Source organism: Pseudomonas sp. ICMP 10191, from assembly GCF_001467335.1.
Classification (GTDB): domain Bacteria; phylum Pseudomonadota; class Gammaproteobacteria; order Pseudomonadales; family Pseudomonadaceae; genus Aquipseudomonas; species Aquipseudomonas cerasi.
In genome coordinates, this window is sequence record NZ_LKGW01000068.1 from 1 (window position 1) to 115,343 (window position 115,343).

The 115,343-nt window shown below is 58.6% G+C and carries 102 protein-coding genes, 2 tRNA genes and 2 pseudogenes (1 of these 106 running past the window's edge); 41 read left to right on the top strand and 65 right to left on the bottom strand.

The window, feature by feature from the left end:
• From AO388_RS06570 to AO388_RS06665, 20 genes are all read right to left on the bottom strand, one after another.
• Positions 1–939: SEL1-like repeat protein (locus AO388_RS06570; protein ID WP_236713902.1), on the bottom strand; the 939-nt coding region annotated here is incomplete at its 3' end.
• Positions 940–941: 2 nt separating this feature from the next.
• Complete coding sequence (locus tag AO388_RS06575) at positions 942–2,990, bottom strand: phospholipase D-like domain-containing protein (protein WP_058416208.1); 2,049 nt, start codon at positions 2,988–2,990, stop codon at positions 942–944.
• Between the two features lie 50 nt (positions 2,991–3,040).
• Positions 3,041–3,295, bottom strand: a complete 255-nt coding sequence (locus AO388_RS06580) for a PAAR domain-containing protein (RefSeq protein ID WP_058416209.1) — start codon at positions 3,293–3,295, stop codon at positions 3,041–3,043.
• Between the two features lie 88 nt (positions 3,296–3,383).
• A complete protein-coding gene (locus tag AO388_RS06585) occupies positions 3,384–3,794 on the bottom strand; it encodes a hypothetical protein (protein ID WP_223272564.1) in 411 nt (136 codons plus the stop codon).
• Between the two features lie 74 nt (positions 3,795–3,868).
• Positions 3,869–4,294 (bottom strand): DUF2628 domain-containing protein, encoded by a 426-nt coding sequence (locus AO388_RS06590; RefSeq protein WP_058416210.1) that lies wholly within the window; start codon positions 4,292–4,294, stop codon positions 3,869–3,871.
• A 177-nt stretch (positions 4,295–4,471) separates the two neighbouring features.
• Positions 4,472–5,566 (bottom strand): type VI secretion system protein TssA, encoded by a 1,095-nt coding sequence (gene tssA, locus AO388_RS06595; RefSeq protein WP_024649545.1) that lies wholly within the window; start codon positions 5,564–5,566, stop codon positions 4,472–4,474.
• Positions 5,567–5,658: 92 nt separating this feature from the next.
• Complete coding sequence (locus tag AO388_RS06600) at positions 5,659–6,177, bottom strand: Hcp family type VI secretion system effector (protein WP_003318810.1); 519 nt, start codon at positions 6,175–6,177, stop codon at positions 5,659–5,661.
• Positions 6,178–6,332: 155 nt separating this feature from the next.
• Positions 6,333–8,825 (bottom strand): type VI secretion system membrane subunit TssM, encoded by a 2,493-nt coding sequence (gene tssM / locus AO388_RS06605; protein ID WP_003434838.1) that lies wholly within the window; start codon positions 8,823–8,825, stop codon positions 6,333–6,335.
• Positions 8,822–9,745 (bottom strand): type VI secretion system-associated protein TagF, encoded by a 924-nt coding sequence (tagF, locus tag AO388_RS06610; protein WP_003318808.1) that lies wholly within the window; start codon positions 9,743–9,745, stop codon positions 8,822–8,824. The genes tssM and tagF overlap by 4 nt, the downstream gene beginning before the upstream one ends.
• Positions 9,746–9,776: 31 nt before the next feature.
• Entirely contained in the window at positions 9,777–13,703 is a 3,927-nt protein-coding gene (locus AO388_RS06615) for a type VI secretion protein IcmF/TssM N-terminal domain-containing protein (RefSeq protein WP_058416211.1), read from the bottom strand.
• Between the two features lie 30 nt (positions 13,704–13,733).
• Positions 13,734–14,447 carry a type IVB secretion system protein IcmH/DotU gene (gene icmH / locus AO388_RS06620; RefSeq protein ID WP_003318805.1) on the bottom strand — a complete coding sequence of 238 codons (714 nt, stop codon included), beginning with the start codon at positions 14,445–14,447 and terminating at the stop codon, positions 13,734–13,736.
• A complete protein-coding gene (gene tssK / locus AO388_RS06625) occupies positions 14,444–15,787 on the bottom strand; it encodes a type VI secretion system baseplate subunit TssK (protein ID WP_003434831.1) in 1,344 nt (447 codons plus the stop codon). Before tssK ends, icmH begins: the two co-directional genes overlap by 4 nt.
• Positions 15,784–16,539, bottom strand: coding sequence for a type VI secretion system lipoprotein TssJ (gene tssJ / locus AO388_RS06630; RefSeq protein WP_004415260.1), 756 nt, complete (start codon positions 16,537–16,539; stop codon positions 15,784–15,786). The genes tssK and tssJ overlap by 4 nt, the downstream gene beginning before the upstream one ends.
• A 25-nt stretch (positions 16,540–16,564) precedes the next feature.
• Complete coding sequence (tssH, locus tag AO388_RS06635; protein WP_003434829.1) at positions 16,565–19,168, bottom strand: type VI secretion system ATPase TssH; 2,604 nt, start codon at positions 19,166–19,168, stop codon at positions 16,565–16,567.
• Positions 19,165–20,235, bottom strand: coding sequence for a type VI secretion system baseplate subunit TssG (tssG, locus tag AO388_RS06640; protein ID WP_024640475.1), 1,071 nt, complete (start codon positions 20,233–20,235; stop codon positions 19,165–19,167). The genes tssH and tssG overlap by 4 nt, the downstream gene beginning before the upstream one ends.
• On the bottom strand, positions 20,199–22,031 hold the full coding sequence (tssF, locus tag AO388_RS06645; RefSeq protein WP_003434826.1) for a type VI secretion system baseplate subunit TssF: 1,833 nt from the start codon (positions 22,029–22,031) through the stop codon (positions 20,199–20,201). Before tssF ends, tssG begins: the two co-directional genes overlap by 37 nt.
• Positions 22,031–22,513 (bottom strand): type VI secretion system baseplate subunit TssE, encoded by a 483-nt coding sequence (gene tssE, locus AO388_RS06650; protein WP_003420335.1) that lies wholly within the window; start codon positions 22,511–22,513, stop codon positions 22,031–22,033. Before tssE ends, tssF begins: the two co-directional genes overlap by 1 nt.
• Positions 22,514–22,538: 25 nt before the next feature.
• Positions 22,539–24,041, bottom strand: coding sequence for a type VI secretion system contractile sheath large subunit (gene tssC, locus AO388_RS06655; protein WP_003434824.1), 1,503 nt, complete (start codon positions 24,039–24,041; stop codon positions 22,539–22,541).
• A 14-nt stretch (positions 24,042–24,055) separates the two neighbouring features.
• Entirely contained in the window at positions 24,056–24,589 is a 534-nt protein-coding gene (gene tssB / locus AO388_RS06660) for a type VI secretion system contractile sheath small subunit (RefSeq protein WP_003318241.1), read from the bottom strand.
• A 69-nt stretch (positions 24,590–24,658) separates the two neighbouring features.
• Positions 24,659–25,408: a hypothetical protein gene (locus tag AO388_RS06665; RefSeq protein WP_002551426.1), complete on the bottom strand. Its 750-nt coding sequence runs from the start codon at positions 25,406–25,408 to the stop codon at positions 24,659–24,661.
• A gap of 697 nt (positions 25,409–26,105) precedes the next feature.
• On the opposite strand from AO388_RS06665, the gene AO388_RS06670 reads away from it, so the two are divergent.
• On the top strand, positions 26,106–28,277 hold the full coding sequence (locus AO388_RS06670; RefSeq protein WP_058416212.1) for a M48 family metallopeptidase: 2,172 nt from the start codon (positions 26,106–26,108) through the stop codon (positions 28,275–28,277).
• 629 nt (positions 28,278–28,906) lie between these two features.
• Here the strand turns inward: AO388_RS06670 and AO388_RS06680 are convergent.
• Positions 28,907–29,728, bottom strand: a complete 822-nt coding sequence (locus tag AO388_RS06680) for a hypothetical protein (protein ID WP_058416214.1) — start codon at positions 29,726–29,728, stop codon at positions 28,907–28,909.
• 146 nt (positions 29,729–29,874) lie between these two features.
• Between AO388_RS06680 and AO388_RS06685 the strand changes: the two genes are divergently transcribed.
• Positions 29,875–31,809 (top strand): RecQ family ATP-dependent DNA helicase, encoded by a 1,935-nt coding sequence (locus AO388_RS06685; protein ID WP_054081367.1) that lies wholly within the window; start codon positions 29,875–29,877, stop codon positions 31,807–31,809.
• Positions 31,810–31,924: 115 nt separating this feature from the next.
• On the opposite strand, the gene AO388_RS06690 is transcribed toward AO388_RS06685, so the two are convergent.
• The 5 genes from AO388_RS06690 to yrfG all read right to left on the bottom strand — a co-directional run bounded on the left by AO388_RS06690 (position 31,925) and on the right by yrfG (position 37,429).
• Positions 31,925–32,365, bottom strand: coding sequence for a glycine zipper domain-containing protein (locus AO388_RS06690; protein WP_003372307.1), 441 nt, complete (start codon positions 32,363–32,365; stop codon positions 31,925–31,927).
• A gap of 190 nt (positions 32,366–32,555) precedes the next feature.
• The gene (locus AO388_RS06695) at positions 32,556–34,892 is read right to left on the bottom strand and encodes an FdhF/YdeP family oxidoreductase (RefSeq protein ID WP_058396547.1); all 2,337 of its coding nucleotides are present in this window, start codon (positions 34,890–34,892) and stop codon (positions 32,556–32,558) included.
• Complete coding sequence (gene fdhD, locus AO388_RS06700) at positions 34,889–35,725, bottom strand: formate dehydrogenase accessory sulfurtransferase FdhD (protein WP_058396546.1); 837 nt, start codon at positions 35,723–35,725, stop codon at positions 34,889–34,891. Before fdhD ends, AO388_RS06695 begins: the two co-directional genes overlap by 4 nt.
• Before the next feature lie 103 nt (positions 35,726–35,828).
• Entirely contained in the window at positions 35,829–36,710 is an 882-nt protein-coding gene (locus AO388_RS06705) for a LysR family transcriptional regulator (protein WP_003372300.1), read from the bottom strand.
• Positions 36,711–36,751: 41 nt separating this feature from the next.
• Positions 36,752–37,429, bottom strand: a complete 678-nt coding sequence (gene yrfG / locus AO388_RS06710; protein WP_003434805.1) for a GMP/IMP nucleotidase — start codon at positions 37,427–37,429, stop codon at positions 36,752–36,754.
• Between the two features lie 97 nt (positions 37,430–37,526).
• On the opposite strand from yrfG, the gene nudE reads away from it, so the two are divergent.
• On the top strand, positions 37,527–38,093 hold the full coding sequence (nudE, locus tag AO388_RS06715) for an ADP compounds hydrolase NudE (RefSeq protein WP_003372295.1): 567 nt from the start codon (positions 37,527–37,529) through the stop codon (positions 38,091–38,093).
• On the top strand, positions 38,090–38,932 hold the full coding sequence (gene cysQ / locus AO388_RS06720; RefSeq protein ID WP_003434802.1) for a 3'(2'),5'-bisphosphate nucleotidase CysQ: 843 nt from the start codon (positions 38,090–38,092) through the stop codon (positions 38,930–38,932). The genes nudE and cysQ overlap by 4 nt, the downstream gene beginning before the upstream one ends.
• Positions 38,933–39,244: 312 nt before the next feature.
• On the opposite strand, the gene AO388_RS06725 is transcribed toward cysQ, so the two are convergent.
• From AO388_RS06725 to rfbB, 5 genes are all read right to left on the bottom strand, one after another.
• Positions 39,245–39,718 carry a YiiD C-terminal domain-containing protein gene (locus tag AO388_RS06725; RefSeq protein ID WP_003372291.1) on the bottom strand — a complete coding sequence of 158 codons (474 nt, stop codon included), beginning with the start codon at positions 39,716–39,718 and terminating at the stop codon, positions 39,245–39,247.
• Positions 39,705–41,090 (bottom strand): sigma-54-dependent transcriptional regulator, encoded by a 1,386-nt coding sequence (locus AO388_RS06730; protein ID WP_003372289.1) that lies wholly within the window; start codon positions 41,088–41,090, stop codon positions 39,705–39,707. Before AO388_RS06730 ends, AO388_RS06725 begins: the two co-directional genes overlap by 14 nt.
• Positions 41,087–42,895, bottom strand: a complete 1,809-nt coding sequence (locus tag AO388_RS06735; RefSeq protein WP_032609702.1) for a sensor histidine kinase — start codon at positions 42,893–42,895, stop codon at positions 41,087–41,089. Before AO388_RS06735 ends, AO388_RS06730 begins: the two co-directional genes overlap by 4 nt.
• A 170-nt stretch (positions 42,896–43,065) precedes the next feature.
• Positions 43,066–43,611 carry a dTDP-4-dehydrorhamnose 3,5-epimerase gene (gene rfbC, locus AO388_RS06740; protein WP_024661828.1) on the bottom strand — a complete coding sequence of 182 codons (546 nt, stop codon included), beginning with the start codon at positions 43,609–43,611 and terminating at the stop codon, positions 43,066–43,068.
• Positions 43,612–43,691: 80 nt separating this feature from the next.
• Complete coding sequence (rfbB, locus tag AO388_RS06745; protein ID WP_058396545.1) at positions 43,692–44,774, bottom strand: dTDP-glucose 4,6-dehydratase; 1,083 nt, start codon at positions 44,772–44,774, stop codon at positions 43,692–43,694.
• 240 nt (positions 44,775–45,014) lie between these two features.
• On the opposite strand from rfbB, the gene AO388_RS06750 reads away from it, so the two are divergent.
• The 4 genes from AO388_RS06750 to AO388_RS06765 all read left to right on the top strand — a co-directional run bounded on the left by AO388_RS06750 (position 45,015) and on the right by AO388_RS06765 (position 52,412).
• Positions 45,015–47,927, top strand: coding sequence for an aminotransferase (locus tag AO388_RS06750; protein ID WP_058396544.1), 2,913 nt, complete (start codon positions 45,015–45,017; stop codon positions 47,925–47,927).
• A 573-nt stretch (positions 47,928–48,500) separates the two neighbouring features.
• Entirely contained in the window at positions 48,501–49,379 is an 879-nt protein-coding gene (gene aguB, locus AO388_RS06755) for an N-carbamoylputrescine amidase (RefSeq protein WP_003372277.1), read from the top strand.
• 5 nt (positions 49,380–49,384) lie between these two features.
• Positions 49,385–50,491, top strand: coding sequence for an agmatine deiminase (aguA, locus tag AO388_RS06760; protein ID WP_054081364.1), 1,107 nt, complete (start codon positions 49,385–49,387; stop codon positions 50,489–50,491).
• Positions 50,492–51,137: 646 nt separating this feature from the next.
• The gene (locus AO388_RS06765; RefSeq protein WP_058416215.1) at positions 51,138–52,412 is read left to right on the top strand and encodes an OprD family porin; all 1,275 of its coding nucleotides are present in this window, start codon (positions 51,138–51,140) and stop codon (positions 52,410–52,412) included.
• A 37-nt stretch (positions 52,413–52,449) separates the two neighbouring features.
• Here AO388_RS06765 and AO388_RS06770 read toward each other — a convergent pair whose 3' ends face one another.
• On the bottom strand, positions 52,450–52,944 hold the full coding sequence (locus AO388_RS06770) for a hypothetical protein (protein ID WP_003372272.1): 495 nt from the start codon (positions 52,942–52,944) through the stop codon (positions 52,450–52,452).
• Between the two features lie 160 nt (positions 52,945–53,104).
• Between AO388_RS06770 and AO388_RS06775 the strand changes: the two genes are divergently transcribed.
• Positions 53,105–53,674: a GNAT family N-acetyltransferase gene (locus AO388_RS06775; RefSeq protein ID WP_058396540.1), complete on the top strand. Its 570-nt coding sequence runs from the start codon at positions 53,105–53,107 to the stop codon at positions 53,672–53,674.
• Positions 53,675–53,756: 82 nt separating this feature from the next.
• Positions 53,757–54,230: a GNAT family N-acetyltransferase gene (locus AO388_RS06780; protein ID WP_058396539.1), complete on the top strand. Its 474-nt coding sequence runs from the start codon at positions 53,757–53,759 to the stop codon at positions 54,228–54,230.
• Positions 54,231–54,240: 10 nt separating this feature from the next.
• Here AO388_RS06780 and AO388_RS06785 read toward each other — a convergent pair whose 3' ends face one another.
• The 3 genes from AO388_RS06785 to AO388_RS06795 all read right to left on the bottom strand — a co-directional run bounded on the left by AO388_RS06785 (position 54,241) and on the right by AO388_RS06795 (position 57,193).
• Positions 54,241–54,978 carry a hypothetical protein gene (locus AO388_RS06785; RefSeq protein ID WP_058396538.1) on the bottom strand — a complete coding sequence of 246 codons (738 nt, stop codon included), beginning with the start codon at positions 54,976–54,978 and terminating at the stop codon, positions 54,241–54,243.
• A gap of 154 nt (positions 54,979–55,132) precedes the next feature.
• Positions 55,133–56,218, bottom strand: a complete 1,086-nt coding sequence (locus AO388_RS06790; RefSeq protein WP_058396537.1) for a type I restriction endonuclease — start codon at positions 56,216–56,218, stop codon at positions 55,133–55,135.
• A gap of 552 nt (positions 56,219–56,770) precedes the next feature.
• Entirely contained in the window at positions 56,771–57,193 is a 423-nt protein-coding gene (locus AO388_RS06795; RefSeq protein WP_003372262.1) for a DUF1493 family protein, read from the bottom strand.
• A 189-nt stretch (positions 57,194–57,382) separates the two neighbouring features.
• Here AO388_RS06795 and AO388_RS06800 point away from each other — a divergent pair, with 189 nt between their 5' ends.
• Both AO388_RS06800 and AO388_RS06805 read left to right on the top strand, forming a co-directional pair.
• Positions 57,383–57,724, top strand: coding sequence for a DUF5713 family protein (locus AO388_RS06800; RefSeq protein ID WP_058416216.1), 342 nt, complete (start codon positions 57,383–57,385; stop codon positions 57,722–57,724).
• 99 nt (positions 57,725–57,823) lie between these two features.
• Complete coding sequence (locus AO388_RS06805; protein ID WP_058416217.1) at positions 57,824–58,468, top strand: histidine phosphatase family protein; 645 nt, start codon at positions 57,824–57,826, stop codon at positions 58,466–58,468.
• A gap of 89 nt (positions 58,469–58,557) precedes the next feature.
• Here the strand turns inward: AO388_RS06805 and AO388_RS06810 are convergent, their stop codons facing one another.
• The 6 genes from AO388_RS06810 to AO388_RS06830 all read right to left on the bottom strand — a co-directional run bounded on the left by AO388_RS06810 (position 58,558) and on the right by AO388_RS06830 (position 62,275).
• Positions 58,558–58,905, bottom strand: a complete 348-nt coding sequence (locus tag AO388_RS06810) for an addiction module antidote protein (protein WP_058416218.1) — start codon at positions 58,903–58,905, stop codon at positions 58,558–58,560.
• Complete coding sequence (locus AO388_RS06815; RefSeq protein ID WP_003372254.1) at positions 58,902–59,225, bottom strand: type II toxin-antitoxin system RelE/ParE family toxin; 324 nt, start codon at positions 59,223–59,225, stop codon at positions 58,902–58,904. Before AO388_RS06815 ends, AO388_RS06810 begins: the two co-directional genes overlap by 4 nt.
• A gap of 325 nt (positions 59,226–59,550) precedes the next feature.
• Positions 59,551–60,279 (bottom strand): hypothetical protein, encoded by a 729-nt coding sequence (locus AO388_RS06820; protein WP_003372252.1) that lies wholly within the window; start codon positions 60,277–60,279, stop codon positions 59,551–59,553.
• A 9-nt stretch (positions 60,280–60,288) separates the two neighbouring features.
• Positions 60,289–61,320, bottom strand: coding sequence for a DUF5118 domain-containing protein (locus AO388_RS06825; protein WP_308456716.1), 1,032 nt, complete (start codon positions 61,318–61,320; stop codon positions 60,289–60,291).
• Between the two features lie 601 nt (positions 61,321–61,921).
• Entirely contained in the window at positions 61,922–62,068 is a 147-nt protein-coding gene (locus tag AO388_RS29325) for a hypothetical protein (protein WP_003372246.1), read from the bottom strand.
• Between the two features lie 131 nt (positions 62,069–62,199).
• Positions 62,200–62,275 (bottom strand) — tRNA-Thr (locus AO388_RS06830).
• A gap of 77 nt (positions 62,276–62,352) precedes the next feature.
• On the opposite strand from AO388_RS06830, the gene AO388_RS27200 reads away from it, so the two are divergent.
• The 3 genes from AO388_RS27200 to AO388_RS06840 all read left to right on the top strand — a co-directional run bounded on the left by AO388_RS27200 (position 62,353) and on the right by AO388_RS06840 (position 64,806).
• Positions 62,353–62,592 (top strand): hypothetical protein, encoded by a 240-nt coding sequence (locus AO388_RS27200; RefSeq protein WP_282705885.1) that lies wholly within the window; start codon positions 62,353–62,355, stop codon positions 62,590–62,592.
• A gap of 440 nt (positions 62,593–63,032) precedes the next feature.
• Positions 63,033–64,049 (top strand): J domain-containing protein, encoded by a 1,017-nt coding sequence (locus AO388_RS06835; protein WP_058416219.1) that lies wholly within the window; start codon positions 63,033–63,035, stop codon positions 64,047–64,049.
• A gap of 430 nt (positions 64,050–64,479) precedes the next feature.
• Positions 64,480–64,806, top strand: coding sequence for a DUF6124 family protein (locus AO388_RS06840; RefSeq protein ID WP_058416220.1), 327 nt, complete (start codon positions 64,480–64,482; stop codon positions 64,804–64,806).
• A 295-nt stretch (positions 64,807–65,101) separates the two neighbouring features.
• On the opposite strand, the gene AO388_RS06845 is transcribed toward AO388_RS06840, so the two are convergent.
• From AO388_RS06845 to AO388_RS06865, 5 genes are all read right to left on the bottom strand, one after another.
• Positions 65,102–66,373, bottom strand: coding sequence for a methyltransferase (locus tag AO388_RS06845; protein ID WP_058416221.1), 1,272 nt, complete (start codon positions 66,371–66,373; stop codon positions 65,102–65,104).
• A gap of 1 nt (position 66,374) precedes the next feature.
• The gene (locus tag AO388_RS06850; protein ID WP_058416222.1) at positions 66,375–67,064 is read right to left on the bottom strand and encodes an ABC transporter permease; all 690 of its coding nucleotides are present in this window, start codon (positions 67,062–67,064) and stop codon (positions 66,375–66,377) included.
• The gene (locus AO388_RS06855; protein ID WP_003434735.1) at positions 67,061–67,756 is read right to left on the bottom strand and encodes an ABC transporter permease; all 696 of its coding nucleotides are present in this window, start codon (positions 67,754–67,756) and stop codon (positions 67,061–67,063) included. Before AO388_RS06855 ends, AO388_RS06850 begins: the two co-directional genes overlap by 4 nt.
• Before the next feature lie 66 nt (positions 67,757–67,822).
• Complete coding sequence (locus AO388_RS06860) at positions 67,823–68,587, bottom strand: ABC transporter substrate-binding protein (protein WP_002555783.1); 765 nt, start codon at positions 68,585–68,587, stop codon at positions 67,823–67,825.
• Between the two features lie 13 nt (positions 68,588–68,600).
• Positions 68,601–69,374 (bottom strand): ABC transporter ATP-binding protein, encoded by a 774-nt coding sequence (locus tag AO388_RS06865; protein WP_003318317.1) that lies wholly within the window; start codon positions 69,372–69,374, stop codon positions 68,601–68,603.
• Positions 69,375–69,899: 525 nt separating this feature from the next.
• Here AO388_RS06865 and gabP point away from each other — a divergent pair.
• On the top strand, positions 69,900–71,291 hold the full coding sequence (gabP, locus tag AO388_RS06870; RefSeq protein WP_042931086.1) for a GABA permease: 1,392 nt from the start codon (positions 69,900–69,902) through the stop codon (positions 71,289–71,291).
• A 57-nt stretch (positions 71,292–71,348) separates the two neighbouring features.
• Here the strand turns inward: gabP and AO388_RS06875 are convergent, their stop codons facing one another.
• The 10 genes and pseudogenes from AO388_RS06875 to AO388_RS06915 form a co-directional block, all read right to left on the bottom strand.
• Positions 71,349–71,834 carry a hypothetical protein gene (locus tag AO388_RS06875; RefSeq protein WP_003342242.1) on the bottom strand — a complete coding sequence of 162 codons (486 nt, stop codon included), beginning with the start codon at positions 71,832–71,834 and terminating at the stop codon, positions 71,349–71,351.
• Between the two features lie 143 nt (positions 71,835–71,977).
• On the bottom strand, positions 71,978–72,484 hold the full coding sequence (locus AO388_RS30195) for a methyl-accepting chemotaxis protein (protein ID WP_230081986.1): 507 nt from the start codon (positions 72,482–72,484) through the stop codon (positions 71,978–71,980).
• 63 nt (positions 72,485–72,547) lie between these two features.
• Positions 72,548–73,324: pseudogene (locus AO388_RS30200) on the bottom strand (PAS domain-containing protein); the annotation flags it as partial.
• Positions 73,325–73,635: 311 nt separating this feature from the next.
• Positions 73,636–73,914, bottom strand: a complete 279-nt coding sequence (locus tag AO388_RS06885) for a hypothetical protein (RefSeq protein WP_058416223.1) — start codon at positions 73,912–73,914, stop codon at positions 73,636–73,638.
• Positions 73,915–74,094: 180 nt separating this feature from the next.
• Positions 74,095–74,538: a helix-turn-helix domain-containing protein gene (locus tag AO388_RS06890; RefSeq protein ID WP_003372222.1), complete on the bottom strand. Its 444-nt coding sequence runs from the start codon at positions 74,536–74,538 to the stop codon at positions 74,095–74,097.
• A complete protein-coding gene (locus AO388_RS06895; protein WP_058400059.1) occupies positions 74,535–74,852 on the bottom strand; it encodes a DUF4258 domain-containing protein in 318 nt (105 codons plus the stop codon). Before AO388_RS06895 ends, AO388_RS06890 begins: the two co-directional genes overlap by 4 nt.
• A gap of 361 nt (positions 74,853–75,213) precedes the next feature.
• Positions 75,214–75,289, bottom strand: a tRNA-Phe gene (locus AO388_RS06900).
• A gap of 101 nt (positions 75,290–75,390) precedes the next feature.
• Positions 75,391–75,663 carry an oxidative damage protection protein gene (locus AO388_RS06905; protein ID WP_002555777.1) on the bottom strand — a complete coding sequence of 91 codons (273 nt, stop codon included), beginning with the start codon at positions 75,661–75,663 and terminating at the stop codon, positions 75,391–75,393.
• Positions 75,660–76,727, bottom strand: coding sequence for an A/G-specific adenine glycosylase (gene mutY, locus AO388_RS06910; protein ID WP_003372219.1), 1,068 nt, complete (start codon positions 76,725–76,727; stop codon positions 75,660–75,662). The genes AO388_RS06905 and mutY overlap by 4 nt, the downstream gene beginning before the upstream one ends.
• Before the next feature lie 93 nt (positions 76,728–76,820).
• Complete coding sequence (locus AO388_RS06915) at positions 76,821–79,046, bottom strand: AsmA family protein (RefSeq protein ID WP_054081349.1); 2,226 nt, start codon at positions 79,044–79,046, stop codon at positions 76,821–76,823.
• A 495-nt stretch (positions 79,047–79,541) separates the two neighbouring features.
• Between AO388_RS06915 and AO388_RS06920 the strand changes: the two genes are divergently transcribed.
• The 8 genes from AO388_RS06920 (at position 79,542) to AO388_RS06955 (ending at position 86,765) form a co-directional block, all read left to right on the top strand.
• On the top strand, positions 79,542–81,203 hold the full coding sequence (locus AO388_RS06920; protein ID WP_058416224.1) for an OFA family MFS transporter: 1,662 nt from the start codon (positions 79,542–79,544) through the stop codon (positions 81,201–81,203).
• A gap of 216 nt (positions 81,204–81,419) precedes the next feature.
• Positions 81,420–82,619 carry an amino acid aminotransferase gene (locus AO388_RS06925; protein WP_058396496.1) on the top strand — a complete coding sequence of 400 codons (1,200 nt, stop codon included), beginning with the start codon at positions 81,420–81,422 and terminating at the stop codon, positions 82,617–82,619.
• Between the two features lie 93 nt (positions 82,620–82,712).
• A complete protein-coding gene (gene hisB / locus AO388_RS06930; RefSeq protein ID WP_002551454.1) occupies positions 82,713–83,306 on the top strand; it encodes an imidazoleglycerol-phosphate dehydratase HisB in 594 nt (197 codons plus the stop codon).
• The gene (gene hisH, locus AO388_RS06935) at positions 83,306–83,944 is read left to right on the top strand and encodes an imidazole glycerol phosphate synthase subunit HisH (RefSeq protein ID WP_003434704.1); all 639 of its coding nucleotides are present in this window, start codon (positions 83,306–83,308) and stop codon (positions 83,942–83,944) included. The genes hisB and hisH overlap by 1 nt, the downstream gene beginning before the upstream one ends.
• Positions 83,945–83,948: 4 nt before the next feature.
• Positions 83,949–84,209, top strand: a complete 261-nt coding sequence (locus AO388_RS06940) for a DUF2164 domain-containing protein (RefSeq protein WP_003342219.1) — start codon at positions 83,949–83,951, stop codon at positions 84,207–84,209.
• A gap of 87 nt (positions 84,210–84,296) precedes the next feature.
• The gene (gene hisA / locus AO388_RS06945) at positions 84,297–85,034 is read left to right on the top strand and encodes a 1-(5-phosphoribosyl)-5-[(5-phosphoribosylamino)methylideneamino]imidazole-4-carboxamide isomerase (protein ID WP_003372206.1); all 738 of its coding nucleotides are present in this window, start codon (positions 84,297–84,299) and stop codon (positions 85,032–85,034) included.
• 19 nt (positions 85,035–85,053) lie between these two features.
• Positions 85,054–85,824, top strand: coding sequence for an imidazole glycerol phosphate synthase subunit HisF (gene hisF / locus AO388_RS06950; protein WP_002551458.1), 771 nt, complete (start codon positions 85,054–85,056; stop codon positions 85,822–85,824).
• Positions 85,825–86,009: 185 nt separating this feature from the next.
• Positions 86,010–86,765 (top strand): substrate-binding periplasmic protein, encoded by a 756-nt coding sequence (locus AO388_RS06955; protein WP_058416225.1) that lies wholly within the window; start codon positions 86,010–86,012, stop codon positions 86,763–86,765.
• A gap of 13 nt (positions 86,766–86,778) precedes the next feature.
• On the opposite strand, the pseudogene AO388_RS06960 reads toward AO388_RS06955, so the two are convergent.
• The 5 genes and pseudogenes from AO388_RS06960 to gpmI form a co-directional block, all read right to left on the bottom strand.
• Positions 86,779–86,949: pseudogene (locus tag AO388_RS06960) on the bottom strand (serine protease); the annotation flags it as partial.
• Positions 86,950–87,122: 173 nt separating this feature from the next.
• Entirely contained in the window at positions 87,123–87,905 is a 783-nt protein-coding gene (locus tag AO388_RS06965) for a divergent polysaccharide deacetylase family protein (RefSeq protein ID WP_003434694.1), read from the bottom strand.
• A gap of 3 nt (positions 87,906–87,908) precedes the next feature.
• Positions 87,909–89,246, bottom strand: coding sequence for a S41 family peptidase (locus AO388_RS06970; protein WP_003372196.1), 1,338 nt, complete (start codon positions 89,244–89,246; stop codon positions 87,909–87,911).
• Positions 89,247–89,279: 33 nt separating this feature from the next.
• A complete protein-coding gene (locus tag AO388_RS06975; protein WP_044310203.1) occupies positions 89,280–90,605 on the bottom strand; it encodes a murein hydrolase activator EnvC family protein in 1,326 nt (441 codons plus the stop codon).
• Positions 90,606–90,758: 153 nt separating this feature from the next.
• Complete coding sequence (gene gpmI, locus AO388_RS06980; protein WP_058416227.1) at positions 90,759–92,291, bottom strand: 2,3-bisphosphoglycerate-independent phosphoglycerate mutase; 1,533 nt, start codon at positions 92,289–92,291, stop codon at positions 90,759–90,761.
• Positions 92,292–92,447: 156 nt separating this feature from the next.
• On the opposite strand from gpmI, the gene AO388_RS06985 reads away from it, so the two are divergent.
• From AO388_RS06985 to secB, 3 genes are read left to right on the top strand one after another with little or no spacing between them, the layout of a single operon-like run.
• Positions 92,448–92,861 (top strand): rhodanese-like domain-containing protein, encoded by a 414-nt coding sequence (locus tag AO388_RS06985; protein ID WP_058416228.1) that lies wholly within the window; start codon positions 92,448–92,450, stop codon positions 92,859–92,861.
• Between the two features lie 2 nt (positions 92,862–92,863).
• The gene (gene grxC, locus AO388_RS06990; RefSeq protein WP_002551467.1) at positions 92,864–93,115 is read left to right on the top strand and encodes a glutaredoxin 3; all 252 of its coding nucleotides are present in this window, start codon (positions 92,864–92,866) and stop codon (positions 93,113–93,115) included.
• A 40-nt stretch (positions 93,116–93,155) separates the two neighbouring features.
• Positions 93,156–93,644 carry a protein-export chaperone SecB gene (gene secB / locus AO388_RS06995; RefSeq protein ID WP_003372189.1) on the top strand — a complete coding sequence of 163 codons (489 nt, stop codon included), beginning with the start codon at positions 93,156–93,158 and terminating at the stop codon, positions 93,642–93,644.
• Between the two features lie 273 nt (positions 93,645–93,917).
• On the opposite strand, the gene trmL is transcribed toward secB, so the two are convergent.
• Positions 93,918–94,373, bottom strand: coding sequence for a tRNA (uridine(34)/cytosine(34)/5-carboxymethylaminomethyluridine(34)-2'-O)-methyltransferase TrmL (trmL, locus tag AO388_RS07000; protein ID WP_002551469.1), 456 nt, complete (start codon positions 94,371–94,373; stop codon positions 93,918–93,920).
• Between trmL and AO388_RS07005 the strand changes: the two genes are divergently transcribed.
• The 7 genes from AO388_RS07005 to AO388_RS07035 all read left to right on the top strand — a co-directional run bounded on the left by AO388_RS07005 (position 94,372) and on the right by AO388_RS07035 (position 101,192).
• Complete coding sequence (locus AO388_RS07005) at positions 94,372–94,812, top strand: hypothetical protein (protein WP_003372188.1); 441 nt, start codon at positions 94,372–94,374, stop codon at positions 94,810–94,812. The two genes, trmL and AO388_RS07005, sit on opposite strands and share 2 nt — an antisense overlap.
• A 1,020-nt stretch (positions 94,813–95,832) precedes the next feature.
• Positions 95,833–97,191: an OprD family porin gene (locus AO388_RS07010; protein WP_044310201.1), complete on the top strand. Its 1,359-nt coding sequence runs from the start codon at positions 95,833–95,835 to the stop codon at positions 97,189–97,191.
• A gap of 169 nt (positions 97,192–97,360) precedes the next feature.
• The gene (locus tag AO388_RS07015) at positions 97,361–97,999 is read left to right on the top strand and encodes a peroxiredoxin (RefSeq protein WP_058416229.1); all 639 of its coding nucleotides are present in this window, start codon (positions 97,361–97,363) and stop codon (positions 97,997–97,999) included.
• Between the two features lie 350 nt (positions 98,000–98,349).
• Positions 98,350–99,315, top strand: a complete 966-nt coding sequence (locus AO388_RS07020) for a sulfonate ABC transporter substrate-binding protein (protein WP_058416230.1) — start codon at positions 98,350–98,352, stop codon at positions 99,313–99,315.
• 28 nt (positions 99,316–99,343) lie between these two features.
• The gene (gene ssuC / locus AO388_RS07025; protein ID WP_003413534.1) at positions 99,344–100,141 is read left to right on the top strand and encodes an aliphatic sulfonate ABC transporter permease SsuC; all 798 of its coding nucleotides are present in this window, start codon (positions 99,344–99,346) and stop codon (positions 100,139–100,141) included.
• Positions 100,138–100,950, top strand: coding sequence for an aliphatic sulfonates ABC transporter ATP-binding protein (gene ssuB, locus AO388_RS07030; protein WP_058416231.1), 813 nt, complete (start codon positions 100,138–100,140; stop codon positions 100,948–100,950). The genes ssuC and ssuB overlap by 4 nt, the downstream gene beginning before the upstream one ends.
• 26 nt (positions 100,951–100,976) lie before the next feature.
• Positions 100,977–101,192: a TOBE domain-containing protein gene (locus AO388_RS07035; RefSeq protein ID WP_002555770.1), complete on the top strand. Its 216-nt coding sequence runs from the start codon at positions 100,977–100,979 to the stop codon at positions 101,190–101,192.
• Between the two features lie 460 nt (positions 101,193–101,652).
• On the opposite strand, the gene AO388_RS07040 is transcribed toward AO388_RS07035, so the two are convergent.
• Together AO388_RS07040 and AO388_RS07045 are read right to left on the bottom strand one after the other, a co-directional pair.
• Positions 101,653–102,285 (bottom strand): TetR/AcrR family transcriptional regulator, encoded by a 633-nt coding sequence (locus tag AO388_RS07040; RefSeq protein ID WP_003434680.1) that lies wholly within the window; start codon positions 102,283–102,285, stop codon positions 101,653–101,655.
• 184 nt (positions 102,286–102,469) lie between these two features.
• Positions 102,470–103,846, bottom strand: coding sequence for a glutamine synthetase family protein (locus AO388_RS07045; protein WP_003413528.1), 1,377 nt, complete (start codon positions 103,844–103,846; stop codon positions 102,470–102,472).
• Positions 103,847–104,440: 594 nt separating this feature from the next.
• On the opposite strand from AO388_RS07045, the gene AO388_RS07050 reads away from it, so the two are divergent.
• The 7 genes from AO388_RS07050 (at position 104,441) to AO388_RS07080 (ending at position 112,730) form a co-directional block, all read left to right on the top strand.
• Positions 104,441–105,799, top strand: coding sequence for a glutamine synthetase family protein (locus tag AO388_RS07050; protein ID WP_002555767.1), 1,359 nt, complete (start codon positions 104,441–104,443; stop codon positions 105,797–105,799).
• A 68-nt stretch (positions 105,800–105,867) separates the two neighbouring features.
• Positions 105,868–107,232 (top strand): aspartate aminotransferase family protein, encoded by a 1,365-nt coding sequence (locus AO388_RS07055; protein WP_058416232.1) that lies wholly within the window; start codon positions 105,868–105,870, stop codon positions 107,230–107,232.
• Positions 107,233–107,373: 141 nt separating this feature from the next.
• On the top strand, positions 107,374–108,471 hold the full coding sequence (locus tag AO388_RS07060) for a polyamine ABC transporter substrate-binding protein (RefSeq protein ID WP_003382101.1): 1,098 nt from the start codon (positions 107,374–107,376) through the stop codon (positions 108,469–108,471).
• A 171-nt stretch (positions 108,472–108,642) separates the two neighbouring features.
• Positions 108,643–109,737, top strand: a complete 1,095-nt coding sequence (locus AO388_RS07065; RefSeq protein WP_058416233.1) for a polyamine ABC transporter substrate-binding protein — start codon at positions 108,643–108,645, stop codon at positions 109,735–109,737.
• A gap of 55 nt (positions 109,738–109,792) precedes the next feature.
• A complete protein-coding gene (gene potA, locus AO388_RS07070) occupies positions 109,793–110,935 on the top strand; it encodes a polyamine ABC transporter ATP-binding protein (protein ID WP_003372162.1) in 1,143 nt (380 codons plus the stop codon).
• Positions 110,932–111,852 carry an ABC transporter permease subunit gene (locus AO388_RS07075; protein ID WP_003372160.1) on the top strand — a complete coding sequence of 307 codons (921 nt, stop codon included), beginning with the start codon at positions 110,932–110,934 and terminating at the stop codon, positions 111,850–111,852. Before potA ends, AO388_RS07075 begins: the two co-directional genes overlap by 4 nt.
• Positions 111,849–112,730 (top strand): ABC transporter permease subunit, encoded by an 882-nt coding sequence (locus AO388_RS07080; protein ID WP_058416234.1) that lies wholly within the window; start codon positions 111,849–111,851, stop codon positions 112,728–112,730. Before AO388_RS07075 ends, AO388_RS07080 begins: the two co-directional genes overlap by 4 nt.
• A 321-nt stretch (positions 112,731–113,051) precedes the next feature.
• Here AO388_RS07080 and AO388_RS07085 read toward each other — a convergent pair whose 3' ends face one another.
• On the bottom strand, positions 113,052–115,343 hold the 3' portion of the coding sequence (locus tag AO388_RS07085) for a penicillin acylase family protein (RefSeq protein WP_058416235.1). 96 nt of this gene lie beyond the right edge of the window; 2,292 of the gene's 2,388 nt are visible here — the last part of the coding sequence; its start codon lies off the right edge, out of view; its stop codon occupies positions 113,052–113,054.

Below are 115,343 nucleotides of genomic sequence, written 5' to 3' on the forward strand. Positions count from 1 at the left end.
CGAAGGTGGTGCAGCGGCATCACGATCACGCTTCCATTTGAACGTGCCGTCCCACTCTGGCAAAGGTGCTGGGGGCAGTGGAACAATGTCATCCAGATCAGAGATCTTGGCGCCCAGATGTTCATGATGTAATAAGAAATCGCTAATTTTGTCGTATCTTGCGACGCGCTCTTCATCTTTTTTCAAAGCTAAATAATAAAGTCTGTCAGAAGGTTTTCTATCTTCAAAACCGCGTGCCAGGCGATGAGCACTGATATCATCTCCATCTTTAGTTGAGAGTTGATAACCGACTACGGCGTCTTCGTAGGATTTTGTGACTGAGGCATAGCTAGCGTATCTTCTTCCAGCCATCGAATGGCCTTGTTCCATTGCGCACTTGTACATTGACTGCGAAATATCTGCAGTATTAGGCACTTTAGTCAGTAGCTCGGCTATGTAATACTGTGCGTCAGGGCTGCCGAGGTCAGCTGCTCTACGAAAGTAAGCGCGAGAACTAGGGATATCTTGCTTTACTCCATATCCTATTTCAAGATAATGCCCCATGTCATAGTAGGCACTGGGCACGTTTTGGGAGATGTATTTTTCCACTAGGTCAATCGTTTCTTTTCTGGGGTCTGGTGATTTTGCGCGACCGCTTGAAAGCAAGTTTTGTAAGTTGGTAGCTGATTTGTAATGATCATATGCGGCAGAAATACGATAAAATCTTGCAATCTGATCGTAGTTTTTTTCTTTTTTTTGTTTTTCTAGGAAAAGCGCATACTTATAAAGAATGTCAGATTTTTCATTTGGTTTCTGTAGAACGTCAGATTCGTGCGAGCATTGAAATTTTAATCGCTCATATGCAAAGTCGATCTGTGATTTGCTTGGCATTTCATCGTCCTTTTTTGAACAGGCTGTTAAAGCTAGCAGTAGGCAAAGACTAATTAAATTAATTTTCATTGTTAATCCAGGTTTTTTCTGGCTGGGCTTTCTTGTAAGAACTCGACCAGTGAGGCGACAGGGCTATTAGGCTCTGCTGCTGGAGTATCTTGTGTACCTTGAGCTCTGTTGCTTTTGTTGTTGTCCATGATGTCCTGCCATTTTCTATACGTTTCTTTTATATCGAGTTCAGTTGTTGTTTTACCTGTATGTATACCAAACAAATGCTCACGCAGAGGTTTCGTCACGGAAGGATCTTCAACGCAAATATTCAGTTCGGTATCTACCTGCATGCTTCTAGTATTGATATTGGCAGAGCCGATAGTAGTAAATACGTCATCGACGATCATCAGTTTGCTGTGCACATAGACATCCATCCAGTCGTTTGGAGGGGAGTCAGGTGCTACTAGCGTGCATATATGTATCTTGAGACCCTCGATCTCTGAAGGCGTTACAATCTCGGCATCTTTTTCGGGCATTTCCTGCTCCAGCCTCGCGACCTTTGCTCGGGCCTCTGCCAGCTTATTTTTCAGCGGTTCATAAATGCGGGCGGCTCGTTCAGTATGATCAATCCCGTGGACCTGATTGAAGGCCGCAGCTTTTTGAGTTGCCAAGAGCTCTTCCTGCTTAGCGGCGTATAATTCATCCATCAGTTCGTCATGCCGCTCGGCCCTCGCAACTCCCGGCAGTAGTTCTGGGCGCCCCAGTTGCTTTAGCATGCGAAATGTATTGACAGATCCGTCCCCCATGCCTTCGTTAGACGAGTTCGTAACAACGAATAGGTATACGGGACCGTCTACTTCCAGATCACGACCACCATCCAGAAGGTTCTGGACAACGCTTTTGATCTTCTCCGCGAGCGGCGGCCAGCGGAAATATTGATTCTCAATGTAGATAAACTGGGTCGTATTGTTTACCGCCTTCAGGTAAAGCTTTTCAATATCCCTCACGTTGCTTTGGCTGCGAGTTCTCAGGATCTGCGCCATGAGTGGCGTGCCATAGGCTTGGCGAGCCTTTAGCTGATCAACAATGTGCTTGCGAGCGGGAAGCAAATTGATATGGGTTTCCTTCTCCCAAGCCTCACAAAAATTCTGATTCAGATATTCAAGAATGGGGCCGGTGACACGGCTCGAAATATCCTGTCGAGGTGTCGCCCCGTTTCGGCCTTTCTGCGCGGCCATTCGCTCATAGGCATGGTCGTCCTTGTCCCAGTAAGCATCCAGTGTGTTGTGCCCCATCACGAAGCCAACCGCGAGCTCGGGCTTCTCGTAATCTACCAGCACCATTTTTTGGTGGTGAGTCGGTGCGAGAAACATAGCCGTGGTACTCATTACTTTATTTGTTTTACTGCGATCTTGATCAAGTGCTTCCATCGCTAATCGCCATGCAATTTCCACTCGGTCAGATACAGAGAAGTCGCGTGTGACGAACTGTAAAGTCGTATCTTTGATAGATTCTTCATCGGCCCATCCCATCACGCGAAAAAAGCGTTGACCTAATTCGATAGGGCCGGTTTCAGCGCCTGTGTAGGCGAGGCGAACCTGGCGGTACCACAACTTGTCGATCTCGATTTGGTCTTTGTTGCGATTCTGTTCGCCTTTAGCGCGCAACTCTTCAAGCTTCTTGTTCACGCGATCAAAGCCTAACTCTTTTGAAATAGAGGTAGCGTGGAAAAAATCATCAAGGCCGGGTGCCCAGTTGCTGACGTTATCGCCGGGTGTCGGATTCTCCATCGATTGGGCCATGTGGGTCGAGTCATACCAGCAGAGGACTTTGACCTGAACCCCTTCCTGGGCTTTCAGTGCCAGAAGCTCACCAATACATAACGAGCAGCTATCGCCACGCTTGAAATACATCGAAGGCTGAAACCCCCAGCAGATGATCTCAACACTCTGTTTGGCAGCCATGATTGCATCGTACACAGCACCAAACGCACGCTCGCCATTGACCAACGGCTCAAACGTAGCCTCTGTCGGGCAATACTCGGTGCCCTGCACAAACCACGGCAGATTGATGTTGCACGACATGTTCTTGCTGGTAGCGACCGGAGTGGTGAGTGAAGGTGTGGTCATGGTCAAGCTCCCGGTGCGTTGCTGCTGAGTGTTGTGTTCATCTCTGTTCCTTAGAGGTCCACGGTATCCTGCTGCGTTGTCATCAGCCGCGCACCACAGGAGATAAAATCACCTTCCCGAGCAACCGGGCGACCATCCACCAGCAGGGTTTCATCCCCGCTGACGATGGTCCCGATGCCATGCGGGCAGGACACTCGGTCCCCGACCCGTGCCACGGCCAAACCGTTTATGAACGTGCTGGGCGATCCCTCGAGGACCTGACCTGCATCGGAGGTAGGATCGTTGATCACGATGATTGGTCGCATACTTGCTTCCCTGTAGGTGATGGCTTCATGCCGTGTTGAATGAGTGCGATACAGCTAAGTCAAGAGTGGACTAGCAAAAGCTGAGCGGTCATATGTATTTGTCCATTTTAGAAGTGGCTCTTGTTAAACGGATCAAAATCGCCATTACCAAGGCCTGGAGAAACAGGTAGCTCGCTATCCAAGGGAATGCGCCCACATACTTGGAGTCATCGGAATTTAGAACCATGGCAAACAGTAATGCGTAGACACCTCCGCCAAACGATAAGCAGGCAGACGCTACGTAAGAGACGCGAGCGACGTTATCGAGAGGATTCTTACCTGTGGATAATAAAAACAGCGTTTTGACAGGTGCATAAGCAGTAAAAAAGGCTAATGAAACTAGCGCAAGAATCTCGATTATGATCGCTGGATTTTTATACATGTCATTTTCCCATGCAGTTTTTGCGAGCTCATAGACACGGGACTCTATTTTCGCGACGGCTTGCGCTGGAACATCCATAAAGCCACCACGGAAGCCTGCAGATGAGAAACCAGCACACTCGGCGTTACCCTTCAGCTGACACGCTCCACGCCTCACAAACGCAAGCCCTCAAATGGATTCCAGCTCTGCTCGCCTTTCACTTCCTTCAGGTAATACGCATAATTGGTCAGTTGCCCATACAACGCATTAAACACAAAACCCAGCGCAGAACTCGCCTCCTTGGCGTAGCGGAACTCAAACATGTCCATCACGATGTTCAGCACGACAGAAACCACTATCATGATCGCGATAATGCACAGGTTCTTCTTCCACAGCCCCAGGATGAACAGATAAACCGGCCCAAAAAAGAACGCGAAGAAGTTGAAGTTGATTTTCACTTTTTTCAGAAAGGGCAGTTGCTTGAGCGCGGGTCTGAACCCCGGTGCGCTTGGGCCGCCGTGCGCTTCAAAAAAGGCGAAGCGTTCTTTCCATTTGTCGCTGTAGTGGCCTGATGCGTTTACCGGGTCTGACGTGTTCATTCTCTAATCCCTGATGTGTGTGAATCCTGTGAATGGTCGTTCCCTGTTGCAGTGCTGGGTACGACACAAAATACGGGTAAATCATGGGCACGTCAGTCGTACAGACAGACTCGCCTCGTGGTGCATTTCCCGACGGTCTGTACGCACCTTCATACAGACCGATCCACCAGATCGCCCTTACTGCTTAGGCTCTTTCGTACCCAGCACATCGCGAATGCTGTCCACGACGTTGCTGTCCTTGATGACGTCGTTCAGCCAGCCTTCCAGCGGCATGTTGCCCCACTTGATGGCGCGCTCGATGAGGTACGGGACGGGGCTTTGCGGCTCGGTGTTTTTGAAGAACTGCGCGATGCCGGCGAGCATGGTGAAGGCTTCGTCGCGTGTGGTCGGGGTGGTGCGCAGTGGTGCGGACGCGCTGTCCTGGCTGGCCTGGGTCATTACGGCACCTGCGGGTTGGTCGACGACGGTTTCGGGGGCGGCCTGAGCGGCGGCGGGGGCAGGGCTCAGTTCGATGCCGCGGTCCTTGAGCAGTTTTTCGGTCAGTTGCCCGGCGCGTTGCAGGATGTCGCTAAGGGTGACAAGGCTCGGCGCGTCGCGGCCGAACAGGGTATCGGCAGTGGCCTGGAGCTGCTGGCAAGCGTACAAGCTGGCGGCGATTTCGCTGGCCTTGAGGCGCAGATGGTCCGAGTCGGTCAGGACCACCGAGCGCTGGAAGATTTCGGCGTTGATCTTGCCTTCTTCAACAGCGGACTGCATGGCCTTGGGATTTTGCAGCGCGAGGTTTTCAACGTGGCGCGACTCGTCGTAGCGCAACAGGCCAAAGTTCTGCCCCTGGGTGATCGGCAGCCCGCCGACGACTTCGGTCAGTGTGGTTTTCAGCCAGGCCAGGCGGGCAGCGCGTTCTTCTACGCCATCTTCCAGAGACGGGTACAGATCGTCCCAGAAAGTTTGCAGGATCCGCTCGGCCACGGTCAGGCCGAAGGTGATGCCGACGAAGTGGTATTTGTGCGCCAGGGCTTCGCTGAGCCAGGCGACGAGCATCAGGTCCTTGCTTTGTTCGGCAAGGCCCTGTGCGGCCAACGTGATGGTCTGTTCCCAGTCCGAGGACTTGAGATCGGTTTGCCAGTCACCTTGGGTGAGGTAGTCGGGGTCTGCTCGACGAGCTTCCTTGACCTGATCGAACAGGGTGGAAAAGCTCAGGTCCTCGCCACTTCCCCCGTTGATGGGTGCCGTCAGATCGGCAAGCGAAAGGTCGTTGAGAAATTCAGACATAGTCAACTCTGATCAGAGGATAAAAGAACACCGTGCCTGGGCAGACACGGTGTTGAAGACGGGCCGCTTGCGCGACCCGATGTGTCACGGACTTATGCGAATACTTTGTTCGCAGTGCGGTCCCAGCCGCCAGTGACGTTACCGCCACCCTGGCCATCGGAACGGCTCTGCTGGGTGTAGGTAGTCTTGATGCGAGCGAAGTTGAAGCTGATTTCTTCAATCGGCAGATCGCTGACTGCGTTGTCTTCGCCTTTCTGGCTACCGCCAGCAACCGCCTTCACGGAAGACACAACCACTTCTTCCAGGTTGATGGTCAGGTAGGTCAGCTTGTCGCCGCCTGCACGGTTGACGTTCAGCTGGATCTTGGCGATGTGAGTGCCCTTGCAGCACGCTTCGAACAGCTTGGCGGAAGCCTTGTCCACAGACTTGCGGATGCTGAAGTCGCTCAGTGCAACGCGCTCGGACGAAGCACCGCCCGAAGAGCTTGCGGTCGCCGAGGTGGCCTGGGTAGCGCCGAACTCGTAGCCCAACACTTCGATCCAGTCCTTGTGCTTGTCGTCCAGAACTTCGCCTGGGATGCCGTCGATTTGGATGTATGCGTCAAATGCCATTTTCTGCTTCTCCTTCTTCATTTAAAGCCGTGGCGTCTGCGGACAGAACACGGCCCTTTTGATTAACCTTCCTGAAACGATCAAGAAAGGTTCTCTTGCCACGGCCAAGGTCTCATATGGACAACCCGGGCTTCGGTTTGCTCGCCAACGCGCGATCAATTGAGCGCGCGTACTTCGATCTCCACGCGTCGATTCGGCTCAAGGCACTGAATCAGCTGAGCTCTGGGTTGCTGCATATCGCATTTGACCAGAGGCTTCTCGCTGCCTTCACCAACCGCGTCCACCAGCTCGGCGGGCACGCCCTTGCCGACCAGGTAAGTCTTGATGGTCTGCGCGCGCTGTTTGGACACCTGCATGTTGCTCTGCGGGTCGCCCAGCTGGTCAGCGTGACCTGCAATCACGATCTTGCCGATGTTCGGTGTGCTCAACAGCTTGCCGGCGATCGCGCTCAACTGATTTTGACCTTCGGTTTTAAGGCTCTGGAAATCGGCACGACCAAAGGCAAACAGCGTGTCCGATTCCAGCGTTATCGTTTCGATAGCCTTCAACGACTGCGTCAACAGGCTGTTGATGTAATTACGCGAACTGGATGTCAGAAATGCGTTGTCGAGAATCCGCGGCACGTCCAGTTCGTGAATCTGATCGCTGTAGAAGTTGATCTGTCGGCTGGCGTACTCGTAATCCTGATTGGAGCCTGCCTCGGCATTCGCGGTGATGGTCTTGCCGGTCTGACGCGCGATGGCCGGGTACCAGTAATCAGGCATCTTCGCTTTCAGGAACGCCGGGTCAGCCTTTTCACGCTGGGCGCGCGACAACATTACGTAGGTGTCCAGCGTGGCCTTGCCGAAGGCAGCGATGGATTGCGCGCGGTTATCCGGCGGCAGCGCCTTGGGCTCGACACTGTCCACACCGGTGACCGGCATCAGGTCCTTGGCATTACGCTGGTAGACCTTGATGGTGGTCAGCAGGTAAAGCGAGCGCGTCAGGTTGTCTGCGGTCGGTTTGAGCATCACCGTTTCCAGACGGTTGAAGTAACGCGTGCGCAGCAGCGGCTCGACGTCATAGCCCCGGTAAAGACCCAGGCGCAAGCGCAGTGGTACGCCTTCGTCGTGATGACGATCGTAGTAAAGCGAAGTCCAGAAGCGCATGCGATCCAGCGTTTGCCACTCGGTGTACTGCCCGGTGGCCTTGCTGTCCTCGGCTGCGGCCTGAGCGAGTTCGCTGGAGATGGACTGGATGTTGTCCTTGTTGTTCCAGTACGACCAGCCCCACAGACTGCATAGCAGCAACGCGACAAGGCTTGCGCCACCGATCCAGGCGGCCTTGCGGCGACGTTCGCGGTGGTTGGTGGTGTAAAGCGCCACCAGATGCTGATCGGGGATGATCACCTTGCGGAACAGGCTGTTGATGAACAGCGGGTGCGGCTGGACATTGCCATCGACAGCTTCCTGCTCGCTTTCCAGCTGGAATCGTTCGGTGACCTGGCGGGTATGACCGCCCATCTCGGGCTGATCGGCGTCCAGTGCGCTGGTGAAGTAGAAGCCGCGCAGCATCTCGGCGCTTTGATACGGGTTAGCGCGCAGCAGAGCATCGACGAACAGGAGCAGGCGCGGTTTCAAGGCTTCCAGCTCCAGTGGGAAGCGATACACCGCAGTGTCCTGACGAGTGACCTGGATGTCCTGAAGCACCAGTTGCTGGTTGGCGATCTGTTTCCAGTAATTGATCAGTTCTTCCATCGCCACACCGAAGCGCTGGCCCCAGTCGGCTTGCTCGAAGCCCTTGTGCGGGAAGGTCTTGCCCATCACTTCGCCACGCGCCACGTCGTCAAGCTGGCGATAGAACGGCACGAAGCCCGGGACCAGGTCGCACTTGGTAAACACCAGATACACCGGCAGACGCACTTCCAGCAGCGCGTGGGTTTCCTGGATGCGCTCGCGCAGGCGCTTGGCGATGCGCTCCTGGTCCTCCACCGAGGACTGCAGGATGTCATGAATGCTGACGGTGACAATCAGGCCGTTGAGCGGTCTGCGCTGGCGGTGCTGACGCAGCAATTGCAGAAAGGCGCGCCATTTGCCGGCTTCTTCCTGATCGTTCATGTAGCGACCGGCCGTGTCCAGCAGCACGGCTTCCGAGCTGAAGAACCAGTCACAATTGCGCGTGCCACCCAACCCGGCCACGCGTGCGCCTTCGCGTTCTGCGTAGGGGAAGTTGAGGCCCGACTGATAGAGCATGGTGCTTTTGCCCGCTGCGGGCTGACCGACCACCAGATACCAGGGCAGGGCGTATAGCGCGTCCTTGGAGTTGCTGCCGTTCGGCTTGTTGCTCTGCAGGCGCTCGAGGCTTTGCAGCAGGCGCTCGCGCAGCAGGCTGACCTCTTCACGGTCCGCCGGGCTGGCGTTGAGCACCGCCTGGTCGGCGTCGTCACGCAGCAGGCCTTCCAGGTTCTGGTGCTGTGATACGCCTCGATACAGCAACAGCACATAGGCTGCCGACAACAGCAGAAACAGGCCGATCCCCGTCAGCAGGCTGTTCATCGAGCTGAAGCCCAGGGCACGGCCGATGCTCCAGACGATAAAGATCGCCAGGAAAAAACAGACCCCTAGAACGTAGGGCTGGTAGCGCAAAAAGTAGTATTTGATCTTGTTCATACGGGCTTCAAATCCAGCACATCGACAAAGCGGTCGATAACGTCATAAAGAGGGCGGTCAATGTCTGGAAACACATGGCCTCGGTGGTGTTCGTCGAACGCGTCGAAGGGTGCCAGTACGTCATAACTCTCCGAATGCTCACTCACGCCCGTCACCACCCGGTACACGCCGGAGGTGTTGCGGGATGCAAAGCAGAACAGCCGGGGGCGCATGAAATCATCCGCCAGAATGCTGATCTGCGGCACCGCCCTGTTCGGTTCGATGCGTGTCAGCCAGTTGACCCACAGATCGGCTGTCGGGTTCTTCAAGCCTCGTTCTGCCGGCAGTGGCAGCGAAATACCAACGGGTGCCTTGGACGATGGGCGGCTCAGCGCCTGCAGCCTGGTGAGCACGGCGTTGCTGATGAACTCCGGGTAGGAGCTTTCCAGCGAGGTCGCGATGTCGCGCAGGGTGAAGTTCACCAGAAACTTCTCATGCACACGCCTGAACAGCTCGAAATCCTGACCTTGCAGCGGTCGCAAGGCCCTGATGCGTTCGAACAGCACCGCCGTGCTTTCGCCTTGCGCGGCCATGTGCAGCAGCGGTTTGATCTGCCCGGCGAACAGTTCGCTCAGGGTGAACGGGTTCACAAACAGCCCGGCGTCACTGGACTTCACCGTTTGAAAGATGAAGAACGGATAACGCCGAGCGCTTGAGTCCCTGGAACTGATCAAACCGCCCACCAGCCAGTTGCCGCTGCGTGCCCGGTAGCTGAAAAAGCACACGGGCAATCGATCGAACAGCGTGCGCCAGTCTTCGCGGTGCTGCATGTCGGCGAGAGCGCCCTGCAGCCATGCATCGAACTCGCAGACATCGTCGCTGGCACCATGCAGGCTGACGAAATCTGCGCTCGCGGGCACTTTTCCGAAGCAGCCAATCATCGACCGCCCTCCAGATCCAGCATGTGCATCCTCACTTGGTCCGCCCATCGGTTGCGTTAAGCGCGCTTAGCGCCTTGACGTTGGCCAGGTCGGTCAGCTTCACGCCGCCATAGTTGCGTACCACCAGACTGACCGGCCCTTTGGCCGTGTTCCAGCTGAATCTCTGCTGGATGCCGTCAAGGTCAGCGACGCGTGCGCTGTCGTTCATGCGCAGCAGGCCCCAGCGGCCGGTGTAGTCGAACACGGTAATGCGTTCGCCGGACAGGGTGACTACATCCAGGCGTGCGCCTGGCGCTGTGGTAGTGCCAGGCCACGAGAAGCGGCTCCAGCTGGTCTTGCCGTTGCGGTAGTGCTGCTCCTGGCCATCCAGCGTGAAGATGATATCGGTGAAGTAGGCCGACGGCTCAAGCATGATCTCGAAACCGTTGTCGCGGTCCGAGAGGCTGGCGATGACTTCGCCCAGAGAACTGGCCTTGTCGATGTTGCTGACCATTTTCGGGTTGACCAGCGGCGCCGCCTTGGCACCGCTGCCCATGCCGAGCCCTTCGCCATCGGACAGATTGCCGATTTCATTGCGTTTGAAGTTGGGCAGCAGGCCCGACTCCGGGTCGACGAAACGCTGCAGGTCTTTCACCGAGGCCTCGTTGCGGCTGTCCGCAGCAATCGGGTACCGGTGAGCCATGACCTGTTCCCAAGGCTTGGCGACCTGTTTGGCCCAGGCTTTGGCGATCTGTTCGCCAGCCGGATCACGCAGCGTTTCCCAGGCGAACTGAATCGGCAGGCTGAACAGGCTTTGCAGCGAAGTGGAAAGCCCGCCCTGGCTGGTATCGACCGTGGTTTCAACGTAGTTACGCACGTTGGTGACTTCGCTCGGCTGCCCTTCGAGGGTTTCGCTGATCAACTGCTTGCTGCTCTTGCCGACATCCTGCGAGCGCTGGATGTTGTTCATTCGCACTTTGAGCTTGCGCAGTGCTGCCAGGTAGCGATCCATGATGGTGCTGTCGGCGCCTTCGGCATTCTGTGTGGCGAAAACCCGCGATACAGGCTCGAAGCGCTTGGCCAGACTGCCGTCATCCACCGCAGGCAGCGGCGAGACCAGTACGCTGGCCGCTGCTTCCTTGTTGTCGAAGATGCCGGTGACCTTGCCCCAGAAGCCATCGTCGCGCTTGACCCCGGTCTGTTGCGCCTCGCGAACAGCAGGGACGTCCCATTGCGTGTTGTCGTTGACGGCGGCGAGCAGCAGCTTGACCGGCGAATTGCGCACGTCACTGAGCAATGACAACTGCTGCGTGGCGTTGGCCATGTCGCTGAAGCGACGCACGCCCACGCTGTCGATCATGGTGTACCAGACCTGCGTGTAGTCACGCTTGTAACGGGACATGAACTCACGGACGAAGTTGGCTTTCTGCACCACGCTGTCGCCGCCTTCACCGTCGAGCACCCAGTCCGATTCGTTACGCAGATTGCCGGACACCAGCTTGATCAGCTCCGGCTTCACGAACTCTTCCCAGCCCTGACGGGTGAAAATCGCAGGCACGGCTTCCGAACCGTACAGCAACTGACGACCCGGCATCGGCACCAGATCATTCAGGCCGATAGCGGGAAACTGACGGCTGGACTCCAGTTGCAGGCGCAGGTATTCACGGTCCACCAGCGAACTGGAGATCATGAAAAACTTCAGGCTCTTGCGGGTCTCGTCGATCAACTGCTCATTGCGTGGCATGGCCGGCGCGTCGCCGTTCTTGAGCAACTGTACGTAGACCGGCGAGTTGTCCTCGATGACGTCGTCGCTGATCGGATTGGCCTCGCTGGAAATATCCGCCCAGGCCACCGGCAACGCCGCGTTGACGAACTCGGTTTCCGGGTGCGTGGTCGGCTGAGTCAGAATCAGATAAAGCTTGAGAGCGTTGTATGACTCGATGATGGATGCCACCTGCCGTTCATCGAGTCGTCCGAGCATCTCCTCCGACAGCGACAAACCGCCCGTGGTGGCCGACAACTCGGCCGCATCGTTTGCGGTGGCCGGGTTACGCAGTGCGGCGATGGCCTCGCTGCGTGTCTGGCTGGCCGTGTTTCTCGCGGCGCCGGTCAGGCGATTGGTCACGTCGCCGGTGCTGCGCGGAATGCTGCTCAGGCTTGTCGGACGGCCTGCAGCGACGTTGCGAGCGCCACGGTCCAGCAGTTTCCGGCCTTGCGCACGCGCCTTGCCGGTTTTGCTGTCGGAACCGGCGGGAGCGGCCCCGAAGCCATACTGCGGGTCCATGGTTTTGGCGAACTCGTTGAATTCACGCATCTGCAGTTGCAGTTTCAGCGTGATCGGCTCCAACGCCTGGGTGCGCAGTTGCTGCAAGTAGGCGGTCTGGGTGGCGAAGTAGATATCGTCGCCACGGTACAGGCCGCCGCTGAGTTGCAGCGGTACGCCCTTGGTGCGGTATTTCTCGATGGTTGCCAGCTGATTGCGCAGCAGCTCCAGGCCCTGGCCCGAGGCAAGGCGTTGTGCCCGGTCCGGGGACTGCTCCAGTTCGCGCAACTGCTGGCTGATGTTGGCCAGCCACTCGCGGTTTTTCTGGAACGACAGGGCCTGCCAGCCGATGAAGGCCAGCCCGGCGAACAGCGCCGCAGCGATGACGATCGGGCCAATCGAGCGGTCGCGGCCATGCCGTGACTGGTACAGGGTCAGGTCACGGTCAGGGAAAATGACGCGGCGGAAGGTATCGGTGATGAAGTAACTGCGATCACTGATTTTCCGGTGTTCTTCTTCCTCTTCCTCCACTGCACCGTATGGCTTCGCCGGCCGCAGGACGAACGACTCTGACAGCTCGTCTTCATACACCGGTGTCAGCTGCTTGTCGGTTTGCAGGGCGCTGGTGAAATACAGGCCGCGCAGCAACAACTGAGTACCGTTGACGTTACTGCGCGCGAAATGCTGCAGGAACTGCTCGAGGATCGTCGACAGCTCGGCAAAGTAGTTGGGGAAGTTCAGCAGGGCGCTGTTGGCATCGGCACCCAGCGCGATAATCTGTGCATCGACGTGGCGACTGACATGCGCCTGCAAGTTCGCCAGCTTACGATCGAGCACCGTGCGCAGGCTTTCGGTGTTGATCTCGTTCAGCCCGAACGTCATGCCCAGCGGCTGCTGGCGCTCGTTCAGGTCCATGCCGTCGAAGGCCTGGTTGAAGCCGGGCAGTTGGTCGGTCTTGGTCAGCATCAGGTAGATCGGTGGATTGGCGTCCAGGCAATCGGTGTATTCCTCGATGCGCGTGACCAGGCGCGCACCCATTTCGTTTCGTTCGGCGGAAGAGGCGGCCAACAGCTCCGGCAGGCTGACCACCAGTACCAGACCATTGACGGCGGCCTTGCTGCGCTGCTTTTTGAGCATGCGCAGGAACGCCGCGAATTCGCTGGCGGACTGATCGTCGCGAAGGTAGCGGCCAGCGGTGTCGATCATCACGGCTTCAGGGCTGAAGTACCAATCGCAGTGCTGGGTGCCGCTTTCCGTGTCATTGGCGCTGCTGGCAATGCTGGCGGACAGGCCGGAGCGGGTCAGCAACGAGGTCTTGCCCGCTGCGGACATGCCGATGACCAGATACCAGGGCAGATCGTAGAGCGCCGAGGAGCCGCCACCACCTGCCGAACGATCGGTGCGCAGCATGGCAATGGCATGCTTGAGGCGGTCGCGCAGCACCTGCTGATCACGGAACTCGCCGGTGGACTTCAGCGAGCGGTCAACTTCGATCTGAACCAGATTCTCGAGGTTGTGTTCGGTGCGAATCCGCCGGTATTGGCGCAGTACGATCAGCAGCAGGTAGAAGGCGCTGATGATCACCATCGCTTCGAGCGTGTAGCCTTGCAGCCAACTGATCCTTGGGGCGAAAAACCAGCAGACAGCCAGGCTGATCAGCCACAGTATCGGGACCAGGAACCAGAAACTTTTTAACAGGCGCAGTAATGTCTTCATGTCTTCCTGACTCGGTTACCTGATCGGGACTCAAGCATTGAACAGTTGGCTGATTTGTTCGGCCAACGCGGCCACGTCTTTGCCCAGCAACCAGTCAAGCGTCAGATAGACACCCAGGCATACGAGGGCGATGAGCACCAGGTAAAGCCATACCGGAACTTCATGGCGAAGCATTTGCGACACCTGGTCAGGCAGTGCCCAGTCAGGCGACAGCGCCTTTGGCGTCTTGCGGTAGCGTGCGATGTCCTGGCCCAGCGTGTTGGCCAGGTAGCGCAACTGGTCTTTCTGACCCAGCCCGAATTTGCCCTCGAAACCCAGTGCCAGGCACAGGTGATACACCTCAAGCACATCCAGGTTCTTTTTCACGTCGGCGCGCAGCAGTTCGATTTTCTCGAAGAAGCCTTCGCCCGCCAGGTGAACCCCGAAATAACGGAACTGCAACGGCTCCATTTCGAAGTGGCGACGCATGTCGTTGTCACCCGAACGCAGCACGCTCTCATCGAGGAATGCGCACAGTGCGTACTGGGCGTCCTTGACCTGTTCGACGCTGTAATTGGCGCTGCGCGCCTGACGCTCCAGGTTGGCGAAAAAGGTATCGACACTGGATTCGAAGGCAGTGACCGAGATCGCCTGGCGGCCGCGACGGACAATCAGCGCCATGGTGATGAAGTCACGTACCAGGTCTTTGAGCGTAGGTTTTTCGGTTGCGGCCGTAGCGGCACCTTGCATCACGGCTTCAGTCATTTAAGCACCGCCAACAGTTCGAGCTTGAGATTGGTAAACGCGCTGGGCGCGTAGAAGGAAATGGCCTGGGCTTCCATCATGCGTTCATACACGCGGCCATGCGGCTCGATGGAGAAGTAATGGTTGTCCAGGCGCACCGGAATGGCGTTTGGCAGACGCGTCGAGTGGTTCAGCGTGACGCCCGGCATGGCGCTGTTGACCACCACTTCGATGTCTTCCGGCGAACCGACCTTGAACGCACGTGGCACCAGTTCCAGCAGGCTGGAGCCAGGCATGTCGGCATGCACCGAGATGTAAAAGTCGGCTTCGGTAAGGCGGGGGTCCAGCAACTGGCCCTGCCAGTACGAAGGCCGGACCTGACTCAGGTTGATGACGATGCACTGGTTCGGAATCACGTTTTCAAGCAGCAGACGAACCAGTTCGTCGAGCTTGACCAACGAGGCCGCCGGGTCCTGATGATCGTAATCGGGGATGTCGGTGAGCTGAGTGTCCAGCGAGAAGGTCAGCAAACCACCCGCCAGTTCCGCCAGAAACAAATACAGACGCTCCGGGTGCAGGCGTGGATGCGCCAGCAGGTGAGCCAGTTGCGGGTAGGCGCGGTTGACCGTATTCAGCAGCCAGAACAAGGTGACGTCGCTGGAGCCGAACTCGGCGATCTGGTCAGCCCGCTCGCGGCGGCGGCCTGAAAGCGCCTTGCTCTTGGCTTGCAGCACGCTGATCAAACGTCTGCCGAGACCGACCAGCGTCTCGTGGGTGCCCACGTGCAGCGTCGGGTGCACAAAATGCGCATCCAGGTTGAAGCCGCCGATGCTGTTGCGTGCCAGTCGGGCAATCGGGCAGTAGCTGTAGCCATCCAGACTGTCGCCATCGACCAGCATCACCACGTTCAGGCGCAGGCTGGTGATTTCGTTTTCCAGATCGCCTTCGTTGAGGTCCGGCAGGGTGTCGAACTGTTTGCGAAAACGTCGCGCGCTCTTCTGTTCCTGGCCGTCTTCAACGTAATTCAGGCCAAAGGGCTCAGGCAGTTTGAGCGCCGCGTAGACCTTGATTTCTCCGCCTTTGATCAGGTTTTTCAGGTCGCGGGCGGCGGGCAGCGGGTCGTGCTGCGGTGCGTCGTAAAGGCTGCCGTCCGGGAACACCAGCTTCAGACGCTTCAGTTGCAGGGAGCCTGTCGCCAGCGCCTCGACGTCGACTTCCAGCGTTTGCACGCCCCAGTGAAAGGGCGTGGAGCGCAGCGTCGACTCAGCAAGCTGATGTTGATGAAACTCATCCTGATATTGGAAATGTTGCGGCAAAAGGAACATGCCTTCCGACCACATCACGCGGCTTTGTTTACTCATTTGGCGCCTTCCAACAGAGAATTGAATTGTGAGTCTGCTGCCTTTTTGGCAGCACTGCCGGCCGAGTCCTGAACCTGCTGGACAGCTGCGTCCTGCGCGCGCTCGGTCATACTTTTACTGGCGGGTTGTTCGGGAATCGAATTGGATTTGTTGAACTGCTCTTCAGTCTTGAGTTTGTTCAGCACGTCCACACCACGCACCGCGAGGATGTAGTTGTTATCCACCAGCACACGCACGCCGTCGGACGAGAACCAGATACCGTCCTTGCGCAGCGTGTTGGCGTCGAACGCGACCTTCCAGCGGCTGTCGACGTCGGTGCGGAAGAACGCCGCGATGCCCACATACGAGGCATTCGGGTTCAGCGGCCACTGATCGGTCTGGCCCATGCCAGGCAACAGAATCAGCTCCCGGCTTTCGACCAGGGTGTTGCCCAGAGCCTTTTGCGGATCATCCCAGAGGGTGTCGGCGTTGATCGACTCGAAGCGCTCCAGAGAGGACAGCTGATAAACGCGCACCACCACCGACAGCGGTTTACCGTACTCGTCAGGGTTGAGCTGGTTGCCGCCGTCAGTGGTCAGGATGACCTTTTCGTTGTCACCGAACATCATGTCGCCAGCCCAGGTGTCATCCATGCGCTTGGCGACGCGGTCTGTCACGCCGCAGGCGGACAGAGCCATCATCATTGCCAGAACAGCCAGGCACCTTGCCAAGGCTGGCTTCGAGGAACAATTGCCTTGAAGTCTTTTATTCATCACGTCTTACCTATGGGGTGATCGATCAGGTCAGGGTGTAAGCGAAGTCGCCATCGCTGCCCAGGTCGATGGTCAGGCTCTGAATCGGCTTGTCCTGCGCCATCCGCTCCAGCACCCGCTGAGCGAGCTCCGGCATGAGGGTCTTGGACAGGATGTTGTCGATATTGCGTGCGCCACTGTCGACTTCCGTGCAGCGCGACGCGATAGCCTTGATCAGCGCTTCGTCGTAACGCAGCACCGCCTGATGATTGCGCTCGAAACGCTTGCGGATGCGCTCCAGCTTCAGGCCGACGATGCGTTCCAGAATCGCGTCCTGCACCGGGTAATACGGCACGATGGTCAGGCGCCCCAGGAAGGCCGGTTTGAATACCTGATTCAACTCGTCGCGCAGGCCTTCCACGATGTCATCGGGGGTCGGCTTCTGCTCGGTGTTCAGGCACCACTGCATGATGCGGTCAGTACCGGTGTTGGAGGTGAGGATGATCACGGTATTGCGGAAGTTGATCTCGCGACCTTCGCCATCGTCCAGCACGCCTTTGTCGAAGACCTGGAAAAACAGCTCGAGCACATCCGGGTGGGCTTTCTCCACCTCGTCGAGCAGTACCACGCTGTAAGGCTTGCGGCGCACGGCTTCAGTGAGCACGCCACCTTCGCCATAACCGACGTAGCCAGGCGGTGAGCCTTTCAGGCTGGAGACGGTGTGTGCTTCCTGGTATTCGGACATGTTGATGGTAATGACGTTACGTTCGCCGCCATACAGCGTGTCAGCCAGGGCCAGTGCCGTTTCGGTCTTGCCGACACCGCTCGGGCCCAACAGCAGGAACACACCGATCGGCTTGTTCGGGTCTTCCATGCGGGCACGGGAAATCTTGATGCGCTTACCGATCTCTTCGAGTGCATGGTCTTGACCCAGCACGCGTTCGCCCAGCAGCGCGGGCAGGCTTTGCACGGTGTCGATTTCGTCGCGCAGCATCTTGCCCAGCGGAATGCCGGTCCAGCCGGAAATCACTTCGCCAATCGTGCCGCCATCGACCAGTGCATGGACCAGCGGTTGCTCACCTTGCACGCTGGCCAGTTCGGCGCGTACGGCGGCAATCTGCCCGGCATCAGGCTCGCCGCTTTCCGGAACGCTGAGTGCGCCAAGTTTTTCGACCAGTTCCAGCTCGCGCTTCCACTGTTGCTCCAGCGACTCGCGGGTTTCCTGTTCGGCTTTCAGCTCTTCGTGCAGGGCCGTCAGACGGCGAGCGTGGTCGCTGCCCTTGGCGGTTTCCTGCTCCAGTACGGCGATTTCCGCGTTCAGGTTGTCGATGTGACGCTTGCAGTCTTCCAGCGCTCCCGGCTGTGCCGATTGGCCCAGGGCAACGCGTGCGCAAGCGGTGTCGAGCACGCTGACGGCTTTGTCCGGCAGTTGGCGGCCGGTGATGTAGCGGTTGGACAGGCGTACGGCCTGCACCAGCGCTTCGTCCATCACGGTGACCTTGTGGTGCTCCTGCATCTTCGCCAGCAGCCCGCGAAGCATGTGGATGGCCTTGTCTTCGTCAGGCTCTTCGACTTTCACGACCTGGAAGCGTCGAGCCAGTGCGGCATCTTTCTCGAAATACTTTTTGTACTCGGCCCAGGTGGTGGCGGCGATGGTGCGCAGCTCGCCACGCGCCAAGGCAGGCTTGAGCAGGTTGGCGGCATCGTTCTGCCCGGCTTGCCCGCCCGAACCGATCAGCGTGTGGGCTTCATCGATAAACAGAATGATCGGGTGCAGGCTGCGTTTGGTTTCTTCGATGACCGACTTGAGGCGGTTCTCGAACTCGCCCTTGACCCCGGCACCGGCCTGCAACAGGCCCAGATCCAGCGTGTGAATGGCGACGCCCTTGAGCACCGACGGCACGTCGCCCTGCACGATGCGCAGCGCCAGGCCTTCCACCACGGCTGTTTTACCGACGCCGGCTTCACCGGTCAGGATCGGGTTGTTCTGGCGGCGGCGGGTCAGGATGTCGACCATCTGCCGCACTTCGAATTCGCGTCCCAGCACCGGGTCAATCCGGCCATCGCGAGCGCTCTGGGTCAGGTTGACGGTGTACTGGTCCAGGGCTGGCGTCTTGCCGTTGCCTTTGGTGGTGGCGCCCGTGCTGGCGTCGGCGTTCGCCAGTGGCTTGCTCAGCTTGGTCTCGGGGCTGCCCTCGACCAGTGCGCTCATGTTCAGGCGCAGGTCGTCAGCGTTGATCTTCTCCAGCTCCGGCGCCGAGCCGATGACCACGCGACGCAGTGCATCGTCATCCAGCAAGGCCTGCACAAGATGGCCGGTACGGATCTGTGACTGACCGAACTCGATCGATGCCAGCACCCAGGCCTGCTCGATCATGCGCGTGATGTGCGGCGAGAGTGCAGGCGTCCGCGTGTTGCCTTTCTTGAACGTCCCCAGCGCAGTGACCAACTGTGCCTGCAGGCGATCAGGCACCACATCGTAGTGGCGCAGGATCACTGGCAGATCGTTGTCGTTGTTATCGAGCAATTGCAGCAGCAAGTGCTCGACTTCAACGTCGTAATGGTTCTCCGACAGGCACAGCGCAGCAGCGCTTTCAGTGGCAGTGCGGCTCGTTTCGTTCAGCTTGGCGAACAGGGACTTCAGGTTCACAGGGAGACCCCATCAAAAGGAATATGGAAAACGGCGCAACGGGAAGGCTCCACGTCGACACCGGGGCGTTTGAGCCAGCCAAGCCAGCCCAGCGATACATTGCCTTGGCGACCCAGACGGGCCACGGGTACAGCTTCGCGCTTGAGCTTCGGCGCAATCTGGAAGTCCAGTTCGGCACCGATGTAAAAACGCACCAGTTCAACAAGCTTCTGGTAATCCTCGGTGCCCGGCTGAAAACGCTGGTAATCGGCCAGTTCCAGAGGACCCATTTCGATACGTACACACGACTGGTAATCCCAGACGCGATTGCCGGCCACAGCGCTTTGCCCCAGCACTGCATTCTTGCGGCCCAACTGCGTGCACTGGCTGCTGTCGAGCTTCAGCCAGCGTCCGGCGAATTGCTGGATCTTGAACGGCAGCGAGAAGTAAAAACTCAGCATGACCTCAAGGTTCAGGGCGTTGCGCGGCTTCTGCGCGAACATCCCCGAGAAGTAGCTGAACAGTTCGCGGCGCAGCGGAGACTCGCCCTTGTCGAACTTCTGCTTCAGGCCTTCTGGACCGAACCCCACCAGGTTGAGCAGATAACGGTCGAAGTTCGAGGTGCCGTTGCGCTCGTACTCGATGTAAAACTTGTACTTCTGCCACGCCTCGTAAAACAGCGTGGTCATGCGATGCGAAAAAATATCCAGAAACGCATGTGCAGCGTCGTCTCGATACTGAATATGTCGGTCGATCAATAGCTCTGTGTACGGGCGCGGCAGCACGCCCGAAGGACCGACCAGGCCCATGAACGTGACCTGCACTTCGGACAGCGGCAAACCTGCCGCCGAGAGCTTGCCTTCGCGTTCGAACTGCAGGTCGCTGACTTCACTGGCCGGGAAGTTCAGCGACAGCTGCGAACGAAAGCGCAGAGGGTCTTCGTGTGGCCTGGTTTCCAGGTCCATACGCCCGTTCCTGCTGTAGTGCAGGCGAAGCAAACGCACCAACTGGAAAAATTCGAATCGGTGCGGCTCAGCCCTTGCCTGGTCGATCAGACCAGGGGTTGATCGCCTGTTCGCGGGGGCCATTGGACCACTCTCTTTTCGCGCTGCAAGGTGCGAAGGGTTAATTGGGTAAAGCTGTTCATCGAGCAGTACTGACCAAAGAAGTGATCAAGCACCATGCCGAACAGGAACACGCCACTGCCGGTGTACTGGCTTTCATCGAACTTCAGCGTGATGCCGACGCCGCGCACGAAGTTCGGCCGCGGATGGCCGATGCGTGCCACGACCGGCTCGCTGCTCACCGAAACGATCCCGTTGATCTGCTTGCGGATCGCCGACACGTTGCGGTAGTTGTAAAGCGACAGCAGCTCCAGCAGCACCTCGCGTCCCTTGGAAACCAGCGACATGTGGTTGAGTGACAGGTGCGAAATAAGCCGCCAGATCACGCCGTTGCCCAGCGGCACGCGCACCGTCGCCGTCGGCTTGCGCAGGCAGCGGATGTCCTTGATCACCGAGTTCGACGGAATGTTGAAATCGCCGCGCTCGCCGCCAAAAGGCAGCATCAATGGCAGGTCGCGATTGCTGCACGTCAGACGGATACTGAGCGTGTCGTTGTTGGAATCGATCAGTTCCAGATCCCGATCCACGACCCGGATGAACATGTTCGAGCCATCGCTTTGCCGGCTCTGCGTAGGGCGGCGCCGAGCGATCCAGAAACTCTGCCCCGGGCCTTGATCGCCACGTGGTTCGAAGAACGGATGGCAGGTGCCGACCTGGTCATTGCCATTGATCTTCTTCACCCGCCGCACGCGATCGATCGAAACCACTTCGGCGGAGCTTTGCAGGCGCACATCCGGCGTGACAGCGTATTCATGCTGGACGTGGGTCAGCTTGATCGGCTCGGCCTGCTGGCGGAACAGGTTGATGATCGGCGTGCAGTTGAGCTTGAAATTGTTGCGGCTGACGTTCTGCGTCAGGCGCGCCAGACGGTCCGTCAGGTCGTAGTCGGAAAAGTAGAAATTGATCTCCACTTTGGCGATCTCTTTGCCCGCCAGAATGCGCGCAAAGCCCGACAGGTCGAAGAACATGAACTTGTCCGGGAAGGTGAAGTACTCGTGCAGCAACCGGTAACCCAGAAACGAGCGCTCCGAGTAATCCACCAGCCCTTCATCCAGACCGTAACCGACAGATTTCAAGGCACCGGCTGGCAGCACCACTTCGCGAGTGCGGCCTTCGTCTTCGAAGGTCAGCGTGGCCTTGGCCAGGTTGTTGAACAGCAGCTCATACAGTTGGTGCATGAGCGTGCTTTCGCCATCGAGGAAGAAGCGCAGGCTGTCCATCTCCATCTTGCCGAACAACACGTCGGAGGTGGCCGTCAGACCAATGCGCAGACGCGCAATCAGGTCTGCGCTGTGGCCGTTGAACGCCGAGCGTTCCATTTCGATGAACGACGCGCTCTGCACGGCAATCGGCCATAACTCGACCGGGTAGCACGTCCGGAACTTGCACACGATGCCATCCACCGGGTTGGCGTGCAGTTCGGTGTGTCGTGCCACACGATAGGACTCGGTGACCTTTTCCTGCTTGCCCATGTTGAACTCGACGATGGACATCGACGGGGTAGGGCGCAGGTAATGCGGGTACAGCACCTCGAGGAACGACTCGACGATTTCCGGAAACTCATCATCGAGCTTCTTGTGCACGCGCGCCGACAGGAACGAGAACGCCTCGATCAGGCGCTCGGTATGCGGGTCCTCGCAGTTGTCGCCCTCAATCAGCAGTCGCGAAGCGATCTTCGGATATTGAGCGGCAAATTCCTGGCCCAGAAAGCGCAGGTGCGAGAGTTCCTTCTCGTAATAGGGCAGCAGATCGTCGAGCATCAGTTGAGGTTCTGCACTTTGTATTCCTGAGTGTTGACCTGCAGCACGGCGTCAAAAGAAACTTGACGCGAAATGTCCTGCAGACGCAGTACTGCGTCCACACGAAAAGTCAGCATGCGTTGGCCGGTCTGTTGTGCAAGCAACTGGACTTTCACGCTGCGAAAGCGTCGGTCGCCCACCGAAATGGCCTTTTCCAGCTGGCGCTGGATCAAAAGACGATCCTGTGGGTCGAGCACGCTTCTACTGGTGAAGTCGGGCATACCGTAGTCGAGGATGGTGCCGCTCAGATTGGCGAAACCTTCCAGCTCGTTAGCGACCAGAGACTGGCGAGTGTTCACCAGAATCTCCAGGTCACGAACGATGCTGGCCTTGTAATCGGCCAGCGAGCTCAACCGTTGCGATGACGATTCCACGGATTGATGTGGACGATCGTCGAGCAATCGATCCAGCAATGAAGGCAACAGCTTGTGTTGACTACTCATGTTGCCTCCCTGGCTAAGTGTTGGATCAGCCGCGAGTCGATTGCGGCAATTCGGCGACCAGACGCAGCGATGCCGTCAGTTCATCCAGTTGGTAATGCGGACGCAGGTAAGTCACGGCCTTGTAGACGCCAGGCTTGCCAGGAACTTCGAACACTTCGGCACGCGCTTCGCGCAGCGGGAACTTGGCCTTGGCTTCCTGGCTGGCGGTGTCATCCAGCAACACGTAGCTGGACAGCCACTTGTTGAGGAACAGCTCGACATCCTTGCGCGATGCAAAACTGCCGATCTTGTCGCGCATGATCGCTTTCATGTAGTGAGCGATACGCGAGGTCGCGAAGATGTATTGCAGTTGCGCCGACAGACGCGCGTTGGCGTTGGCAATGTCGGTGTTGTACTGCTTCTGCTTCTGGGTCGACTGGGTGCCGAAGAACGCGGCGTAGTCGGTACCTTTGCAGTGCACCAGCGGAATGAAGCCGAGGTCCGACAGCTCCTTTTCGCGACGGTCGGTGATGGCGATTTCAGTCGGGCATTTGAGCGCGATTTCACCGTCATCGGTCTTGAAGGTGTGCGTCGGCAAGCCTTCGACCAGACCACCGCCTTCCACACCACGGATCGCCACGCACCAGCCGTAGCGGGAGAACGCATCGGTCACACGGGTGCCCAGCGCGTAGGCAGCGTTCATCCACAGGTATTTGTTGTGGTCACGGCCATCGACGCTTTCGACGAAGTTGAATTCTTCGACGGGCGTGGTATCCGGGCCATACGGCAGACGACCCAGCACGTGCGGCAGGGTCAGACCGACATAGCGGGAGTCTTCAGAGGCGCGGAACGACTTCCACTTGGCGTATTCGACCGTGTCGAAGATCTTCGCCAGGTCGCGAGGGCCGGCCATGTCGGTGAACGAGTCCCAGCCGAACAGCTCGGCCGATGCCGCCGAGATGAACGGCGCGTGGGCGGCGGCTGCCACGTGAGAGATCTCTTCCAGCAGGTACATGTCTTCCGGGTTGCGGTTGAACTCGTAGTCACCCAGCAACATGCCGAACGGTGCACCACCGAAGGTGCCGTACTCTTCTTCGTAGATCTTCTTGAACAGTGCGCTCTGGTCGAATTCGGACGACGCCTTGAGGTCTCGCACGAGGTCTTTTTTCGACGCGTTGAGCAGGTGAATCTTCAGCGTGGTGCTGGTCTCGGTCTGGTCAACCTGATACTTCAGGCCGCGCCAGGACGCTTCCAGTTGCTGGAACTCACGGGCGTGCATGATTTCGTTCATTTGCTCGGAGAGCATCGAATCGATCTCGGCGATGCGCGCGTCGAGCACGGCAATCAGGTCCTTGCTTGGCGTCATTTCGCCTTCAAGTACCTGGGCCACCAGTTCGCCGATCAGATCGCGGGTACGGGTGCGCTCGGTTTCGGAGCGTGCAACGCGGCTTTCGGAAATGATGCTGTCGAGCAGGGAAGATTGCGGGGCGAAGTTTTCAACTTCAACCAGAGCGCTGTCCTGCTGAGTCACGGGTTGCTTATCGGTCATCGTCAGGCTCCTCCTTACTCTTTGCTGTCGGTGGCAGGAACGGCGGCTTCACGGCCGAACTCCTTGCCCAGGGTTTTCAGCTTTTCAGTGTTCTGCAACACGTCCATCAGCAGCTCTTCAAGCTTGTCGTTGCCACCCATCTTGTTACGCAGGTCAGCCAGCTTGTTGCGCACTTCCAGCAGCTTGCGCAGCGGCTCGACCTGACGCACGACGTTCTGCGGCTCGAAGTCTTCCAGCGCATTGAAGTTCAGCTCGACACCGAGTTGGGTGCCGTCTTTTGCCAGGGTGTTGTCGACGCGATACGCCAGGCGCGGCTTGATGCCTTTCAGGACGCCATTGAAATTGTCGCGGTCGATGAAGATGAACTTGCGATCCTTGAGCTTGGGCAGCGGCTCCAGCGGGTTGCCGGAGAAATCGCCCAGAACGCCTACAACGAATGGCAGCTCTTTCTTTTCCTGAGCATCGCCGATGTCCACGTCGTAAGTGATATGGACCCGAGGCGCGCGAACGCGGTCAAGTTTGTGCTGGGTACTTTCCTTCTTCGCCATCGTCATCTCCTGTGCGAGCAACTCGCTGCAAGTCGTTTGCGTACCGGGCCTGTGGCAGGCCGGGCGCGATTAGAGTCCTTCAATCGTCAGCAGCAGACGCTGACGGATTTCATCGTTCATTTCCAGAATGTTTTCGTGTCCGACCAATTCTTCGAAACTGGTATTGCCTGCGATCTGCGTGCTGTTGCGAATCACCGATTCATCCGGCAATTCTGAGCGCACCGGTGAGCTGATCACGCAGAACGGCAGGTCGCCGAAGTCTTTCAATCGCTCGAAACTGACCGGGAAGCGCAGCCCTTCGAACAGCCTGCTCATGCCCGGCGACTTGCTCAGGCAGTAGAACAGCACCAGATAATGCACAACGTAGCGATACAGCTCGGCGCTGCTGCGATTCGGGTCTTTGATGACCTTGCGAAACTGCGCCAGATCGAACGAGTTGAAGCCCACCACCCAACGCACCGGACTGGTGATGCGAATGGTCTGCCCGCTTTGTGACAACACCATGTCGTATTCGAGCGGGAACAGCTCGGGCGTCGTGCTGATCAGGTTCAGGGGCACTTCCAGTTCATTGACCAGCTTGAACGGCTCTGCCGAAGCAATGCGGTCATAGAGCTCCTTGAGCTCTTTGAAATGGTGCTGAGTCTCGCGGCCGCTGCTGCGCTGCGCACCCTGCAGGTATTCACCGAAGAATGTCTGCGGGCGTATCAACAGCGCGAGGGTCGACAGATAGTCGGACGCCTGCACCTTGAGCGCGTCGGAGATAGCGCGCGTCTGCTTGCGCAGCTTTATCAATGCTTCTATATCGAACGTCTGAGTCATCGGTACATCGTCCTTGAACCCTTCACGACCGTTTCCCGGATCAGACCGGGGACGGGGAAAAGTTGCGAATTTCTCGACTGCACACCTGCTCATGAAGTGGTTTTGCCATGTGTGTCACTGCGAGACACACCGCCACAATGAGGGAGGAGTTCGTGCTGGCATATAGATGTCGTCTAGCCAGCAGTGTGGTCTATGGCACTATTTTTAGTAGGAAAGTTCCTACAGACGGTGGATATTTTCTCGGTTTCGTTACAGTAAGCAATGATGACTATGAGCCATCATTGTATTGAATTTCACCCATAATGTAACTGTAAGTGTTGATTTCAAAGGGCTTTGGGGTGGTATTTGGATCCGATCAGGGGGGTAAATTAAGCTTAGAAAGATGAACTTATTTGCAGGTTTTCCAAGCTCTGAAGAGGGTAAATGTACGGACTCGCCTTACAGGCGTTTTTTTCTGGATGGGGAATGATGGCACTGCGAGCGCTGAGGCGCGCGAATCCAGGTGGGTCGACACAGGTCAGGCGGGTAGCTTTGTTACATCATTTTGCAAATCAGGGTATAACGCCGCCAGCGCCCTCACGCGTGTACTCGAGCAAAGGCAGGGCGCATGCACGCAGACGCCAAAAGCGTTTTGCCTGACGGACTTAGTGTGCGCTAAGGATAGCCAGCGGCGACGCACCTCTATGAGCCTTGCCTCATGAAAATCTACAAGCTCATTGCTGTACTCATCCTGCTCCCTCTGGGCCTGAACCTCATCGGTGTCTGGCAGTTGCAGCGCAGTGTCGAAAACACCGAGCGCCTGACCGAGATCCAGGCCGACCTTGCGCATGCCCGTCCCTATTTCGAAAGGCTTGCCAGGTCGCCCGACGCCCTCACGCGAACGATGGATATGGACGGAGAAAACATCACCCTCAAGGAGGCTCTGTCGCGTCTCCATGAGGCAGAGCAGGGCCTCGATTTCGTAGTGGTGCTGGGCAGTGTCACTATTTGGCTGGCACGCGCCGTCATCGCGCTGTGCCTGCTGGCGGCTCTGGTCGGCGGCATCGGGCTGGCAGGGCTCAACTGGGCCGGCGCACGCGCACGTCAATCCCGCGAGCGATTGCTGCACACCTTCAGCAGGGTCAGGCGGATTCTGCCGTTCGTCCTGGTGGGGCACATTGTTGCCATGGGCGCGGCGGTGTCTGCAATCCTCTGTTTCGAAGCCCTGGGCCTGTGGCATGTGGGGCGCATGTCCGCGGGCGAACTCAAGCTGATCATCGTCGTGCTGATGCTGGTCGCTGCGTGCCTGTATTCGATCTGGCGGATGGGCAAGCAGTTGGGCGTCATGCTGCACATGTTCGAGCCCACCGCGATGCAGGTTCTGGGGCAGCAGGTCACGCCTGAAGAGGCACCGGTGCTCTGGGCCTATGTTCGCGATCTGGCCGAACGGCTTGGCGCGCTGTCACCTGATCACATCGTGCTGGGCATGACCGAAGGCTTCTACGTCACCTCGAGCGATGTTTCCCTTCTGCCGTCCGACGCCGTGCTCAAGGGGCGAACTCTGCATGTGCCGATCCTGTACCTTGGGCTGATCGATGCCGCTGAAACGAGTGCAGTGATTGGTCACGAACTGGCGCATTTCGCTGGTGAAGACACCGAGTACAGCCTGCGCTTTCTGCCGATCTACGACGGCATCGGTCGCAGCCTGGGGGTGATCGCTGAAAACATGATGGTCAGCGGGTGGCTACAGCGCACCATTCTGCGTCCGGCGTTCATGCTGGGCGTGTATTTCATGGAAAGCTTCGATCACGCGGTCAATCACTGGAGTCGCGTGCGTGAGCTGGCCGCCGATGCCGCAGGGGCGAGTCTGGCAGGCAATACATCGGCTGCCTCGGCGCTGGTGCGCATTTCGGCCATCGACCCGCTTTTGCAGGAGCGGATCTACACGCATATTACGCGGGCCACCAACCCAAGGCGCGGAGAGGTGTTTACCAAGGATCTGCCGAACAGCGTGCTGCACGAGCTGGCCGGCAAGACATTCACGCTGCCTGACGAAGAAATGGCCGTCCAGCTGCCGCATCCCTCGGATACGCACCCGTCAAACGGCGAACGTATCGCCGCGCTGCAGGTTGCTGCCGACGAGGCGATCCGCAGCGGCACCCGGCCGGTAGTGGCGGCCCAGGCGCGCGCCGCGATGGACCATTACTTCGTTAATCCCCAGGCACTGCGCACCCGTCTTACCAAGGACTTCATCAAGCATCACGTGACAAATGATGCTGAGGTGGTGACCGAACTGCGTGCCCGCGCGAAAACGGTAAGCGGTGATGTCGTTCTGCATGAGGGCGCTCGCCTGCGGGGGCTGTTGCTAACACTATTCCTCGCCCCTCTGCTGGGGCTGGGTATTTATCTGATAGCCGAAGCGCTGTCATTTCCCCAGGGGCTGACCGAGAAGCGCAACTCTATGCTGATAGCGGGCGGCATCTTGGCGGCGTTCATGCTGACGCTGCTGCCATTTGCGCTGCGCATGTGTCTGCGTGCTGACAAGACCGCTCTGCTGCTCACGCCCGATCACTTTGTCTTCGCAAACCTGAAGTCCCCCGTCCCGATCCAGCACATCGCTGATTTTGAGCTGAATGTGGCCTATGGCACGTTTCTGACCCTGCATCTGCAAGACGATGCGCCTTTACCCGAGCGAGTCTCACGTTCGTTTTCTGCGCCGAATGCAAAAGTGTTCAGGAAAAAACGCCGGGTACTTCTGGCGCTGGCGCGGTTCAGCCGGGACGGCAAAAAGCTCAAGCCAGACGAGCTTGGTGAGTTGATTGCGGATTACGTCAATGCGGGTACTGCACGACACTTGCTGCAAGAGCGCTTCGAGCAGGGTAAGCGTTAAGCGGTTGGCTGTGAGCGGGGCGGCGTACGGCGCAAAGCTTTTCTGCAGGCAACAAAAAACCCGCCGAAGCGGGTTTTTCCAAGACCATCCCGACTTCCTGTCGGACGCCTCCGAGGCGATGGTCGATCATCCTTGATCCGGGTGAACTCCTGTTCACCCCTTGATGGATCCAATACTACGGAGCGCGAGCCGGGTCGGAAATAGCCAAGTTCCTCCAGCGCGTGTAAGCCTTTCGCTATACCTCATGGGCTCAGCTTCGGACGGGCCTTTGAAGACCAGGAAATCTGGCGTCAGGAAAATCTTGAGGTGGTTTGACTGCTGGAGGCAAAAAACGCAGGCAATAAAAAACCCGCCGAAGCGGGTTTGTACCAAGACCATTCCAACTCCCTGTCGGCTGCCTTCCCGGCGATGGTCGATCGTCCCTGATCCTGGCGGACTCCTTGTTCGCCAGTTGTTGGATCCAATATTACGGCTCTGACGGTAGGTGCAAAATAGCCATTCGCTTCATTGCGTGTAAGCCTTTGGCTATACATGTGTCCGTTTTTACGGATTCTCAGATGCTCGGCCATGCAGCGGGAAAGTAGAAAACACCGCTGAAACTGCTGTGCCAGAAGCGCGCAGCCCTGTTTTCAAGGTGAGAAATTCGTGGTCACCTCACAATAGCGCTGCTGGGCGTTTTTACTGTCCTCGTCGCGGTTTCTTGCCGCGCGTTTGGTCCACTCTTGGCACTGTTCTCTGAAGTTGACCGCTGCGGCCTTGCGACACTCGCGCCGTTCGAATGAACGAATAGCGAAGTTTTCGCAGACGCTGTCGCCATCGATCGTGTTGCCGTAAATCCGCCACTGCGCGCGGTAGCGGTTTCTGCCGTCCGCTTCGCGGATGGAGGCCGTCGCTACGCTGTAAGGCTTGGACGAACGCGTGGAGTTGCGTGAAGCATTGGCCTTGAAATCGGCCATGTAGTCGGCAGACACCATGCCTGTTGCCGATTCTGCCTGAGCGGGGCGAGGAACCTGGCCGAATCGACAGTTCGCCACCGCCTCATCGATGACGTTGCCGTTTTTCATGCAGTCATCCAAGGGCTGCACGGGGGCGGGCGGCGTCACAGTGGCCGCGATCGGCACAAGCTCTGCGGTTTTTCGAATCTGCGCGGGCGCAGGATCGGCTGCGGCTACGGATTGCGTCTCGGCCTCGACTGTCTCGGGTTCAGGTACGGACTGCACAACAGGCGGTACTGCCAGCGCTTTGGGACCTCTCGCATGTGAGGTGATCAGTCCGGCGACGCAGGCTGCAGCAATAAGGCACGCCAGCCACAGGCCATAAGGGCGTGAGCGGCGAGGCGTATCGACGCGCTTGCGGCGTGGATGCGAGCCCAGCACCACATCGACCTGACCGGGCACGAGGCGCTGAATGCGGATGATCCCGTCGTCCTCGGGTTGCTGTAGGGAATCCATTCCTGCTCCTGATCAAGCGATGTTCGGTGGTGATATTACAATGATATCGGCCGGTGGGTAGAGTTTCTGCAACGCTTTGGTGCTATGTGCATCAGGCCTGGCGCGTTAAGGTTGAGGCCGTTTTTTGACTGATGGATGGACCGCGAATGCACCAGCGTCTCGAACAGGTATTCGGCTACACACAGTTCCGGCCGGGGCAGGAGGCTGCCATCAGTGCGGTACTGGCCGGACGCTCGGCTGCGGCGATCTTTCCGACAGGTTCGGGCAAGTCGCTATGTTACCAATTGCCTGCCCTGATGTTGCCGCATTTGACGCTGGTGGTGTCGCCGTTGCTGGCGCTGATTCAGGATCAGCTTGCCTTCCTGCACCGCCACGGTATCTCGGCGGCGAGCATTGATTCGGCGCAGAGCCGCGACGAGATCGCTGATGTGATGGCGCGTGCACGCTCCGGCGAGCTGAAGATTCTGATGATCTCGGTCGAGCGCCTGAAGAACGAGCGTTTCCGCAATTTCATCGCTCAAGTACCGATTTCCCTGCTGGTGGTCGACGAAGCGCACTGCATCTCGGAGTGGGGGCATAACTTCCGCCCCGACTACCTGAAGCTGCCGGACTACCAGCGCGAATTCAACATCCCTCAGACATTGCTGCTGACCGCCACGGCGACCCCGCAAGTCATCATCGACATGCAGGACAAATTCGCCATCGCCCCTGAGGACGTCATCACCACCGGTTTCTACCGCGCCAACCTGCACCTGTGGGTCAAGCCGGTCAGTGGCCGTGACAAAAGACGCCTGCTGGTGGAGTGGCTCAACGAGCGTCGCGGGCAGCCGACCATTGTTTACGTGACCCTGCAAAAGACAGCCGAACACATCGCCGCTCACCTGGAACAGCATGGCCTGCCCGCCAGCGCCTACCATGCCGGGCTGCCCAATGATCAGCGCGAGTCGATCCAGAGGCAGTTCATGGGCGGCCATCTGAACTGCATCGTGGCGACCATCGCGTTCGGGATGGGCATCGACAAGAGCGACATTCGCAACGTGGTGCATTTCGACCTGCCCAAATCCATCGAGAACTACAGCCAGGAAATCGGTCGGGCCGGGCGTGATGGTGCTGCTTCGGATTGTCTGGTGCTGGCCAACCGCGACAGTCTCAACGTGCTGGAGAACTTCGTGTACGGCGATACGCCGGAGCGCGAGGGGATTGCTCGTGTGCTGGAAGACTTGCTTGGGGCGCGTCATGACGGGCAGTGGGAATTTCTGCTCGGACCGCTCGCCGACCTCAGCAATATTCGTCAATTACCGTTGAAGACCCTGCTGGTGCAACTGGAACTGCGCGGGATCATTGCGCCGCGCTACGCGTATTTCGCCGAGTACCGCTTCAAGTTTCTGCTTCAGCCGCAAGACCTGATGGCGCGTTTCGAAGGGGAGCGACGCGACTTCGTTCAAGCCCTGATCGACACTTCAAACCGCGCAAGGACCTGGGCCACCGTCGATTTCGAGGCGATGTACCAGCAATACGGCGCCGAGCGCGGGCGGGTGGTCAAGGCGCTGGATTACTTTCAGGAAAAAGGCTGGATCGAGCTTGAAAGCAAACAGATGACCGAGGTTTACAGCCTGTTGCGCAGCGACTTTGATGCACAGGCCTTGAGCATCGAATTGCACGATTATTTCGCTCATCACGAAGCCACTGAAGTTGCGCGCATTCACACCACGCTGGACGTGTTCGCCAGTGACCAGTGCCTGACCCATCGGCTGGCGCGGTACTTCGGTGATCACAATGCGCCGGAGCGCTGCGGGCATTGCTCGGTCTGCCTTGGCGAAGTCGCCCACCTGCCCGAACCACCCGCGTTGGAGCCCCTGGCGAATCGGGACTTTCAGCACCTGTGCAGCGAGTTTATCCACAAGCACCAGGACTATATCGGCCAGCGGCCCAGCGCTGACTGCCTGACGCGTTTTCTGTGTGGCATCAGCGTGCCGCTGTTCACCAAGCTCAAAGCCCGCGCCACCACCGGGTTTGCGGTGCTGGAGGACTATCCGTACGCACAGGTCAGGACGTGGGTGCAGGCCATGGCTGGCAACTGACTACACGTACAAAGTGATCTGACCAAGGGGACGATGCTCTGCATCCAGTCCTGAACCTGCATTGCGACAGACAAATGAAAACCGGCCGCTAAAGGGCGGCCNACTGACGGTGGTATCAGTCACGATGACGGCGATGGCCGTGGTGCTTCGGGCGATGGCCATGATCACGGCCACCACGATAACGACGATCATCGCTGCGGCTTTCGTTGCCCATGTAGTTGCCGAGTGCAGCACCGCCGCCGCCACCTACCGCCGAGCCGACCAGGCTGCCGGTGTTGCCGCCGACGCTGCGACCCAGCACGTTACCGCCCGCAGCGCCCAGACCGCCGCCAATGGCTGCTTCTGTGCGGTTGCGACGGTCTGCGCCTACAGCGCCACCGGCTGCGCCGCCGACACCTGCGCCAATTGCTGAACCAGTGCTGCCGCCGATCTGCTGACCGACGACCGAACCGAGTACCCCACCCAATGCTCCGCCTACGCCTGACTCAAGGTTGCCTGCAGACGCCGCACCGCTGATCAAGGTAAGAGACAACAACAGTATCGAGGAATACTTCATGTATGGAATCTCATAGGGATGACGGCGCGATCTTGGTGTCAAGTGAAGAATGTAGCAATGCAATTCCGACGAGTAACACGATTGCCACACAAACTGCTAAGTTATTGTTTTGGCTAAGGAACTTAAGTCGGAAATGAGAGTCTGAGGTTACTTGCGAAAGGCCCGTTTCCAGAGAAACGGGCNAGGGACGTTAGAGGATGCGTGCCGACTCTGCAGAGCGCTCGAGGCGGATGGCAACGAACTTCGAGGTCGGCGTGCTGCTGCCATCGCCCACGCTTTCCAGCGGCACCAGCGGGTTGACCTCTGGGTAGTAGGCGGCAGCCTGACCGGCCGGAATATCGAATGGCAGCAACGTGAAGCCTTTGACGCGGCGCTCGCGGTTATCGCTCCAGATCGAAATCAGGTCCGCCTTCTGCCCCGGCTGGAAGCCCAGACGGATGATGTCGGCTTCGTTGACGAACAGCACGTCACGCTGACCTTTGACGCCGCGATAGCGGTCGTCCAGGCCATAGATGGTGGTGTTGTACTGATCGTGCGAGCGCATCGACTGCATGATCAGGTCCGGGATCTGCCCGGTTGAACTGACGTGTTCATTGATCAGAGTCAGCGGCAGCGCATTGGACTTGAAGTTGGCGCGGGTCGACGCAGTGTTCCAGCGACGTGCGCCAGCAGCGTTACCCAGGTAGAAGCCGCCCGGGTGCTTGACGCGCTCGTTGAAATCCTTGAAGCCGGGGATGGTGTCGGCGATCAGGTCGCGAATACGGTTGTAGTCCTCGACCAGCCACAACCAGTCCACAGGCGCCTTGCCCAGCGTAGCGTTGGCGATACCGGCGATGATCGCAGGCTCGGAACGCATTTGCTTCGAGGACGGCTTCAACTGGCCGTTGGAGGCGTGAACCATGCTGAACGAATCTTCCACGGTGACGGCTTGTGGGCCGTTGGCCTGGATGTCGATGTCGGTACGGCCGAAGCACGGCAGGATCAGCGCGTCCTTGCCGTGGAACAGGTGACTGCGGTTCAGCTTGGTGCTGATCTGTACGGTCAGGTCGCAATTACTGAGGGCTTCGGCAGTGCGATGGCTGTCCGGGGTGGCCTGAGCGAAGTTGCCGCCCAGCGCGATGAACACCTTGGCGCGACCTTCGGCCATGGCGTGAATGGCTTCGACGACGTTGTGACCATTTTCGCGGGGTACTTTGAACTGGAAGCGTTTTTCCAAGGCATCGAGCAGGAACACCGGTGGGCGCTCGTTGATGCCCATGGTGCGGTCACCCTGCACGTTACTGTGACCGCGCACCGGGCACAGGCCGGCACCCGGACGACCGATGTTGCCGCGCAGCAGCATCAGGTTGGCGATTTCCTGGATGGTCGGCACCGAGTGACGGTGCTGGGTAATCCCCATCGCCCAGCACATGATTACGTTCTTGCCCTTGGCGTACATGCGTGCCGATTGCTCGATGTCGCTCAGCGGCAGGCCGGATTGCTCGACGATGGCGTCCCAGGACGTGTCATCGATGGCAGCCAGGTATTCGAGCACGCCTTCGGTGTGTTCGTTGAGGAACGCGTGGTCGAACACCGAAGGTGCGTCGTTGGCCTGCGCCTCGCGCTCCCATTGCAGCAGGAACTTGGCCATGCCGCGCAACAGCGCCATGTCGCCACCCAGGGCAGGGCGGAAGTAAGCGGTGTTGGTCGGGCGGTCGCCGTTGGTGAGCATTTCGACCGGGTGTTGCGGATGCTGGAAACGCTCCAGGCCACGCTCTTTGAGCGGGTTAACGCACACCACCTGGGCGCCGCGCTGTACCGCTTCGCGCAATGGCTCGAGCATGCGCGGGTGGTTGGTGCCGGGGTTCTGACCGAGGACGAAGATGGCATCGGCGTGTTCGAAATCCTCGAACGTCACGGTGCCCTTGCCGACGCCGACGCTTTGCGACAGCGCTACGCCACTGGCCTCGTGGCACATGTTCGAGCAGTCAGGGAAGTTGTTGGTGCCATAAGCGCGCACGAACAACTGATACAGGTACGCCGCTTCGTTGCTGGCGCGGCCGGAGGTGTAGAACTCGGCCATGTTCGGGCTGGGCAGGTTCTTCAGGTGCTTGGCGATCAGCGCAAACGCGTTGTCCCAGCTGATCGGCTTGTAACGGTCGGTTTCCGCGTCATAGCTCATCGGCTCGGTCAGGCGGCCCTGATACTCGAGCCAGTAATCGCTCTGCTCCATCAACGAGCTGACGCTGTAGCGGGCGAAAAAGGCCGGGTCGACACGACGCTTGGTCGCTTCCCAGTTCACCGCCTTGGCGCCGTTCTCGCAGAACTTGACCATGCCGCTTTCCGGCGAATCACCCCACGCACAGCCCGGGCAGTCGAAACCGCCGTTCTGGTTGGTCTTGAGCATCATGCGCAGGTTCTTCAGCGCGTTGTCACTGCCCAGCCAGTGTTGCGTCACGCTGATCAGTGCGCCCCAGCCGCCTGCCGCACCTTTGTACGGCTTGTAGCGGGGGGTTGGTGTCTTGTCGGCTTGATGATGAGTGCTCACGCTTGAATCTCCATCGCAGGGCTATAGACCCGCGGCGCACTTTTCTGCGGCAGGTGAATTAGATTGAGGTTGTGACGGCGGGCCCATTGCAGGGCCAGGCCGGTGGGCGAAGACAGGCTGACCAGGGTCTGGATGCCGGCGCGCAATACTTTCTGAATCAGTTCCAGGCTGCAGCGGCTGGTCACGATGGCGACGCCGCCTGCCAAGGGGATGTCCTGACGGATCAATGCGCCGATCAGCTTGTCCAGCGCGTTGTGGCGGCCAATGTCTTCACGTCCCAGCAACAGCTGGCCGTTACCGTCCATGAACACCGCCGCATGTACGGCGCCGCAATGGCGGCCGAGCGGCTGGAACTCGCCGATGCGCTGACGCAGGCCTTCCAGCCATTCGATCGGGGGCAGGGGCGCGCCGGGCAGCGCCTTCAGGTCAGGCAGTGCCTGCTCGACGGCTTCAACGCCACACAGTCCGCAACCGCTGGTGCCAGCCAGTTGCCGACGCTGCTGCTTGAGTTCCCAGAACGCGCGGCTGGCGATCTCGACCTCGGCCTGCATCGCCGAGCCGCAACCACTGATTTTGAAGTCGTAGATTTCGTCATGCGAGGCAATGATGCCGCTGCCCAGGCTGAAGCCGACGATAAAGTCTTCCAGATCAGTAGGGCTGACCAGCATGACCGCCTGGCTGATGCCGTTGTAGGCAATCGCCAGCGCCACTTCTTCAGCAAGTTCGTTACGTGCAGAGTCCTTGCCCTCGAGATTCGAGTAGCTGTAAGACTGGCTTGCTTCGGGGGCTGGCGTAGCAAAGGACGCCGAGCTGACCTTGCGCGTAACGGGCATGGGCTGAAATACCGGCAGAATGACATCTGCAAGACTAGGCCCGTTATTGGAAATCGTCTAATCGCTAGTGCTGATGTCCCGATAGATGACGTCGATCAACGCTCTAGCGCGGTATTTCTGCTACCAGTGCAAAGCAGGCTTCAGCCAGTGCCGAACGTGGCGCACTGCGGCGCATGATCAACCCCAGCCGGGCCAAAGTCCGGGAGTCGGCAATCGGATGCAGGCGCAAATGTTCGGTGAGCGTTTCCAGACCGCCATCCAGCGGCATGATCGCGCAGCAAAAACCGCCATGTACGGCTTGCAGCAACTGATGAACGGCATCGGTTTGTATCAGCGGATTGGGTTGCAGGCCGCGGCTATGGAAGTTGTGATCGATCGACTGCCGAAAATGCATGCCGCTGGTCAGCATGCCCAGTGGCAGCTCGACCAGATCGGCCCAGCTCAAGGGATCGTCGCCAAACGTGAAGTGCCGACGGTCGTACAGCAGGCCCATGCGCGTGTCGTCCAGGGTCAGCGAATCGAAACGCTCATTGTCCAGACGTTCCAGGTACGAGACGCCCAGATCGATACGATTGCTTGCCAGTTGTTCCAGCACTTGCTCGGAGCTGAGTGACGACAGCTCGAAGCGCAGATTGGGGTGCAGCTGGTGCAGCCGGTGCAGCAATGGCAGCGGATCGAAGCTCGACAGCGGCACCACGCCCAGGCGCAACGTCCCGACCAGATGACCGCGGCAGGCGGCCGCTTCAGCCTGCAGACCGTCGTAGGCAGCCAGTACCGTGCGTGCCCAGGCCAATACGCGTTCGCCTGGTGCGGTAAAGCCTTCGAAGCGTTGGCCGCGATTGACCAGTGGCAAGCCAAGCTCTTCTTCCAGATTGCGCAGGCGCATCGACAGCGTCGGCTGGGTGATGTTGCAGCGCGCAGCCGCCTGGCCGAAGTGCCTCGTCTCGTCGAGGGCGATCAGAAATTTAAGTTGCTTGATGTCCATGTTCACTCCGATGAGCCGTCCAGACAGCCGATTCTACGCGCTCAGGCTGAATGATCGAGCACGCCCTTGATCAACTCCCGATAGTCGTCCACTGCGGCGAACTCTTCGGTGTCTTTCGGGCCTTTTTGGCTGTTGGGTTGGCTGACGGCCAGCAAATGGGCTACACCGAAGTGTCGAGCGCTGCGCAGGATCGGCAGGGTGTCGTCGATAAACAGACTGCGTGCCGGGTCGAAGGCTGTTTCGGCCTTCAGAGCGTCCCAGAAATGCTGGCTTTCCTTGGGAAAACCGTAATCGTGAGAGCTGATCAGGCGTTCGAAATAAGGCGCCAGCTCGATTCGCTCCATCTTCAGCGACAACGAATCACGGTGCGCATTGGTGATCATGATCACTCGCTTGCCGGCCTTTTGCAGGGCCGCGAGAAAGGTCTCGGCGTCTGGGCGCAGCGCAATCATGTGGGCGATTTCGCGTTTCAGGTCGCGGACCGACAGGTTAAGCTCGGCGCTCCAGAAATCCAGGCAGTACCAGTTGAGCGTGCCCGCGTTGTTTTCGAACAGCGGTTTCAATTCCAGCCAGGCCATGGCGAAACTGACGCCGTGCAGTTCGGCGTAGCGCTGCGGCAGGTGCTGCATCCAGAAGTGTTCGTCGTAATGCAGGTCGAGCAACGTGCCGTCCATATCCAGCAGGACGGTATCGATTTCGCTCCAGGGCATGGAAAGCATTCTGGCCTCGTCAGGGGGTTGATAGCGGGTAAGCATATCCGACACAGACATCGGGAAAAGCTCGGTATAGTACCTCGTTCATGTAAAGGAGCCTGTCATGCGTCAGAAACCTACCGTACTTGCCCGCGCAATCGTCGCCAGTAGTCGTCTGTTCCGCGTTGAAGAGCTGCAATTGCGCTTTGCCAATGGCGTCGAGCGGACCTATGAGCGTCTGGCCAGCAAAGGCACGGGCCCCGGGGCGGTGATGATCGTGGCCATGCTCGATGCCGATCACGCTGTGCTGATCGAAGAATATTGCGGCGGCACCGATGCCTACGAGCTGTCCCTGCCCAAGGGCCTGATCGAGCCAGGCGAAGACGTGCTGGCGGCTGCCAACCGTGAACTCAAGGAGGAGGCCGGTTTCGGTGCGCGTGAGCTGGAACTGTTGACCGAGCTGTCGCTGTCCCCCGGCTATATGAGTCAGAAAATTCAGGTGGTGCTGGCCACCGACCTGTACGAAGAGCGGCTGGAGGGCGACGAGCCCGAGCCGATCCGGGTTGACCGGATCAACCTGCGCGAGCTGTCGAGCCTTGCCCAGAATGCCCAGTTCAGCGAAGGCCGGGCGCTGGCCGCGCTGTACCTCACACGTGACCTGCTGACCCAGCGTGGATTATTTCAGCCATGACCGATTCGTTGCACAACCTGCCACATCCGCTGCTCGCGCCGGTGATCGAACTGACGCGACTGGCGGGCGAAGTGATCCTGCCGTTCTGGCGCGCCAACGTCACCGTGACCACCAAGACCGACGATTCGCCGGTGACCGCCGCTGACCTGGCCGCCCATCAGGTGTTGGTCGAGGGTCTGCAGGCGCTTGATCCGGACATTCATGTGCTCTCCGAAGAGGACGCAGACATCCCCCTCAGCGAGCGGGCAAGCTGGGAGCGCTGGTGGCTGGTCGATCCGCTGGACGGCACCAAGGAGTTCATCTCCGGCAGTGAAGAGTTCACCGTCAATGTCGCGCTGATCGAGCGTGGCCGCGTGGTATTCGGTGTGGTCTCGATGCCCACCAATAACCGCTGCTACTTCGGCGGTGCCGGGCTGGGTGCCTGGCGCAGCGATGGCGTCGGTCACATCCAGCCGATCGCAGTGCGCACACAGCCTGGCGAAGGGCAGACCTTTACCGTGGTCGCCAGCCGCCGCCACTCCAGCCCGGAGCAGGAGCATTTGCTCGCCGGCCTGTCGAACGGGCTGGGCCATTTGCAACTGACCAACATCGGCAGCTCATTGAAATTCTGCCTGCTGGCCGAAGGCGCCGCCGACTGCTACCCACGCCTGGCCCCGACCTCGCAATGGGACACCGCTGCGGCGCAGGGCGTGCTTGAAGGTGCGGGAGGCGAAGTGTTGCAACTGGACGGCCAGCCATTCAGCTACCCGGCGCGTGAATCGCTGCTCAACCCATTCTTCCTGGCCCTGCCCGCCAACGCCGAATGGCGCGACAAACTGCTGGTGCTGGCGCAGTCCTGAGGCTGGCTTCAAGGACTCTGCCCGGCAGGCGTGGGAGCGAGACGGGCGACGTCTCGCTTGCTCGCGAAGGCGATGGTTCAGACGATGAATTTTCATAGATTGCACCGGCCTCTTCGCGAGCAAGCTCGCTCCCACAGGTCTGCGTACAGTGCATCCAATGCGTGCAGCCTCACTGGCGCAACACGAACTGCTCGACAAAGCGCACGGCCTGTTCTTCGCTTGATACAAGTATGCAGGGGCGAGCGCGCTCCCACAGGTCTGCATATGGGGCTGAGAAAGTTTCACCAGTGCGTCAACTGCGCGCAGCCTCACTCACCGGTGCAACACAAACTGCCCGACAAAACGAACAGCCTGTTCTTTGCTGTCCTGCTCGCTGATGCCGGTGTGCAGGGTCAGGCGGGCGCGGCCTCGGCGTTGGTAGGTGGCGATGAATTTGTCCCACTGCGCCAGCTCTGGCGCGTCGCAGCGGACGATGGCGTCGCTGCGTACCGGCAGTGGATAACTGATCTGCCCGTCCTGAATCACGATATGCCCATCGGTGATCCCGGCCTCGCGCAGTCGCAGGTGCAGCCAGCCCCAGCCCGCCAGTACTGCGCCGCAATACAGACTGCCGCCGAACAGCGTGCTCTTGTGATTGACGTTGGGGGCCAGCGGCAGGTGCAGGCGCAGTGTCTGGTTGTGCCAGTCGATCACGCGCATGCCCATCTCGCGGGTCAGCGGAATATCGTGGTGCAGCACCTGCTCCAGTGCGTGGGCTGCGTCATGTTCAGGCTCAATCGGTGTCATCGGAAGCTCCGCTGCTGTCGCCAAACGTCAGGCCATGCTTGCGCAGTTTGTCGTGCAGGGTCTTGCGCGGCACACCCAGCGCCTCCGCCAGGCTGCGCACCGAGCTGTGCGGGCGCGCCAGTTCGGCGGCGATCAACGCGCGCTCGAAGCTTTCCACCTGATCACTCAAACCCCCGCCCGGTGGTGGCGCCTGTTCTGTATCAGCGCCTTCCAGCTCCAGTTCCAGACCCAGCGCAAAGCGCTCGGCGGCGTTCTGCAGTTCCCGGACGTTGCCCGGCCAGTTATGCCGCAACAGCAGCGCGCGCTGGCCCGGTTTGAGTTCGTGCTTGGGGATGCCGTGGCGCATGCTCGCGGCATCAGCGTAATGCTCGAACAGCATCAGCGCATCCTCACCCCGTTCGCGCAACGGCGGGATGCGCAGCGAGGCCACGTTCAGGCGGTAATACAAGTCCGCCCGGAAGCGGCCCTGATCGGCCGCGTGACGCAAGTCTTCCTTGGTCGCGGCGATGATGCGGATGTCCAGCGGGATTTGCTGATTGCTGCCCATTCGCTCGACCACGCGCTCCTGCAGCAGGCGCAGCAGCTTGACCTGCACGTCCAGGCTCATGCTTTCGATTTCATCGAGGAACAGCGTGCCGCCGTTGGCAAACTCGAACTTGCCGATACGCCGCTTCTGCGCGCCGGTGAAGGCCCCGGGCTCGTGACCGAACAGCTCGCTTTCCACCACCGATTCAGCCAGCGCCCCGGCGTTGATCGCCACGAACGGGCCGCTGCGGCGGTTGGACAGGTCGTGCAGCGCGCGGGCGACCACTTCTTTGCCTGCGCCGGTTTCACCGAGGATCAGCACGTCGGCTCGCGTCCCGGCCAGTGCGCCGATTTGTTCGCGCAGACGCAGGATCGGCGGCGACTGACCGATCAGGCGTGTGCTCAGTTGTTGGCGATCACTCAGGGCCAGGCGCAGGCTGCGGTTATCCAGCACCAGACGGCGCAGCGCCAGGGCACGGCGCACGCTGTCGAGCATGGCGTCGCTGGCGAAGGGCTTTTCCAGAAAGTCGTAGGCCCCGGCGCGCATGGCTTTCACCGCCAACGGTACATCGCCATGCCCGGTGATCAGCAGCACCGGCAGGTCGGGGTCCTGCGCGTGAAGCTGGTCGAGCAGCTCCAGGCCATCCATGCCCTGCATGCGAATATCGCTGACCACCACGCCCGGCCAGTCGCGGCCAATGCGTTCGGCCAGCCCGGTTGCCTCGGGCAGCGACAGAACGTTCAGGCCAGCCAGGTCCAGCGTCTGACGCAGTGCCTGACGCAGGTGCGAATCGTCGTCGATCAGCACCACCTGAATCTGGCTGTCGATGGCTGTGTCCGAACTCATGCAGAAAGGTCCTCTGGCGGTTGAAGATTGGCTCCGGAAGCACCGGCCCGCAGGCGCAGGGTCAGCAGCGCACCGCCGCTGGGATGGTTGGCGAACAGCAATTCGCCGCCCAGCGCGCGCATCAGCGTATCGCAGATGGCCAGACCAAGGCCAAGCCCCTGGGTGCGGGTCTTGGTCGTAAAGAAGGGCTCGCGAGCCCGTGCCAGCGCTTCCTGGGAAAAACCGGGGCCGTTGTCACGAATGTACAGGTTAACGCCCTCGGCGGTTTGCTCGACACTTATCCACAGCCTGCGCGGCGGGCCTTTCTCGGTGAGGGCGTCCAGCGCGTTGGCGAGCAGATTGCCGAGCACCTGACGCAGGCGGGTTTCACCGGCCTGCACCCAGATCGTGGCGTCCGGCAGGTCACGGATCAGTTCGACTTCCATGGCGCGCCGCCGCTTGGCCAGCAGCGCCAGCGCATCTTCCAGCGCCGGTTGCAGTGCCACGCTTTCAGGGGCGTGGCGGTCGCGACGGGCGAAGGCGCGCAAGTGCGCGATGATCGAGGCCATGCGCCCGGTCAGTTCGCTGATAAGCTTGAGGTTGCCGCGTGCGTCCTCGGTGCGCTGATGATCAAGCAGCACTTCGGCGTTTTCGGCGTAACTGCGGATGGCGGCCAACGGCTGATTCAGCTCATGGCTGATACTCGCCGACATGGTGCCCAGCGCCGTCAATTTGCTGGTCTGCACCAGTTCGTCCTGGGCCTGCACCAGCTCCTGCTGCGCCTGTTCGCGCTCCAGCACTTCCTGACGCAGCCGGCTGTTGAGCCCCTCCAGATCGCTGGTCCGTTCTATAACCCGCATCTCCAGCTCGCGGCGCGCCTTGGCCTCGAAAGCGATGCGGTCCAGATAATGACGACGACGCTGCATCATCAGGCCCAGCAACAACATCAGCACCAGCAGCGCTGCGCCGCCAATCGCCACCACCGTGCGCACCTGACGGTCGACAAGGGCGCGAGGCGCGAGAATGTTGACGTTCCAGCCGGTTTCTTCGATGGCCTGGGTCTGGGTCAGCCAGGCGTGTTCATCGATCCTTAACGGGCGCGGATCACGGGTCGGGTAGGACTGGATCGCGACGATGGCTTTTTTCTCGTCATCGGTCAGGTCGCGGGTTGCCCGGAAGCGCCATTCGGGGTTGGACGTCAGAATCACCACACCGTTCTGGTCGGTCAGCAGCAGTTGCTCGGGCGTCTTGCCCCACAGGGTTTCGGTGTGGTCCAGATCAACCTTGACCACCAGTACGCCGATGATCCGCTCACCATCACGCACCGGGCCGGCGAAAAAATAACCACGTTTGGCAGAGGTCGTGCCGAGGCCGAAGAACCGCCCGGTTCTGCCCGCCCGTGCATCAATGAAGTAGGGCCTGAACGAGAAGTTTCGGCCAATGAAGCTGTCCTTCTGCTCCGAGTTCGAGGCCGCCAGAGTCAGGCCATTTGCGTCCATCAAATACATGACATCGGCACCGGTCTGGCGCGTGATTTCGCTGAGCAGACGGTTGGCGTTCGCCAGGGTGGGTGTGTCGCCCGGCGCCGCCAGTGCGGCGCGCAAGGCAGGCAGGTCGCCGAGAATCTGTGGCAGGGTTTCGTAACGATGCAGGGTGCCGAGCAGGTTGGCGACGTACAGGTCCAGGGTCTGGCGATTCTGATTGGCCAGCACGTTGCGGTAATAACGTTCGGCCAGATGTTCCAGCGGCCACAGCAACGGCGCCAGGCAGAGTGCCAGAAGGGCGAGGCTGCGCCAGCGAGGGCGGCGCGGCAGTGCGGGAGTCATGGTCATCGATTGGCCGTCGCCGAAGGGTTGACGATGCCTGCTGGCGGTCACGCCGTGGCAGGCAACAGATACACCCGGTCGATCCTGACGTGGGCATCAGGCGCGTATTATGCCCGCCGCTGGCTTGTCAGGCATCCGGACATTACGCCGGGCTGCCTTGGGGCGTGGGCTCAGGCAAACAGATCGGCTTCTTTCAGACGCTTGCCTTGCTGATCCTTGGCCGACAGGCTGGGCTGGCCGTCGAACTGCCAGTCGATGGCCAGATCCGCATCGTCCCAGGCGATGCAGCGCTCGGCAGACGGTGTGTAGTAGTCGGTGGTCTTGTACAGGAACTCGGCGTGTTCGCTGAGTACCACGAAGCCATGGGCAAAGCCTTCCGGAACCCACAACTGACGGGCGTTCTCAGCAGACAGCTCGACGCCGACCCACTGGCCGAAGTTCGGCGAACTGCGACGAATGTCCACAGCCACATCCAGCACCTTGCCGACGGTGACGCGCACCAGTTTGCCCTGGGCATTTTCGATCTGATAGTGCAGCCCGCGCAGGACGCCGCGCTGCGAGCGGGAGTGGTTGTCCTGCACGAATTCGCGGGTCAGGCCGGTGGCAGCCTGAAAAGCCTTGGCGTTGAAACTTTCATAGAAAAAGCCTCGTTCATCACCGAATACCTTGGGTTCGAGAATCAGGACTTCCGGCAATTTTGTTGCGACTACGTTCACGTGGCTTCCCCTGCAATCTTCATTAAGTGGTGGCGACTCGACAGTCTGCCCTGAGGCGCGCCTGCCGAGAAGGGTGCTGATCAGGCAATCAGGTCTTTAGGCTCGCTAAAACCCAGTCGTTCGCCCTGATAACTGCCGTCCTGAACCCTGCGGCACCAGTCCAGGTTACTCAGGTACCACTGCACGGTCTTGCGCAGCCCGGACTCGAAGGTTTCTTCGGGCGTCCAGTCCAGCTCCTTGTCGATCTTGCTGGCGTCGATGGCATAACGCTGATCGTGGCCGGGACGGTCGACCACGTAGGTGATCAGGTCGCTGTACTGCGCGACGCCTGCCGGGTGCTGCGGCGCGAGCTCATCGAGCAGCGCGCAGATACCGCGCACGACGTCGATGTTTTTCTGCTCGTTGTGGCCACCGATGTTGTAGGTCTCGCCGACTTCACCTTCGGTCACGACCTTGAGCAGTGCCCGTGCGTGATCCTCGACGTACAGCCAGTCGCGCACCTGCAGGCCATTGCCGTACACCGGCAGGGGCTTGCCCGCCAGGGCGTTGAGAATCACCAGCGGGATGAGCTTTTCCGGGAAGTGGAACGGCCCGTAGTTGTTGGAGCAGTTGGTCACCACCACCGGCAGGCCATAGGTGCGGTGCCAGGCGCGCACCAGGTGGTCGGACGCAGCCTTGCTCGCCGAGTAAGGTGAGCTGGGCGCATACGGCGTGGTTTCGGTGAACAGATCATCGACACCGTGCAGGTCGCCATACACCTCATCAGTGGAAATATGGTGGAAGCGGAACGCCTGGCGCTGCGCTTCCGGCAATTTCAGCCACCAGGCGCGCGTGGCTTCCAGCAAGCTATAGGTGCCGACGATGTTGGTCTGGATGAACTCGGCCGGGCCATCGATGGAGCGGTCGACGTGGGACTCAGCCGCCAGGTGCATGATCGCCTGCGGCGCAAAGCGCTCGAGCACCGCACTGACGCGGGCCTGATCGCAGATATCCGCCTGCACGAACTCATAGCGCGTGTCGGTCGCAATGGACTGCAACGATTCAAGGTTGCCCGCGTAGGTCAATTTGTCGAAGTTCAGCACTTCGTGTTCGGTGTTGTTTATCAGGTGGCGGATCAGTGCAGAGCCGATGAAACCTGCGCCCCCGGTAACGAGTATTCGCATGAACTGACCTTCTTGTGTGTTCTGGAGTAATGCAGCATAGCGCTTGAACGCGTATGACAGGATCGGACCATTAAACCCGAGCAGCAGGTCGAATAAAACTCCGGCTGTTTCCCGACCTGGGCTGCAGGTGCGGATTGGTCGCGCAGCGCAATCCCCTTATAGTCAATCCCCTGTAGTTGTGCGACTGCCCATCACGCCTGGCTCAACGAGTCTGGCCTGACAACAATAACGAGGTTTTCCATGCCGCTTGCCACGCTCATCCGCCGATCCAGTCTGCCTTGCCCCGAGGTCAGCGTGGACCAGGCTTTGCAATTGCTCTCCGAGCACTACGGGCTGAGCGGCACCCTGAAAGCGTTGGGCAGCCAGCAGGATCGCAACTTTTTACTGGATACCGGCACGCGGCGTTATGTGCTGAAGATCTGCCACGGGGCTTATTCGACCACCGAGCTGAACGCCCAGCATGCGGCGCTGCATCATCTGGCCGGCCACAGTGCATTCAATGTGCCGGGTGTGATCCGCGCCAACGACACCGAGCAGTTACTGTCGGTCGACATCGACGGCCAGGCAGTACATGTGCGCCTGCTCGAATTCATCGACGGGCAATCGCTGGGACATGTCGAGCATCTGGGCCGTGACATCGTGGTTGAGCTGGGCGAGCTGTGTGCCCATGTGGATATCGCGCTGGCCGATTTCGACCACCCCGGTCTGCAGCGCATCCTGCAGTGGGACCCGCGCCACGCCCATGCGTTGATCAAGCACCTGCTGCCGGTGATCAAGGATGCCGACGCCCGCGCCTGTCTGATCGAAGCCGGCGAGCAGGCTCATCGCCGTCTGTTGCCATTGATTGCGGCACTGCCGATCCAGGCGGTGCATCTGGACATCTCCGAGCACAACGCGGTCTGGCGGCGCGAGGCGGGGCATCCGTGGCAATTGCAGGGGCTGATTGATTTCGGCGATCTGCTCAGTACCTGGCGAGTGGCTGATCTGTCGGTGACCTGTGCGGCGCTGCTGCACCATGCCGAGGGCGATCCGCTGTACATCCTCCCGGCCATTGCCGCCTATCACGCCCTCAATCCGCTGAAGATCGAGGAATTGCAGGCGCTCTGGCCGCTGATCGTCGCTCGATCCGCAGTGCTTGTGCTCAGCAGCGAACAGCAGGCCAGCGTCGAGCCCGGCAATGCGTATATCCAGGCCAACCTTGCCGGGGAATGGAACATTTTCGAGGTCGCCACTTCGGTGCCGATGGCGCTGATGGAAGCTGCCATTCTGCGCGCGGTGGGTCTGGACCTGCTGCCTGTCGAACAGCCTGCCTATTCGCCGTTGCTGCCCAGCCTGGCGGGGCTTCAGCCGGTGCTGGTGGATCTGGGCGTGCTCAGTGAACACTTCGTGGCAGGCAACTGGGAACAGAGCGGCATCGATGAATATCTGCTGTCGCAAGCGGCCGGGGACGGTGGTCTGGCAGCCAGTCGGTTCGGTGAATACCGTCTGTCACGCACCTTGCCTGACTGCGCCCGCGAGCCGGAGACCTTTGCGCTGCACGTCGAGTTGCACGTGCCCGCCGCAACGCCGCTGCATGCGCCGTTTGGTGGCACCTTAAAGCTGACGGCCGATGCTGCGGTGCTGTTGGTCGGCGAGCGCATCAGTTTGAAGTTGTGGGGTGTGTTGCCGGAGGCTTCGCTAGCGGATCAGGTGGCGGCGGGCTCGTTGATCGGGCAGGGCGGTGGCTCGCTGTTGCTGCAATTGTGCACGGCGCCAGACCTCAGCCCGCCGCTGTTCACTACACCGGCCTGGGCAGATGCCTGGCGCGCAATCTGTCCGTCGCCGTCAGCCCTGCTGGGTTTTGATTGTGACGCGCCAGCCTTGCAGGATGCCGCGCAATTGCTGGCGCGCCGCGATGCCAGCTTTGCCCGCTCGCAAAAGCACTACTACCAGGCCCCGCCGCAGATCGAGCGGGGCTGGCGCAATCACCTGATCGACATGCAGGGCCGCTCCTATCTGGACATGCTCAATAACGTCGCGGTTCTCGGCCACGGCCACCCGCGCATGGCCCACGAGGCGGCGCGGCAGTGGTCGCTGCTCAACACCAACTCGCGCTTTCACTATGCAGCGATCGCCGAGTTTTCCGAGCGCCTGCTCAAGCTGGCACCCGAGGGCATGGACCGCGTGTTTCTGGTCAACAGCGGCACTGAGGCCAACGACCTCGCGATCAGGCTGGCGTGGGCTTACAGCGGTGGCCGCGAGATGCTCAGTGTGCTGGAGGCGTATCACGGCTGGTCGGTGGCGACCGATGCCATTTCAACCTCGATCGCCGATAACCCTCAGGCACTCAGCACCCGCCCCGACTGGGTGCATCCGGTCACCGCGCCCAATACCTATCGCGGGCCATTCAGGGGCGCGGACAGTGCGCCGGAGTACGTGCGCAGTGTCGATCAGGCCCTTGCCACGCTGGCTGAGCAGCAACGGCAGGTGGCGGGCTTCATCTGCGAGCCGGTGTATGGCAATGCAGGCGGGATTTCCCTGCCGCCGGGTTATTTGCAACAGGTGTATCAGAAGGTCCGCGCTGTGGGTGGCGTGTGCATTGCCGATGAGGTGCAGGTGGGTTATGGCCGGCTGGGTCATCACTTCTGGGGTTTCGAAGAGCAGGGCGTGGTGCCGGACATCATCAGCATGGCCAAAGGCATGGGCAACGGCCATCCGCTGGGCGCGGTGATCACCCGCCGTGAGATCGCCGAGGCGCTGGAGGCCGAGGGCTATTTCTTCTCGTCATCCGGTGGCAGTCCGGTCAGTTGCCGAATCGGCATGGCGGTGCTGGATGTCATGGAGGAGGAGAAACTCTGGGACAACGCGCGAATCGTGGGCGACCACTTCAAAGCGCGGCTGCAGGCCCTGGCCGACAAACATCCGCTGGTGGGCGCGGTGCATGGCATGGGGTTTTATCTGGGCATGGAACTGGTCCGCGACCGTCACACCCTGGAACCCGCCACAGAAGAAACCGCCCGCCTGTGCGAGCGCCTGCGTGAACTGGGCATCTTCATGCAGCCGACCGGCGACTACCTGAACATCCTGAAAATCAAACCCCCGATGTGCACCACCCGCCAAAGCGTGGACTTTTTTGTCGACAACGTATCGAAGGTGCTCCACGAACTGGAATAGAGGACGCAGAGCGTCCAGAGCGGCATACCCACGCGGAGCATGGGTACGATAGGTGGCGCCTGACACCCATCGTTCCTCACGCTCCAGCGTGGGAATGCCGTTCGTGACGCTCCGCGCTGATATGCAGGATAGGACGCAGAGCGTCCAGAGCGGCATACCCACGCGGAGCATGGGCACGATAGGTGGCGCCTGACACCCATCGTTCCTCACGCTCCAGCGTGGGAATGCCGTTCGTGACGCTCCGCGCTGATATGCAGGATAGGACGCAGAGCGTCCAGAGCGGCATACCCACGCGGAGCATGGGCACGATAGGTGGCGCCTGACACCCATCGTTCCTCACGCTCCAGCGTGGGAATGCCGTTCGTGACGCTCCGCGTCACACCCAGCTCGTAGAAATGAGCGCCGTCATGAGCCTTAAGCAGATTAATATCGGCAAAATTCAAAAATTAATAAGAAAAAGACATTTCTTTAGCTTTTAATGCCGATTTATATCCGTTATAAAGGCGTTCATAATCGTCATCGCTCGTCTGCTATGGTGTTAAGTCCTTTGCAACCGCCCCTGGAGATATTTTCATGAGCCGTATCGTTTCTGTCGCTGCTACCCAGATGGCCTGCTCCTGGGATCTGGAAGCCAACATCGAGACCGCTGAAAAGCTGGTACGTGAAGCTGCCGCCAAGGGCGCCCAGATCATCCTGATTCAGGAACTGTTCGAAACCCCGTACTTCTGCCAGAAGCCGAACCCGGACTATCTGCAGTTGGCGACTACCCTCGAATCCAACGTCGCGATCAAGCACTTCCAGAAAATCGCCAAAGAACTGCAGGTCGTATTGCCGATCAGCTTCTTCGAGCTGGCAGGGCGTGCACGTTTCAACAGCATCGCGATCATCGACGCAGACGGCAGCAACCTGGGCATCTACCGCAAGAGCCACATCCCGGACGGCCCCGGCTACCACGAAAAGTACTACTTCAACCCAGGCGACACCGGCTTCAAGGTCTGGCAGACCCGTTACGCGAAAATCGGCGTCGGTATCTGCTGGGATCAGTGGTTCCCGGAGTGCGCGCGCAGCATGGCGTTGCAGGGCGCGGAAATTCTGTTCTACCCGACTGCCATCGGCAGCGAGCCGCATGACAAGACCATCAGCTCGCGTGACCACTGGCAGCGCGTGCAGCAAGGTCACGCCGGCGCGAACCTGATGCCGCTGATCGCCAGCAACCGCATCGGCAACGAAGAGCAGGACGGCTACGACATCACCTTCTACGGCTCGTCGTTCATCGCCAACCAGTTCGGTGAAAAAGTCGCCGAGCTCAACGAAACCGAAGAAGGCGTGCTGGTCCACAGCTTCGATCTGGACGAGCTGGAGCATATCCGCAGTGCCTGGGGCACGTTCCGTGATCGCCGCCCTAACCTGTACGGCGCGGTGAAGACCCTCGACGGTTCGCTGGAGTCCTGATCGCCATGACCACGCTCAATAGCACGCCACGCGCCGACGGTTTCCACATGCCGGCCGAATGGGCACCGCAAACCCAGGTCTGGATGGTCTGGCCCGAGCGCCCGGACAACTGGCGCCTGGGTGGCAAGCCCGCCCAGGCTGCCCATGTCGCCATCGCCAAGGCCATCGCCCGCTTTGAGCCGGTCACGGTGGCGGTGTCCGCTGCACAATACGACAACGCCCGTGCGCGGCTGGACATGCCCAACATCCGCGTTGTGGAAATGAGCAGCAACGACGCCTGGGTGCGCGACAGCGGGCCGACGTTCGTCATCAACGACCGTGGCGAAGTACGTGGCGTGAACTGGGAATTCAATGCCTGGGGCGGTTTCGATGGCGGCCTGTATGCGCCTTGGAACCTCGATTCGCAGCTGGGCAGCAAGGTACTCGAAATCGAGCGCTGCCCGCGTTACGTCACCGAAGGCTTCGTGCTAGAAGGCGGCTCGATCCACGTGGATGGCGAAGGCACGCTGATCACCACCGAAGAGTGCCTGCTCAATCGCAACCGCAACCCGCACCTGACCCGCGAACAGATCGAGACGATCCTCGGCGATTACTTGGCTGTGGATAAAGTCATCTGGTTGCCGGATGGCCTGTTCAACGATGAAACCGACGGGCATGTGGATAACTTCTGCTGCTACATCCGTCCGGGCGAGGTGTTACTGGCCTGGACCGATGATCCCGAAGACCCCAACTACTCACGCTGCCACGCGGCATTGAGTATTTTGGAAAACACCCTTGATGCCAAAGGTCGTGCGTTTATCGTGCATAAAATGCCGATTCCAGGCCCATTGTTCGCAACAGAAGAAGAATGCGCAGGCGTCGATCAGGTGCATGGCAGCCAGGAACGCAACCCTTCGGTGCGTCTGGCCGGGTCTTATGTGAATTTTCTGATCGTCAACGGCGGCATCATTGCGCCCAGCTTCGACGATCCGATGGACGGAAAGGCCCGCGAGATCCTGCAAAAGCTGTTTCCAGAGCATGAGGTGGTGATGGCGCCAGGCCGCGAGTTACTGCTGGGCGGGGGCAATATCCACTGCCTGACACAGCAACAGCCAGCCCCCCACAAGAACTAGCGCTTAGTAACTAGTTGTATCTAACAGCAACTAGTTGGTCTCGTTTTTGCTGTATTAAGCCCGTCATCTGATGGGCTTTTTTATGCGTTACCTTATAACTAAATTGGGTTCGTTTATCCGAATGACCCTAAATCAGACTGGCGAAAACCCGTTTTCTTAGCTTGACTGTTACATGGCATCAGTAGATTTAGCCCCTCATGAATCAAGAGGTTTTCGTTATGAATGCAGGTATGAGCCAACAGCGAGTCCGTGGTTTTTCTGCTTCGCTCAGTAACGAGGCACGCCAGCGAGTGGCGGATTGGTTAAGGACAACCAGACCCGTGAACGCCAGGCCGGACGTACGTGCCATGCTGCTGCAGCGCTATCCGGCAGGCCTCTTCAACGATGCCGAATTCGAAGCGTTGGCGCGCGTGCTGACAGATTAAGTAATACACCACGCCCCAACCCGTCCATCTACACGTTTGACACCCCCAGGCACCCGAACTAGGATTCGCGCCCCCACTGCCTGTGGCTCCACCCCTGTACGTGCTTCGTAGTCCACTGCGATGACCTCGTGCGGCGCTCCACCGCCTGATCAGAGGCTGGAAGCCAGACGGCCATTGGCCGCCGCCACAGCGCATGTCATTTGCAGAACAAGGAAGACAAGATGCTTAACACACGTATGGGCATGCTCGCTTTGGGCATCATCAGCGCCAGTCAGGCCATGGCGCAGGGCCAGGCGGATTCGAAGGGCTTCGTTGAAGACAGCAGCCTGAACATCAACCTGCGTAACGCCTACATCAATCGCGACTACAAAAACGACCGTGAAGACAAATCCGAATGGGGCCAGGCCTTCATGGGCACCTTCGCGTCCGGTTTCACTCAGGGCACGGTTGGCGTGGGCGTCGACGCCTTTGCGCTGTACGGTATTCGCCTCGATGGCGGAAAGGGCCGCAGTGGCAATGGCGGCATCGACTTCTTCAAGCAGGGCGACAGCGGCGCGGCTGCCGATGACCTGTCCCGTGCAGGTGCTGCGGTAAAAGCGCGCTTCTCGAATACCGTCATCAAGTACGGCGATCAGATGCCGCAATTGCCGGTGCTGAGCTACGACAACTCCCGCCTGCTGCCGGAAAGCTACACCGGCACGCTGATCACCTCCAAAGAGATCGATGGGCTGGAAGTGGTCGCCGGGCGTTTCACCCAGGAAGCGCGCAAGAGCGCTGAAGGTCGCGACAGTGGTGGCCTGAAAAGCATCAACGTCTACGGCGCCAGCTACAAGTTCACCGATGAGTTCAGCGCCGCTTTCTATGCTTCGGACAACGAAGACGTGTTCAAGAAGCAGTACCTGAACCTGAACTACGTCTTCGCCCTGCCGCAAGACCAGTCGCTGACCTTCGACTTCAATGGCTACAAGACCCGACTGGACAAAGACTTCACGGCCAGCGACGCACGTGACAACAAGATCTGGAGCCTGGCCGCGACCTGGGCCGTGGGCATCCACTCCTTCACCCTGGCGCATCAGCGCAGCACCGGTGACATGGGTTACGCCTACGGCGGCTATCGCAACGACGGCGGTTACGGTGATGGCGGTAACACCATCTACCTCGCCAACTCCTACTGGTCCGACTTCAACGGCAAGGACGAACGCTCGTGGCAGGCGGCGTATGGCATCGACCTGTCCGGACTGGTGCTGCCCGGCCTGAGCTACAAGGCTGCCTACGTACGCGGCGATAATATCGACGATGGCACCGCAGGCAGCGGCGACGGCACTGAACGCGAAATCTTCAGCCAGCTGACCTACGTGGTTCAGAGCGGCCCGGCCAAAGACCTCTCGATCCGCCTGCGCAACTCGTTCCTGCGGGTCTCAGACGATGCACAGGCCTACAACAGCGAAGGCAACGAGACACGCATCTTCGTTGACTACCCGATCAACGTTTTCTGATCCGAGGGCGGCGGCCTGGCAAAGGCCGTCGCCTGTCTCAGTCCGCGACCAACTGAACAAACACTGCGAAACTGCCGAGGAATATCCAGAAAAAGCTGAACAGCCAAGGACTGCGCTTGGAGAACAGCAAGGACTTTTTCGGCCCGGTTTCGCTGGACTCCCAATCGCTGAACAACGGCGAATCGTCATAGGTCAGCCCGATTACCGGTTCGCTGAGCAACAGTTGCGCTTGCTTGTGATGCCAGTGCTGGATGATGTCGCACGCCGCCCGAATACCCGGCCAGGCGAACAGCGTACTGAGCAGCCCCAACAGTGCCAGCATCGGCGGCACCACCAGCGTGAACATCGCGCCCCAGGCCGTGTTCATGTTGGCCATCGACGACGCGTAGGCGATCACCAGAAATGACTGCGCCGACAAATAGGCGTTGGTGCGGTTGGAGAGGTTGGTGGTTTCGTAATGAATTTCGCGTCGATAAAAATCCAGCCGTTCCTTGGGCGAGCCAAACAATTTGACCTGCTGCTCATCCACCACTTTCGCGGGTGTTTCATCCGTTATGATTCTGGGCACTGGTGTTACCGATGTATAAAAGGTGCTGGATAGACCCCCACCTGCAGCCAGCAGTTCGACTTAAATCCCCGGCATACGGGACCGTTCATCCAGTGAGCACGTTTCGACGAACAGAGACATCGTCATGACCATCACCCCCACGCTACACACCGACCGCCTGCTGCTGACGCCACTGCAGCTTGAGGATGCGCCTGCGGTTCAGCAACGCTTTCCGCTCTGGGACATCGTGCGCTACCTGAACAACCGCGTCCCCTGGCCTTATCCACAGGACGGTGCGCTGCGCTACATTCAGGACGTCGCACTGCCCGCCATAGCAAACGGCACCGAATGGCACTGGATGATCCGCCTGCAGAGCGCGCCCCGCGACATCATCGGCAGCATCACCCTGATGACCCATCCCGGCAACAACCGAGGCTTCTGGCTGCACCCGGACTGGCAAGGCCACGGCTACATGAAAGAGGCCTGCCGCGCGATCAATCGACAGTGGTTCGACGTGATGGGCATGCCCCTGATGCAAGTGCCCAAAGCCGCCCCCAATGAAGCCTCGCGGCGCATCTCGATCAGCGAAGGAATGCGCAAGGTGAGCACCCAGGACGGGGAGTTTGTTGGCGGACGGTTCGAGGTAGAAGTCTGGGAGATGACGCGGGAGGAGTGGTTGGCGCGAGCGCTGCAAGCAGGCATTTCGAACGTCTGACGTAGAGGCCGACCCGGCATTAACCTGTTGCCCATCACCACCAGCCCAAGTGATATTGCTCAATAAACAGGGAGCGACCCGAATGCCGTTGACCCGCAAGATCGAACCCGATATCACCCTGGTAACGGTCCAGCCCGAAGACTTCGAAACATTGGTGGCCATCCGTATCGAAGCCATGCGCGAAAGCCTTGAGCGCGTTGGCCGGTTCGATCCGGTGCGCGCCCGAGAGCGTTTTCGTGAAGGGTTTTCTGCGTCATGCACGCACTACATCGAGGTCGCCGGAAGCAAGGTCGGCTTTGTGGTCGTCAAACCGAGCAGCGACGGCCTGCTGCTGGATCACCTGTACATCAAGCCGGCTGTTCAAGGGCAGGGCATTGGTGCTGCCGTGCTTCGGCAAGTGTTCGCGCAAGCGGACGCAACCGCATCCACAGTACGAGTGGGCGCCCTGAAAGAAAGCGACTCCAACCGCTTCTACGTCCGCCATGGGTTTCAGCTTGTTGAGAGCGGCGAGTTCGACAACTACTACCTCCGCCCGCCACGTTTGCCGATGTGCTGATGGGTTGGGATCAACCCGCCGAGGCAGCTTTCTCCGCCGCACGTGCAGCGAGCATGGCCGCCTCCGATTCCTGGGTGTGCAGCTCACCTTTGTCGGCCAACTGATTGAAGAACATGCCGTCGATCTGATCTTTCGATGGCGTCGACGTCTTGGGAATAAACAGCGCGCCCAGGTCCAGAGAATTGGCGAAGTTCTCCTTGTTCAGGTTGTAGCGACCCAGATAACTACCGCTCCAGGGCGAGTCGGCGTCGACCATATCAATGGCCGTCTCCCGATAGGTAGCCGCAGCGGCTTTGAGCCCACTGGACGCATTCAACAATGTATTGAGTTGCTTGGTATCCGCCTCGCTCAACTCACCGGAACTGTTGATCGCCTTCAGATTACCGTCCGCCTCGATCGTGAAGCCGAACTTCTTGCTGGCCAGATCCGGATACACCGACGCCAGCGTCGACGTGAACGCTTCATACGACGTCTTCAGCGCCTCTGTAGAGTTACTGTGCTGCGCCGCCTTCTGCGGGAAGTCAGGCGACTGCGAACGGCCTATCCAGGTATCCACCGCTTCCATCGGCTCAGTGGTCGCAGGCACTTCGGTACTCGGGTGATAAACAACGGCAGGCGTGTTGGCGGCAGCGTTCTTCAGCGCTTCTTTCTGCGCATCGGTGAGCGGCTGCGGCGTGAGCGTGATGCCGGAATTGGGCAGGGTGATGGTTGGAGAGGTGTTGTTGCCGGGGGTTAGTGAGATAACCATTTCATCGATCCATGATTGCGGGGTTGTATGGAGGGTATCGACGAAGGTGGGGGGAGCTTGAGGGGAGGTCGGGGGACGGAAAATATCCGGACGTACTTGCAGGGCGCGCATTGCCACACGCCCTGCAATATTTGTTAACGGAATTGATGCTTTTTCAAGACTCTGCGTAGCTCAATACGGTGTCCTTGAGGGCATCGGCAAAACCGTAAATATCATCCAGGGAAGCGATTGGATGGCGGGTTTCGCCCTTGTCTTTTTCAAAAATGCCGATGTATTTCTGAGCGCGATTGAAATGCAGGCGGGTGATGGGTTTACGGTTGTTGTCATCCAGAAGAATGCCGAAATAGCTTTGTGTATCACGATGAGCAATACGTTTTGCTTCAACCACAGTGCGGATGATCGACTTGACGATATGGAAGCCTTCCATTTCCTCCACAGTCGTCACGATCCGGTCGTCTATCGGCTCTTCCTTTTCAGGCTGAGTGTTATTTTCGATGATGGTTTCGGCCACCGTGGGCGCCTGAACTCCGCTCATTGCCAGCTTCAACCGGTCGTTGACCTGATCGTTCAGAAATTGCGAGGTGGCCTTTTTGGTCAGAATCGTGAACTGCTCACGTACCTTCTGAGTGATCGCGCCCTCATAAATGCGTGACGCGAAGTAACGGACGAAATCGTCGTCCGGCTGACTGAACTGGGTCGCAATCACGCGCTTGATCTGACCTACGTACTTCAACTCGCCAGCGGCATTGAGAATTGACTCAACGTCGAAGGACGACTTGGTCAGCTTCTGTAATTCCGGAATGGCATGGTCATCAATCGCCAACAGGTCCAGTTCAAGAAATGGTTTTTCATCCATCTTGTTAGGCGCGTCCAGGTCTGTAAAAAACTTGTAGACCCGGCCATTGGTGAGGATCGAAATCCTTGCAGTGGTCACATGGAAATAACGGAACAGCTGGCTGGCATGATTGATGTTCAGCGGCTCGCCGATTTTCTTGGTCTCGATGAGGATTTGAATATTGCCCTCTTTAACGATCGCATAGTCGATCTTCTCGCCTTTCTTGGTGCCTACATCGCACGTGTATTCCGGCACAACCTCAGAAGGATCGAATACATCGTAGCCCAGCACGGTATGGATAAACGGCATGACCAGAGCCGTTTTGGTAGCCTCTTCGGTGCGGATGGACGCAGCTTGCTGGCGGACTTTTGCGGAAAGGGAATTGAGTGCTTCAAGAAAATCCATTTTTATTGCTCCGTGCCGGGCTCATGAGCCCTTAGTCCTATCGATAGTCGGTAGAGGCGCAACGCTACTACGATGGGCTGCGAAATAGCTATAGGATTTTGAGGCGTGAGCGGAGATATCTGAGGAAATCGGAAACGTCTTACGCGTGGCGAGGCATAGCGGGGAGGGCTGTCCGTTTTGTTTGTGCGTAATGAAGATCTACATGTGCGTTGCTAAATCTGATGCGAAAAAAGGGCCTGTATTGCTGAAAGTACTTATTTTGTATGGTGCCAGCCTCATTAGTCGAGCTTCTCGAATTGGTCCAGTTGTTGGTGCTGCTATTGGTCGATACCTGCTTTCATACCCAATGCCGCAGCTGCCTTATGAGCTCTGCCTCGGGAGCTTGGTAGGTCGCGGCCTGCTCAGGGCCACGCGCACAGGAAACCTCCGTCACGCTGAAAGGGGGGTTGAATTACGTGGATTGCTGCGACCTGACGTCATCACCGAGCGCATTCACTTTTCGTAAGGCGCTTGGGGTATAACATGCATACCAAGCGGATCACGTAGGCAAGATCAACGGCTCTTTATCTTGTAGCCATCAATCGGAATATCTTCTGTGCGCTCATACAGTGGAGCATCGCTGAATGTGGCTTGTTCAAATGCGTGCGTATCCCAACGTCTTGCTTTCAAGGCTGAATACAACATGCCCACCCTCAATGGAATGTTTCCGCGTCTGTCTTTGGCGCGCCTGAAGGAAAAGAAGTTGAAACCTTCTTCCAAAAAGTACCGATAAGGGTCGTAATCGTTAAGATCGATAGAGAACCTTTCGAAAAACTCGACCATCAGATCATTTGCATCGTCACCATCAACGCCCATGTCCCTCGCGACATCGGTCGCCAAGCTGAAGCTTTCAAACGCCTTTCTTCCAAAGCCCGCGGTATCGTTGATGCAGACGACGATGCTATCCATTAATTTGTAATCAAGGGGTTCGTTCATGGTTAGAAAACCTGATCTTCGGTGCTCACAATGGAGTCTTCAGTTACAACTGTCTTGCAGGCTATCAGCCCTGGCTCCGCCGCCGTATACGCCCAGCCTGCAGAATGGGCAATAATCTTGTAATGCATCTCCGATTGTCACCTCAATTGGACTCACTGAGCGCCTACTGTACATCGACGAGGGATACCCATGCAGTTGACCAATGAAGCCATGGCCAAAAACACCTTCCTGAAAGGCATGTATCAGGATGAGTATTTCCCTGATGCCGTTGTGAAAATGTGCGAAGACGTGCTGGTCAACCTGTGTCGCGAAATCGAGCAACAAGAGCCTTCCGAACTGGACGCGCTGTATGCCCTGACTCACAAAGCGACAGAGCAAATCAACGAGCTGGAGGAGGTGTTCGAAGAGAACTGCAGTGAGATCGAAACCGTCGCCCGCGAAACCATTGCTGAGGATTTCGTACGGATAGCAGACGCTTATGGTTTCACTGACGCGGACATTGAGGAGCTGATTGCGCCGCGTGAGTGGTAATCAACCGCCTGTATGCCCCCTGATGCTGACGGGTTTTGCCAGAAGGGGGCGTACGTTTGAATGCGCTCAGCCTCTGCCTCTTACGCGAGTCTCTGATTAATGAAGCAGGTCAGACTAATTCGCCACGGACAAAGCGCTGCCAACGCAGGCGAAGCCAGTGTGGATCACGCGACTATCCCTCTCACGTTGAAGGGGGTAGAGCAAGCGCAGTCAGTGGCCCGATCATTCACTCACGCGCCGGATTTGATTGTCGCCTCGCCGTTTTCCCGAGCGCAGGCAACCGCTATGGCGACCGCAGCTACTTTCCCTGCCACCCCGCTTAAAACCTGGCCCATTCAAGAATTTACCTACCTAGAACCCGCGCGATGTGCCAACACGACCGTTGCTCAGCGGCGGGATCGGGTTGAAGCCTATTGGGACAAGTCAGACCCGGCGTTTACGGATGGAGCAGGCGCCGAATCTTTTTCAGGATTTATGGCAAGAGCGCAGGCCTTCCTGGCTCGACTTGCGGAGCATCCTGCCCAGGACATCGCAGTGTTTTCGCATGGGCAATTCATCAGTGCCATCGCCTGGCTGATCGAGCGCAAGCCGAAAGACATTTGTGGGCAAGCGATGGCGGACTGGCGGGAGTATGAAATCAAGAACCATGTGGCTAACGGTGGTGGCTACATACTGTTCAGGCATGTGGGCGCTGATGACTGGCGAATATGCTCACAACCCTCACAAAACGCTGAGAGCAGATGAAGCCAAACAGCTTCACTTGCAGATGGCGCTCTGACGACTACAAAAAACTGCTCGTTGTCGTGAAAGCGGCGCCATTTCGGGCGGAGGAATCACCACTGATCGGGGCTCTGGTTGCACATGTCAGCTCTGTGCGAAACGACCTTCGACATTCCCACGCCAAGTGCCTGGAGCACCTTGAGGATGGTGGAAAGCTTCGGGTCGCCGCCAGCAGCGATAGACCTGTAAAGGTTAGGTCTGGCCAGGCCCGTGTTCTTCGACAGATTACCCATGCCACCTCTCGCCTCGATCAGTCGACGGATGGCCGTAAGGAAAACGTCTTCACCCCCATCTTCGTCGATTTCTTCCAGCGCAACAGACAGGTATTCGATGGCAAACGCTTCGTCCTCACGGAGCATTTTCAGAACGCTTTCATCATGGGAGCGCGTACGAGTCGTCATTTATTTTTCACCTTGTGCCATTTCCATAGAGCCTTGGCTTGGTCAATGTCGTTTTGCTGCTTGTCCTTTGAGCCGCCACCCAAGAGAAAAAGTATTTTTTGGCCCTGAATCGCGTAATACACCCGAAATCCAGGCCCAAAATCCAGCTTCATCTCAAAGACCCCATCACCCACCGGCTCGGTTACGCCGAAGTGGCCAAGCGCCGCTCGGTCGATCCGGGTAGTGATTCTTGCTTTGGATCGCGTGTCTCGAACGGTGTCGAGCCAACCCTGATAGATATCCACTCCATTGGCAGACAGTACGTGTTCCACTTCGTACATGAGGAATGTACCTTAAAAGAGACAGATAGATGGTTGAATATCCTTATCGACAGCATGCTATTGATCGGAAATGAGCGAAGCTGTGATTCAGATTGAGGAATTACAGAAATTGGCGTTTACGAGGGGCTGTTATAAAGCGGCGAAATGTTGCAGGAGAGGTGGCGGAGGCTTGATGAGCGCTGACGTATGCGTTAAATGCCCTGCATAGGTCGCTATTAAGGCTGAGGGAAAAAGGGACTGCATCGCGGCGGACCCTTCTTTCATATTTAGTGCGGCGTTAGGAGTCGAACCATTCATATCGCCTAGAAAAAAAAGGACATTCAAATCATGTATCCGAAGATTTACCCCGCGCGGTTACCCACTTGAGCAATCTGCCCAGCCACCAGCGGTTGCGAGCCTCTCGAATTTCATCGATTTGCATGAACGTGTATGGAGAGGGCATGGCTTTTTCTTTTATGCGTAGGGCGCGTAGGCCTCTAATAACGTGGCGTGCGTAGAATAACAACGTCAAGCTACATGCGATAAGGCCGAACGTTGCAACTAGCCCAGAGGTGAGCGCCCCCATCACCTTAGTAAACATGCTGGCCGCCAAGGTTGTTATACCGGCCACCAGAATTGGATTATATACAGTCGAACGACGTTGCGTCGTCTGTGGGCGTGTTTGAACTTTTATTCCGTCATATTCAAAAGGATGAAAAGAAGGTTTAGTACTGGCCAGGAAAAGATACATCAAAACAGATAGAACTAATGGTAACAAGCCTGTCATAGCCGTAAGGATGCTTTCTCTACCCCAAAATTTTGCCGCAGCGAAATAAGCAGCGCTACTGGCGAGCAGAGAGAAGGAACCAGCTGCTGACATAATCAGCGAAGTCATGTAAGTAGTGTAGCGCTCGCACATATATATTAAGTACAACGTCCATGCAAACGCTAAGAATGAAGTAATAAAAAATAAATGCCAAAAGTAAGGCAGGTTAGAAGGGGCCAGAGCTAAAAAAAGGATCAGTGTCCCTAGCAATGTCCAGCTTCCACGCTTTAGCTTATCTGCGTCAATCATAGTAGGCCATCATATTTGTAGTGCTTTTCCAATTTTTTTATCCCAACCATTTTCAACAATTACCCACTGTACGCCTAGGCCTACAATAAAGCCAACGCCAATTACTACTGCAAGAGGCGCTGCAGGCAAAGATAGCGCGCCAGTTACAATGCCCACCGCTGAACCTCCACCAATACCTGCGACGGCTGAAATGACGTTAGTCGGTTGGTTATCCGCAGATTTATTATACAGCTCTTTCCAGGATTGAGAGTTTGATGCGTCGATCGCTAACTGAGGGCCAACTGCTATTGCCATGCCGACATAGGGGCCGCCTAGTCTTTTCAGTATTCCAGTGGCACCGTCAGCATGCAGTCGGGCACTTTGACTCAGTGCGGTATTGGTATTAATTAGCGGTATGTGGGCAACCGATTGTCCAACTTTTCCCATTAATATATAATGCCGAGCTACAGCTGTTGTTGGTATTTCAAAAAATAACTTCCCCTCTTTTGAAATTATTCTAATTGTCCCTTTAAACGTTTTGCTCGCCGATCTGGCGCTTGCCGTACCCCTAGCGTCAGCCCATGAGTTGAGCTTCGCTTTTTGGGCCGCGGTCAAGTCTAAAAGGTCCATGACTTTTTTGGTCTGTGCCGCCGCCATGACTGCCCCTGCGGCGGTAGCAACGGTTCCTGTTAAGTTTCCTGGCGAAAACATCAAAGGACCGATTTCGGGAATATTTTCGGCAGCTTGTTGAAGAGATTTTAGAGCCTCTACCGAGATTTTTGCACCGGTCTCCAATCTCTGAAATATCTCACGAAGTAACAAGGCTCCTTTTTTTGATTCCTCCGCACTCAATTGTTCGTCAGGCGAGGACAGCTGATAAATAAGGTATAACGCAGCATTGTAATCGTCCGTTTCATAGGTGCCTGCGAAGTTAGAGAGAGGCATATAATAGCTGCTTGCAGTCCCTCCAGAGGCTGCCTGATAGCCTCCTCCCAGTAAGCCTGATTGCCTTTGAGTGCAGCTTAAACGTGCTGAAGTTGGCGGGGTTAAATACTTATTCACACAGATATTCCCTTGTCTGGCCATAATCTTAGCGATAACCGCTTTAAGCTGAAATTTTCTGCATAATCATGTGCGATTGATAGATGCTAGTGGTCACTGGCAACGCTTCTAGATCAACTATTGCAACTCTCAACCTATAGTGCGCATTTTTCGTGATCATGCAAATATCCTTTAACTCTTGCCCACGACTAGCGCCTGGGATCCTAACCTAGCTTTATGCTCGTGTATTGAATTCATCCGGGTTAGTAAATGCACTGACCCTCACGTCCTTGGAGGTTTTCTCAAGCGCACATAGGGCGACAACAACTGAGCATCGCATCGTGTTTATCCTACTTGAAGAAAGACACCAATGGGAAGGTGGGATTGCGGCCTTCCAGTTGGTGGGTGACATTGCTGCTGCATTTTGATGTGTCACCACCGATCAAGTCCCTGATGTCTATCAGGTTTGTCCACTAACGCCATTACCAGGAGCTTGAGCATCTCTTGATTTTGCACCCTTATCGCTTTACCGGCAGGTTGGCCGATACGAGAGCTACTGACCCAGAGAACTGCCCTGTTTTCTAGCCGTCAGTATGAAAGCTAGGGCTGCCAGGGTTGCTACTCACACCCCATACTCTTCCCAGCTCATGCCGAGATATTCGTGCAGTTCCATGCCTGCACCTTCGCGTCCTTCATGCCAGTCTTCCACGAACCGGTGGATATCTTCTTCTACCACATCGCCCTTTAGGTAGAGCTCAAGAAATCTCATTTCAGCCTCCTGGCTCGACGTCGCAGATAGTGTCTCAATCTGGGTTTTCCAGCCCAAAACGAAAAAACCCGCCAAAAGGCGGGGTTTTCGGAGATTTCAAAGGCTGCAAAAACCACCTTTGAAACCTTGTATGGTGCCGGCACCAGGAGTCGAACCCGGGACCTACTGATTACAAGTCAGTTGCTCTACCAACTGAGCTATACCGGCGTAATGGGCTGCGAGTATATAGAGTCTGATGCGCTTGTAAAGCCTAGCTGTCTGATTCAGTTGAAAAAAATCGACCATTGGCGCTTCAGGTCGGATGTGGGCAGGTGGTGGTGCAGGACGTTTCTGTTGGTTTGGACGGATTGGTCTGTGTGGCAGGGCGGATGGCGTTGAATTCGGGCGTTGATTTTGCCGTTGGCGCACACGGCTTGTGCATCACGGAACGCTGGATTTTTCACTTGGCCTTGCAAACCGATATGTCTAGCCTTGATGGCTATCTGGCGCTCAAGAAGGCACCCATCCGACCCCGCCATTTTTGAGCAGTTGCGGGGCAGGAGGGCTTTGCATAGGCTTGTTCTCAACGGCCCAGGCTACTGAGTCAGCAGCACGGGTCGTTGGCTTTTCAGCCATGCAGATAAAGGACTATCTGATGAGTGATGCGATGGATCGTAACCAGGTTTGGGGTGTTGTTTGCCGCAGGCTGGTCATTCGCTGAAGAGTTGTTGAAGGATATTTGCAGGTGCGCCTGGCCTGTTGGCTTTGCGCAGGGTGGGCTGAGGATGGCTGTCTGAATCGCATGAATGTGCGTCTGGATGCCGACGAAGGCTTCATCGATGTTTCAAGAAATGCCCGGATCCTCTGGATTCGGGCATTTTCCTGTGCGCTGGTTGCTGTTGCGTCGGATTTGCACTGGAGCTACCGGCTTTTTGGCCGATACAGCTGTATCGAAAATGGCAGTCGGCCATGGACAGCAAGTGCAATGCAGAGAACGCCTACGCATTACGAGCTGCTGAGTGTCGCTCGCGATGCCTCTCCTGAGCAGATCAAGAAGGCTTATCGCAAGCTGGCGCAGAAGCTGCACCCTGACAGGAATCCAGATCCTTACGCCTCGGAGATGATGGGCGTCGTCAACGCGTCTCACGATGTGCTGGCTGACCCTTCGCGGCGTGCGGCTTATGATGCGCAGCTCGCTGCCAACGAGCACAAGGCGCGTATGGACGCTGCGCGCCGCAAGCAGGCACATGCCGCGCGTGGGCAGGCGGTGCATGTGTATGCGGCCACTTCTGCAGCCACTGCTGCTGCGCCGTCTCAGGCGGCTCGTGCGGGGCCGGCGCCCAAGTCTTCGTCCCATACTTCTGCATCCCCTTCCCGTGACAAGCGCCGTCGCAGTGCATGGCGTTGGGCGCTGTTGTTTGTGGTGTTCTGCGCGGGTGGCGCATGGATGGGCTACGACCCGGGTGCAGGCAAGTCGTTTGTGCCGTCCGAGCCTGCGCCGGTTGCGCAAACGTGGGTCAAGCCCGCGCCTGTCACGCCGGTCGAGGAACCTGTAGCGAGTCCGGCTAAGCCGGTGGATGCGGCGGCGTCCGAATGTGGCGTGCCGGCGCTTGATCCGATGGGCGCACCGTGGCCGGACAAGGCGGGTTATGTGAAGGACATGCCGGTGCTCAAGGACAACGGCTGGTCGCAGATCACTGTGGATAACTCGGCGGGCGAGTCGGCGGTGTACGCCAAGGTCACGGATGCGGTGGGGCGCAGGGCGTTTCGGCATGCGTTTGTGCCGGCCGGGGCGGTGTTTGTGTTCGCCAAGATGGACCCGGGGCTGTACCTGCTCAAGTACAAGATGATGAGCACGGGCTGTGCTTTTGCGTCGGGCAGGATTTTGCTGGAGGAGACGCCGATGGGCAGTCAGATCAAGTCCAGTGCCTACAAGCTGACGTTGCGCAAGCTACAGAACCGCAGTGTGCCGTTTGCGCGGCTGAAGGATGATCAGTTTTAGTAGTGAGTCATGACAGGAATGCGGCGCTGCGTATTCAGTCTTCGCGAGCAAGCTCGCTCCCACGGGTTCTGCGCACGTGTGTTGAGATCATGTTTTGCAACGCTTTCAGGCCGGTTTTTGCAGGCACCGTCTCTTTCTTTTGAAGGACATTTCCGAGAGAATCCCCGACCGCTTGCGCCCCTCTGTCTGGGCTTCTAATCTCCGCCCCGTCGCTGCCCATCAGCGATCGGGTTTAGTCGCCCGGATTTGAGTTAAGGCGTATCGCGTCGCTGTTTTGTTCAGGTCTTCTTCCTGCACTCTATGGTGGCTGTGCGTGAGGGCACCTTCGGGTGCGCCGGTCTTAGCTCCCGGTCGACTAACCTTCGCACAGCTGCCACCTCACTCGTTTAGTCGCGACCCAGTGGCAGTTCCATTGAGGAGAGAGCTAAGCATGGTCAAAGTAACCCCCGATCCGCCCAACAAACCGTCCAGCGCCGCACCGGTCTTCGACAAGGCTGTGGTCAAGCGCGCCATGGAGTGTTACCTGCCAATCTCCCGACCGGCCAAGGAACCCCACGACAGCAAGTTCGACTTCATCAGCCTGGAAGCCACCCTGGTGCACGCGCTGGATTTTCTGCGCTGCGCATCGGCCACCGCTCACGAACTCGGCGATGAACTGACCGGTTCGCAACGCGATCTGGCGTCCGCTTCCATGCACATGCTGGAAATGGCCAAGGTCATGGTCGAGCGCTCGCTGGAGTGTGTCGAAGAGGTCTGAAATCTTACGCCGGACAGCTCGTGCACAGGCGTCTGCGTGTGCACGATTGGGCCGCGCAAAACGCTTGCGCCAGAGCCTTTACCAAATCTTTATGCACAATTTGCTGATAAAGATTTTCGCAGTCGGGTAATTGTGTGCAGTCGGGTGCATTGAGCCGCAAGGCATTGTTTTTGCGGGTTACGGGAAGGATTGCGGAAAAAAATAAGGGGCTTCAGTAACTGGCGCGCCAAGCTTTAACGCACTCATCCACATTTTCATCAACAGACTTATCCACAGGTTGCTCAATCGATTTACGTCACGATTTTCGAGCCAGAATCAGCAGGTTGCGCGGTGTAATCCGGCTGTCACAGAAAGTGCCAACGCTCACGCTGTAACCCTGCTCACGCACATACATCGCTCTGTCCAGCACCAGCCACATCTCCAGCGGACGCCGAAACAGATCGCGGACCAGTTCCAGGTTGCGCACTTCGGCCAGTCTTTTCCAGCCAGCGGCCTCCAGCGCAGCCCAGTCCTGTTGACCCGGTGCAGGCAGATGCTTGAGTTTTGCCACATGGTTGCAGTAGTCCGCGTAGGACGTATCCAGCCAGGACGTTGGCAGCGACGGTGTGGGCAAGTAGTCATCGATGCCGCGCAGGCGGCGCTGCAGCAGGTCGAAGCCCAGGCGACGGGCCATCGAGATGTCGCGTTGACGGCGTACGCGCGCGCCGGCTGTCACGGTTTCACTGAGTGGCAGACCCAGCTCGTCTCGCGACAGCTTCAGGCCGGACGCCTTGCCCTCGCTGGACAGCGCCTGATAAAGGTCGTGCCGGGTGCGGTTATAGCAGCACGGCGCAATCGCCATGTGCCGACAGCCCGTCTGGCTGGCCAGCTCCATCAACTGAATGTGCAGGTCGCCGCAGGCATGCAGCGCCACAGGCGTGTGTTCGGGTTGCAGGCAGCGCCACGTGTCGTCGGCCATGACATCCTGCTGCACATGCCTGGCATTGATGCCTTGCCGCGTACTCAGGGCCAGGCCTGCTTCGATCAGCGCCGGGTCGTGCTCCAGGCAGGTCAGACGCTGGCCGGGCCCGGTCAGGCGGCGCCCCAGATGGCCTTTGCCAGCGCACCAGTCCAGCCAGTGAGTTGTGCTGTCACGCATGTCCAGATGGCTGGCGAAGGCTTCGATCTGCTGCCACTTGCGCCCCGGCACATCGACGCTCATGCGCGGCTCGACCGGCTGCAGCGCATGCACGGGCAGTTCGGCGACGTGGCTCAGCGCGACGGCTTCGGCGGCCAGTTGCTTGAACGGGAAGGGCGCGTCGAGGTGTTCCGGGTGATTGTGCGCGGCCTCGGCCTGTTCCAGCGTGCGTTGTCGCAGCCAGTGCGCGAGGTCAGGGTATTTGTCTTCCCATGGCAGGGTCAGGTGCGTGAACGGCTTGGGTCGCCACAAGGCCTGATGCGCGAACAGGAAGCTGTCCAGCGCACCGAAGTGGCTGCCGAGGTGTTCATCCTGCAAGCGAGGTTCAGAGGGCATGGTGGCGGCCTCGTGTGGCAAGGTGCTGACTGGATCGACGCCAGCACCTTTCATATCAGCGACCCTGGCTTGCGTCTACACGCAATAGTTTTTCCAGCAGCCGGAAGCCCTGCACCAGCACGAAGGTCATGACCAAGTAGAACATGCCGGCGGCGAAGAAGATTTCCACCGGCAGATAGGTGCGGGCGATGATCGTGCGCGCCATGCCGGTCAGTTCCAGCAGGGTGACGGTGCTGGCCAGCGCACTGGCCTTGAGCATCAGGATCACTTCGTTGCTGTAGGCCGGCAGGCCGATGCGTGCTGCGCGTGGCAGGACGATGTAGAACAGCGCCTTCCATTTCGACATGCCCAGCGCCCGTGCCGCTTCGATTTCACCTGGCGGCACCGCCTGCATGGCGCCACGCAGGATTTCGGCGATGTAGGCGGCGGTGTGCAGGGTCATGGTCACCACGGCACACCAGAACGGGTCGCGCAGGTACGGCCACAACGCACTCTGGCGCACCGACTCGAACTGCGCCAGCCCGTAATAGACCAGAAACAGTTGCACCAGCAGCGGCGTGCCGCGGAAGAAAAAGATGTAGGCGTAGGGCAGGGCGCGCACCGGCCAGTGACGCGATGCACGGGCAATGCCCATCGGGATGGCGAGGATCAGCCCGGCGATGACGGCAACCGCCACCAGCTCCAGGGTCAAGGTCGCGCCCTGTGCCAGGCGTGGCAGCCACTTGATGATGACTTCCCAGTTCATGACGCGCTCCTCAGAAAGCCGCGACTGGCGCGCTTCTCAAGGAAGTACATGCCGGCCATGGCCAGCACGGTCAGGCCCAGGTACATGAAGGCCGCGACCATGTAGAAGGTGAACGCTTGCTTGGTGAAGCCCACGGCGATCTGCGCGTGGCGCATGATTTCTTCCAGGCCGATCACCGAGACCAGCGCGGTGTCTTTCATCAGAATCATGAACAGGTTGCCCAGGCCGGGCAGGGCGATGCGCCACATCTGCGGCAGGACCAGTTTGAAGAGGATGCGCGAGCGTGACATGCCCAGCGCCAGCCCGGCTTCACGATGGCCTTTGGGGATGGCCAGAATCGCGCCGCGAAACACTTCGGTCGCGTAGGCACCGAAGCAAATGCCCAGGGCGATGACCCCGGCAGCGAAGGCGCTCAGGGCCAGGTCAGGAATGTCGAACAGGTTGCCCAGAGCGCGCATGCCGTTGACGGTGCCGAAGTAAATCAGCAACACCCAAAGCAGTTCGGGAATGCCGCGTACCAGGGTCGAGTAGGTACTGCCCAGCCATTGCAGTGGCTTGTAGGGCGAGGTCTTGGCCAAGGCGCCGAGCAGTCCGAGTATCAGCCCCAGGCACAGGGCCGAGAGTGCAAGCTGGACCGTCATCAGCGCGCCAGCCGCAAGGGCCGGGCCGAATCCGTGGAGATCAATGTTCATGGGCAGGCTTTGTCAGGGCCGGTCGCCGCGCTTCGACAGGAAGCGGCGGCGACGCGGTCAGGTGAATCAGAGGATGCTGAAAGGGAAATACTTATCGTTGATCTTCTTGTAGGTGCCGTCAGCGATGATTTCTTTCAGGGCCGCGTTCAAGCGCTCGCGCAGGGCGTCGTCACCCTTGCGCACGGCGATGCCGATCTTGTCGTCTTCAACGACAGGCTCGCCCTTGAACTCGAAGTTCTGACCCGCTTCGCTTTTCAGCCACTCGAAGCTGACGTATTTGTCGGCCAGCATGGCGTCGACGCGACCGGAGGACAGGTCGAGGAAGGCGTTTTCCTGAGTGTCATAGAGCTTGGCGTCCATGATCCCGAGCTTGTCTTCCAGCCAAGTGGCGGCCAGTGTCGAGCGCTGTGCACCCACTGACTTGCCGGCAAGGCTTTCTTTGGCTTTTTCAGTGCTAGATACGTCGATCGAGGAGGTTTTCGGCGCGATGAATTGCAGCTTGTTCGAGTAATACGGGTTGGTGAAATCGACCACCTGCTTGCGTTCTTCGGTGATCGACAGCGACGAGATCAGGAAGTCGAACTTGTTGGCCATCAACGCCGGGATGATGCCGTCCCAGTCTGACGTCACCGCTTCGCACTCGACCTTCATCCTGGCGCACAGGGCCTGGCCGATTTCATAGTCGAAGCCCACCACCTGGCCACTCGCGTCCTTGTTGTTGAACGGCGGGTAGGCACCTTCGATGCCCATTTTCATTGTTTCAGCAAAGGCACTGCCGCTGAAGGCAAGGGTGGCCGCTGCGATCAGCAAGATCTTTTTGTACGACTGCATGGGTGTTGCTCCGTTAGCGGTGACTCGACATGAATTGTTTGCACCTTGCCGACAGCGGGTTTTCGAACACTTGCTGCGGTGTGCCCTGTTCTTCGACCATTCCCTGATGCAAAAACACCACTTCACTTGATACCTGACGTGCAAAATTCATTTCGTGGGTCACCAGCAGCATGGTCCGGCCTTCTTCAGCCAGTGCGCGGATGACGCCGAGTACTTCCTGAACCATCTCCGGGTCGAGGGCCGAGGTCGGCTCGTCGAACAGGATAACCTTTGGTTGCATGGCCAGCGTACGCGCAATGGCGGCGCGTTGCTGCTGTCCGCCGGAAAGTTGCGCGGGGTAGGCATGGCGCTTGTCGGCGATACCGACCTTGGCCAGCAATTCTTCAGCCACCGCAATGGCCTCGGCCTTGCTCTGACCGAGCACGCGACGCGGGGCTTCGATGATGTTATCGAGCACGCTCATGTGCGGCCACAGGTTGAAATTCTGGAACACGAAGCCGATCTGGCTGCGCAAGCGATTGATCTGCCGGTTATCGGCGGCAATCAGGTCGCCGTTGCGCGCGGCCTTGAGCTTCAATTCTTCGCCGGCCACCAGAATCTGGCCCTGATGCGGGTTTTCCAGCAGGTTGATGCAGCGCAGCAACGTGGACTTGCCGGAACCGGAGGAGCCGAGGATCGATATGACGTCGCCGTCGCGAGCCGTCAGCGAGATGCCTTTGAGCACCTCAAGCTGATCGTAGCGCTTGTGCAGGTTGCGGATTTCCAGGGCGGGCGTGGCCTCGGCCATGTGGGGTCCTCATTGAAGTATGCGCGCTGGCTGCCAGCGAACGCCAAGCTAGCACAGCGTTAAAAGGACAACCATCGACGTCTGGCGTCCAGCGTAGAGGCGCTCGACGGGTTGTCTCATCCGGGCAGCGGACGGCGGCAAGAAGGTAAGCATGATGCCCTGTAAAACAGGGGCGTGCGCGAAAAAGGCGCGATGTTGCCAGCTTTGGCCTGGTGTTGGAAGTAGCATTTGCTGAGCGGCGGTCTGATTTCTGCACCATGTTTGCGCTTGGAAGAAGGTTTGGGGCATTTTTGGTGCGTGCATATAGACGAATCTGAGGCGTTTGGTAACAAATCCTACAGACAGCTAAGAAAAGCCATCGTCTTGCATGCTTCACGGGTCAAGCCACAGGCCTCGTATTCTCTAAGCGACGTCGTTTTCGAAATATTTTGGCGCAATTCTTGCGTAAAATATAAAGAACGGCACCGTAGGTTTCTTTTTACGTAACGCTCCGGTGTGCCTCGCTCGTCTTGCACAGGTGGTTTTATGAGCAGTACCGCTAACTCTTCCGAGCTCGAACAAGGGCTGAAACCTCGACACATTACGATGCTGTCGATTGCTGGCGTGATTGGCGCCGGTTTGTTCGTCGGCTCCGGCCACGCGATTGCCGAAGCCGGCCCTGCCGTGCTGCTGGCGTATGCCGCTGCGGGTACGCTGGTGGTGCTGGTGATGCGCATGCTGGCCGAAATGGCCGTTGCCTCGCCTGACACCGGTTCGTTTTCAACCTATGCCGACCGCGCTATCGGTCACTGGGCCGGTTTCACTATCGGCTGGTTGTACTGGTGGTTCTGGGTGCTGGTGATTCCACTGGAGGCCAACGCTGCTGCAACCATCCTGCACGCCTGGTTCCCCAACATCGCGATCTGGATGTTCACGCTGGTCATCACGCTGGTGTTGACGGCGACCAACCTGTTCAGCGTGAAGAACTACGGTGAATTCGAGTTCTGGTTCGCGCTGATCAAGGTCGTGGCGATCATCGCGTTCGTGGTGCTGGGTGTTGCGGCGATCTTCGGTCTGCTGCCCACCAGCAACGTCAGCGGTGTCAGCCATCTGTTCGACACCGGCGGCTTCCTGCCCAACGGTATGGGCGCAGTACTGGCAGCGATGCTGACCACCATGTTCTCGTTCATGGGCACCGAGATCGTGACCATCGCAGCGGCCGAGTCCAAGAACCCTGGCAAGCAGATCACCAAGGCCACCAACTCGGTGATCTGGCGGATCTTCCTGTTCTATCTGGTTTCGATCTTCATCGTGGTGTCGCTGGTGCCGTGGAACGACCCGCGCCTGGCCGAGGTGGGTTCTTATCAGACCGTGCTCGATGCAATGGGCATTCCGAACGCCAAGTTGATTGTTGACCTGGTGGTATTGGTTGCTGTGACCAGCTGCCTGAACTCGGCCCTGTACACCGCTTCGCGCATGCTGTTCTCGCTGGGCAAGCGCGGCGATGCACCTGCCGTGTCGAAGCGCACCAGCAAGGGCGGTACGCCTCACTGGGCGGTGCTCATGTCGACTGCGGCGGCTTTCCTGACCGTGTTCGCCAACTACATCGCGCCTGCGGCCGTATTCGATTTCCTGCTCGCCAGCTCCGGTGCCATCGCACTGCTGGTGTATCTGGTGATCGCAGTGTCGCAGCTGCGTATGCGCCAGAAGCGCATTGCTGCAGGCGAGGCCATCGACTTCAAGATGTGGCTGTTCCCATGGCTGACCTGGGCTGTGATCGCGTTCATCGTCGCGGTGCTGACCATCATGCTGCTGCAGGAAGAGCATCGCCTCGAAATCATCGCCACCGGCGTACTCAGCCTGTTGGTGATCGGCGCTGGCCTGATCGTATCGCGTCGCCGCAAGGCCGGTCGCGTGGGCGCTGCTGCGCTGGGTTGATCGCGCCCTTGGGCGGATGACGCTCGTGCCAATGCCGCGCATTGGCACGAGCTTGCATCAGCGTGCGGCTCTGGTGTCTCTCTTCATCAGCAGGTCGGACGCCAGCGTGTAATCCTTCTGGAAGGCAGGGCTTTCGATCCACTCGATTGCACTGTCTTCGTCCTCATCGTGGTACATCGCGCGGTACACGATAAGCAGGCCCATCATAAAGTCCGTGGCCGGGTCCTCGTCCTCTTCGGAAATCACCAGTGCCAGCACCGGGTATTGCAGGAAGACGACGCACAGCGCGAGCTGGCTGATGGCCTCCGCTTGCTTCATGGCCGTGAACAGGTCGTCGTAGTCAGCCGGGTCAAAACCGTTCTCGACAATGTCGCTGAAGTCGAAGGTATTGAGGTCGAGTTCGACGTCATCGAACGGCTGGTTGACCAGTGCCGAGGCAAACACCGGATGAACCAGGCTGGTTGCAGCCTTGCCCGAGCGGTTCTGCTTGGCCTTGATCTTTGCGCGCTTGGCACGTTTTTGCTGCTTGTCTGGCGAGGCCATGAGCGGTCCTTTGGCTGGCGTGAGGTGCAATGGCCGCTATTGAAGCGCAGACGAGCCCGATAACCAAGGTTTGTGCGGTAATTGGTGGGCGATAAAAAACCCGCAGCGCGCGGGTTTTTGATGTGCGGGGTGTTACCGACGCGTCACCGTTTGCCCGGCTTTGCGAACGCTTCGGCTTCATCCATGCGGTTGGCGAACATGCTGACGGCTTCGACCGCATCGCTTGCGCCATCGCGGATCTGCACGATGACCTGCCCGGCCTGGTCTGCCAGTATCACACCGCGAATGGCTCCTTCCTGAGTCGCGCCCATGCTTGCCACGGCTTCGCGTGTTTCGGCGAGGATCTTGCCAATCATTTCGGCAATCTCGGTGGTCGAGCCGCTGGTACGTCCCGCCAGTTGCCTGACTTCGTCGGCCACCACGGCAAACCCGCGGCCCTGGTCACCCGCCCGAGCCGCCTCGATGGCTGCGTTGAGCGCCAACAGGTTGGTCTGATCGGCAATGCCGCGAATGGTGTTGACGATGGCGGTGATCTGCTCGGAGCGATCACCCAGCTGACTCACCAGCTTTGCCGATGCACCGATGTTTTCGGAGATTTGGCGCATCTCCCGCGCCGTGTCTTGAATGACCAAGGTTCCCTGTTCAGCCACTTTCTCGGTTTCTGCCGAGATATGGTAAGCGCGCGATGCACCGTGTGCGTCCGCTTCCTGTTTTTCAACGCGGTGGGTGATGTCGCTGGCGAACTTGACGATTTTGTAGAGTTTGCCGTCGACATCAAAAACCGGGTTGTACGTCGCTTCCAGCCAGACAACCCGACCCTGTTTGCCGATGCGTTTGAACTGGTCGCCGATGAACTCGCCGTGGTTCAGCTTGCGCCAGAACTCGGCGTACTCCGGGCTGTTGACCAGTGCCGGCTCGCAGAAGGTTCGGTGGTGTTTACCCTTAATCTCGTTCAGCGCATAGCCCATGACGTTCAGGAAGTTGTTATTGGCCGTAATCACATTGCCGTTGGGCTCGAATTCGCAGATAGCCATCGCGCGGTCTACCGCTGCCAGCTTGCTGTTGGTTTCGTTCTCCAGCATCACGCGTGCGGTGACATCCAAGGCGTACTTGACCACCTTGACGACGTTGCCCTGCGCGTCAACGACCGGGTTGTAGCTGGCTTCAAGCCAGACGCTGTGACCGTTCTTGCCAACGCGTTTGAAGGTGCCGGAGATAAATTTCCCGGCCTTCAGGGATGCCCAGAGGTCAGCATACTCGCGGCTGCGGAGCATCTCCGGTTCGCAGAAGTCGCGATGCGTCTTGCTTGCCAGCTCTTCGGCGCGATAGCCCATCGCCGCGAGGAAGTTATCGTTGGCCCGTAGGATCTTGCCATCGAGGCTCAGCTCGACCACCGCCATCGACTTTTCCAGCGCGCTTGTCAGTCCGTTGAGTCCATCTACCTGGGCCTTCATGGCCGTCAGCTCAGCTTTGTTCTTATTTCCGAACATAACGTGCCCCTCGGTGTGTTTGCGGACCTACTGTGATGAGGCTATCGACTCGAAAGGCTGCAGCATGAATGCGCATTGCAACAATTGAAAAAATAAATCAAGTATTTTTTGGCGCCAGAGAAACGCGCGGAGCTGATTTGTCGACAAAAGCATGCGGCAATGAGTGCGGGGCTGGCGCGCAGAGGGTCTGCTCGCCAAATTCCGGACAAAGAAAAGCCCGCGATGGGGGAGCGGGCTTAAGGATTCACACTTGGGAGCAGCTCTACAATGACGCGGCCGCTGTGAAAACTTTGTGAAGAGTTTTCACTGTTTTACTTTTTTTCAGGCTGAATGGTGTTGGTCACTTCGGAGGTCGGCACGAAGGTCTTCGACTCTTCGGCAGCCGCTTCCTTGGACTCGGCTTTATCCTTGGCCGCTTCGGTGTTCTCTTTGGCCGCTTCGTTCACTTTGTCCTGAGCAGACTCCATCTTCTCCTGGGATTTCTCCTGATGCGCCTGAGCGTCCTGTGCCTTCTGTTCGGATTTGCTGTCGCAGGCAGCCAGACCCAGAGTGGCGGCGAGGATGAGGGCGGAGACGGTTAACTTGAGCACGGAATTTTCCTTGTGGAAGCAAATGTATGGCTTCGAGGGTGGGCGGGGAAAATTAGTTCAATGGGATGGGGGTGGCAGGGCTCTGGATGGCGGGTATGAGTAGCAGAAGGCTGTTGTGATCTTCTGAAGTGTTGCCTTGAACGGCACCTTTACATGCCGTCAGACTAATCACCCTGTGAGTCAAGCGACTTTCAGCTCGGACTCTTTCCACTGTGTTCCGTCCAATTCGAACGCGGCTCCTTCGTGGGGTTGTGCATTTCGTTCGAAGATGATCGGACCAAAATTGGCGTGGATATAGGCAGCGTAAAAAGCCCTCATGGCAACGTCAGCTGGTCCCGGTATTTCTTGAGATTCGCGCTTTTCCCAGTTGGCGATGGTCTGCACATCGACCCGGAAAATGGCTGCAGCCTCCTCCTGAATGAGATCCTGCTCCTTTCTCAAAAAGCGAAACTGACGCCCGGTCATTGGCGTTTTCTGGCCAATGATATCCACAGCTATCGCTCGATGAAGTCCGTCGATATCTTCGATCTTCACACCTTCGCCGTATGGCGTTTCGAGGATCGTATAACCATTTTTCAAGAAGATGCCGTCCAGTCCACTGCCTTTATATTTGTACATTTTCATACCTCCCACACCGTAATTGCGAAAAGCTCGTCAGGCTCAGGACTTGGATTGACGGCTACTACCATGCAGACAACATCTCTCGGCGCGAGCTCGCTCATCCGGAACTCGAAGTTGCCATGCTTCTCGCTGTACGTAGGCCCTCGGATGATTGCTCCTCGACGCAGGCATCTCAGGGCCTCCGTGGCGGTTATGCCGCGCTCATAGAGGCGCTCCAGGCAATGCTCGCGAAAAACGACTTTGGAGGAGTCTCTTGCCAGGACATGAACAAGATCCTCAAGTTGCTGCTTGCTCCACAAGGGCTGCCTGTTTTTCATGCTGCCTATAATCCTTATAGGTGACACCATAGTAGGGTGTCGTCCTTGCGTCGTAAATAATGATTATTTTCCGCTTGAGGCGTCGCGCTTGGAGCCTTTGGAATTAGCGGGTTTTGGTTTGCCGAGGCTTGGCTACCTTGTCACGCGCCGCGAAATGCGGGCAAGCGAATAAGCCGGATGGCGGCCGACGTGCGGCGTAGGAAGAGGCGACACGTGCAGTAGTCTGATTCTATTGGTCTCTTCTGCGCGCGCAGGGTGCAGACACGTCTGTCATTCAAAAAAACCAGACAACAAAAAGCCCGCACGAGGCGGGCTTCTTGTGTGCTTTCAGGTGTGCTTGGCATCACCTGAAAACGAAAGGTGGTGCCCAGAGACGGAATCGAACCGCCGACACGGGGATTTTCAATCCCCTGCTCTACCGACTGAGCTATCTGGGCAACGGGGCGCATTAGACGTGTTTTTCAGGAGGTCGTCAAGCGTGTTTTTTAAAAAATTTGAATTATTACCGACGCTTACGACCTTCACTGCGTGAAACGCTTTATTTTTCGGGGGGAACGTAGCCTTCGGCCTGGGCGTATTCTTCGCCGGAGAGAAACTTGTCCATCTCGGTCTGGAGGAATTTACGGTCTTCGGCGTTCATCATGTTCAGGCGACGCTCGTTGATCAGCAGGGTCTGGTGTTTCTGCCAGTCGGCCCAGGCTTTCTGCGAGACGTGGTTGAAGATGTCCTCGCCCTTGGCGCCCGGATACGGGGCGCGTTCCAGGCCGGGCAGTTCTTCTTTGTATTTGCGGCACATTACGGTGCGGGTCATGACGACTCTCCTGCGTTCAATACGTCGGCTGCGCGTTTGAGCAGCTTTTTCACCGGGGCGGCAAGGCCCAGGCGTGGCGGGGTGGCGAGGTTATACCAGAGCCAGTCAGCCTCGGCCACGTGATCGGTGGACTCCTGGACCTTGACCAGCCAGGGTTCGATGCTCAACTGGAAGTGGCTGAAAGTGTGGATCAGCCCCGGCAGTTCATGGTGCTCGCCCAGTTGCAGCGCGTGTTGGGTGGCCAGGTGCTGAAGGTCATCGAAGTCATCCAGTTCCGGCAGGCTCCACAGGCCGCCCCACAAGCCGCTGGAAGGGCGACGATAAAGCAGGATCGCGCCGTCTTCGTTGGCGAGCATCGGCATGAGCGTGCGTTTCTGCGGCACGGTCTTGCGCGGCTTGGGGATCGGGTAGCGCGTTTCCAGGCCCAGCATGTGCGCCTCACAACTGCGCTCCAGCGGGCAGAGCAGGCAGCTCGGTTTGCTGCGGGTGCAGAGCGTGGCCCCCAGGTCCATCATCGCCTGGGTGTAGTTGTTGACCCGGCGGTGCGGCGTGAAGCGTTCAGCGGTGGCCCACAGCTGCTTGGCCACCTTGGGTTCGCCAGGGTAGCCCTCTTGCGCGGTGAAGCGCGCCAGCACGCGTTTGACGTTGCCATCGAGGATCGGCGCGCGAATGCCCATGCTCAGGCTGGCAATCGCGCCAGCGGTGGACAGGCCGATGCCGGGCAGCAGAATGAGCTTTTCGACATCGCGGGGAAACTCGCCGCCATGGTCGGCGACCACGATTTTTGCCGTTTTCTGCAGGTTGCGGGCGCGGGTGTAGTAACCCAGCCCGGTCCACAGGTGCAGCACTTCGTCCTCGGGCGCGTCGGCCAGCGCCTGCACGGTCGGCAGGGCCTCCATGAAGCGGTCGAAGTAATTCAGAACGGTGCTGACCTGGGTCTGCTGCAGCATGATTTCCGACACCCAGACCCGGTACGGCGTGATGTCTTGTTGCCAGGGCAGGTCATGTCGGCCATGACGGTCGTACCAGTCCAGCACGGCGCTGGAGAATTGTTCGGGTTGCATGGCCTGGAGGGCTCTCGTCTGGATATGAGTGGTGATATGAACGGTCGTGCCAGCGGAGCGCCGCGAGGGCGCTCCTGAGCAGTTCACGTTGCCCTAGCGCTTGAACAGTCCCTTGAGGGCGTCCTTGAGCTCGGGGCTGACCTTGTCACCGAGTTTGTCGTTCAGCTTGTCCTCGAGCTTCTCGCTGATCCGGTCGCCCGCCAGTTTCGCAGCGATCTGGCCGACACCTTCCTTGTCCAGACGGCAAGCCTTGGCGCCCAGTTCCAGCGGGCCGCGGCACTGCACCGGCCACTCGATGCCGACAAAGCGCGGATTGATCTCGCAGGCCGGGTCCGGCATGTCGCTCTTGTCGCCTTCGACGATGATGCCGACGCGGTAATTCATGCCCAGTACGCGCAGGTCGACGTCGCCGTTACCGTTGACGGCCATGCCCGGCGTACGAACCTTGAGGTCCGGATTGCTGGCCACGCCGTTGCGTACCACCAGATTGCCGTTGAGCTGCTGGAAAGGGGTGTCCTTGGCGCGCGGTTCGCCGCTAAGCGTCTTGCGGTTGAGGATCGAAATACCCTTGCACAGCTGCTGCTCCAGGTTGGCATTGACCAGTACGCCGTTATTGAGCGCAAAGCTGGCGGTGCCGTTCAGGCTGTCGATCAGGGCTTTTTCGCTGTTGCCTGTGCCGGTCAGGTTGCTGTCGAGGTTCAGCAGGCCACGCACTGGCGGCGTCTGGCCCTGGCTTTCCAGAATGCGTTCGACCGGTACTTTGGCAATGTGCGTCTGCACCGTGGCTACAGGCGTGTCCGGACGCGCGTCCAGATTGCCCTTGACCTCGAAGTTGCCGTTGTACAGGTCGCCACTCAGCGTATCGACCTTGATAAGGCCACCGTTGGCCTGGGTCTTGAACGCTGCGTTGTCGATGGGCAGTTTGTTCAGGGTCAGTTTGCCGAAGCTCAGGTCAGCCTCGACATCCAGCGTACGCAAGCGCTCCAGCGGCAGCAGCCTGGCAGTGCTCCAGGCGGCCTTGGTCGGTTGTTCGGGCAGCGGTGAATCACCCGCAGCAGCGGCGGCTTCACCGGACTGAACCTCGGATTTGCGCGCGGCCTTGGCACCTTTGCTTTCTTCGCTCTCAGCCGGACGATAGCGGTCGGCGTCGAAGGTATCGCCCTTGAGCTGGACACGCAGCGCCTGTTTGGCGAAGTCGTCCACGGCGATGCGACCCGTGAAGGTGCTGTCGTCGACTTTCAGGTTGAGGTTGTCCAGCGCAAGGCTGGTAGGCGTACCCGCCAGGCGCGTGACCATTTCAACCTTGCTCAGCGCACCCTCGGACATGGCTGGCAACGGCTGACCGATGTTCTCGAAGAACGCGCGCAGATCGAGCTGAGCGATGGACAGGCCGCCGCTGATCTGTGGCGTTTTGTCCAGATCGCGGGCACGCAGTTCGCCGAGTGCACGCAACTGGTTGGCCGAGACTTTGAGGCTGTTCCATTCAGCGATGTTGGCGGCCAGGTCCACGAGCAACTGGCCCTGCGCCGAGAAGGTGACGGTCTTGCCTTGCAGCGGCTCGCCGGCGACTTCACCGGACAGGCGCATGTCTTCGAATTGATAACGCTTGAGCACGCGGTCCATGCGCAGCTCGCCGACCAGCTCGGTCTTGGCGCGCACGACGGGCTGGTTGGTGCTTAGAAAGGCCGTCAGTTTGATCGGGATATCGGACGCTTCACGAATCGGCCCGGTACTCAGCTGAATGCTCTCGGCCATGAAGGTCCTGCCTTTTCGGGCATCGCTGTAATCCACGCGGGCGTTGTTGACGGTCAGGCTGTCGATATCCAGGCGGATCGGCTGGGAAGGGCGATCCGTTTTGGGCGCGTCCGGAGCCGGGGCAGGTGTTGTCTCGCCAGATGTTTCAGTGCTTGCCACGGCAGGCTTGCCGATGTCTTCCCAGTTGCCATGACCGTTTTCATCGCGATGCAGGGTCAGGTTCAGGCCTTCGACGCGAATGTCGCTCATCTGTACCTGGCGACGAAGCAATGGCAGCACGCGTACGGACAGGCCGAGCATCTGCACATCGGCGAACGGCTGATCGGGAGCGGTCAGGGTGGCGACATGGGCGTCGTGCAATTCCAGGCCGAGCCAGGGAAACAGGCTCCAGCCGATATCGCCGTTGAGCGTCAGCTCGACGTTGGCCTTGTCGCGTGCCAGCTGGCGAATCTCGTCTTTATAGTCGTTGGGATCAAACAGGTGGGTCAGGGCGAAGCCGAGAGCCACGATGATCAGCAACAACCCGAGAATAAACAGCCCCAGGATTTTGCCGAACGCTTTCATGGGCGAGTCCTTGTGTCGATGTTCAAAAATAGCCCACGAGTATACCGCTCTGACGAGCCTGTCGGGCTGCGGATACCGTTATTGCTGTCCGGCCTACGGTTCAAGACGCTGGCACCGTGCGCCACTACGCCTGAGAGCAGATGAAAAATGTGCGTCGCCTCGTCTCGATATATCTTCCGAATCTTCGCGCACCGGCCGAACAGCCACACAAGTGCGCCCAACTAAGTCCAAAGCAGCTTTTCGATAATGCTTAATTGGTTGCATCTATGGCTCGATAGAGCACGTGGATTAACGTGTGAAAATAGATAATAAAAAGCATGTAGCGAGATGCTTATTTGCCATCAGACAGTGATAGTCTCCGTTTTTGCTGGCTAAGGTGCGTCTTTTTGTCACGTATCCGGATAACCTGCCGATAAAACAGACATGGCCGCTCGGCACTGAGTCTGTGGCGGACCAGCGGACCATCTGCGAGCTTCACACATTGGGGTAATTATAATGAGCACAAGCACAGCCTTGGGCGGCGCAGCCGTTCAACCTGCGTTCTTGTCCAAAGAGCGCATTATCGCCAAGCCAGGTTTCAACCGTTGGCTTGTTCCACCTGCAGCACTGGCCATCCATCTTTGTATCGGTATGGCTTACGGCTTCTCGGTATTCTGGTTGCCGCTGTCGAAGGCTATCGGTGTTACGGCACCTGTCGCTTGCACACCGGACATGGGTTTTTTCGCGCAGATGTTCGCGTCGACCTGTGACTGGCAGATCTCCATGCTGGGCTGGATCTACACGCTGTTTTTCATCTTCCTGGGTTGCTCGGCTGCCATTTGGGGTGGCTGGCTGGAGCACGCAGGTCCACGCAAGGCGGGTGTGGTTTCGGCACTTTGCTGGTGTGGTGGCTTGCTGATTTCTGCACTGGGCATTTATACGCACCAGATCTGGCTGATGTGGCTGGGCTCGGGCGTGATCGGCGGTATCGGTCTGGGGTTGGGCTATATCTCCCCGGTGTCGACCCTGATCAAGTGGTTCCCGGACAAGCGCGGCATGGCGACCGGCATGGCGATCATGGGCTTTGGCGGCGGCGCGATGGTGGGTGCACCGCTGGCTACGGCTCTGATGGGTCACTTCGCTTCGGCTGAAAGCGTGGGCGTATGGCAGAGCTTCGTGGTGATGGCGGTGATTTACTTCATCTTCATGATCGGCGGTGCACTGGGCTACCGCGTTCCGCCAACCGGCTGGAAGCCTGAGGGCTGGACCGCTCCGGCTGCCAAGGCCAAGAACTCGATGATCACCAACCGTCACGTGCACGTCAGCGTGGCCTGGAAGACACCGCAGTTCCGTCTGGTCTGGCTGGTGCTGTGCCTGAACGTATCGGCCGGTATCGGCATCCTGGGCATGGCTTCGCCGCTGCTGCAGGAAGTCTTCGCTGGCAAACTGCTGGGCGTCGACCTGACCTTCAGCCAGCTCAATGCCGACCAGCTGAAAGCCATTGCTGCGATCGCAGCCGGCTTCACGGGGCTGTTGAGTCTGTTCAACATCGGCGGTCGTTTCTTCTGGGCTTCGTGCTCGGACTTCATCGGTCGCAAGGCAACCTACTTCGTATTCTTCGCACTGGGCTTCCTGCTTTATGCGTCGGTTCCGACCCTGAGCCATATGGGTAGCATCGCGCTGTTCGTGGCCACGTTCTGCATCGTGCTGTCGATGTACGGTGGCGGTTTTGCGACAGTTCCGGCTTATCTGGCTGACCTGTTCGGTACGCAGATGGTCGGTGCGATTCACGGTCGTCTGCTGACTGCCTGGGCTGCGGCCGGTGTGCTCGGCCCGGTATTGGTCAACTACCTGCGTGAGTACCAACTCGCCCACGGTGTTGCACGTGCCGATGCCTATGACATCACCTTGTACATCCTCTCGGGTCTGCTGGTGCTGGGCTTTATCTGCAACCTGCTGATTCGTCCGGTTGCCGACAAGTACTTCATGACCGACGCCGAGCTGGCGGCTGAACAAGCCATCGGTCACGACAAGGGTGCCAACGCCACGACTTCGCTGGAGTGGAAAGCATCCGCAGGTAGCAAGCCGCTGGTCATCGCCGCCTGGCTGGCCGTAGGCATCCCGCTGGCGTGGGGCGTCTGGATTACCCTGCAAAAAACCGCAGTGCTGTTCCACTAAAAGCCTGCCGGTAACAGAAAAGCGCTTGCACCTCGGTGCAGGCGCTTTTTTTTGCCTGGGTTTTTGGTGCACTGCGCTTTTGATCATCGCGTCCGGATTTTATTCGTCGCGATAGTCATATTCAGTTGACCCTATGTACTCGATGCACTGCCCGTTCCGGTGCATACGCTGCTACATTAGTCAGCCCTGATTTTATTGCCCGAAGGAGTTGTTTGCATGCTAGCCCACGTGGAGTCATACGCCGGTGATCCGATCCTTTCGCTGATGGAGACCTTTGGCAAGGACTCGCGTGCGGACAAGGTCAATCTGAGCATCGGTCTGTATTACGACGCACAGGGTCGCATTCCGCAATTGGCCTGTGTAGCAACGGCGCAACAGCAACTGGCCGAAGGCGAGCAGGCAGCGTCCGTGTACCTGCCGATGGAAGGCCTGGCGGCGTATCGGCAGGCGGTGCAAACCCTGTTGTTCGGTGCCGATCACCCGCTGGTTCAGGCAGGCCGTGTGGCCACCATTCAAACCGTGGGCGGCTCGGGGGCACTCAAGATAGGTGCCGATTTCCTCAAGTATGCGTTTCCGGACTCGCAGGTCTGGGTCAGCGACCCGACCTGGGAAAACCATAACGCGCTGTTCGGCGGAGCGGGCTTCAAGGTCAACGCGTACCCGTACTTCGATGCCCAGACGGGTGGCGTGAGGTTCGAGGCCATGCTCGACACGGTGCAGGGGCTGCCGGCGCAGAGCATCCTCCTGCTGCACCCGTGCTGCCATAACCCGACCGGTGCCGATCTGACGGTGGCGCAATGGGACCGCCTGATCGAAGTGATCAAGGATCGTCAGCTCATTGCGTTCCTGGACATCGCCTATCAGGGTTTCGGCAAAGGCATGGACGAAGACGCCTATGCCATCCGGGCGATGGCCAACGCAGGTATCACAACGCTGGTCAGTAACTCGTTCTCGAAAATCTTCTCGCTGTATGGCGAGCGGGTAGGCGGGCTGTCGGTGGTCTGTGAAGACGCGGCCTCCTCTGCCAACGTATTCGGCCAGCTCAAGGCGACCGTGCGCCGCAACTACTCCAGCCCGCCTGCACATGGCGCGTTTCTGGTGTCGAAAGTGCTCAACACACCGCACTTGCGCGAGCAGTGGCTGGGCGAAGTCGAGGCCATGCGCCTGCGTATCATCGACATGCGCACGCGTCTGGTCGAGGTGCTGGCGCAGAAGGTCTCCGGCCACGATTTCAGCTTTATCCTCAGGCAGAACGGGATGTTCAGCTACACCGGTCTGACCCCGCAGCAAGTCGATGAACTGAAAGATGTTCACGGCATTTACATGCTGCGCAGTGGTCGGGTATGCATGGCCGGTTTGAATGAAGGGAATATCGACAAGGTATGTAACGCAATCGCGAGCCTCTTCGCCCGTTAAATACCCTGCTGGTCGTCTGTTTGCTTCATGGCGGGCGCTTCTGGGCCTATAATGCTCGCCTTTTTTTCGCCCAATGATTTTGCGGAGCTGGTGATGGCCGAACGTAAGGCGTACGTCGAGCGCAATACTCTGGAAACCCAGATCAAAGCCTCGATCAACCTGGATGGTACCGGAAAGGCCCGATTCGATATCGGCGTGCCTTTTCTTGAGCACATGCTCGACCAGATCGCCCGGCACGGGCTGATCGATCTGGACATCGAATGCAAGGGTGACCTGGCAATCGACGACCACCACACGGTGGAAGACGTCGGCATCACCGTGGGCCAGGCGTTCAGCCAGGCGATCGGCGACAAGAAGGGCATTCGTCGTTACGGCCACGCCTACGTGCCGCTCGACGAAGCGCTGTCGCGCGTGGTCATCGATTTCTCCGGGCGTCCGGGCCTGCAGATGCATGTGCCGTACACCCGCGCCACTGTAGGCGGCTTCGACGTGGACCTGTTTCAGGAGTTCTTCCAGGGCTTCGTTAACCACGCGAACGTGACGCTGCACATCGACAACCTGCGTGGCACCAACACTCACCACCAGATCGAGACCGTGTTCAAGGCTTTCGGTCGTGCGCTGCGCATGGCGGTCGAGCTGGATGAGCGTATGGCCGGACAGATGCCATCGACCAAGGGTGTGCTCTGATGCAGACAGTTGCGGTCATCGATTACGGCATGGGCAACCTGCACTCTGTCGCCAAGGCGCTGGAGCATGTGGGCGCAGGCCGTGTGCTGATTACCAGTGACGCCAAGGTGATTCGCGAAGCCGACCGCATCGTTTTTCCGGGTGTGGGCGCGATTCGCGACTGCATGGCCGAGATTCGCCGTCTGGGCTTTGATTCGCTGGTCAGGGAAGTCAGCCAGGACCGTCCGTTTCTGGGGATCTGCGTCGGTATGCAGGCGTTGCTCGACAGCAGCGAGGAGAACGGCGGTGTGGACTGCATCGGCATGTTTCCCGGCCAGGTAAAGTTTTTCGGCAAGGACCTGCACGAAGAGGGCGAGCACCTGAAAGTACCGCACATGGGCTGGAACCAGGTCGCTCAGGCGGTGGATCACCCGCTGTGGCATGACATTCCTGATCAGGCGCGTTTCTACTTCGTGCACAGTTTCTATATCGATGCCGCCAATCAGCGTCAGGTGGTCGGACGTGGTCACTACGGCCTCGATTTCGCCGCTGCCCTGGCCGACGGTTCGCGTTTTGCGGTGCAATTCCACCCTGAAAAGAGCCACACCCACGGCCTGCAGTTGCTGCAGAACTTCGCCGCCTGGGATGGTCGCTGGTAAACGCATGAGCAAAGCCAAGGGCAAGCCACCGATTCTGACCCTCTCGCCCGAGCACGAGCAACAGGCGATCGACAAGCTCAAGCGCCTGTTCGCAGAGCGCTTCGAGCTGGATCTGGGCTCGTTCGAAGTGGCTGAAGTCCTCGAGCTGTTCACGCGCGAGATTGCCCCGCACTACTACAATCGCGCCATTTTCGATGTTCAGCAGCAGCTCAAGGAGCGCTTCGAGAGCATCGAAAGTGACTTGTGGGCACTCGAAAAAAATTAGCTAGAAAGCAGCTGCACGCATCAAGCAGCAAGAATGGGTGAGTGCGCATCGTTGCAGCTTGCCGCTCTTTTTGACCAAGGAAAAAGCATGCTGATTATCCCCGCTATCGATCTCAAGGACGGCGCCTGCGTCCGTCTGCGTCAGGGCCGGATGGAAGATTCCACGGTGTTCTCCGATGACCCGGTGGCCATGGCCGCCAAGTGGGTCGAGGGTGGTTGCCGCCGTCTGCATCTGGTCGATCTGAACGGTGCGTTCGAAGGTCAGCCGGTCAATGGTGATGTGGTCACGGCCATCGCCCGACGCTACCCGAACCTGCCGATCCAGATCGGTGGTGGCATCCGTTCGCTGGAAACCATCGAGCATTACGTCAAGGCGGGCGTGAGCTACGTCATCATCGGCACCAAGGCCGTCAAAGAGCCCGAGTTCGTGGCCGAAGCCTGCCGTGCGTTCCCCGGCAAGGTGATTGTCGGTCTGGATGCCAAGGACGGTTTCGTCGCCACCGACGGCTGGGCTGAAGTCAGCTCGGTGCAGGTCATTGATCTGGCCAAGCGTTTCGAAGCCGATGGCGTGTCGGCCATTGTTTACACCGACATCGCCAAAGACGGCATGATGCAGGGCTGCAACATCCCGTTCACCGCGGCATTGGCGGCTGCCACGCGGATCCCGGTGATCGCCTCGGGTGGTATCCATAACCTGGGCGACATCCAGGCGCTGCTGAATGCGAAGGCTCCGGGCATCATCGGCGCGATCACCGGCCGTGCGATTTACGAAGGCACGCTGGATGTGGCCGAAGCTCAGGCGCTCTGCGACCGCGAACAACGCTGAACAGCTGGAGATTGACCCTGTGGCCCTAGCCAAACGCATCATCCCTTGCCTGGACGTCGACAACGGTCGAGTGGTCAAGGGCGTCAAGTTCGAGAACATCCGGGACGCAGGCGATCCGGTGGAAATCGCTCGTCGTTACGATGAGCAGGGTGCCGACGAAATCACCTTCCTCGACATCACCGCCAGCGTCGATGGCCGCGACACTACGCTGCATACCGTCGAGCGCATGGCCAGTCAGGTGTTCATCCCGCTGACCGTTGGTGGCGGCGTGCGCACCGTGCAGGACATCCGCAACCTGCTCAACGCCGGTGCCGACAAGGTCTCGATCAACACGGCCGCGGTGTTCAACCCCGAGTTCGTCGGTGAGGCCGCCGCGCGTTTCGGGTCGCAGTGCATCGTGGTCGCTATCGACGCCAAGAAGGTCTCCGGTCCGGGCGAAACCCCGCGCTGGGAAATCTTCACCCACGGCGGGCGCAAACCCACCGGGCTGGACGCGGTGCTCTGGGCGAAAAAGATGGAAGACCTGGGCGCTGGCGAGATCCTGCTGACCAGCATGGACCAGGACGGCATGAAAAACGGCTTCGACCTGGGCGTCACGCGCGCTATCAGCGATGCGCTGGGTATTCCCGTGATTGCTTCGGGTGGCGTCGGCAACCTCGAGCACCTGGCTGCCGGTGTCATCGAGGGCCACGCCAGCGCTGTGCTGGCGGCGAGTATCTTCCACTTTGGCGAATACACGGTCCCTGAAGCCAAGGCCTACATGGCCAGCCGCGGGATTGTCGTGCGCTGAGTCACGGCGCATGAAAGCGGGCGCCGCTTGTTTCAGGCCAAGGGTTTGAAACAGCCGGCGCTCGCTTTGTTTCAGCCCTGTGGCATTCGAATATTGCCTGTAAGCGACATCGCCGGACAGCGCGCTAGACAGTGCGCCGGGTTCACGGCACTCTGCATGCGTCGTTCACGATCGAGTGCCGGAACATGTTCAAACGCCTATTGCTTGCACTGATCGGGGTCGGTGTCTTGTCGAGTGAAGGTGTCCGGGCCAGCGAGTCGACGCCTTATTCCATGGTGTTGCTGACCGAGAACTTCCCGCCGTTCAACATGGCGGTCGACGGCAAGAATTTCGCCCAGGAAAACAACATTGACGGTATCGCCGCCGAAGTCGTGCGCGAGATGTTCAAGCGCGCCAATATCGGCTACAGCATGACGCTGCGCTTTCCGTGGGACCGAGTCTACAAACTGGCCCTGGAAAAGCCCGGTTACGGCGTGTTTTCCACCACCCGCCTGCCCGAACGTGAAAACCTCTTCAAATGGGTCGGCCCGGTAGGTTCCTACGACTGGATCATGTTGGCGCGCGGCGACAGCCCGATCACCTTGACGTCGCTGGAGCAGGCCAGGGATTACCGCATCGGGGCCTACAAGGGCGATGCCATTGGCGAGCGCCTTAGAACCATGGGCTTGAACCCGATCCTGATGTTGCGTGACCGCGACAACGTGAAAAAACTCGCCAACGGCCAGATCGACCTGTGGGCGGTAGGCGATCCGGTTGGTCGCTATCTGGCGAAGCTGGAAGGCGTCACCGGCTTCAAGACAGCGCTGCGGTTCAACAGCGCCGAACTTTACCTGGCGGTCAACAAGAGCACGCCTGACGAGGTCGTCAGACGCCTGCAAAAGGCCCTCGATCAGATGCGCGCTGAAGGCTGGGTCGATGCCGTCAAGGCGCGCTATCAGTAACCGCTCAGCCTGCTGCGGGCGCGTCAGGCGGGCTGTCGACGCTTCGGCTATTGATCAGCGTTGCCGTGCAGTTTGACCCTGACCTGCTGTTGATACGGCCGACGCCGTTCCAGTGGTCGCGCGAGCCGTCGGCGTTGAGCAGGGCTATCGAAGGTGCGAGAGTCATCAGCCCTTCGCCCCCGTCATCATGGTCGGTTTCATCATCAATCCATGATAAATGTGTCTTGGCCTCCGTCATTGAGGCACCTTCCTTTAAGTCGGAATTGACACGTTCATCAAGGCTAAGACGCTGGTGGACACGGAAAGCAGATTTGCCGGACCTGGCGTATGGAAAGTGCTGACGTGGAAGAGGTGCGATCAGCGATAAATCCCATTCTTGCCATGCGCCGCACTCGCCTGATTGCCGCGTTCGCCGATCATGCTGCGCAGGTCGATCCATTCGACGCCCTGAGCCTTGAGGTTGGGCAGTTCGCGCTCCAGTACATCCAGCGTGACAGGGTAGGGGTGGCCGATAACCACGGCCGAGCCATATTTGCGGGCGATTTTTATCGCGGTCTGCAATTGGCGGGTGATGGCTTCTGCGGTGCGTTCGTCGTCCAGGAATACGTCACGCGAGACGCTGGCCAGCCCGATACGCTGCGCTTCGGCGGCGGCCACGGTTTTCGCGCTGGTGCGGCTGTCGACGAAAAACAGGTGACGACGCTGTAGCTCGGCCATCAGCCAGGTCATGGCGACCGGCTCGGCGGTCATCCGGCTGCCCATGTGGTTGTTGATACCGGCTGCATACGGCACCTTCAGCAGGGCAGCATTGAGACGGCTTTCCAGCTCAGGCAGTGGCAGTTCGGGGTGCCAGGCGTAAGGGCCGGTCGCGGGGTCCATGGGCATGTGCAGCATGACCGTTTTGCCTGCGCGATGGGCCTGGCGGGCAAACTCGGTGGCGTGCGGGGTGTCGGGCATGATCGCCAGAGTAACCGGGCCGGGAAGCGCCAGTGTGCGGCTGTCGCGCTGCGGATTCTGGCCCAGGTCGTCGATGATCAGGCTCAGGTAGGCCTTGGGCGGTTTGCCGCTGCTCTCTGCCGGCGCTGCATGGGCAGCGCCAGTGATCGAGAGGGTCAGCAGCAACAGAGCGAGAAAGCGCATCCGTCAATTGCCGCGGGTGATACTCAGCCCCTTCAGCAGGCTGAGCGCCTGGCTGAGCTGGAAGTCGTCATCCTGCGGACGCGCCTTGGCGGCTGCGCCACCCTTGACGGTCGGTTTGTCCGCGCCGCCATTGCCATTGCCGAGGTGACCCAGCAGGTCGGCTTCCTTGTAGTTCTCGCCGTCTGCTTCGCTGGTGACCTTGGCCCGACGTACCACGATGTCCGGGTTGATGCCCTGGGCCTGGATCGAGCGGCCGTTCGGCGTGTAGTACAACGCGGTGGTGATCTTCAGGGCGCGATCGTTGTTCAGCGGCAGAACGGTCTGCACCGAGCCTTTGCCGAAGGTGTCAGTGCCCATCAGGATGCCGCGTTTCTGGTCTTGCAGGGCGCCGGCAACGATTTCCGATGCCGAGGCGCTGCCGCCGTTGATCAGTACTACCAGAGGCACGCCTTCGCTGGCGTCTGCCGGGTCTGCCGAGAAGCGCAATTCGGAGTTGGCGATGCGGCCTTTGGTGTAGACGATCAGGCCCTTGGTGAGGAAGTGATCCGCCACCTGCACCGCCGATTGCAGCACGCCGCCCGGGTTGTTGCGCAGGTCGAGAATCAGGCCGCTCATCTTCTTGCCGTTGTCCTTGCGGAATTTGGCCAGTGCCTTGCCGACTTCGTCACCAGTCTTGACCTGGAACTGGGTGATGCGGATATAGCCGTAGCCATTTTCCAGCATCTGCGCCTTGACGCTCTTGACCTGAATGGTCGCCCGCGCCAGGGTCACGTCAAACGGCGTACCGCCATCGCGGACCAGCGTCAGGGTGATCTTTTCACCGATCTTGCCGCGCATCTTGTCGACCGCTTCCTGCATGTTCTGGCCCTGGGTCGGCGTACCGTTGATCTTCACGATCAGGTCGCCTGCCTCGATGCCAGCCTTGGAAGCCGGTGTGTCGTCGATGGGCGAAACCACCTTGACGAAACCGTCCTCGACGCCGACTTCGATGCCCAGCCCACCGAACTCGCCGCTGGTGCTTTCCTGCAGCTCCTGGAAATCTTCCGGGCCAAGATAGGCGGAGTGCGGATCAAGATTGCTGAGCATGCCCTTGATGGCGTTCTCCAGCAGGGTCTTGTCGTCGACCGGCTCCACGTAGGCCGCCTTGACCCGGTCCATGACCTCGGCAAAGGTGCGCAACTCGTCGAGCGGCAGCGGTGGCTTTGCGGTGGTATTGGTTTTGGCGGGCGAGACTGCTGCAGGCGTGGCTGGCGCGGTCTTTTCGGCAGCTTGCGCCAGCGGCGCGCCGATAACGATGGCAATTGCCAGGGCCAGCGAGGTGAGGCGGGACAAATGCAGCATGTCTAACGAACTCCTACAGATATTGACGCCGACTTATCCTTGAGTGCGGCACCATTGGGCCGGATCGCTGGGGCGACCCTGCTGACGAATAGCAAAGTACAACGCTGCCGTGTCCTGACCGCCACTATTGCCGACCGTGGAAATCGCTTCACCGGCTTTTACAATGTCACCTGCCGACTTGAGCAGGCTCTGGTTGTGCCCGTAAAGGGTCAGATAACCGTTGCCATGGTCGAGAATGACCAGAAGCCCGGCACCGCGCAACCAGTCGGCGAACACCACTCGTCCGCCATGCACGGCACGTACCTGGCTTCCGGCTGCGGCGCTGATCATGACGCCGTCCCATTTGGTCCGTTCGTCATCGCCGCGGGCTTCACCGAAACGCGCAAGCAGTCGACCATCGATAGGCCATGGAAGTTTTCCCCTGGCCTCTGCAAAAGGTCCGCCGTAGGAAACTCCGGCACTGGAAACGACTGCGCCGGGGGCTTTGACCGGGCGACGCGGTGCCGGTTCATCATCGCTTTTACTGCTGCTGTTGCTGCTGTTATTGCGGGCGACGGCTTCAGCTTCGCGCTGACGCTTTTCTTCCGCCTCGCGGGCTGCAACCAGCGCCTTCTGGCGAGCTTCTTCGGCTTCACGTGCCTGGCGAGCCAGGGTTTCTTCGATGGTCTTGAGGACTTTGGCCAGGTCGGCCTGATCCTGCTGACGGGCCTGCAGTTTCTGATCGCGGGCCTTGTAGTCCTGATTCAACTTGGCCAGCGCCTGTTGACGTTCCTGGCGAACCTTGGCCAGCTCTTCGCTCTGGCTGTCCAGGTTGCTTTTCTGTACCAGCAGTTGGGCCTGTTGCAGGTCGATGTCTTTTTCGACATTGGCCAGCTGGCGCAGGGTTTCATTGAAATTGCGTAACTGCTCCAAGCGCGCCTGGCTCAGGTAATCGTAATACGTGAGGGTTCGGGCGAACTTCTCGGGGTGTTGCTGGTTGAGCAGCAGCTTGAGGTACTCCTGGCGGCCACTCTGGTAGGCGGCGCGGGCCTGGATGGCAATCAGGCGTTGCTGTTCAACACGGGCGCTGTTCAGTTTCTTTTTTTCACTGTCGAGCTTTTGCAGCTCGGTTTCCGTCTTTTTTAGTTCCTTTTGCAGGACCTCGACCTGCTTTTCCAACTTGCCCATTTCGGTTTCAGTGGTGCGCAGGTCCTTCTGGACGCCTGCACGTTCTTCCTGAAGCTTGCCCAGGACTTTTTGCAGCTCCGCCACATCCTGACGCGCAGCATCTATCTGTTTTTGGGTTTGCACACGCTCGTCTTCGGCAAACGCCGGATTGAGCAGGCAGATCAGAGCAAGGGCAATCAAGGCGCGAAGCATGTGGGTGGGCGATACCGAGGAATTGTGAGAAAAAATGTCAGGCCTAGTATGCCCGCCATGCGCTGCAAAAAAAACGCCTCGCAACCACTGCTTTGAGGCCTGAAACATAAAAAACCGGCCTTGCCTGATGGCTAAAGGCCGGTTTTGACCGGGTTACTCGTTCACAAGAATCGAGTGACCGGTCATTTCCTGCGGTTTCTCCATGCCCAGCAGATGCAGCATGGTCGGCGCGACATCGGCCAGAACGCCGCCTTGGCGAACTTTCAGCTGACGTTTGCCCACATAAACGAACGGTACCGGCTCGGAGGTGTGCGCGGTGTGCGCCTGGCCGGTGTGGTCGTCAGTCATTTGCTCGACGTTGCCGTGGTCAGCGGTAATAAGCGCTTCACCACCGACTTTCTCCAGCGCCTCGGTAATGCGCCCGACGCATACGTCCAGGCATTCCACAGCCTTGATCGCGGCTTCCATGATCCCGCTGTGGCCAACCATGTCGCCGTTGGCGTAGTTGACGACGATCACGTCATAACGCTGATGTTCGATGGCATCGACAATTTTGTCGGTCACTTCCGGTGCGCTCATCTCAGGCTGCAGGTCGTAGGTGGTGACTTTCGGCGACGGGATCAGAATGCGCTCTTCACCCGGGAACGGTTCTTCACGGCCGCCGGAGAAGAAGAACGTGACGTGGGCGTATTTCTCGGTTTCGGCGATACGCAGCTGGGTCTTGCCGTTGGCCGCCAGGTACTCGCCCAGCACGTTTTTCAGGCTGCCTGCAGCAAAAGCGGACGGCGCAAGAATGCTGGCCGCGTATTGGGTCAGCATCACATAGTTGACCTTCGGCTGGCGGGCGCGCTCGAAGTCCTTGAAATCGTCTTCGACGAACACACGAGTCAGTTCACGGGCGCGGTCGGCGCGGAAGTTCATGAACACCACCGCATCGCCATCTTCCACGCGGGCGGCTCCGCCAATACGCGTGGCTTTGACGAACTCGTCGTTCTCGTCGCGTGCGTAGGCGGCTTCGAGCCCGGCAACGGCGCTGTCTGCGTGGAATTCGGCGGCACTGTCGACGATCAGGTTATAGGCAGACGAAACCCGGTCCCAGCGGTTGTCACGGTCCATGGCGAAGTAGCGGCCGACGATCGTGGCGGTACGGCCCTTACCCAGGCGGGCGAAGGTTGCGTCCATTAGCTCGAGGGATTTCTTCGCGCTGCGCGGTGGCGTGTCGCGGCCATCAAGGAAGGCATGCAGGTAGATTTTTTCTGCACCGCGTTTGACCGCCAGTTCAGCCATCGCAACCAGATGATCCTGGTGGCTGTGCACGCCACCATCGGACAGCAGGCCCATGATGTGCACGGCCTTGCCGGCGCTGACGGCTTTATCCACGGCGGCGCAAATGGTCGGGTTTTCGAAGAACTCGCCATCGCGAATCGCTTTGGTCACCCGAGTGAAGTCCTGATACACCACACGCCCGGCCCCCAGGTTCATGTGCCCGACCTCGGAGTTGCCCATCTGCCCGTCCGGCAGACCGACATCCATGCCCGACCCGGAAATCAGGCCATTGGGCATGGTTTGGTAGAGACGATCCATGACCGGCATCTTCGCGGCCAGAATGGCATTGCCCTTGTGGCTTTCGCTGTGTCCGAAGCCATCCAGGATGATAAGAACCAGAGGTTTTGGCGTGGCAGTCATAGAACCCACTCGATGCTGATTGGATAAAGAGATGAACAAAGTACAAGGGAACGGCATTTTAAGGACAAGTTCAAACGGCGTCACTGCCGTACGGACTTTGGCCGACCTTGGCTGCTGTGTATACTGGCCGACATTTTAACGCCCTGGAACCTACTGATGGTTGCTCACCTGCTTGAATTCGCCACTAACCACTATTTGATCACCGGTGCCTTCGTCATTCTGCTGGGACTGCTGATTGCTTACGAAATGAGCAAGGGCGGCGCCAGCCTGAGCACTCGCGAGCTGACCGCACTGGTCAACAGCGATCAGGGCGTGGTCATCGACGTGCGCTCGAAAAAGGATTACACCGCAGGGCATATCGTCGGCTCCCTGAATTTCCCACAGGACAAGTTACTGACCCGTACCGCCGAACTGGAGAAATACAAGGACAAGACGTTGATCATAGTCGATGCAATGGGGCAGCATGCTGGCACCACCGCCCGCGAGCTGCTCAAGTCCGGCTTCAAGGCGGCCAAGCTGTCCGGCGGCATTTCCAGCTGGCGCGGCGATAACCTTCCTCTGGTGAAGTGAACATGGCTCAAGTCATCGTCTATTCCAGCGACTACTGCCCGTATTGCATACGTGCCAAACAGCTTCTGCAGAGCAAGAGCGTGGCCTTCGAGGAAATCCGCGTCGACGGCAAGCCGCAGCTGCGTGCCGAAATGACCAAGAAGGCCGGTCGTACTTCCGTACCGCAAATCTGGATCGGCTCGACCCACGTGGGCGGCTGCGATGACCTGTTTGCTCTGGAGCGTGCCGGCAAGCTCGATGCGCTGCTGGCCTGATACCCCTTAATCTTTCAGCCTAATCTGACAAGGATCCGAGATGACCGATCAACCGAACAACGACGCCGTTGCCAATGAAGAAAACGGCCCACAATTTTCCCTGCAGCGTATCTACGTTCGCGACCTGTCGTTCGAAGCGCCAAAAAGCCCGGCGATCTTCCGCCAGGAGTGGACGCCGACCGTCAGCCTGGACCTCAACACCCGTCAGAAGCAGCTGGAAGGCGATTTCTACGAAGTCGTGCTGACCCTGTCCGTGACCGTCAACAACGGCGACGAAGTTGCCTTCATCGTTGAAGTGCAACAGGCCGGTATCTTCCTGATCAAGGGCCTGGACGACGGCGCAATGAGCCACACCCTCGGCGCATTCTGCCCGAACATCCTGTTCCCTTACGCTCGCGAAGCCATCGACAACCTGGTCGTACGTGGCTCGTTCCCTGCGCTGATGCTGGCTCCGGTGAACTTCGACGCCCTGTACGCGCAAGAACTGCAACGCATGCAGGAAGCTGGCGAAACGCCGACTGTTCAGTAAGCGTTACCGCGGCAAAAAAAAAAGCGCCTTTCAGGGCGCTTTTTTGTGTCTGTTCAAGAATGGCGGCTGGGCCAAATGGATGCTTTTTATCGAGAAGGAACCCGACGAAGTCGGGCCGGAAACAGGAGCGAAGGACTTTGCTCACTTTGGTCCCTCAAAGTGAGTCGCCGAGGGGCGAAAAGGTGACCTGAGTCGAGCCTGAATCTCACTGAATCGCAGAACCGCTGTGTGATGCGGAACATCAGTCTGATTAAGCAAATGCCACACTTAGGCCTAAGCAAATCCGTGCTGACGCCATGCCTCATAGACGGCCACGGCCACCGTGTTGGACAGATTCAAGCTACGGCAGCCTTCACGCATGGGCAGTCGCAGGCGATGCTCGCTGCTCAGCGAGTCAAGAATATCGGCGGGCAGGCCACGGCTTTCCGGACCGAACAGAAAGGCATCGCCTGGCTCAAAGCTCGCATCATGAAAAGGCCGCGAGCCTTTGGTGGTGAAGGCAAACAACCTCGGGTTGCCGATTTTCTCCAGGCAGCTTGCCAGGTCAGCATGTGTCTGCAGCGTGGCATACTCGTGATAATCGAGCCCGGCACGGCGCAGGCGCTTGTCGTCCAGCTCGAAACCCAAGGGTTCGATCAAATGCAGGGTGCAGCCACTGTTGGCGCATAGCCTGATGACATTGCCGGTATTCGGCGGAATTTCTGGTTGAAAAAGGATGACGTGAAACATGCACGGCTCCGAACGAAAGGACGGGATGCATTCTACCCTTGAAGAGGACCCGAGACCGAAGCTATGGCCGCGTGTTCTTGGTTCCATGGCGATTGTCGGGTTTACCGTGGGCACGATTATCGGCCGTCTGCAGCAGCCTGACCCGGTTGAACTGGAGCAGATCGAAGAATTGCCTGCCGGTCTGGCGCTCTGGTTCAACGAAGAACCGAAGTATCGCGGCGCGACGGTGGATGGTGCCGTGGTACTCAACGTCGATGCGTCAGGACAGCCGTGGACGGGCCAACTGAGGTTCGACAATAGGGTTGCGCGCTGGAAGGTGGAACGGGGAGAGAAGGGGTTGGTGCTGACGCTCCTGGCAGCCCGTCCACTTCATGGCGACTGGCGCACTGAGAAGGTGGACGGGCGCTGGAGACTGGAGGTCAGTCTCCGGGAGGAATAAAAGAGGGGAATCCCCGGCCTGCCTGTACCAAGGTCCCCAAAACTGGTGATGTAATACCTATTGCAGGGGGCGTGCCAGTTTTCAAATCGTTTCAGAAAAAACGCATCCGCGTGTGAGACGGGTCCTCTCTGTGTGATGCCATGCTTTATTTGTGCGGCGCATAACTCTTTGAATTATAAATATTTATACATGTTCTTCGAGTGCCGAAGGTGATTTGGCTATAGAACGGAGCCGTAGTGCAGCGTCGCTCATCCCTCGTAACGTAGTACATGTTCCAGCCTTCCGGTTTTCAGGAGTGCACTCAATTTGCGCACCACGAGGGTGCAAAAAACCATACTGATGCACTCATTCATTCGAACTCGATGATGGACCGTCCCAGTCTCATGCATAAATGAGCCGTTTGCGCATTGGCCAATCGGCTGGCTGTTACAGCGCCCGACACCAGAATTGCCTTTTTGTTCACGTGGGCTACAGTGAAGGACAGCTCGGAAGGCCGAAAAACGCTTGAAAATGGCCCCAAAAAGCAAAGTGAAAAAAAATTTTTGTGCTTGAACGAAGTGCGCCGTCAAAGTGATGACAACTGTCACATTAACTGACTAATCTCCCCGAAGTTCCCGTAATACAAGGCTTTCGCCAGTTTTGCATCTGTACTCTACTGGCGGAGATCGAGACCGGTGAAGGTGCATTTTTCCGGTCGGGCGCACGAAAATGATAGATCTGACGAACGGTACCAAAATAAGTTTTGGGAAATGGGTAGTTAGGTCGATACACTCCGTGACGTCTTTGCTGACACGAGTTGTGACATATGACTGGATGTTCTCAAGATTCCAGCGATGGTTTCTTCAGCGCATAAGGGTATTGCACCAACGTGTTGTCATCGACAAAAGCGGTCTAGTCAAAAGTCAGGGCGAACAGAATCCATTGATCTCGGATCGGGACTGTCGCCTATCGCTAATCCGTGGGTCAGGGCCAAGCCCGGCACCATGGATATAAAAAATTAGATTCACGAGGAGCGTAGTAATGAAGAAGTCCACCCTGGCTTTGGCCGTCACCGTTGGTGTATTGGCTCAGCAGGCCAGCGCAGCTGGTTTCCTGGAAGACAGTAAAGCGTCCGTCAGTTCTCGTACCCTGTATTTTGACAACGATTTCCGCGAAGGCACTACCCACAACAACCGTGAGACGGCCACTGGCCTGAAATTCGACTACCTGTCGGGCTTCACTCAAGGTACTGTCGGTTTTGGTCTGGACGTCCAGGGATTGGTCGGTGTTCACCTTGATGGCGGCCGTGGCAACCACGCTCCTGCAGCGAACGGCGGCATTCTGCCTACCGACAGCGACGGTTCTGCTGTCAGCGAATGGAGCCGTCTGGGCGCCAACGGCAAGGTACGCTTCTCGAAAACCGAGCTGAAAGTCGGTAACGCGTTGGCACCTAACCTGCCAATTCTGGTCAGCAACGATGGTCGTCTTCTGCCTCAGGCTTTCCAGGGCGGCATCCTGACTTCCAAGGATCTGGACAACGTCACCTTCACTGCCGGTCAGCTGAACAAATCCATCGGCCGTGCTTCGAGCAACTGGACTGACCTGTCCATTGCCGGCGCTTCCGAGACTGCCGATCAGTTCCGCTTCGCCGGTGCTGACTGGAAAGTCACCAAAGACCTGACCCTGCAGTACTACTACGCTAATCTGGAAGACTTCTACAAGCAGCACTTCCTCGGTTTGGTACACGTTTACCAAATCGACGCCAACCAGTCCTTCAAGACTGACCTGCGTTATTTCAACAGCAGCTCTGACGGCAAAAACAGCGACGCAGCAACCGGCTACCGTTTCAACAACAACAACGGTTATGCCAAGAACGCTGGCGAAGTGGATAACTCCACTTGGTCCGCCATGTTTACTTACGCCCTGGGCGGCCATGCGTTCATGGTTGGCCATCAGCAGATTGGCGATGACGGCGGCATGGTTTTCCTGAACCAAGGCAACGTCACCAAGAACGGCACCAGCACTTCGAGTCTTGAAGGCAACGGCGGTTCGAGCTTCTACCTGTTCACTGACTCGATGATCAACGGCTTCAACCGCGCGGGTGAAAACACCACGTTCGGTCAGTACTCGTACGACTTCGCCAAGGTGGGTGTTCCAGGCCTGAAAGCAGCCATCGCTTACCTGCACGCAGACGACATTCGTGATCGCACTACCGGTAAAGAAGAATACTCCGAGTGGGAAACCGACATGCGCGTTGACTACGTGATCCAGAGCGGTCCGATGAAAGGTTTTGGCACCACCCTGCGTCACGGTACTTACCGTGCGGATGGCGACCTGAACAACTCGACCAATACCGATCAAACCCGTCTGATCTTCAACTACACCTACAACTTCATGTAAGTGTATTGATGCTCAAAGAGACCCCGCCCCGTGCGGGGTTTCTTTTGCCTGTTTTTTGATATTCCTGACAGGTCTATAAGGCGCATTATTTATTCTTTTTAACTTTCCTCGACAGGGCGCACAGTAGTGCTATACCAAGGCCTACCTGATAAAGACAAGGAGCAACACCATGACACTGCGACTTGGCGACATCGCCCCTGACTTCGAGCAGGAATCCAGCGAGGGTCGTATCCGATTTCATGAATGGCTCGGCGACAGCTGGGGTGTGTTGTTTTCTCATCCGGCGGACTTCACGCCGGTGTGCACCACAGAACTGGGTTTCACTGCCAAACTGAAAGACGAGTTCGCCAAGCGCGGCGTGAAAGCCATTGCGCTGTCGGTGGACCCGGTCGATTCGCACATCAAGTGGATCGACGACATCAACACCACGCAAAACACGCAGGTCAATTTCCCGATTCTGGCCGATGCCGACCGCAAGGTCTCCGACCTGTACGACCTGATTCATCCCAATGCCAACGACACACTGACTGTGCGCTCGCTGTTCGTGATCGATCCGAACAAGAAGGTGCGTCTGACGATCACCTATCCGGCCAGCACCGGGCGTAACTTCCACGAGATTCTGCGCGTTATCGACTCTCTGCAATTGACCGACAACTACAAGGTCGCCACGCCCGCCAACTGGGTGGACGGTGATGACGTAGTGATCGTGCCGTCGATCAAGGATGAAGCCGAGATCAAGCAACGCTTTCCCAAGGGCTATAAGGCAGTCACGCCCTATCTGCGCCTGACACCACAGCCAAACCGCTGATTTTCGATCTACCAAGCGTGGGGTTATTCGGGCCGATTTATCGGCCCTTTTTTATTGTTCCCTGCCGCTGGCTGCGTCGCTGGATCAACCGCGGACGCAGAGCATGGGCACGATAGTTGAGATTATCGTTCCTCACGCTCCAGCCTGGGAATGCAGGTCGTGACGCTCTGCGTCACAGGTCCGCAACGTGCAGGCAACGGCACTTCCCTTATATTCATTTATGGAATAACTAAATGAATAAATAAGATTTATAGATATAAAAAAGGGCTGTTAATGTCGTGCCTATTCCCACCTTGCTCGTCCCTCACCGGTCGAGCAGGGGATCACCCCAAATAGGTAAAGGAGCGCATATGCGCACTGTCATTTTGCGTCGAAGCCTTGTCGCGCTGTTTGCTGCTGCGGTCGCTCTTGGTGCGGTCACTCAGGCCCAGGCGGAAGATCTGCGCATCGGTTACCAGAAGTACGGCACGCTGGTGCTGCTCAAGGTCAAGGGCTCGCTGGAAAAGCGTCTGGCCGAGCAGGGCGTTAAAGTCCAGTGGACCGAGTTCCCTGGTGGCCCTCAACTGCTTGAAGGCCTGAATGTCGGTTCCATCGACTTCGGCGTCACCGGCGAAACGCCGCCAGTCTTCGCTCAGGCCGCAGGCGCGGACCTGCTGTATGTCGCCTACGAGCCGCCAGCGCCGACCAGCGAAGCCATCCTGGTCCCCAAAGACTCCCCGATCACCTCGGTCAAAGACCTGAAGGGCAAGAAAGTCGTCCTCAATAAAGGCTCGAACGTCCATTATCTGCTGGTCAAGGCACTGGAAGATGCCGGCCTGAAATACACCGATATCCAGACCGTCTTTCTGCCTCCGGCCGATGCGCGTGCCGCTTTCGAGCGCGGCAGTGTGGATGCCTGGGTCATCTGGGACCCTTACCAGGCCGCAGCTGAAAAGCAATTGCAGGCGCGGACCTTGAAAGACGGCACCGGCATTGTCGACAACCATCAGTTCTATCTCGCCACCAAGCCATACGCGCAGAAAAACCCCAAGGTCATTCAGGCCCTGATCGAGGAGGTCCGTGCGGTGGGCGAATGGTCCAAGGCCAATCCCGATGAAGTGACCCAACAGGTCGCACCGTTGCTGGGGCTGCCGGCCGACATCACCCTGACCTCGGTAAAGCGTCAGGGCTACGGCGCGCAGTTCCTGACCCCGCCGGTGGTGGCGGCACAGCAGAAAATCGCTGACACCTTCTACCAGCTCAAGCTGATTCCAAAGCCGCTCAGTATTGCTGATGTGGTCTGGACACCCCCTGCTGCTGTTGCTCAAGCACAGTGATCGTCAGGCCCTTCGAGGAGACAACTCCATGAGCCTCAGTGCTTCGCAACGCATCGTTCACCGACTGGCGCCCTGGGCTCTTCCTGTCCTGTTGTTGGCAGTCTGGCAGCTATCGGTCAGCGCCGGCTGGTTATCCACACGCATTCTGCCCGCACCCAGCGCGGTCATCGAAGCGGGCATAAACCTGGTCGCCAGCGGCGAAATCTGGACGCATCTGGCGATCAGCGGCTGGCGCGCCGGGATCGGATTCGCCATTGGCGGCGGCATCGGTCTGGCGCTGGGCTTCATTACCGGCCTGAGCAAATGGGGCGAGCGTCTGCTGGACAGCTCGGTGCAGATGATCCGTAACGTGCCGCACCTGGCGCTGATTCCGCTGGTCATTCTGTGGTTCGGCATTGATGAGACCGCCAAGATATTCCTGGTCGCGCTGGGCACCCTGTTCCCGATTTACCTGAACACCTACCACGGCATCCGCAACATCGATCCGGCACTGGTAGAAATGTCCCGCAGCTATGGCCTGTCAGGTTTCAGCCTGTTCCGTCATGTGATCCTGCCGGGCGCCATGCCTTCGATTCTGGTCGGCGTGCGCTTTGCGCTGGGCTTCATGTGGCTGACGCTGATCGTGGCGGAAACCATTTCTGCCAGCTCCGGCATTGGCTACCTGGCGATGAATGCGCGGGAGTTTCTGCAAACCGACGTCGTGGTGCTGGCCATCGTGTTGTACGCCGTACTCGGCAAGCTGGCCGATCTGGCGGCGCGAGGCCTGGAACGTGTCTGCCTGCGCTGGCACCCGGCCTATCAAGTGAGCAAAGGCGGTGCCGCATGACCAGTCTGAAACAGCAACCTCCACACTTGCTGCGTGGCATCCCGCTGGCAGTACGCAAGCTGAAAAAAGCGTTCGGTGCCCGTGAAGTGCTCAAGGACATCGACCTGCACATCCCTGCCGGTCAGTTCGTCGCCATCGTCGGCCGCAGCGGTTGTGGCAAAAGCACACTGTTGCGTCTGCTCGCCGGGCTCGACAAACCAACGCAAGGCCAGCTGCTTGCCGGCTCTGCACCATTGGACGATGCCCGCGAAGACACACGATTGATGTTTCAGGAAGCGCGCTTGCTGCCCTGGAAAAAGATCATCGACAACGTCGGCCTCGGGTTGAGCGGCGACTGGCGGGCGCAGGCCCTTGAAGCGCTTGAGGCCGTCGGCCTCGCCGAGCGCGCCAATGAATGGCCTGCCGCATTGTCCGGCGGTCAGAAGCAGCGCGTTGCCTTGGCTCGTGCACTGATTCACAAGCCGCGTCTGCTGTTGCTCGACGAGCCGTTGGGCGCGCTGGATGCCCTGACCCGGATCGAAATGCAGCAACTGATCGAAAAGCTGTGGCGCCAGTATGGTTTCACGGTGCTGCTGGTAACCCACGACGTCAGCGAGGCCGTGGCCATTGCCGACCGGGTGATCCTGATCGAAGAGGGGCAGATCGGTCTCGATCTGCTGGTCGACCTGCCACGTCCGCGTGTTCGTGGTTCGCATCGCCTTGCGGCGCTGGAGGCTGAAGTGCTCAACCGTGTGCTGGCCCTGCCGGGTTCGCCACCTGACCCGGAACCGTTTTCGCCACTGCCTACGCAATTGCGCTGGGCAAATTAACCCTGATCCCCAAAGGAAGACATGCCATGACTATCAAAGCCATCAACGTTCGCAATCAGTTCAAAGGCACCATCAAGGAAATCGTCCACGGCGACGTACTGTCGGAAATCGACGTACAGACTGCATCGGGTGTCGTGACCTCGGTCATCACCACCCGCTCGGTCAAAGAGCTGGAGCTGGTCGTCGGCAGCGAAGTCATCGCCTTCGTGAAGTCCACTGAAGTCTCCATCGCCAAGCTGTAAACGATGGGCAAAAAACACCCTGGACGGTCCTGACCCTCCGGGGTTTTTTGCTTTTTACCTAGCAGTTATGTGAGGTAGCGACGTAGCGGTTTTGCCGGATGCTGACAGCTGGCTCTATTTGAAGAAACTGCCATGACCTCTTCAACCCAGTAACGCAGCTTCATCGAGGCCGAGTAAAAGACGAGGAGGGCATCCAATAGGCTTTGCCAGAAGAGATCCTGTCGTGAGGAGTGCACGCCAAAAATATTATGCTGCACTTAAAGCTGCCGGTATTAAAAAGCCTGAGCCTGACAGTCCTATTTATATTAATGGCACGCTAGAAACTGAAGCTTTCGCTGCAAGAATTAAGTATTTTCAAGAGAAGATAAATTATAGGTCCAGGATTGAAGCGAGAAAAAAGAGACCAGGCTAAGTATCTACAGAACCCGAGAGAACAAATAAATCCACTCGGTCGTAATTCTCAATCTGCCCTCTTCACCAAAAACACCGGCAAATACAACCCCAGATAAGCATCAAATACCCGCATCCCTTCCTCAGCCATGCGTGGTGTGATCTCGTCATGCAACTGCACCGAACGCGCATACACGCGATCCCCCAGTTCCATGGCCAGCGCAAACACGTCTACATCGTCCGGCAGTGCGGGCAACTGGAAGTGGCGGTCAAACACTTCAAGCATCAAGTGCCCCAGCTCAATATCGTGCTGGCGGTCGGCCTGGTTGATTTCGGTCAGGCCGTGCTGGGCAAGGATCAATTGGCGGGCGGCGGCGTCGGCGTTGTAGATGGCCAGCATGCGCAGTTCGACGATGCGTGACAGGTCGCGCCAGGTGGTGAGCTGGTCGTGATCGATGGGGGCCTGCAGCGACGCGCGAAAGGCGGCGTGGATGTCGGCAGTCAGTGCTTCAAGCAGTGCAGGGACGCTGGCGAAGAAGTGGTACACCGACGAGGGAGGAATGCCGGCGCGCTCGGCAACGCTGTAAATCGACAGGCTGGCCACTCCTTGTTCGGCAAGCAGCGTGCGCGCGGCGTCGAGAATCGAATCGATTCTGGCCTGGCTGCGTGCTTGAGGTTTGCGAGGCGTGGCGGGGCGTGTCATGGGCGTGGCTCTTGGTTGGGCTGCGGGCATTGTAAGGGATTCTGACGGGATGAATCGCTGTCGTCGCCAAACGATCATCGCTCCCACGCCGGAGCGTGAGGAGGAATAGGTGTCCGGGGCTGCACACCAAACAAAAACGCCGCAAGGCTCAAAGCCTGCGGCGTCTTGTACTACTCGGCCTCAATCAGACCGTATGCAGATACCAGTTGTACTCGAGGTCGGAGATGGAGTGTTCGAACTCTTCCAGCTCGCTCTCCTTACAGGCCACGAAGATGTCGATGTATTTCGGGTCGATGTACTTGGCCATCACCGGGTTGTCGTCCAGCTCGCGCAGTGCATCACGCAGGTTGTTCGGCAGGCTTTGTTCATGCTGCTCGTAGGAGTTGCCTTCTACCGGGGCGCCAGGCTCGACCTTGTTGACCAGGCCGTGGTGCACGCCCGCCAGGACCGAAGCCATCACCAGATACGGGTTGGCATCGGCACCGGCAACGCGGTGTTCGATACGTACCGCGTCGGCGGTGCCGGTCGGTACGCGAACGGCGACCGTACGGTTGTCCAGACCCCAGGTCGGCGAGTTGGGCACATAGAACTGCGCACCGAACCGGCGATACGAGTTGACGTTCGGGCACAGGAAAGCCATTTGTGCCGGCAGGGTCTCGAGCACACCGCCGATTGCATGACGCAATGCGGCGTTCTGCTCGGGATCCTCGCTGGTGAAGATGTTCTTGCCATCGCGATCCAGGATCGAGATGTGAACGTGCAGACCATTACCCGCCTGACCCGGATAGGGCTTGGCCATGAAGGTCGTGTCCATCTCGTGATCGTAGGCGATGTTCTTGATCAGGCGCTTGAGCAATACGGCGTAATCGCACGCCTTGATCGCGTCGGCGACGTGGTGCAGGTTGACTTCGAACTGAGCTGGGGCGCTTTCCTTGACAATGGCGTCGGCAGGAATGCCTTGTTCCTTCGCACCTTCGAGGATGTCCTGAAGGCAGTCGACGTATTCGTCGAGGTCGTCGATCAGGTAGACCTGTGTCGAGTGCGGGCGTTTGCCGGAGATCGGCGAGCGGGGCGGTTGTGGGCGACCGTTCACGTTCTCCTGATCGATCAGGTAGAACTCCAGCTCGAACGCTGCGCAGATGGTCAGGCCCATTTCGTCGAATTTGGCGACGACCTGGCGCAATACTTCACGCGGGTCGGCGAAAAACGGGTCGCCTTCGAGTTCGTGCATGGTCATCAGCAACTGCGCGGTAGGGCGCTTTTGCCATGGCTCGTTGCACAGGGTGTCAGGGATGGGATAACAGATTCGGTCAGCATCACCGATGTCCAGGCCCAGGCCGGTGCTTTCCACCGTGGAGCCATTGATATCCAGAGCAAATAAAGAGGCAGGCAGGTTGATGCCCTTCTCGTAAACCTTATGGAGGCTGGTGCGTTCGATGCGTTTGCCACGCACCACACCATTCATATCTGCAATCAGAAGGTCAACGTACAGAACCTCAGGATGTTCCTTAAGGAACGCGTTCGCTTCGTTAAGCTGAACGGCACGCGGGGGTACCGACATGATGCAACACCTTTGTTGTTAAAAATATCAATCATCAATGATTGCGGATCTCAGTCAATCCGAAAGCCATGATGAAGTCAATAGAGCCTTTTTTTGCCCTAAAACTGCGCCATATGGCCTTTTTTGCCGCTATTTAGGGCGTTTTATTCCGTTTCTGACCGCTGTTAAATACGAGCTAGAGCGGCCTGTCTTCTATTTTTAACGGGTTGTTGTATAAAAAAATGAACGAGGCTAAGCTCGATCGCAACCCAGTAGAGCAACAATAGCGGGGGTCCTATGCTTCACCTTTCCCTGGTCGACACGCGACTATCAAGTCCGTACAGCGCTCATCATGCCTGTGATATCGGTGCTCGTGGTGGGTTGCCACACTGTGCGACACCCCTGAACGGCTATCGAAGCCAGTCTGCTCTACTCTCAGCGCTGGACATTACCACTATAACGGCGTCGTCAGTGTGACCGCTGCCGTCTGGAAATCCGGCCCCGCAGCTGTCACCTTACCCCTAATCGGCGTCTGCCGAAACGAGTTGTACATCATGACGCCGATGCGTCTGGAACGCCTGATCACGATCAGGACAATAAAACCCTGAGGTATTTATGAGTACCAACCTCGACCAGCTCACCGATTGGTTGAAAGAACACAAGATTACCGAAGTCGAATGCATGATGTCCGACCTCACCGGGATTACGCGCGGCAAGATCTCGCCGACCAACAAGTTCATCGCTGAAAAAGGCATGCGCCTGCCTGAAAGCGTGCTGTTGCAGACGGTGACCGGCGACTACGTAGAAGACGATATCTACTACGAGCTGCTGGACCCGGCTGACATCGACATGATCTGCCGTCCCGACCAGAACGCGGTGTATCTGGTGCCCTGGGCGGTCGAGCCCACTGCGCAGGTGATTCACGACACCTACGACAAGCAGGGCAACCCCATCGAGCTGTCGCCGCGCAACGTGTTGAAGAAGGTCCTCAAGCTTTACGCCGATCAGGGCTGGCAGCCAATCGTGGCGCCGGAGATGGAGTTCTACCTGACCAAGCGTAGCGACGACCCGGACTATCCGCTACAGCCACCGATCGGGCGCTCCGGGCGACCGGAAACCGGGCGTCAGTCGTTCTCGATCGAAGCGGCCAACGAATTCGATCCGCTGTTCGAAGACGTCTATGACTGGTGCGAACTGCAGAACCTGGACCTGGACACGCTGATCCACGAAGACGGCACGGCGCAGATGGAAATCAACTTCCGTCACGGTGATGCCCTGTCGCTGGCCGACCAGATTCTGGTGTTCAAGCGCACCATGCGCGAAGCCGCCCTCAAGCACGACGTCGCGGCAACCTTCATGGCCAAGCCGATGACCGGCGAGCCAGGCAGTGCCATGCACTTGCACCAGAGCATCATCGACATCGAGACCGGCAAGAATATCTTCTCCAACGAAGACGGAACCATGAGCGAGCTGTTTCTGAACCACGTCGGTGGTCTGCAGAAGTTCATCCCCGAGCTGTTGCCGCTGTTCGCACCCAACGTCAACTCGTTCCGGCGCTTTCTGCCCGACACTTCGGCGCCAGTGAACGTCGAGTGGGGCGAAGAGAATCGCACCGTCGGCCTGCGTGTGCCGGACGCCGTACCGCAGAACCGTCGCGTGGAAAACCGTTTGCCGGGTGCCGATGCCAACCCTTATCTGGCCATCGCCGCCAGTCTGCTGTGCGGCTTCATCGGCATGGTCGAAGGCATCAACCCGAGCGCACCGGTGGTCGGGCGGGGTTACGAGCGGCGTAATCTGCGTCTGCCGTTGACCATCGAAGACGCGCTGGAGCGTATGGAAAACAGCAAGACCATCGAAAAATACCTGGGCAAGAAATTCATCATCGGTTACGTCGCAGTCAAGCGCGCCGAGCATGAAAACTTCAAGCGCGTGATCAGTTCGTGGGAGCGGGAATTCCTGCTTTTCGCCGTCTGATCACGCAGAGCGCCGCTGCGATTGATGCGCTGCGCTCTGCCTACTGACCTGATCAAAGGAAGTGCTGCATGAGTGCCAACAACCCGCAAACCCTCGAATGGCAGGCCCTGAGCAGCGAGCATCACCTGGCACCGTTCAGCGACTACAAACAATTGAAAGAGAAAGGCCCGCGCATCATCACCCGTGCCGAAGGCGTTTATCTGTGGGACAGCGAGGGCCACAAGATCCTCGATGGCATGTCCGGCCTGTGGTGTGTGGCCATCGGTTATGGCCGCGAAGAACTGGCCGACGCAGCCAGCAAACAAATGCGCGAGCTGCCGTACTACAACCTGTTTTTTCAGACCGCCCACCCGCCCGTGCTGGAGTTGGCCAAGGCCATTTCCGAGATTGCACCGCAGGGCATGAACCATGTGTTCTTCACCGGTTCTGGCTCTGAAGGCAATGACACGATGCTGCGCATGGTTCGTCATTACTGGGCGCTGAAAGGCCAGCCGAACAAGAAAACCATCATCAGCCGCGTCAATGGCTACCACGGCTCCACCGTCGCCGGTGCCAGCCTGGGTGGCATGACGTACATGCACGAGCAGGGCGACCTGCCGATTCCGGGGGTGGTGCACATTCCCCAGCCATACTGGTTCGGCGAAGGCGGCGACATGACGCCGGACGAGTTCGGTATCTGGGCTGCCGAGCAACTGGAAAAGAAAATTCTCGAACTGGGCGTCGAGAACGTCGGTGCGTTCATTGCCGAGCCGATCCAGGGCGCTGGCGGTGTGATCGTCCCGCCCGATTCCTACTGGCCGAAGATCAAGGAAATCCTTTCCCGCTACGACATCCTGTTCGCCGCCGATGAGGTGATTTGTGGTTTCGGGCGTACCGGTGAGTGGTTCGGTAGCGATTTCTACGGCCTCAAGCCGGACATGATGACCATCGCCAAAGGCCTGACCTCCGGTTATGTACCGATGGGCGGCCTGATCGTGCGCGATGAAATCGTCGCGGTGCTCAATGAGGGCGGCGATTTCAATCATGGCTTTACCTACTCCGGGCACCCGGTGGCTGCGGCGGTGGCGCTGGAGAACATCCGTATCCTGCGCGAAGAAAAGATCGTCGAACGGGTCAGGTCGGAAACGGCACCGTATTTGCAAAAGCGTTTGCGTGAGTTGAGCGATCATCCGCTGGTGGGCGAAGTCCGGGGTGTCGGTTTGCTGGGGGCCATCGAGCTGGTGAAGGACAAGACCACCCGCGAGCGCTATACCGACAAGGGCGCGGGAATGATCTGTCGAACCTTCTGCTTCGACAATGGCCTGATCATGCGGGCTGTGGGCGATACCATGATCATTGCGCCACCGCTGGTGATCAGTTTTGCGCAAATCGATGAGCTGGTCGAGAAGGCGCGCAAATGCCTGGATCTGACGCTGGCGGTGTTGCAGGGCTGAAAACGCAAAAAAAGCGTCGATTCAAGCGCAATGTGCATTGTTTGAGGGGCTTCGGCTTGAAAGCCTGCCCAGGAAGTTGCCAGACTAATGGCTACACGCCGCTAACTGACGGTCAGTGATAAAAATACATTGGAGCTACGCATGAAAAAATTTGGCAAGACCCTTCTCGCGCTGTCCCTGATGGGCGTTGTGGCCACTGCTGCGCAGGCCGATGACAAAGTGCTGCACGTCTATAACTGGTCCGATTACATCGCGCCGGACACCGTTGCCAAATTCGAGAAAGAATCGGGCATCAAGGTGGTCTACGACGTTTTCGACAGCAACGAGACGCTTGAAGCCAAATTGCTTGCTGGCAAATCCGGCTATGACATCGTCGTGCCGTCCAACAACTTCCTGGCCAAGCAAATCAAGGCCGGCGTTTATCAGGAGCTGGACAAGTCCAAGCTGCCGAACTGGAAGAACCTCAACGAATCGCTGCTCAAGGCCGTGTCGGTCAGCGACCCGGACAACAAGCACGCATTCCCGTACATGTGGGGTTCGATCGGTATCGGCATCAACCCGGACAAGGTCAAGGCTGCGCTGGGCGCCGATGCGCCGGTCAATTCCTGGGACCTGCTGTTCAAGCCGGAGAACGCTGCCAAGCTGAAGTCGTGCGGCATCAGCTTCCTCGATTCGCCGACCGAAATGCTGCCGATTGCCTTGCATTACCTGGGCTACCCGACCGATTCTCAGGACAAGAAGCAGCTCGCCGAAGCTGAAGCGCTGTTCATGAAGATTCGTCCATCGATTGGCTATTTCCACTCGTCCAAGTACATCTCGGACCTGGCCAATGGCAACATCTGCGTCGCAGTCGGCTATTCGGGTGATATCTACCAGGCCAAATCCCGCGCTGCCGAAGCCGGTGGCAAGGTGAAGGTTGCCTACAACATTCCGAAAGAAGGCGCCGGCAGCTTCTATGACATGGTCGCCATTCCCAAGGATGCCGAAAACGTCGAGGGTGCCTACAAGTTCATGACCTTCCTGATGAAGCCGGAAATCATGGCCGAGATCACCAACGCCGTACGCTTCCCGAACGGTAACGCGGCGGCTACGGCGCTGGTCGACAAGGAAATCACCAGTGACCCTGGCGTTTATCCACCTGCCGACGTACAGGCCAAACTGTATGCAATCGCTGACCTGCCTGCAGCTACGCAGCGGATCATGACCCGCAGCTGGACCAAGATAAAATCAGGTAAATAAGCCTGTCATCAAACCTGTGGATGCTGCGTAGCCTCGGCCGCGCAGCAGCCAGCAGACAGGAATATTGCCTAAACCTTTGCTGGTTGGGCTCATAGACGGTAAGTTGCGCGCCGGTTTGGTTTTCCGGACGCCCTCCGGCGCTCAGGCCCCTCTGTTAAAAGGACTCATTCTTTGTCTATTTCTATTCTTTCCAAAGCCTTGCTGGCGGCTGCCGGGCTGACACTGTCGATCAGTGCCCAGGCTGAGTCCACCGTGCATATTTATAACTGGTCCGATTACATCGGCAAGACCACCCTGGCGGACTTCGAAGCCGCTACCGGCGTCAAGCCGATGTATGACGTGTTCGACTCCAACGAAACCCTGGAAGCCAAGCTGCTCGCCGGACGTACAGGTTATGACGTGGTGGTGCCGTCCAATCACTTCCTTGGCAAGCAGATCAAGGCCGGTGCGTTCCAGAAGCTCGACAAGTCGCTGCTGCCCAATTACAAGAATCTCGACCCGGCGCTGCTCAAGCGTCTGGAGAAGAACGATCCGGGTAACCAGTACGCCGTGCCGTACCTGTGGGGTACCAACGGCATCGGTTACAACGTCGAAAAGGTCAAGGCCGTGTTGGGCGTCGACAAGATCGACTCCTGGGCCGTGCTGTTTGAGCCGGAGAACATCAAGAAGCTCTCCAGCTGTGGCGTAGCGTTTCTCGACTCCGCCGATGAGATGTTGCCTGCGGTGCTCAACTACATGGGGCTGGACCCCAACAGCACCAAGGAAGCCGATTACAAGAAGGCCGAAGCCAAGCTGCTGGCGATTCGTCCTTACGTGACCTATTTCCACTCGTCCAAATACATCACCGACCTGGCTAACGGCGACATCTGCGTCGCCGCAGGTTTTTCGGGTGATGTGTTCCAGGCCAAATCCCGGGCTGAAGAAGCGGGCAAGGGCGTGAAGATCGCCTACAGCATCCCGAAAGAGGGCGGTAACCTGTGGTTCGACATGCTGGCGATCCCGGCGGACTCGAAAAACATCAAGGAAGCCAGTGCCTTCATCAACTACATGCTCGACCCCAAGGTGATCGCCAAGGTCAGCGATGAAGTCGGTTACGCCAACCCCAATCCCGCCTCCGGCGAGTTCATGGAACAGAGCATCCGTACCGATGAAGCGGTTTATCCGCCTCAGGAAGTGCTGGACCGCCTGTTCGTGAACAGCGAGTTGCCACCCAAGGTGCAACGTCTGATGACCCGCAGCTGGACCAAGGTCAAGTCGGGCAAATAAAAATCCAGCACCCGGCCATATGGGCCGGGTTGCCTACCTGTTGGGAGTTTCACCCATGGCAGTTGCCTCCGGCGCCTACAAGAAAGCCATCGAAGGCGGTCAGCAACCCAAAGAGGTGCTGGTCAGGATCGATCGGGTCACGAAGAAGTTCGACGAGACGGTCGCGGTGGACGATGTGTCCCTGCAGATCAACAAGGGCGAGATCTTCGCCCTGCTTGGCGGCTCTGGCTCCGGCAAATCGACACTGCTGCGCATGCTGGCCGGGTTCGAACGGCCAACCGAAGGCCGTATCTACCTCGACGGTGTCGACATCACCGACATGCCGCCGTACGAACGCCCGATCAACATGATGTTCCAGTCCTATGCGCTGTTCCCGCACATGACCGTGGCGGACAACATCGCCTTCGGCCTGAAGCAGGACAAGCTGGGCAAGCCGGAAATCGAAGCCCGCGTGGCGGAGATGCTCAAGCTGGTACAGATGACCCAGTACGCCAAGCGCAAGCCGCATCAGCTGTCCGGCGGTCAGCGTCAGCGTGTGGCCCTGGCCCGTTCGCTGGCCAAAAAGCCCAAGCTTTTGCTGCTCGACGAGCCGATGGGCGCACTGGACAAGAAACTGCGTTCGCAGATGCAACTGGAACTGGTAGAGATCATCGAGCGCGTCGGCGTGACTTGTGTAATGGTGACTCACGATCAGGAAGAGGCCATGACCATGGCCGAGCGCATCGCGATCATGCACCTGGGCTGGATCGCGCAGATCGGCAGCCCGATCGACATCTACGAGACCCCGACCAGCCGTCTGGTCTGCGAATTCATCGGCAGCGTCAACCTGTTCGAAGGTGACGTGATCGAAGACATGGAGGCACACGCGCTGATCCGCAGTCCCGAGCTGGAGCGCAATATCTATGTCGGCCACGGCGTCAGTACGTCGGTGGAAGACAAGCACATCACCTACGCCCTGCGCCCTGAGAAGCTGCTGATCACCACCGAGCAGCCAGGCTTCGAATACAACTGGTCGCGCGGCAAGGTCCACGACATCGCCTATCTGGGCGGTCATTCGGTGTTCTACGTCGAGCTGCCGGGCGGCAAACTGGTGCAGTCGTTCGTCGCCAACGCCGAGCGTCAGGGCGCACGGCCTACCTGGGGCGATGAAGTCTACGTGTGGTGGGAAGACGACAGCGGCGTGGTACTGCGCTCATGAAAATCCGCAAGATCAAGCGCGCGTTCGAGCGCATAAAGCCCAACGGGCGGCAGATGGTCATCGGCGTGCCGTTTCTCTGGCTGTTCCTGTTCTTTGCCCTGCCGTTTCTGATCGTGCTCAAGATCAGCTTCGCCGAGGCCGACGTCGCGATCCCGCCGTACACCGAAATCTTCAGCTACGCCGACGAAAAGCTGCAGATGGTCCTCAACTTCGCCAACTACACCTTGCTCAGTGGCGATGACCTGTACGTTTCGGCCTATCTGGGCTCGCTGAAGATGGCCTTCATCAGCACCTTGCTGTGCCTGCTTATCGGCTATCCGATGGCCTATGCCATCGCCAGCGCGCGCAAGGACCTGCAAACCGTGCTGTTGCTGCTGATCATGATGCCGACCTGGACGGCGATCCTGATCCGCGTCTACGCCTGGATGGGCATCCTCAGCAACAACGGGCTGCTCAATGCATTCCTGATGTGGCTTGGGCTGATCGACGCGCCGTTGCAGATCCTCAACACCAACCTGGCGGTGTACATCGGCGTGGTCTATTCCTATCTGCCGTTCATGATCCTGCCGCTGTACGCCAACCTTGTGAAGCACGACACCAGCCTGCTGGAAGCCGCGTCCGACCTGGGTTCGAGCACCTTCAACAGTTTCTGGAAAATCACCGTACCGCTGTCCAAGAACGGAGTGATCGCCGGCTGCATGCTGGTATTCATTCCGGTGGTCGGCGAGTTCGTGATTCCCGAGCTGCTCGGCGGCCCGGAAACCCTGATGATCGGCCGCGTGCTGTGGCAGGAATTCTTCAACAACCGTGACTGGCCGGTGGCTTCGGCGCTGGCGGTCATCATGCTGCTGGTGCTGATCGTGCCCATTATCCTGTTCAACCGCAGTCAGGCCAAAGAACTGGAGGGCAAGGCATGAACCGCTTTCGATTCTCGAACCTGATGCTGGTTCTGGGTTTGCTGTTCATCTATGCGCCGATGGTGATTCTGGTCATCTACTCGTTCAACGCCTCGCAGCTGGTGACGGTCTGGGGCGGCTGGTCGGTGAAGTGGTACGTCGGCCTGCTGGACAACTCGCAACTGATGGGCTCGGTGATGCGCTCGTTGGAAATCGCCTGCTACACCGCCGTTGCTGCGGTGGCGCTGGGAACGATGGCTGCGTTTGTGCTGACCCACATCAGCCGCTTCAAGGGCCGCACGTTCTTTGGCGGGCTGGTTACAGCTCCCCTGGTCATGCCGGAAGTGATCACCGGTCTGTCGCTGTTGCTGCTTTTCGTGGCCATGGCGCAATTGATCGGCTGGCCGCAGGAGCGCGGCATCATGACCATCTGGATCGCGCACACGACGTTCTGTGCGGCCTATGTGGCGGTGGTGGTATCGGCGCGCCTGCGTGAGCTGGACCTGTCGATCGAAGAGGCTGCAATGGACCTGGGTGCCCGTCCGTGGAAGGTGTTCTTGCTGATCACCATCCCGATGATCGCGCCATCGCTGGCAGCCGGGGGCATGATGTCCTTCGCGCTGTCGCTGGACGACCTGGTGCTCGCCAGCTTCGTCTCCGGGCCCGGCTCGACGACCTTGCCGATGGAAGTGTTCTCTGCCGTGCGTCTGGGCGTGAAGCCTGAAATCAACGCCGTGGCGAGCCTGATCCTGCTGGCCGTGTCACTGGCAACCTTTCTGGTCTGGTTCTTCACCCGCCGCGCCGAAAACAACCGCAAGCGTGCGATCCAGCAAGCTATCGAGGAAAGCGCGGCAGATGCCTGGAAGCAGCCCGATCCGAGGCGTGCTCCGGCGGCCTGAAAACCTGATCGTGCCCGGAGGGCGTGGGAGCGAGCTTGCTCGCGAACTGCCGGGTACCGGCAGCAACTAGCTATCTCGGTTTATCGCTCCCACGCTCCAGCGTGGGAGCGCAGCTCTGGACGCTCTGCGTCCGATCTTGATAGCGCGGTGCTACGCAGACTTGTGACGCGGAGCGTCACGAAAGGCATGCCAACGCAGAGCATTGGCACGATAGTCAAACCCGGTTGTGCCTGATGTACCGTACGTGAAGGTTTCACTGTCGGTTCCGACAGCTCGCTCCCACGAGAAGCCCCATTTCCGGACTCGGTGCAAAGCGTGTCGCTAGGCCCCCGGCACCAGCCGCAAAACCCCTTCCGTATGCTCGGCCACGTCCTTCTCGCTGAAGCGCTGCGGCAGGTACTCGCCGTTCACGAAAGCCTTGGCCTGATCCGAGTAGTGCTTGTCGAACGGCACGCCGCTTTGTCCCACCGGATTTATCCCCAGGCTGTGCGCCGGGTCGGCGAAGTCGATCAGGCGGCGGGTCGAGGGGCCGTAGCCGACTGGCCACGGGGCAGGACGGATGCTCGATGACAGGTTGTTCGGCACCTCATGCGTGCCCGGCGCGGCATACGGGCCGACGTTAAAGATCATGTCCAGCGGCTTCTGCGAACCCAGCGGGTGGCCTTGAGTCAAGGTATGCGCCTTGCCCCACACCCATTCATCCGGGTTGGTGCCGTACAGCGACCTCAAGTGCGAAACAGTGGCGCGCCAGGCCACCTTGACGGTGTTGGCACGGCTTTCTTCGTGGGGTGAATTGCGATTGTTCCACCACGGCGAGTCGGCATCGGCGGCCAGGCGCGGCAGCGCAGCGTCCAGGACGCGGGTCGACAGCAGGGTTTCAAACATCGCGTCGCCCAGTTCGTCGTGAAAGGTCTCTTCAGTCAGGTCGAACAGGAACTGATTGAACAGCGTGGCACCCACCGAATTGACCGGGTAATCACCTTTCCAACTGGCCAGTCGCTCCACGAGTGCCAGTTCGTCCGGGTCGCTGACAGCGCTGCGCAGTACCGGAATCAATGGCCTGAGAATACTCGGTGCATAGTCGGTCTGCGTGCCCAGTTGCAGCGCCTTGCTGGCGGCCAAGTCCCATTTGATGCTGGAGTCACTGAGTTGCCGGTTCAGCGCCTGGCCGCGTTCGGCCGGGTTGTAGTAGCCGGGAATCGGCATGCCGGTCGGCGACTGCGGCTGGAAGTTGGCCGACACGATGTAGCCACGCGCCGGGTTTTCTTCGTGCGGGTTGGCGCTGAACGGGTAAAAGCCGAGCTTATCGGCCTGTGCCGTGCTGCCGTCCAGAATGAAACTGGGGTTGACGCCCTGCGGACGGATCGGCAGTTGCGCCGCCGCCCACCAGCCGATATCGCCTTTGGCGTTGGCCCAGACGATATTGAGGCCCGGCGACTGAATCTTCTCGGCCGCGCTACGCATCTTGTCCAGCGTATCGGCGCGGTTGGTCTCATAGAAACCGTCCAGCACCGGGTTGGCGGATGCCAGAAACGACCACCACATCGCGATTGGCGTCTGGCCGGCGTTCTTGCCCATCACGTTGTTGACGATCGGTCCGTGCGGCGATTCGAGCAGCGTCAGTGTGACCGGGGCCTGGCCCTTGACGGTGATTTGCTGCTCGGTGCGTTTCATGTCCACCCATTGCCCGTGGTACCAGACCTGATTCGGGTTGTCCGGGTTGGTCTTCTCGGCGATCAGATCCACGTCGTCGTTCTGAAACATGGTCAGGCTCCAGCCGAAATCCATGTTATGGCCCAGCAGCGCGAACGGGTTGAGCGCCGGAAAGTGCCCGTACAGTTCGAAACCCGGTGCCGATAGCTGCGCTTCGTACCATATCGAAGGCACCGAGAAGCGGATGTGCGGGTCGCCCGCGAGAATCGGCTTGCCGCTTTGCGTGCGGCTGCCGGAAATCACCCAGGCGTTGCTACCCTCGAATTGCGGCAGGCCAGCATCTTCAAGCGTCTTGTGACTCAACTGCGCCAGTTGATTCAGACCCTTCCAGTCGGCGTCGGCCAGTGCCGGTTTCGAGTCGAGCATGCCGTCCGGGTGCCAGTCCAGGTCGAAGACTTTCAAGTACTCCGGGCCGAGCTGGTCGCGGACGTAGGTCAGCAGTGGCTCGGTTCTGAACGCCGCAGCAAAACTGTAAGCCAGATAGCCGGCGATGCTGACCGTGTCTTCTGTGGTGAACGGTCGTCTGGGAATGCCCAGCGCGTCGAACTCCATCGGCCTTGCGTGGGTATCCTGATACTGGTTGATGCCGTCGATGTAGGCTTCCAGCGCTTTCCAGGTGGGGGTGTTCTTGTCCTGGTGTGCGACATACGCATCCGCATGTTCACGAATGCGCAGGCTGCGAAACAGCTTGTCGGTCTCGAGCAGATTCGGCCCCAGTACTTCTGCCAGCTCACCGCGTGCCAGGCGACGCAGCATTTCCATCTGGAACAGCCGGTCCTGAGCATGGGCATAGCCGAGCGCGCGGTAAAGGTCGGCTTCGTTCTCGGCGCGGATGTGCGGCACGCCACGCTCGTCGTAGCGCAGGGTGACGGGGGCCTGAAGACGGCTCATGGCGATCTC

Excerpts from the sequence above, each read along its gene's own strand:
- tagF (WP_003318808.1), bottom strand. The coding sequence starts at position 9,745 with ATGATTGGCTGCTTCGGAAAAGTGCCCGCGAGCGCAGATTTCGTCAGC.
- tssG (WP_024640475.1), bottom strand. The coding sequence starts at position 20,235 with ATGGCCCCCGCGAACAGGCGATCAACCCCTGGTCTGATCGACCAGGCA.
- AO388_RS06865 (WP_003318317.1), bottom strand. The coding sequence starts at position 69,374 with ATGGCCGAGGCCACGCCCGCCCTGGAAATCCGCAACCTGCACAAGCGC.
- AO388_RS06590 (WP_058416210.1), bottom strand. The coding sequence starts at position 4,294 with ATGAACACGTCAGACCCGGTAAACGCATCAGGCCACTACAGCGACAAA.
- AO388_RS06800 (WP_058416216.1), top strand. The coding sequence starts at position 57,383 with ATGCAGTTGACCAATGAAGCCATGGCCAAAAACACCTTCCTGAAAGGC.
- AO388_RS06845 (WP_058416221.1), bottom strand. The coding sequence starts at position 66,373 with ATGAAAGGTGCTGGCGTCGATCCAGTCAGCACCTTGCCACACGAGGCC.
- aguB (WP_003372277.1), top strand. The coding sequence starts at position 48,501 with ATGAGCCGTATCGTTTCTGTCGCTGCTACCCAGATGGCCTGCTCCTGG.
- AO388_RS06815 (WP_003372254.1), bottom strand. The coding sequence starts at position 59,225 with ATGTACGAAGTGGAACACGTACTGTCTGCCAATGGAGTGGATATCTAT.
- AO388_RS06615 (WP_058416211.1), bottom strand. The coding sequence starts at position 13,703 with ATGAAGACATTACTGCGCCTGTTAAAAAGTTTCTGGTTCCTGGTCCCG.
- AO388_RS06890 (WP_003372222.1), bottom strand. The coding sequence starts at position 74,538 with ATGAAAATGTACAAATATAAAGGCAGTGGACTGGACGGCATCTTCTTG.
- AO388_RS06970 (WP_003372196.1), bottom strand. The coding sequence starts at position 89,246 with ATGCTGCATTTGTCCCGCCTCACCTCGCTGGCCCTGGCAATTGCCATC.
- AO388_RS06975 (WP_044310203.1), bottom strand. The coding sequence starts at position 90,605 with ATGCTTCGCGCCTTGATTGCCCTTGCTCTGATCTGCCTGCTCAATCCG.
- aguA (WP_054081364.1), top strand. The coding sequence starts at position 49,385 with ATGACCACGCTCAATAGCACGCCACGCGCCGACGGTTTCCACATGCCG.
- AO388_RS06750 (WP_058396544.1), top strand. The coding sequence starts at position 45,015 with ATGCCGCTTGCCACGCTCATCCGCCGATCCAGTCTGCCTTGCCCCGAG.
- AO388_RS06585 (WP_223272564.1), bottom strand. The coding sequence starts at position 3,794 with ATGGATGTTCCAGCGCAAGCCGTCGCGAAAATAGAGTCCCGTGTCTAT.
- secB (WP_003372189.1), top strand. The coding sequence starts at position 93,156 with ATGACCGATCAACCGAACAACGACGCCGTTGCCAATGAAGAAAACGGC.
- hisH (WP_003434704.1), top strand. The coding sequence starts at position 83,306 with ATGCAGACAGTTGCGGTCATCGATTACGGCATGGGCAACCTGCACTCT.
- AO388_RS07005 (WP_003372188.1), top strand. The coding sequence starts at position 94,372 with ATGCACGGCTCCGAACGAAAGGACGGGATGCATTCTACCCTTGAAGAG.
- nudE (WP_003372295.1), top strand. The coding sequence starts at position 37,527 with ATGCGTCAGAAACCTACCGTACTTGCCCGCGCAATCGTCGCCAGTAGT.
- AO388_RS06840 (WP_058416220.1), top strand. The coding sequence starts at position 64,480 with ATGGTCAAAGTAACCCCCGATCCGCCCAACAAACCGTCCAGCGCCGCA.
- AO388_RS06775 (WP_058396540.1), top strand. The coding sequence starts at position 53,105 with ATGACCATCACCCCCACGCTACACACCGACCGCCTGCTGCTGACGCCA.
- hisA (WP_003372206.1), top strand. The coding sequence starts at position 84,297 with ATGCTGATTATCCCCGCTATCGATCTCAAGGACGGCGCCTGCGTCCGT.
- hisB (WP_002551454.1), top strand. The coding sequence starts at position 82,713 with ATGGCCGAACGTAAGGCGTACGTCGAGCGCAATACTCTGGAAACCCAG.
- AO388_RS07055 (WP_058416232.1), top strand. The coding sequence starts at position 105,868 with ATGAGTGCCAACAACCCGCAAACCCTCGAATGGCAGGCCCTGAGCAGC.
- AO388_RS29325 (WP_003372246.1), bottom strand. The coding sequence starts at position 62,068 with ATGAGATTTCTTGAGCTCTACCTAAAGGGCGATGTGGTAGAAGAAGAT.
- AO388_RS06940 (WP_003342219.1), top strand. The coding sequence starts at position 83,949 with ATGAGCAAAGCCAAGGGCAAGCCACCGATTCTGACCCTCTCGCCCGAG.
- AO388_RS07050 (WP_002555767.1), top strand. The coding sequence starts at position 104,441 with ATGAGTACCAACCTCGACCAGCTCACCGATTGGTTGAAAGAACACAAG.
- tssK (WP_003434831.1), bottom strand. The coding sequence starts at position 15,787 with ATGAGTAAACAAAGCCGCGTGATGTGGTCGGAAGGCATGTTCCTTTTG.
- AO388_RS07045 (WP_003413528.1), bottom strand. The coding sequence starts at position 103,846 with ATGTCGGTACCCCCGCGTGCCGTTCAGCTTAACGAAGCGAACGCGTTC.
- AO388_RS06835 (WP_058416219.1), top strand. The coding sequence starts at position 63,033 with ATGCAGAGAACGCCTACGCATTACGAGCTGCTGAGTGTCGCTCGCGAT.
- AO388_RS06860 (WP_002555783.1), bottom strand. The coding sequence starts at position 68,587 with ATGCAGTCGTACAAAAAGATCTTGCTGATCGCAGCGGCCACCCTTGCC.
- tssJ (WP_004415260.1), bottom strand. The coding sequence starts at position 16,539 with ATGAATAAAAGACTTCAAGGCAATTGTTCCTCGAAGCCAGCCTTGGCA.
- AO388_RS06680 (WP_058416214.1), bottom strand. The coding sequence starts at position 29,728 with ATGGATTCCCTACAGCAACCCGAGGACGACGGGATCATCCGCATTCAG.
- trmL (WP_002551469.1), bottom strand. The coding sequence starts at position 94,373 with ATGTTTCACGTCATCCTTTTTCAACCAGAAATTCCGCCGAATACCGGC.
- potA (WP_003372162.1), top strand. The coding sequence starts at position 109,793 with ATGGCAGTTGCCTCCGGCGCCTACAAGAAAGCCATCGAAGGCGGTCAG.
- yrfG (WP_003434805.1), bottom strand. The coding sequence starts at position 37,429 with ATGCTTTCCATGCCCTGGAGCGAAATCGATACCGTCCTGCTGGATATG.
- gabP (WP_042931086.1), top strand. The coding sequence starts at position 69,900 with ATGAGCAGTACCGCTAACTCTTCCGAGCTCGAACAAGGGCTGAAACCT.
- fdhD (WP_058396546.1), bottom strand. The coding sequence starts at position 35,725 with ATGCCCGTTACGCGCAAGGTCAGCTCGGCGTCCTTTGCTACGCCAGCC.
- AO388_RS06810 (WP_058416218.1), bottom strand. The coding sequence starts at position 58,905 with ATGACGACTCGTACGCGCTCCCATGATGAAAGCGTTCTGAAAATGCTC.
- tssF (WP_003434826.1), bottom strand. The coding sequence starts at position 22,031 with ATGCTCGACGATCTGCTGCCCTATTACGAGAAGGAACTCTCGCACCTG.
- AO388_RS06725 (WP_003372291.1), bottom strand. The coding sequence starts at position 39,718 with ATGACACCGATTGAGCCTGAACATGACGCAGCCCACGCACTGGAGCAG.
- AO388_RS07010 (WP_044310201.1), top strand. The coding sequence starts at position 95,833 with ATGAAGAAGTCCACCCTGGCTTTGGCCGTCACCGTTGGTGTATTGGCT.
- AO388_RS06780 (WP_058396539.1), top strand. The coding sequence starts at position 53,757 with ATGCCGTTGACCCGCAAGATCGAACCCGATATCACCCTGGTAACGGTC.
- gpmI (WP_058416227.1), bottom strand. The coding sequence starts at position 92,291 with ATGACTGCCACGCCAAAACCTCTGGTTCTTATCATCCTGGATGGCTTC.
- AO388_RS06875 (WP_003342242.1), bottom strand. The coding sequence starts at position 71,834 with ATGGCCTCGCCAGACAAGCAGCAAAAACGTGCCAAGCGCGCAAAGATC.
- AO388_RS06785 (WP_058396538.1), bottom strand. The coding sequence starts at position 54,978 with ATGGTTATCTCACTAACCCCCGGCAACAACACCTCTCCAACCATCACC.
- AO388_RS06690 (WP_003372307.1), bottom strand. The coding sequence starts at position 32,365 with ATGAAGTATTCCTCGATACTGTTGTTGTCTCTTACCTTGATCAGCGGT.
- AO388_RS06915 (WP_054081349.1), bottom strand. The coding sequence starts at position 79,046 with ATGAAAGCGTTCGGCAAAATCCTGGGGCTGTTTATTCTCGGGTTGTTG.
- mutY (WP_003372219.1), bottom strand. The coding sequence starts at position 76,727 with ATGCAACCCGAACAATTCTCCAGCGCCGTGCTGGACTGGTACGACCGT.
- AO388_RS06955 (WP_058416225.1), top strand. The coding sequence starts at position 86,010 with ATGTTCAAACGCCTATTGCTTGCACTGATCGGGGTCGGTGTCTTGTCG.
- AO388_RS06985 (WP_058416228.1), top strand. The coding sequence starts at position 92,448 with ATGGTTGCTCACCTGCTTGAATTCGCCACTAACCACTATTTGATCACC.
- ssuC (WP_003413534.1), top strand. The coding sequence starts at position 99,344 with ATGAGCCTCAGTGCTTCGCAACGCATCGTTCACCGACTGGCGCCCTGG.
- AO388_RS07035 (WP_002555770.1), top strand. The coding sequence starts at position 100,977 with ATGACTATCAAAGCCATCAACGTTCGCAATCAGTTCAAAGGCACCATC.
- tssB (WP_003318241.1), bottom strand. The coding sequence starts at position 24,589 with ATGGCGAAGAAGGAAAGTACCCAGCACAAACTTGACCGCGTTCGCGCG.
- AO388_RS06705 (WP_003372300.1), bottom strand. The coding sequence starts at position 36,710 with ATGGACATCAAGCAACTTAAATTTCTGATCGCCCTCGACGAGACGAGG.
- AO388_RS06575 (WP_058416208.1), bottom strand. The coding sequence starts at position 2,990 with ATGACCACACCTTCACTCACCACTCCGGTCGCTACCAGCAAGAACATG.
- AO388_RS06895 (WP_058400059.1), bottom strand. The coding sequence starts at position 74,852 with ATGAAAAACAGGCAGCCCTTGTGGAGCAAGCAGCAACTTGAGGATCTT.
- AO388_RS06925 (WP_058396496.1), top strand. The coding sequence starts at position 81,420 with ATGCTAGCCCACGTGGAGTCATACGCCGGTGATCCGATCCTTTCGCTG.
- tssC (WP_003434824.1), bottom strand. The coding sequence starts at position 24,041 with ATGACCGATAAGCAACCCGTGACTCAGCAGGACAGCGCTCTGGTTGAA.
- AO388_RS07080 (WP_058416234.1), top strand. The coding sequence starts at position 111,849 with ATGAACCGCTTTCGATTCTCGAACCTGATGCTGGTTCTGGGTTTGCTG.
- AO388_RS06670 (WP_058416212.1), top strand. The coding sequence starts at position 26,106 with ATGAAAATCTACAAGCTCATTGCTGTACTCATCCTGCTCCCTCTGGGC.
- AO388_RS06850 (WP_058416222.1), bottom strand. The coding sequence starts at position 67,064 with ATGAACTGGGAAGTCATCATCAAGTGGCTGCCACGCCTGGCACAGGGC.
- AO388_RS06965 (WP_003434694.1), bottom strand. The coding sequence starts at position 87,905 with ATGCGCTTTCTCGCTCTGTTGCTGCTGACCCTCTCGATCACTGGCGCT.
- grxC (WP_002551467.1), top strand. The coding sequence starts at position 92,864 with ATGGCTCAAGTCATCGTCTATTCCAGCGACTACTGCCCGTATTGCATA.
- AO388_RS06600 (WP_003318810.1), bottom strand. The coding sequence starts at position 6,177 with ATGGCATTTGACGCATACATCCAAATCGACGGCATCCCAGGCGAAGTT.
- AO388_RS06790 (WP_058396537.1), bottom strand. The coding sequence starts at position 56,218 with ATGGATTTTCTTGAAGCACTCAATTCCCTTTCCGCAAAAGTCCGCCAG.
- tssE (WP_003420335.1), bottom strand. The coding sequence starts at position 22,513 with ATGAGTAGTCAACACAAGCTGTTGCCTTCATTGCTGGATCGATTGCTC.
- rfbB (WP_058396545.1), bottom strand. The coding sequence starts at position 44,774 with ATGCGAATACTCGTTACCGGGGGCGCAGGTTTCATCGGCTCTGCACTG.
- AO388_RS06805 (WP_058416217.1), top strand. The coding sequence starts at position 57,824 with ATGAAGCAGGTCAGACTAATTCGCCACGGACAAAGCGCTGCCAACGCA.
- AO388_RS06735 (WP_032609702.1), bottom strand. The coding sequence starts at position 42,895 with ATGACTCCCGCACTGCCGCGCCGCCCTCGCTGGCGCAGCCTCGCCCTT.
- AO388_RS06820 (WP_003372252.1), bottom strand. The coding sequence starts at position 60,279 with ATGATTGACGCAGATAAGCTAAAGCGTGGAAGCTGGACATTGCTAGGG.
- tssM (WP_003434838.1), bottom strand. The coding sequence starts at position 8,825 with ATGAACAAGATCAAATACTACTTTTTGCGCTACCAGCCCTACGTTCTA.
- AO388_RS06920 (WP_058416224.1), top strand. The coding sequence starts at position 79,542 with ATGAGCACAAGCACAGCCTTGGGCGGCGCAGCCGTTCAACCTGCGTTC.
- AO388_RS06855 (WP_003434735.1), bottom strand. The coding sequence starts at position 67,756 with ATGAACATTGATCTCCACGGATTCGGCCCGGCCCTTGCGGCTGGCGCG.
- AO388_RS07015 (WP_058416229.1), top strand. The coding sequence starts at position 97,361 with ATGACACTGCGACTTGGCGACATCGCCCCTGACTTCGAGCAGGAATCC.
- AO388_RS06730 (WP_003372289.1), bottom strand. The coding sequence starts at position 41,090 with ATGAGTTCGGACACAGCCATCGACAGCCAGATTCAGGTGGTGCTGATC.
- AO388_RS06685 (WP_054081367.1), top strand. The coding sequence starts at position 29,875 with ATGCACCAGCGTCTCGAACAGGTATTCGGCTACACACAGTTCCGGCCG.
- icmH (WP_003318805.1), bottom strand. The coding sequence starts at position 14,447 with ATGACTGAAGCCGTGATGCAAGGTGCCGCTACGGCCGCAACCGAAAAA.
- AO388_RS07075 (WP_003372160.1), top strand. The coding sequence starts at position 110,932 with ATGAAAATCCGCAAGATCAAGCGCGCGTTCGAGCGCATAAAGCCCAAC.
- AO388_RS06905 (WP_002555777.1), bottom strand. The coding sequence starts at position 75,663 with ATGACCCGCACCGTAATGTGCCGCAAATACAAAGAAGAACTGCCCGGC.
- cysQ (WP_003434802.1), top strand. The coding sequence starts at position 38,090 with ATGACCGATTCGTTGCACAACCTGCCACATCCGCTGCTCGCGCCGGTG.
- AO388_RS07040 (WP_003434680.1), bottom strand. The coding sequence starts at position 102,285 with ATGACACGCCCCGCCACGCCTCGCAAACCTCAAGCACGCAGCCAGGCC.
- AO388_RS07060 (WP_003382101.1), top strand. The coding sequence starts at position 107,374 with ATGAAAAAATTTGGCAAGACCCTTCTCGCGCTGTCCCTGATGGGCGTT.
- AO388_RS07020 (WP_058416230.1), top strand. The coding sequence starts at position 98,350 with ATGCGCACTGTCATTTTGCGTCGAAGCCTTGTCGCGCTGTTTGCTGCT.
- tssA (WP_024649545.1), bottom strand. The coding sequence starts at position 5,566 with ATGTCTGAATTTCTCAACGACCTTTCGCTTGCCGATCTGACGGCACCC.
- AO388_RS06580 (WP_058416209.1), bottom strand. The coding sequence starts at position 3,295 with ATGCGACCAATCATCGTGATCAACGATCCTACCTCCGATGCAGGTCAG.
- ssuB (WP_058416231.1), top strand. The coding sequence starts at position 100,138 with ATGACCAGTCTGAAACAGCAACCTCCACACTTGCTGCGTGGCATCCCG.
- AO388_RS06765 (WP_058416215.1), top strand. The coding sequence starts at position 51,138 with ATGCTTAACACACGTATGGGCATGCTCGCTTTGGGCATCATCAGCGCC.
- AO388_RS06665 (WP_002551426.1), bottom strand. The coding sequence starts at position 25,408 with ATGACTCAGACGTTCGATATAGAAGCATTGATAAAGCTGCGCAAGCAG.
- AO388_RS06795 (WP_003372262.1), bottom strand. The coding sequence starts at position 57,193 with ATGAACGAACCCCTTGATTACAAATTAATGGATAGCATCGTCGTCTGC.